This is a genomic window from Pseudomonas sp. PA-1-6B, assembly GCF_021609545.1.
Lineage (GTDB): Bacteria > Pseudomonadota > Gammaproteobacteria > Pseudomonadales > Pseudomonadaceae > Aquipseudomonas > Aquipseudomonas fluorescens_BV.
Map to the genome: position 1 here is coordinate 1 of NZ_WJZM01000009.1, position 115,343 is coordinate 115,343.

The window sequence follows — 115,343 nt, forward strand, 5'->3', positions numbered from 1 at the left end:
ATTTCTTCAACAACTTCAACCACTTGCGCTTGCGATCTCTCGTAAGCGGGAGGCGAATTCTACAGCGTTACACGCTGCTGTCAACACCTCTTTTTCAACTTCCTTTTGGCTTCGATGAACTGAAGCAACTTGCTGCCGAAAACCGCATAACTCATTGTTTATCAAGGAGTTTTCCGTTTCGACTGCGCCGGAAGTGGGGCGAATTATAGGCTTCCAGAATCTGCCGTCAAGGCTTAATTACGCTTTTGTGGCAGAAGGCGCTTTTTTAGCAATAAGGTGAGGGATTCGACGCATTACCGGCGGCACCCGCATCAACAGAAGTAGCGCACCTATAGAAGCGTAGATGGCCCACTCCTTCAGATCCGCCCGCACTATCCATAGCATGTGCAGCAAACCGAGCCCAAGAATCACATAGACCAGACGATGCAGCTTCTTCCAGCGACTCCCCAACCGACGCTGGCTATAGCGGTTCGACGTGACAGCCAACATAAGGAGAGCAACAAACCCCAGCGCACCCACAATGATGTAGGGCCGCTTGCTCAACTCTACGCCGAGCTGCGACCAATCCAGCCCCAGGACAAACACACAATAGGCCGCCAGGTGCAGCACAACATAAGCAAAGCACCACAGCCCCAACTGTCGCCGCACCGCTATCCACCCCGCCCACCCGCTCAACTTCTGCAGCGGCGTCATAGCAAGTGTGATCAGCAATAAAATGAGCGTCCCCAAACCCAGGCGATCAACGAGCACCTTGCCTGGATCAGGCCCCAGCGCAGAACTCCACGCTTCATACAGCCAGAGCAATGGCCACACTGCTGCGGCTACAAACACGCCGGTGCGCCAGATGGGATAGCGCATCAGTAGTTCTTCCGCAGATCGAGGCCTGTATATAAAGAAGCGACCTCATCCGAATAGCCATTGAACATCTGCGTCTCGCGCACATTCGGACTAAACAGGCCGCTCGGCAGGCGGCGCTCCCGCGCCTGGGTCCAGCGCGGGTGATCGACCGTAGGATTCACATTCGCATAAAACCCATACTCATCGGCAGCAATACTCTGCCAAGTCGTTTTCGGCTGCTCACTGACCAGACTGATACGTACGATGGACTTCACACTCTTGAAGCCATACTTCCACGGCACCACCAAGCGCAACGGTGCGCCGTTCTGGTTAGGCAACTCCCGTCCGTACATGCCCACGGCGAGGATCGCCAACGGATTCATCGCCTCATCCAGGCGCAGCCCTTCCACATAAGGCCAGTCGATCAAGCCGAAACTTGAGCGTTGCCCAGGCATGCTCTTGGGATCCTGGAGGGTTTCAAAACGGATGTACTTGGCTTTGGAGGTTGGCTCGACCTGCTTGAGCAACGCCGAGATGGGAAAACCTATCCACGGAATCACCATGGACCATGCCTCGACGCAACGCAGGCGGTAGATGCGCTCTTCCAGCGCATAGGGTTTCATGAAGTCCTCCAGGGCATAGCGCCCAGGTTTTGCGACTTCACCATCAATCACCACACTCCAGGGCTGCGTCTTGAGCGAGCCCGCATTCGTTGCCGGGTCGCCCTTGCCTGTCCCGAACTCATAGAAGTTGTTGTAGTGAGTTGCATCCTTGAATGGCGTGATGGCCTCATCTTTGACCGTCACCGACTGCCACTTCGCATTCGGAAGTTTTTCCGTAAACCAGTTGGGCGCGCTGCCCGGCTCGACGTCGGCATACCGCGAAGCATCGCCGGCACTGGCCCAACGCGGCAAGCTGCTGGCGGCAATACCGGCAAGCGCACCACCGAGCAGGCTGCGGCGAGAGAGATAGAAGGATTCAGGCGTGACATCCGATTCGTGACAATCGGACGCTTTGGGTAATTTGATTAACATGGTAACTCCGCAGCGTTGGAGAACTGATGCACCAATAGACTGCGGAGTATGGGGGAAATTACATTAAGACAATGTTTTGTCCCGACGCAGACGCAACAAGTACTGAATCGGACCCGAAGCCGCGTAGGCCAGAAACGCCAGCAGCAGGATACGCGGCGGATCACTGAACACGACCGCGAACACCAGCACCACAACAAGGATGGCCACGAAAGGCACGCGCCCCTTGAGGTCAAATTCCTTGAAGCTGTTGTACTTGATGTTGCTGACCATCAGCATGCCGGCCGCTGCCACCATCAGGGCAACCAGGAACGACATCTTCGATCCCTGAATCCCGTAGTCACTGAACGCCCATACAATCCCCGCGACAACACCCGCCGCTGCCGGGCTGGCAAGGCCGATGAAGTAGCGCTTGTCGGCAGTCCCTACCTGGGTGTTGAAGCGCGCCAGGCGCAAAGCGGCACCCGCGACATAGATGAAGGCAACCATCCAGCCGACCTTGCCCATGTCACCCAATGCCCAGGCAAACGCCAGCAGTGCGGGGGCAACACCAAAGGCAACCATGTCCGACAACGAGTCGTACTCGGCGCCAAAAGCACTTTGAGTATTGGTCATACGCGCCACGCGACCATCCAGGCCGTCAAGCACCATGGCCACGAAAATTGCGATAGCAGCAAAGCCAAAGTATTTGCTGGCACTCGCCGCATCACCCGCCGCCAGCGCGCTCTGGGCACTCATGGAGTTGATGATGGAGTAGAAGCCGGCGAACAGATTCGCCGTGGTGAACAGGTTGGGCAGCAGATAGATGCCACGATGCCGGACCTTGCGGCCTTCGGCGTCATGCCCTTCTTCGACATGTTCATCGATCGGCAGCATGCTTTCGGCGTCGGAAGCCTGGTTTGGCTCTTCGGGACGTTCGCTCATGGACTTTACCTTGCAACGGTGTGAAAAAATTCGACAGATACTTGCAGCGAGTGTTCGCCTGCAAACGATGCAGCTTTATACCAGAACCAACCCCTCAAACGAAAAAACGCGGCCTAAGCCGCGTTTTCCCTTGATGCGTACGACTTAGTTCTTGGCTTTGTCGACGATCTTGTTGGCACCGATCCACGGCATCATGGAGCGCAGTTGCTCGCCGATGACTTCGATACCGTGAGCGGCGTTGTTACGACGCTTGGCGGTCATCGAAGGGTAGCCGGTAGCGCCTTCGCTGATGAACATTTTGGCGTATTCGCCGTCCTGAATACGTTTCAGGGCGTTGCGCATGGCCTGGCGGGACTCGGCGTTGATCACTTCAGGGCCGGTCACGTACTCGCCGTATTCGGCGTTGTTGGAGATCGAGTAGTTCATGTTGGCGATGCCGCCTTCGTACATGAGGTCAACGATCAGCTTCAGTTCATGCAGGCATTCGAAGTAGGCCATTTCCGGCGCGTAGCCAGCTTCAACCAGGGTTTCGAAACCAGCTTTTACCAGCTCAACGGTACCGCCGCACAGAACGGCTTGCTCACCGAACAGGTCGGTTTCGGTCTCGTCCTTGAAGGTGGTTTCGATGATGCCGGTACGACCGCCACCCACGCCAGCAGCGTAGGACAGTGCAACGTTCTTGGCATTGCCCGACGCATCCTGGTAGATCGCGATCAGGTCAGGGATACCGCCGCCTTTGACGAACTCGGAACGCACAGTGTGGCCCGGTGCTTTCGGCGCGATCATGATCACGTCGAGGTCAGCGCGTGGCACAACCTGGTTGTAGTGAATCGCGAAGCCGTGGGAAAAGGCCAGGGTGGCGCCCTTCTTGATGTTCGGCTCGATTTCGTTCTTGTACAGCGAAGACTGGAACTCGTCCGGGGTCAGAATCATGACCAGGTCGGCAGCCGCGACAGCAGAAGCAACGTCAGTCACTTTCAGGCCATGGGCTTCAGCCTTGGCGACAGTGGCCGAGCCTTTACGCAGGCCAACAGTCACGTCCACGCCGGAATCTTTCAGGTTGCACGCTTGGGCGTGGCCCTGGGAACCGTAGCCGATGATGGCGACTTTCTTGCCCTGGATGATCGACAGGTCACAATCTTTATCGTAATAAACTTTCATGAGGTTCCTCTATATATCCAGGCCGTAAGGCCATTCGCTAATTGGGTTAGATGCTGAGTACTTTGTCGCCACGGGCAATCCCGGTGACACCACTGCGTACGGTTTCCAGAATCGAGGCCGTCCCGATCGACTGGATGAAGCTGTCCAGTTTGTCGCTGGTACCGGTCAGTTGAACGGTATAAACGCTGGCGCTCACATCGACGATCTGCCCGCGATAAATATCGGTAGTGCGTTTGATCTCGGCGCGTTGGGCACCCGTGGCCTTGACCTTGACCAGCATCAGTTCGCGCTCGATGTGAGCGCTTTCCGACAGGTCGACCAGCTTGACCACTTCGATCAGCTTGTTGAGGTTCTTGGTGATCTGCTCGATCACCTCATCGTGGCCTACGGTGGTCAACGTCAGGCGCGACAGGGTCGGGTCTTCGGTCGGGGCCACGGTCAGGCTTTCGATGTTGTAGTTGCGTTGCGAAAACAGGCCGACAACACGAGACAGAGCGCCGGGTTCGTTCTCCAGAAGCAGGGAGATAATATGCCGCATGATTAAGTACGCTCCGTCTTGTTCAGCCACATGTCGCGCATAGAGCCGTCTTTGATCTGCATCGGGTAGACGTGCTCGCTGGTATCCACCTGAATATCGATGAACACCAGGCGGTCCTTCATGGCGAACGCTTCTTCCATCTTCGGCTTCAGATCTTTCAAATCAGTGATGCGAATGCCGACGTGGCCATAGGCTTCAACCAACTTGATGAAGTCCGGCAACGATTCCATGTAGGAATGGGAGTGACGGCTACCGTAGCTCATGTCCTGCCATTGACGAACCATGCCAAGCACGCCGTTGTTCAAGCAAACGATCTTCACTGGAAGACCGTATTGCAGGCACGTCGACAGTTCCTGGATGTTCATCTGGATGCTGCCTTCGCCAGTGACGCAAGCAACGTCGGCATCCGGGAAACTCAGTTTCACACCCATGGCCGCAGGGAAACCAAAGCCCATCGTGCCCAGGCCACCGGAGTTGATCCAGCGGTTAGGTTTGTCGAACTTGTAGTACTGCGCCGCGAACATCTGGTGCTGGCCCACGTCGGAGGTCACAAAGGCGTCGCCCTTGGTCACTTCGCACAGGGTTTCGATCACGGTTTGTGGTTTGATGATGCTGCCGTCGCCCTTGTCATAAGGGAACAGGCCGCGATCACCGCGCCATTCGTCGATCTGCTTCCACCAGCTGGCAACGGACTCCTTATTCGGCGTTTCGCCGATGTCCTTGAGTGCAGCGACCATTTCGGTCAGTACACTTTCTACAGGCCCCACGATTGGCACATCGGCCTTGATGGTTTTGGAGATGGACGCCGGGTCGATGTCGATGTGGATGATCTTGGCATTCGGGCAGAATTTGCTCGCGCCGTTGATCACTCGGTCATCGAACCGCGCGCCCACGGCCAGGATCACATCGGCGTGGTGCATGGTGAGGTTGGCGGTGTAGCTGCCGTGCATGCCGAGCATGCCGACAAACTGACGGTCCGAACCCGGGAATGCGCCGAGGCCCATCAGGGTGTTGGTCACCGGCAGGTTGAGCAGCTTGGCCAGCTCGGTGAGTGGCGCGGAACCGCCGCCCAGAATCACGCCACCGCCGGAGTACAACACGGGGCGCTTGGCCGCCAGGAGCATTTCTGCCGCCTTGCGGATCTGCCCCGAGTGCCCACGGACGGCCGGACTGTAGGAACGCAGCTTGGCTTTCTTGGGGAAAACGTATTCGAATTTTTCGGCCGGGTTGGTCATGTCTTTCGGGATATCGACCACCACAGGGCCCGGGCGACCGGACTGTGCGAGGTAGAACGCCTTTTTCATGACTTCCGGGATTTCCGACGCGTGCTTGATCATGAAGCTGTGTTTCACGATCGGCCGGGAAATACCGATCATGTCGGTTTCCTGGAAAGCGTCGGTGCCGACCATGGTGCTAGGCACCTGGCCAGAGATGATCACCATCGGGATGGAGTCCATATACGCAGTCGCGATGCCGGTAATGGCATTGGTTGCGCCTGGGCCGGACGTTACCAGTACCACGCCGGCTTTACCGGTGGCACGGGCGTAACCGTCAGCCATATGGGTCGCGGCCTGTTCGTGGCGAACCAGGATGTGGGTAACAGCCGGTTCCTTGAACAGTGCGTCGTAGACATGCAGCAGAGCACCACCTGGGTACCCGTAGATATAGTCGACGCCTTCGTCACGCAAAAAGCGGACGAGCATCTCACCGCCAGATAAAAGCTCCACGTTGTTCACCTCTAAAACGCCAGAATACCGTCCGTTAAAAAACCGACGGGTCTTAATAGGTTTACTTCTCAACAGAGCATGAGCGACGGTGGTCGCCGACTACGTCAGCACTGACTGAGCAAGTATTGGGATCGTCCCAAGTGTTGCGGGCTTTTCCCACCCAGCGCGAGGTAACGCGTTGCGGGTGTTACAGGTCGGCGCGGATGTGCGCCTCATGATCTGCTGAGCGGGCCTGCTTCTGGCAGTCCCGATACAGCGGACTTTGGATTCTTCTGTTTCACGCCCTTCAAGTCAAGCAATAATTGCGCTTTTTTCCAACTAAGCGCATGCGAACGCAGAAGAAAGGGCTTTGAGGAGGGATAAAACTCGCCTGAATGTCGTCAAGCGGTAGAAATGTGCGCAAGACTGCCGGAAAAACCGGCAGTCAGGCAATTAACGAGCGTCGGCGATCAATTGATCGAACTTTTTCAGCGCGTTACGCAAGCCGAGGCTCTCCCGCGGCCGGTCGGCGTAGACCATCTCGGCCATTTCCAGGATCCCCGACGCATTCGGCAAGGGCAGGTCCTGTTCCAGGATCTGCTTCATACGCGCGAGGAAGATCCACTGCAGCCACTGGTGGAAGTCCAGAGTATCGACAGAAAAGGGTTCGACACTGCTGAGGGCTTCAACACTGGGGGATACTTCATCCCACCAGCCCTGCACGCGCAGTTCGCGCTCGATCAGCAATAACTGCTCGGCAATCGCGGGAAAACGCGCATCCATCAGAGGCTGACCTTGGCTTTTTGCCGCGCCTGGGCGGCACCCGCTGCATCGCCCTGGGCGGCACGCGCATCCCCGATCAAGGCCCACAGGCTGGCTTGCAGGTCTGGGCGCCCATTGGCCAGGCTCAGGCCACGGCGAGCGAATTGCTCCGCCTGGGGTGCATCGCCCTGGGCCATGCGCACCTGGGCCAGGCGATAGAGCACTTGTGGCTCACGCGGCGCCACGCGCTGGGCACGTTCAAGGCTCGACGAGGCGCCATTCAAATCGCCACCCGCCTGCTGCTGCTGAGCGGTGGTGAGCAACGCCAGCACCGGGCCATCGAGTTGTTCGTCAGCCGACAACCCGCCCGCATTGGACGATGGCGGAATACCGCTCGGCGTCGAAGGCATGTTGTAGGTGCCCTGGTTGACCGGCGCAGTTTGAATCGGCGTGGAGTTCACCGGCCCGGAAGTGCTCGGGCCTGGCGTCCATGGCTCGGCACTGATAGGCGCCGAGGTTGCAGCCCCACTGCCGGGCACCATCACTACGACGCCGGAATCCTGGGGAATTGCCTGGGTTGCAGCCTGGGCAGGCCGTTTGACCACGGTCTGACGGAAGCCGCCATTGGCCGAAATGCGGTCGTTGTTGGAGACGGACGTGCTCGCGTCCACCACGGGTATAGAGCCGCGCTGCACGCTGGAGCAACCGCCGAGCAAAGCCAGAGCCGCAATCGCTGGAATCCACAACTTGTTCACTTGAAACCCTCTTTGCTTAATTCATCCAGCCCTTGACCCAATCCATCACCGATTCCGCGTCAGCAGGGGCACTGCCACCGCACGCAGGGCCGGGTGGTGGTTCGCTGCCGCGAATATACGGCATCTGCACCGCGCCCGGACAGTTGGCATCGGAGCCTTGGCCGGTGTGCGGATCAATCCAGGCCTGCACAATATTGTCCGGCTGCGGCATGTTGAGCGGCAACGGGTCAGCCTTGCGCATGAAACTGGTCCATACCTGCAGCGCGCCGGTGGCACCGGTGAACGGCGTCTTGCCATTGTCGTCGCGCCCCAGCCATACCACCGCCAGTACATCCTGGCCGAAACCTGCGAACCAGCTGTCGCGGGAGTCGTTACTGGTACCGGTCTTGCCCGCCAGGGTCAGGTTCGACGGCAGCACGCTGTAGACCGAACGCCCCGTACCCTCGCGCATCACGCGCTGCATGGCGTTCTGGATCAGGTAGATGGAGCCCGCGTCGAAGCGCTGCTGAATCTGGAACGGGTAACGCTTGAGCGGTTCGCCATCGGCGGTCAGCACACTGCGAATACCGCGCATCGGCGTATTGAAGCCACCATTGGCCAGGGTCTGGTACATGGTGGTCACTTCCATCGGCGTCATGGCCGCAGCGCCCAGGAGCATGGACGGGAACGCCGGGAATTCACGTTCGACTCCCAGTCGCGCCAGAGTCTTCAGCACGTTCGGCACACCCACTTCAAGCCCCAGACGCGAGGTCGAGATGTTGTAGGAATGCGCCAATCCTTGATACAGGAACACCGTGCCATGGGAACGGCGGTCGAAGTTCTTGGGCGTCCATACCTGGCCATCCGCGCCTTTGATCGACAGCGGGTCATCGGACAGCCAACTGGTCAGCGTGTACTTGCTGGGTTTTTCCAGTGCTGTGAGATAAACCGCAGGCTTGACCAGCGAGCCAATCGGCCGCACGGCATCCAGTGCGCGGTTGAAGCCGGCGAAACTGGCCTGGCGGCTGCCGATCATGGCCTGGACCTCCCCGGTTTCCGGGTTGGTCACAACCATTGCGGCCTCGACTTCATCCGAGCCCTTACGGCCAGTCAGGCGCTTGAAGGTGTCGTTGACCGACGCTTCGGCCTTCATCTGCAAGATGGGGTCGAAGCTGGTGAAGATCCGCAGCCCCTCTTCGGTCAAGTCTTCGTCGCGGTAGTCTTCGCGCAGTTGGCGCTTGACCAGGTCGATAAAGCCCGGGAATGAGCTATCCGCCAGCTTGCCGCGGGTTGTCACACCCAGTGGCATTTTCTTGGCAGCGGCCACCTGCTCAGCGGTGGCGACACCCTGCTGCTCCAATACATCGAGCACCAGGTTGCGCCGTTCAAGCGCACGCTCCGGGTTGCGGCGCGGGTTGTAATAGGACGGCCCCTTGACCATCCCCACCAGCAACGCGACCTGATGCAATTTCAACTCAGACAACGGCTGCCCGAAGAAGAACTGGCTGGCCAGGCCAAAACCGTGCACGGCGCGCTGGCCATCCTGACCGACGAATACCTCGTTGAGGTAAGCCTCGAGGATTTCCTGCTTGCTGTAATGCAGCTCCAGCAACATCGCCATCATGGCTTCGGTGAGTTTACGGGTCAGGCTGCGTTCGTTGGTCAGGTAGAAGTTCTTGACCAGTTGCTGCGTCAGCGTACTGCCGCCCTGGGTCATCTTGCCGCCGGAGGTATTGACCCAGATAGCACGGGCGATCGACTTCGGCGACACACCCCAGTGGCTATAGAAATCGCGGTCTTCGACAGCGACCAGGGTTTCCAGCAGATACGGCGGCACCTGATCGAGCTTGATCAGGATGCGATCTTCAAGATTCTTCGGATAAATACCGCCGATCAGCAACGGTTCAAGACGCACCACCGGCAGCTTGGAGCCATTGAGCGACGACAGCTCAGCCACATAGTCGCCAGAAAAACGCACGCGCACCGGCTGGGCTTTTTCCAGGCCTTCGTAGAACTGGAAGCCACGGGTGTTCAGGTCGACGGTATTACCGCTGACCGCCGCAGCGCCAGGGCCATTGCTCACGGGTTCGCGGCGGTAGCCCAGCGCATCGAGCTCGGTAAGGAAGTCATCCTTGCTCAGTTTCTGGCCAGAGAACAGCTCCAGCGGGCGTGCATACACCTTGGCCGGAATCGTCCAGCGCTTGCCGGAGAATTTTTCCTGCACCACGGCATCGAGGTACACCGCAAGGCCGGCGACCGCCACAAGGCCCACCAGGCCAAGCTTGATCACCCAGCCCAGCCAAGGGCGCGGGCCGCGGGAAGGAGGTTTTTTACGGGAACGGGGAGATCGGGTTCGAGTCATGGCGGCGGATTATACGCACTTTATTGATGATCAACATGAGCCGGACAGCGGTTTGCACGACTGGCATCAGCAGCCATAATGCCCCCCATGATTTTCCCCAGACTTTGAAGGATCGCCCGTGAGCCAGACCCTGATCGCTGCCCTGCAAAACCCGGCCTTGTACCCTCATCCGGTTGAAGCGTTTCAAGTCATCGAGACCCATATTTCCTGGGTGATACTGACGGGGCCCTACGCTTATAAGCTGAAGAAACCGATGAACTTCGGCTTCCTGGACTTCACCCACCTGGATGATCGTGGACATTTCTGCCGCGAGGAACTGCGCCTCAACCAGCGCCTGACCGAAGATTTGTATCTTGAAGTGTTGCCGATTACCGGCACTGCCGAGGCGCCGCAACTGGGTGGCGACGGCCCGGCCATCGAGTACGCGCTGAAAATGCGCCAGTTCCCGCAAAGCCAGATGCTCAGCACCCTGCAAGCCAACGGCGAACTGACCAGCGCGCACATCGATGAGATGGCCAAGCAGATCGCCCAGTTCCACCTCAACGCCCCCAAAGTCCCGCAAGATCACCCCGCCGGCACGCCGGAAGAGGTGATGGCTCCGGTACGCCAGAACTTTGACCAGATCCGCCCGTTCCTCAGCGACAAGGCCGACCTGACTCAGTTGGAGGCTCTGCAAGCCTGGGCTGAAAGCAGCTTCGAACGCCTCAAGCCTTTGCTTGCGCAGCGCAAGCTCGATGGCTATACCCGCGAATGCCACGGCGACATTCACCTGGGCAACGCCACGCTGATCGATGGCCGCGTGGTGATCTTCGACTGCATCGAGTTCAACGAGCCTTTCCGCTTTACCGACGTGTACGCCGACACCGCTTTTTTGGCGATGGACCTGGAAGATCGCGGCCTGAAATGCCTGGCACGGCGCTTCATAAGCCAGTACCTGGAATTGACCGGCGACTACCAGGGCCTGGAACTCCTGAACTTCTATAAAGCCTACCGTGCGTTGGTGCGCGCCAAGGTTGCGCTGTTCAGCATGCCGAGCGAAGCCAACCCGGTGCAACGCGCTAACACCCTGCGCCAGTACCGCAACTACGCCAACCTGGCGGAAAGCTACAGCACTATCCCCTCGCGCTTCCTGGCAATCACCCATGGCGTTTCAGCGGTGGGCAAGAGCCACGTGGCCATGCGCCTGGTCGAAGCCCTGGGCGCGGTACGCCTGCGTTCGGATGTAGAGCGCAAGCGCCTGTTTGGCGAACAACGGGTAGAGAACAGCCTGCAGGCCGGTATCTACAATCAAGACGCCAGCGCTGCCACCTACACACGTCTGAACGAGATTGCCGACACCGTGCTGCGCGCCGGCTACCCGGTGGTGCTGGATGCCACTTTCCTGAAACGCGCACAGCGTGACGCCGCCGCCCAGGTTGCCGAAGCCACTGGCGCGCCGTTCCTGATCCTCGACTGCAACGCCCCGCAAGCCGTTATCACCAGTTGGCTGGCACAACGTCAGGCGGATAAAAACGATCCGTCTGACGCCACACTGGCCGTTATCGAAGAACAACAAGCCAGTCGTGATCCGCTGACTGCCGAGGAGCTGCTGCTCAGCAAGCGTGTGGAGACCAATGAAAGCGGGACGCTCGACGCGTTGGTCGGGCATATCCGTCAGCACTTGCCGGGCCTGTAAGAAATATTTCTTGGTCGCGTCGTCGTCTTCGGCGCGCGACCCAGCGATAGTGGCACTATACTGGCTCCATAACGCCAGCCAGAGTCGCGATCATGAGTCAGCCAAAGCTTCTTGATACCCCGCTCTACGCCCTTCTGCACAAGGACGACATTCGCGGCTTCAACCAGGAGCGCCCTGAAAACGGCACGATCGACATGCGCGGTGGCGACTTTCGAGGGCTGGACCTGCGCGACCTGAACGCCACCGGCATTGACTTCACCGACGCCTATTTCCGCTCTGCCGACCTGCGTGGCCTGGACTTGCGTGGCTGCTCACTGGAAGGTGCCAGCCTGGCCCATGCGCAGATTTCGGGGGTTTATTTCCCGCCCGAACTCACGGCTGACGAAATACTCATGTCGGTCAATTTCGGTACTCGCCTGCGCTACCGCACCAAGTAACCCCACACACCGAGTTCCGGCCAGCCCCCCCTGCCTGCCGGGCACTTTGCGCCTGCCTGCGAGCAAGCGCCGTCGCGCCATCCTTATAAGCTTTTCAGCCCTTTCTGACCAAAGAACCACGCTTTTCCTACTGAGCGCTACACTCATTTTCAGGCTGCCTGGTCACGACACCCACCGCACCATTCGGCCAACGCAAGGAGGCTTGATGAACGATGAGCTGCAACACCTGAAAAACCTTGGCAAGACGTCAGCACAGTGGCTGCATGCGGTGGGCATCCACAGCGCGTCCGACTTGCGTCGGCTAGGGGCGGTCGATGCCTACCGAGCCGTGCGCACGCGCGGGTTTCGAGCTTCGAAGGTTCTGCTGTATGCCATTGAAGGGGCATTGATGGATGTGCACTGGAACGACATACCCACGGAGCGCAAGGAGGCATTGAACCGTCAGTTGGAAGCGATCTCAGTGCATCAGAAGAACTAGAGTGGCGCTCAAACCCAGTGTTGATGGGCATTACAAATGTGCGTTTGAGAAAACTGGATGACGCAGAAAAACAAATGTTGACTCTCAAATGAGAATCGTTATGATTATCACAACTGGTCGCGAGATCAGCCGATAACTGAAAGACCATTGGTTCGGACTCTCAGATTATCTCCTCATCAGGCTAATCACGGTTATTTGACCCGGCTCTTGCCGGGTCTTTTTTTGCCCGCGAATTAACCGGCCTTAACGCGCAATGATCAACGGATGCCCACGCTCCGGATGCGGCTGTACCAATACATCCAGACCGAATACAGCCTTCAGTGGCTCTGGTTGTAGGACTTTAGAGGGCGTATCCAACGCGTGGGGGCGGCCGTTTTCCAGCAACAGGATCCGGTCGCAGTAGCGCGCCGCCAGGTTCAAGTCATGCAGGATGACCAGCACCGCAGCGCCTCTGTCGGCAAAATGTCGGATAGCTTGCAAGGTAGTGTGTTGGTGCAGAGGGTCGAGCATTGATGTGGGCTCATCCAGCAGCAACGTCTGCCCTGCCTCACCCGGCCATAACTGCGCCAATACCCGTGCCAGGTGCACACGCTGCCGCTCGCCACCCGACAAAGCCAGGTAACTGCGGCCACTCAGGTGGCCTACATCAGCAGCCTGCAGCGCGGCGTTGATGATTTCGTCGTCGCGCACTCGCCCGGTCTGATGAGGCAAGCGGCCCATGCCCACCACTTCTTCGACACGAAAGGCAAAGTCCAGGGTGGAGGATTGCGGCAGCACCGCCAGGCGCTGGGCACGCTGCACACCGGTCATGTGCTTGAGCGCCTGCTGATCCAGCCAGACCTTGCCCTGATCCGGCTGCAACTCCCCGCACAGCGCCCCAAGCAAGGTACTTTTGCCGGCGCCATTGGGGCCCAGCACGCCCAGCACTTCGCCCGGCAATAGGTCCAAAGTGACATCGGCCAGAACAGTCTTACCACCGCGCCGGATCTGCAACGCTTCTACCCGCAACATCAGGCGCGCCCTCGTAACAATAAATAGAGGAAAAACGGCGCACCGATAAACGCAGTGACAATACCGATTGGCAGTTCCGCCGGCGCCAACGCCAGGCGCGCCACCAGGTCCGCAAACAACAGCAGGCTCGCGCCCGCCAACACCGAGGCCGGTAACAACACCCGATGATCCGGCCCCGCCAGCAGCCGCACCAGATGTGGCACCACCAACCCGACAAAACCAATCATGCCCGCCGCTGCCACTGCGGCGCCGACGCCCAGGGCCGTGCAGAAAACCAACTCGCGCTTGAGCCCTTCGACATCAATACCCAGATGGTTGGCCTCGGACTCCCCCAACAGCAGCGCGTTCAGCGCCTTGGCCCGGCGCGGCAGCCATAGCGCCACGCCCGCACTCACCAGCAGCAAGGGCCACAACCGCGAATAACTTGCGCCATTGAGGCTGCCCAGGTTCCAGAACGTCAGGGTGCGCAAGGTGGCATCGTCTGCCAGATAGGTAAACAGGCCCACGGTTGAACTGGCCAGGGCCGTCAGCGCGATACCGGCAAGCAACATCGTCGCGACATTGGTCTGGCCATTGCGACGCCCCAGGCGATAGACCAGTGCCGTGACGCCCAGGCCACCGAGAAATGCGCACAGCGACAACAGATACGGCCCGAAGGCATCCGGCAGCCCGCCAAAGAACGAACCACCGACAATCGCCACCGCCGCACCCAGCGCTGCGCCGCTGGACACGCCGACCAAGCCAGGGTCGGCCAGCGGGTTGCGGAACAACCCCTGCATCGCCACGCCCGACAACGCCAGCACACCGCCGACCGCCAGCCCCAACAGGGTTCGCGGCAGGCGAATCTGCCCCAGGATCAACTCGGCCTGCTCCAACCCCTGGGCCTCAATCGGTACGCCCATCAGCCTTAACGCAGCCCTGAGCGTGTCCACTAACGGCAGGCTGACGGGCCCCAGTGCCAATGAGAGCCAGATCGCCAATACACACAGCAGCGACAGCCCGATAAACAGCGTTTTTGGCTTAACCAGAGTGGTCATGGAGCAGGCTTAGGCTGGGACGGATAAAAACCGGCAGACAGTTTCTCCAGGCTTTGCGGCAGTCGGGGCCCAAGGCCGCCTACCAGCAAGGTCGGATCCAGTTCGAAGACACGGCCACTCTTGGCTGCCGGCGTAGAGGCAAGGATCGGATTTTCCTTGAACAAGGCTGCGCGCGCCGCGTCACCGGTCAAGGCGCGATCGGCAAATACCAGCACCTCAGGGCTCAACCCCGCCAGCGATTCGACGGAAAACGGCTTGTAGCCCACATGCGTGGCGAGATTACGCCCCCCAGCCTGCTGCAACATCCAGTCAGCAGCCGTGTCCTTACCCGCGATCAGCGGCTTGCCACCGGCATGGCCGAGCAGCAACAGCACGCCTGGAGCTTTTTGTGTGGCCTGGGCCTTGGCCACCCAATTTTTTTGCTGTGCCAGCGCCTGCTCATACTCGGCAAACAAGGCATTAGCCTGGTCCTCACTGCCGAGCAGTTTCCCCAAGTGTGCAAGGTTGCCTTTGAGCGTGGGCAAATCCGGCTGGGCCGAGAACATATCCACCTGCACCCCGGCACTGCGAATCTGCGCCAGCACCGGCGGTGGCCCCATTTCCTCCGTGCCCACAAGGATTTGCGGGCGCAGGCTGAGAATGCCTTCGGCCGACAACTGCCGCTGGTAACCAATGCTTGGCAAGGCCTTGAGCGAGGCGGGATGCTGACTGGTGGTATCCACTCCCACCAACTTCGATTCACCGCCCAGGGCCGTCACCCACTCCGACAGCGCCCCACCGGCACTCACCCAGCGTTGCGGCAGTTCAGAGGCGTGCGCCCCAGGGTTGACCAGCAGTGAGGCAACAAGCGCAATAGCGCTGGTACTCAGGCGCATAACAGGGTTTCCTTCCTAGGGCAGGGCCACTCAAGCACTCATTGATGTGACAGATAACCCCTGCCAGGCATCGTATTGAGCACCCAGTCAACTGACGGGCGAAGCGGGCATTTGATAATTGTTTGCATTTGAACGTCAAGGCACTTAAGGATTGAAATGAAGTTTCTCTGCACCTCAGGCGACCTCGCCCCCAACAGCAGCCGCGGTTTTGATATCGATGGCAACAGGCTGTTGGCGGTGCGTCGGGACGGCATTGCGTACTTCTATCTCAACCGCTGCCCCCATCGTGGCATCCCGCTGGAATGGCAACCTGATCGCTTCCTCGACGACAGCGCCAGCCTGATCCAATGCGCCACCCATGGCGCATTGTTTCTGATTGAAAGCGGCGAGTGCATCGCCGGGCCCTGCGCAGGCCAACACCTCACTGCCCTGCCCGGCCGTGAAGACGAACAGGGATTGTGGGTCGACCTCTAGTCGCCCAGCAGCACCTTCAGCCGACGCTCGACGTAAATCTCCTGAGGCGTGACGCGTACGCCGTAGGCCAGCACCTCCACACCTGCGGCCTTGGCCTCACGTAGCGCCGCCGCATAACCGGCGTCGATTTCCACCGCCGGGCGCACCGCGTCGATCCCCGACAGGTTCACGCAATACAGCTGCACCGCCCGTATACCGTCGCGCGCCAGGTGGGCCAGCTCACGCAAGTGCTTGGCACCGCGCTGCGTCACCGCGTCGGGGAAAGCCGCCACTGAGCTGCCATCAAAGCCCAGGGTGACGCTTTTGACCTCGACAAACGCAGCGCCCTGGGGGTAATCCAGGCGAAAGTCGATGCGGCTTTTCTCCTGGCCATAAGGCACCTCACGCTTCAACGCAGTAAAGCCGTTGAGCTCAGTGATCACACCGGCCAGCAAGGCTTCTTCCACCAACTGGTTGGCACGCGCGGTGTTGACGCACGCCAGCCGGCCCTGGGGCGTTTCGGCAATTTCCCACGTGCCCGGCAGCTTGCGCTTGGGATCCGTAGAACGGCTGAACCAGACCTGGCCACCTTCGACCATGCAGTTGAGCATCGAACCGGTGTTAGGGCAGTGAATGGTGAGCAACTCGCCGGTAACGGTTTCGATATCGGTGAGAAAGCGCTTGTAGCGGCGGATCAGCCGCCCTTCTTCAAGAGGAGGATTAAAACGCATCAGGCTTGCCAACTCCGCAAACCACGGGCAATCCGCTCCACCGCTTCTTGCAGCCGATCGAGGTTTTGCGTGTAGGCAAAACGCACATGGTGCCCCGCCTGGTAGCGGCCGAAATCCAACCCGGGCGTAAAGGCCACATGCTCGGTTTCGAGGAAATGACGGCAAAACGCGAAGGCATCGCCGCCGAACGCGCTGATATCGGCATACAGATAAAAGGCTCCTTCGGGCTCCACGGCGATACCGAACCCCAGCTCACGCAGAGCCGGCAGCAGGAAGTCACGGCGGCGACCAAATTCGGCACGGCGCTGCTCCAGAATCTCCAGGGTTTGCGGGGTGAAACAAGCCAAGGCGGCATGTTGGGCCATGCTTGGCGCACTGATGTAGAGGTTCTGGGCCAATTTTTCCAGTTCACCCACCGCCTCAGGGGGCGCCACCAGCCAACCGAGGCGCCAGCCGGTCATGCCGAAATACTTCGAAAAACTATTCAGGACAAAGGCGTCATCATCAACTTCCAGCACGCTGGCGGCGTCGGCGCCGTAGGTGAGGCCGTGATAAATCTCGTCGACCACCAAGTGACCGTTGCGCGCCTTGATGGCGCCCGACAGCCCAGCCAACTCGTCCCGGGTGAGGATCGTGCCGGTGGGGTTGGCGGGCGACGCCACCAGTGCGCCGACACTGTCCTGGTCCCAATGCCTGGCCACCAGATCGGCGGTCAACTGGTAGCGTACGTCTGGGCCGACCGGCACCAACTGCGCCGCGCCTTCCACAAGGCGCAGGAAGTGTCGGTTGCAGGGGTAGCCTGGGTCCGCAAGCAGCCAGTGCTTACCCGGATCCACCAGCAAACTGCTGGTCAGCAATAACGCGCCGGAGCCACCGGGGGTGATCAGAATGCGCTGCGGGTCGATGCTCAAACCGTAGCGTTGCTGGTAGAAACCACTGATGGCTTCGCGCAACTCCGGCAAGCCGCGGGCGGCGGTGTAACGCGTCTTACCGTTTGCCAACGCCGCTTGGCCGGCCTGGATGATCGGTTCGGCGGTGGTGAAGTCCGGCTCGCCGATTTCCAGGTGGATCACGTCGTGACCGGCGGCCTGCAGCTCATTGGCACGCGCCAGTAACGCCATGACATGAAAAGGTTCGATGGCGCGACTACGCGCACTGTAGGGCTGAGCCATTAGCCTTCCTTAGACGGTGAGGACAAAATCTGGATTCTACCGAACCCTCACGGTAAAACATGCTCTATTGCCTGATTGGGGCTGCAAGTGCACCCTGCGCGCGCTCGTAAAACAGCTAAAATCAACATTCGAGGCGATACATACCCAGTCATGGCGGGCTGCTGCAGTTTGCAACCCCTTTGCCTTGGGCCTCGACAACCGGGAGTAGCGCACCCTGAATCTATCTGGTAAGTTCGCCCGCTTGCAGCCGCAGGGCCGGCAGGTGTCGGTGACGTTGCAATCCTGCGCAATGGATTAGAAGAGTGAGAGGCGGTCTATTCATGTCCACCCAAGCAAAGCAACAGCAGACTCAAGGCCTCGGCGGCTTCGAACCCTATGTCGAAAAAAAGGGCGAGGAGTACATGGGCGAGCCCATGCGCGAGCACTTCACCAAGATCCTCAACAAGTGGAAACAGGACTTGATGCAGGAAGTCGACCGTACGGTTGACCATATGAAGGATGAAGCGGCCAACTTCCCTGACCCGGCCGATCGCGCCAGCCAGGAAGAAGAGTTCGCCCTCGAACTGCGCGCCCGCGATCGCGAGCGTAAGTTGATCAAGAAGATCGACAAGACCCTGCAACTGATCAAAGACGAAGAATACGGCTGGTGTGAATCCTGCGGCGTCGAAATCGGTATTCGCCGACTGGAAGCCCGCCCAACCGCGGACCTGTGCGTAGACTGCAAGACTTTGGCTGAAATCAAGGAAAAACAGGTCGGCAAGTAACTTTGCCGAGTTGAACGAATGGAGCGTGCGAACGCTCCATTTTTGTTTCTGGCGTTTACCGGTTATGCAGTAGTATCCGGCCCATGACAGCCTCTACCTATATTGGGCGTTTCGCCCCCACACCCAGCGGCCATTTGCACTTCGGCTCCCTGGTTGCCGCCCTCGCCTCCTACCTCGATGCACGCGCCCACCACGGCCGTTGGTTGATGCGCATGGAAGACCTTGACCCTCCCCGTGAAGAGCCCGGCGCTCAGGCAGCGATCCTGCATGCGCTGGAAAGCTACGGCTTTGAATGGGATGGCGAACTGGTTCGCCAGAGCGAGCGGCATGATGCCTACGCTAAAGTCCTCAACGACCTGTTCAACCACGGCCTGGCTTACGCCTGCACCTGCTCGCGCAAGCAATTGGAGCCCTACAACGGGATTTACCCAGGCTTGTGCCGCAATGCCGGCCACCAACAGCAGGATGCCGCGATCCGCCTGCGCGTGCCCGAGTTGGAATATCACTTTGTCGACCGCGTCCAGGGCGAGTTCCGGCAACATCTGGGTCGCGATGCCGGCGACTTCATCATTCGTCGGCGCGATGGCCTCTACGCCTACCAACTGGCGGTGGTGCTCGACGACGCCTGGCAAGGTGTAACCGATATCGTACGCGGCGCCGACCTGCTCGACTCCACGCCGCGCCAGCTTTACTTGCAAGAACTGCTCGGCCTGCGCCAACCCCGCTACTTGCACGTGCCGCTGATCGTGCAGCCAGACGGCAACAAGCTGGGCAAGTCCTACCGCTCTCCACCGTTGACAGCCGACCAAGCCACGCCTTTGCTGCTCAGAGCGCTGCGTGCCCTTGGCCAACAGCCCGACGCGCAGTTGCAGTACGCCAGCCCACGAGAACTGCTGGATTGGGGCATTGCACACTGGGACGCCACCCGCATCCCACGCACACTGACCCTGGCCGAAGCGCAATTGAGTTGAAGGCGCTTGCAGGTTGCCCATCATCCGTTAACATCGCGGCAGATTTTTAATCAGAGGCCAACATGTACATCTATCGTTTGGTCCTGCTGCTGGTCGTCGGGATCTACCTGTTCTCCCCCGCCATCATGGATTGGTGGATCGACGCCACGGGCGCCTGGTATCGCCCTTATCTGCTATGGCTGATCCTGATCGTCGTGACCTTCATCCTGCAGAGCCAAAAAGATGCCGATGAGCTTTAGTCTCACCCAGATGCTGCTGATCAGCGCCGCCTACCTGGCTGCGTTATTCGGCGTGGCCTGGATCAGTGAGCGCGGAATGATTCCGCGGGCGATCATTCGCCATCCGTTGACCTACACCTTGTCCCTGGGCGTCTACGCCAGTGCCTGGGCGTTCTACGGCACGGTGGGGCTGGCCTATCAGTACGGCTACGGCTTTCTCTCCAGTTACCTGGGGGTGTCCGGCGCGTTCCTGCTGGCGCCGGTGCTGCTGTATCCGATCCTGAAAATCACCCGGACTTACCAACTGTCCTCCCTGGCAGACCTGTTTGCCTTTCGCTTTCGCAGCACCTGGGCCGGCGCGCTGACCACGATCTTCATGTTGATCGGCGTGCTGCCGTTGCTGGCCCTGCAGATCCAGGCGGTGGCCGACTCCATCAGCATCCTGACTCGCGAGCCCGTGCAACATCGGGTTGCCCTGGCGTTCTGCGCGCTGATCACCTTGTTCACCATCTTCTTTGGCTCTCGCCATATCGCCACCCGTGAGAAACACCAGGGCCTGGTGTTTGCGATTGCCTTTGAGTCGGTCATCAAGCTGATCGCCATCGGCGGCGTCGGCCTTTATGCGCTTTACGGCGTGTTCGACGGGCCGCAACAGCTGGAGCTGTGGCTGCTGCAAAACCAGACCGCCCTTGCCGCCTTGCATACGCCCTTGCAGGAGGGACCATGGCGTACGCTGCTGCTGGTGTTCTTCGCCTCGGCGATCGTGATGCCGCACATGTACCACATGACCTTCACCGAGAACCTCAACCCGCGCTCGCTGGTTAGCGCCAGCTGGGGCTTGCCGCTGTTCCTGCTGCTGATGAGCCTGGCGGTGCCGCTGATCCTGTGGGCCGGCCTGAAACTGGGGGCCACCACCAACCCTGAGTATTTCACCCTGGGCATCGGTATTGCCGCCAACAGCCCGGCTCTGGCGCTGCTGGCCTATGTCGGGGGGTTGTCGGCCGCCAGCGGGCTGATCATCGTTACCACCCTGGCACTCTCGGGCATGGCGCTCAACCACTTGGTACTGCCGCTGTACCAGCCGCCAGCCGAGGGTAATATCTACCGTTGGTTGAAATGGACCCGACGCGCGCTGATCGTCGCGATCATCATGGCCGGCTACGCGTTTTATCTGCTGCTGGGCGCCGGGCAAGACCTGGCCAACCTCGGCATCGTCGCGTTTGTCGCCACCTTGCAGTTCCTGCCGGGCGTGTTGTCGGTGCTGTACTGGCCGACCGCCAATCGCCGGGGCTTTATTGCCGGGCTGCTGGCAGGGATCCTGGTGTGGACCGTGACCATGCTGCTACCGCTGGTCGGCAACTTGCAGGGCTTCTATATCCCGTTGCTGAACATGATTTACGTGCTGGACGACACCAGTTGGCACATGGCTGCCATCGCCTCGCTGGCCGCCAACGTACTGATGTTTACCCTGATCTCGCTGTTCACCAACGCCAGCGCCGAAGAAACCAGCGCCGCCGAAGCCTGCGCGGTGGATAACGTGCGCCGCCCGCAACGCCGCGAACTGCATGCGGCCTCGCCCCAGGAGTTCGCCACACAACTGGCCAAGCCCCTGGGTGCCAAGGCCGCACAAAAGGAAGTTGAACAGGCGCTGCGCGACCTCTACCTGCCATTTGACGAGCGCCGCCCCTATGCCCTGCGCCGCCTGCGTGACCGTATCGAAGCCAACCTGTCCGGGTTGATGGGGCCGAGCGTGTCCCAGGACATGGTGGAAACCTTCTTGCCCTACAAGGCCGGTGGCGAAAACTACGTCACCGAAGACATCCACTTCATCGAAAGCCGGCTGGAGGATTACCACTCGCGCCTCACGGGCCTGGCCGCCGAACTCGATGCCCTGCGCCGTTACCACCGCCAGACTCTGCAGGAACTGCCGATGGGCGTGTGTTCCCTGGCCAAGGACCAGGAAATACTGATGTGGAACAAGGCCATGGAAGAACTCACCGGCATCGCCGCCCAGCGGGTGGTGGGTTCGCGCCTCAATACTCTGGGCGATCCCTGGAAAGAGCTGCTGCAGGGTTTCATCAACCTGCCAGACGAGCACTTGCACAAACAGCACTTGGCCCTCGACGGCCAGACCCGCTGGCTCAACTTGCACAAAGCGGCCATCGACGAGCCCCTGGCGCCGGGCAACAGCGGCCTGGTGCTGCTGGTAGAAGATTTGACCGATACACAGATGCTCGAAGACAAGCTGGTGCACTCCGAACGCCTGGCCAGCATTGGGCGCCTGGCGGCCGGCGTGGCTCATGAAATCGGTAACCCGATCACCGGTATCGCCTGCCTGGCGCAAAACCTGCGGGAAGAGCGTGAAGAAGACGGGGAAATCACCGAAATCAGCGGGCAAATCCTTGAACAGACCAAGCGGGTTTCACGCATCGTCCAGTCGCTGATGAGCTTTGCCCACTCCGGCGCCCATCAGAATCAGGACGAAGCGGTGTGCCTGGCCGAAGTGGCCCAGGATGCCATTGGGCTGTTGGCCTTGAACCGGCGCAATTTCGAAGTACAGTTCTTTAACCTGTGCGACCCGGACCATTGGGTCGATGGCGACTCACAACGCCTGGCCCAGGTGCTGATCAACCTGCTGTCCAACGCCCGCGACGCGTCGCCGGCCGGCAGTGCTGTACGCGTCAAGAGCGAGGCTTTCGAGCACACGGTCGACCTGATCGTGGAAGACGAAGGCAGCGGCATCCCACAGAACATCATGGACCGATTGTTCGAACCCTTCTTCACCACCAAGGACCCCGGTGAAGGTACCGGTCTGGGCCTTGCACTGGTCTATTCCATCGTTGAAGAGCATTATGGACAAATCACCATCGACAGCCCGGCTGACACACAAAGCCAACGCGGCACCCGTATCCGGGTGACCTTGCCGCGTCATGTCGAAGCGACGTCCGCTGTGAACTGAGACCGTCGAGAGAATTGAATCAATGCCGCACATTTTGATCGTCGAAGACGAAACCATTATCCGCTCTGCCTTGCGTCGCCTGCTTGAACGTAATCAGTACCAGGTCAGCGAAGCCGGCTCGGTGCAGGAAGCCCAAGAGCGATTCAGCATTCCCACGTTCGACCTGATTGTCAGTGACCTGCGCCTGCCAGGCGCCCCGGGCACCGAGCTGATCAAGCTGGGCCAGGGCACCCCGGTGCTGATCATGACCAGCTACGCCAGCCTGCGCTCGGCGGTGGACTCGATGAAGATGGGCGCGGTGGATTACATCGCCAAGCCTTTCGATCACGACGAGATGCTCCAGGCCGTGGCCCGCATCCTGCGTGACCGTGTGTCGGCCAGCAGCGCGCCTGCCGAGCCACGCCCCACCGGCAAGACCAGCGGCGCCGAAAAACCAGGTGCCAACAACAGCAATGGCGAGATCGGCATTATCGGCTCCTGCCCTCCGATGCAGGACTTGTACAGCAAGATCCGCAAGGTGGCGCCGACTGACTCCAATGTATTGATCCAGGGCGAGTCGGGCACCGGCAAAGAGCTGGTGGCCCGCGCCCTGCACAACCTGTCCAAGCGCGCCAAGGCGCCGATGATCTCGGTGAACTGCGCGGCGATCCCCGAATCCCTGATCGAGTCCGAGCTGTTCGGCCACGAGAAAGGTGCGTTCACCGGTGCGAGCGCCGGGCGTGCGGGCCTGGTGGAGGCCGCGGACGGCGGCACCTTGTTCCTTGATGAAATTGGCGAGTTGCCCCTGGAAGCACAGGCGCGTTTGCTGCGCGTGCTGCAGGAAGGCGAAATTCGCCGGGTCGGCTCGGTGCAATCGCAGAAGGTCGATGTTCGATTGATCGCGGCGACACACCGAGACCTGAAGAGCCTGGCCAAGATCGGCCAGTTCCGTGAGGACTTGTATTACCGCCTGCATGTCATCGCGCTCAAACTGCCGGCCCTGCGCGAGCGTGGCGCCGACGTCAACGAAATCGCCAACGCGTTCCTGTTGCGCCAAGGCGCACGCATTGACCGCACCGACCTGAAGTTTGCCGCGGACGCCGAACAGGCGATCCGTCACTACTCGTGGCCAGGGAACGTGCGTGAGCTGGAGAACGCCGTCGAGCGTGCCGTGATTCTGTCGGAGAGCCCGGAGATCTCGGCCGAGTTGCTGGGCATCGACATTGAGCTCAGCGACCTGGATGACGACGACTTCATTGGCCTGGCCCCGCAGCAGGGCGGCGGTAGCAATACCAGCCATGAGCCGACGGAAGATTTGTCACTGGAAGACTACTTCCAGCACTTCGTGCTCGAGCATCAGGACCATATGACCGAGACAGAGCTGGCACGCAAGCTGGGCGTGAGTCGCAAATGCCTGTGGGAACGGCGTCAGCGCCTGGGCATTCCGCGGCGCAAGACCGGGGTGGCCAGCGAAAGCTGAGGGTGCAGCCCCACAGGTAACACCTGCTGATGTGAAAAAACTGTTACCGCTGACTTTTCACGTAACAAAAGCCGGGGCTTACGGTAACGAAGCCCCGGCTTTTTTTTGGCCCTCAATCTGGCCAAACCAGCCCAACCCCCCGGTTTTGCTGGACGGCGCAAAAGTTGGCACGCACCCTGCTATATGCTTAGTACAAAAACAATAACAAGCTTTGTACAAGACAATAAAAATAAGACGAATCGACTCACGCATAACAAAAACAACACGGCGGAGGCGCAGCTAACTGATTCTTTTGGAGAGGCGTTGCATTTGGGGCTTGCCCCGCAACCAGGCCGAGAACAACAAAAACTGCCCTAAGGCAGAGCCTGAACTGGTTGGATCGTAGATCAGCAACACAGCGACCAAAGCAATCCGTTTGCTCTTGGCTCCCGATTGGGAGTGTCATGAAGGTGAAGCTTCGTGGCGAGGGCGATCAACAAAAACAAGAAGCCCGACATCAATAATAAAAATAGAGCACGCAACTACTTCTGGGGGAGCTTCGGCTCCCCTTGTAGTTTCCGGGATTTGACCTGCAAACGCTTATGGCGCAATGCCTTTAGCTTGTTCCTACACCATCCCCTGACTAAATGCTAGAATCCCCGCCCATCATGCGGTCATTCTTCGTTATGGCCGAACATTCCTTCAAACAGTGCATCCCATGCTGAAGAAGTTGTTCCAGTCATTCCGTTCTCCCTTGCGTCGAACGCAACACAAACGCAGCACGCCTGAAGTGCTCAATAGCAGCCAGCATTCGCTGCAGCGCGCTCAATTCAGCCGTTATGCAGTGAACATCGTCGAACGTTTGCAGAACGCCGGCTACCAGGCCTACCTGGTGGGTGGTTGCGTACGCGACATGTTGCTCAACATCACGCCCAAGGATTTCGACGTCGCCACCAGCGCCACGCCTGAACAAGTGCGCGCCGAGTTTCGTAATGCACGAATCATCGGCCGGCGCTTCAAGCTGGTGCATATCCACTTTGGTCGCGAAATCATCGAGGTCGCGACCTTCCGCGCCGGTCACCCGCAAAACGATGAAGAGGAGGACACTAACCAGTCTTCCCGTAACGAAAGCGGGCGCATCCTGCGCGATAACGTGTATGGCACTCTGGAAGAGGACGCGCAACGTCGCGACTTCACCATCAACGCCTTGTATTACGACCCGGTCAGCGAGCGCATCCTCGATTACGCCAACGGCGTACACGACATTCGCAACAACCTGATCCGGCTGATCGGCGACCCAACGCAGCGCTACCAGGAAGACCCGGTGCGCATGCTGCGTGCCGTGCGATTCGCCGCCAAGCTCAACTTCGGCATCGAAAAACACACCGCCGCGCCGATTCGCGAACTGGCGCCGATGCTGCGGGAAATCCCCTCGGCACGCCTGTTTGAAGAAGTGCTCAAGCTGTTCCTTTCGGGCTACGCCGCCGACACCTTTGAAATGCTGGTGGACCTGCAGTTGTTCGACCCCCTGTTCCCGGCCAGCGCCGAGGCCTTGGAGTACAACCCGACGTACACCCACACCTTGATCAGCGAAGCCTTGATCAACACCGACCTGCGCATCAAGCAGAACAAACCGGTGACCCCGGCATTCCTGTTTGCCGCCTTGTTGTGGCCGGCCCTGCCCAAACGCGTACTGCGCCTGCAGGACCGTGGCATGCCGCCGATCCCAGCCATGCAGGAAGCGGCTCACGAGCTGATCGCCGAACAGTGCCAACGCATCGCCATCCCCAAACGTTTCACCATGCCGATCCGCGAAATCTGGGACATGCAGGAGCGCCTGCCACGCCGCAGCGGCAAACGCGCCGATCTGTTGCTGGACAACCCGCGTTTCCGTGCCGGCTACGACTTCCTGCTGCTACGTGAAAGCGCGGGCGAGCAGACCGATGGCCTGGGCGAATGGTGGACCGATTATCAGGACGCCAATGACAGCCAGCGCCGCGAAATGATTCGCGAGTTGGGCAGCAAAGGCGATAGCGCCGGCGAAGGGCCGAAAAAGCGTCGCCGTAGCGGCACCAAGCGTAAACGCAGCAGTGCCGATGCGTCGGGCGCTGCGGGCGAATAAACGTGGAACGTATCTACATCGGCATGGGCAGCAACCTGGCTGCCCCGCAACAACAATTGCGCAGCGCGGTCGAGGCGCTGGCGCAACTGCCTGGCACCCACCTCGCCGGTGTGTCCGCCTTCTATCAAAGCGACTCGTTGCTGCCAGGCCAACCGCGCTACACCAACGCCGTTGCGGCTCTGGACAGTCACCTGGCGCCATTGGACCTGCTTGATGCGCTGCAAGCCATCGAGAACGATCAGGGCCGCGAACGCCTGGAACGCTGGGGCCCGCGCACCTTGGACCTGGATATCCTGCTGTTCGGTGATCGCCTGATCGACGAGCCGCGCCTCAAGGTGCCGCACTACCAGATGCATCTGCGCGCGTTTGTGCTGTATCCGTTGGCTGAGTTGGCGCCTGCCGACCTGCAGCTACCTGACGGCCAGCGTTTGAGCGACCTGCTCACCGCCTGCCCGTTCGTCGGCCTGGAACGCCTCCCTCAAGAATGACTCGGTCAATGTGGGAGTTGGCTTGCCTGCGATGCTAGCGACACGGTGTATCAGCCACACCGAGGTGATGCCATCGCAGGCAAGCCAGCTCCCACATCAGATATTCAGTGCGCCCCCAACCTGTGCCCATCTTGCTGAATCGCGTCAGTAACAGCGGTAACACCGCCATCGTAACAATGCGGTAACACATCCAATTGACTTCCCGTGTCCTCCTCACGACTATAGGCGTCCCGCTGCCGCCAACCCGGCGCGACAGGGCGCAATCCAGGCCATATAAGCACTGCTTTCAAGACAGTGCGCCTGTATAAACGAAGACTCACGCGCGTTACTCGCTGTTTCCAAGCGCCTGAACGAGGACCCTTTCATGCCAGACATTACCCTGACCACCTTGCAGAGCCTCAAGCTCAAAGGTGAAAAAATCACCATGCTGACCTGCTATGACGCCACTTTCGCCCACGCCAGCTGCCAGGCTGGAGTCGAAGTGCTGCTGGTAGGCGACTCCCTGGGCATGGTTCTTCAAGGGAATGACAGCACGCTGCCTGTGACCACCGATGAACTCGCCTACCACACCGCCAGCGTCAAGCGTGGCAACGATGGCGCCTTTATCATCGCGGACCTGCCGTTCATGGGTTACGCCACCCTTGAGCAAACCTTCCTGAACGCCGGCAAGCTGATGCAGGCCGGCGCGCACATGATCAAAGTCGAAGGTGCCGTGTGGCTGGCCGAGTCGATCCGGCTGCTGGCCGAGCGCGGCGTGCCAGTGTGCGCACACATGGGCCTGACACCGCAGTCGGTGAATATCCTCGGTGGCTACAAAGTGCAGGGCCGCAATGAAGCCCAGGCCCGCCAGATGCGCGCCGATGCCATCGCCCTGGAACAGGCCGGTGCAGCGATGATTCTGCTGGAGTGCGTGCCTAGCGAACTGGCTGCCGAAATCACCCAGGCCGTCAAAGTGCCCGTGATCGGGATTGGCGCCGGTTCCGCCACCGACGGCCAAGTGCTGGTCCTGCACGACATGCTCGGCCTGTCGATCACCGGCCACGTGCCGAAGTTCGTGAAGAACTTCATGGCTGGCCAGGACAGCATCCACGCCGCCTTGAGCGCCTACGTCAGCGAAGTCAAAAACGTGACGTTCCCAGGCGTTGAACACGGATTCTCGGCATGAACACCGTTAAAACCGTCCGCGAACTGCGGGCTGCCGTAACCCACGCCCGCAGCGCCGGCAAGCGCATCGGCTTTGTACCCACCATGGGCAACCTGCACAGCGGCCACGCCACCCTGGTGACCAAGGCCGCGCAGCAAGCGGATTTCGTGGTGGCGAGCATTTTCGTCAATCCACTGCAATTCGGTGCTGGCGAAGACCTGGACAAATACCCGCGCACATTGGCCGCCGACCAGGAAAAGCTCCTGCAGGCCGGCTGCAACCTGCTGTTCGCGCCCACGGTCGAGGAAATTTACCCCGACGGCATGAACGGCCAGACCCGCGTCAGCGTGCCTCAGCTGTCCGAAGGCTTGTGCGGCGCCAGCCGCCCAGGGCACTTTGAAGGGGTGGCCACTGTGGTCAGCAAGCTGTTCAACATGGTCCAGCCGGACATGGCCGTATTTGGCCAGAAGGACTACCAGCAGTTGGCGGTGATCCGCGCCATGGTTCGCGACCTGAACATGCCGATCCAGATCATCGGCGAGCCCACCGTGCGCGCCGAGGACGGCCTCGCGCTGTCATCACGCAACGGTTACCTCTCCGAGGAGCAACGGGCGGTCGCGCCAGTGCTGTACCGCGCGCTCAGCCAGATCGCCACGGCCATCCAAGGCGGCAATCACGATTTTGCCAGGCTTCGCGCCGAGCACATCCAGCAGATTGAAGCCGCAGGGCTGCGCATGGACTACCTGGAAGTGCGCCAAGGCGTGCATCTGCGCCCGGCCACGGCTGAAGATCGTGATGTGGTGATCCTGGTCGCCGCTTATCTGGGGGCAACGCGCCTCATCGATAACCTGCACCTGAACCTCGCCTGACGCCCGCTTTCCCCTCAACCTGTTGCCCCGACGGCTGTGCCGGTATAAAAAAGTACCGGCCACAGCGCAGACAAAGCCAAGACATATCCACACGCTAGGTTTAATGTAACTGCCCTGCGCTATGGTTAGCGCTGTCTGGAACCCAATCCTTGCGATAAGACTGGATGTTCCGGGCTTTGAAATGTCCTAAAGGCAGTCCCCGTAATAAAAGGAAACCCGCAGCGATGGCGTACTACCGCACCCCTCATGACGTTACCGCGCTGCCCGCCTGGCAAGCGCTTGTTCAACATCGCCAAGCCATGCAGGATTTCAGCATGCGCGAGGCGTTCAATGCCGATCCTCAGCGTTTTTCCCAGTTCACCTTGAGCAGCTGCGGACTTTTCCTCGATTACTCGAAAAACCTGATCACCAGCGAAACCCGCGACCTGTTGGTGGGCCTGGCCAAGGAAGTCAATCTCAAGGCGGCGATCGACGCGCAGTACGCTGGCGAACCGGTCAACTCCTCCGAGGGCCGCCCTGCCCTGCACACCGCCCTGCGCCGCCCGGTGGGCGACAAGCTGTCGGTCAACGGCGTGAACATCATGCCGGACGTGCACAAGGTGCTGAACCAGATCACTGACCTGGTCGGCCGTATCCACGACGGCCTGTGGCGCGGCTACACCGAGAAGCCGATCACCGACGTGGTGAACATCGGTATCGGTGGCTCATTCCTCGGCCCGGAACTGGTCTCGGAGGCCTTGCTGTCCTACGCCCATAAAGGCGTGCGTTGCCACTACCTGGCGAACATCGACGGCAGCGAGTTCCACGAACTGACCATGAAGCTGCGCGCCGAGACCACGCTGTTTATCGTCTCGTCCAAATCCTTCAACACCCTGGAAACCCTGAAAAACGCCCAGGCCGCCCGCGCCTGGTACCTGGCCCAGGGGGGCTCGGAAGCCGAGCTGTATCGCCACTTCATCGCCGTCTCGAGCAACAATGCCGCGGCCGTGGCTTTCGGTATTCGCGAAGAAAACATCTTCCCAATGTGGGACTGGGTCGGTGGGCGCTACTCGCTGTGGTCTGCCATCGGCTTGCCAATTGCCCTGGCTATCGGCATGTCCAACTTCAAGGAACTGCTGTCGGGTGCCTACACCATGGATCAGCACTTCCTGAACGCGCCGTTCGAAGCCAACATGCCCGTGCTGCTGGGCTTGCTGGGGGTGTGGTACGGCAACTTCTGGGGTGCGCAGAGCCATGCGATCCTGCCGTACGACCATTACCTGCGTAACATCACCAAGCATTTGCAGCAGTTGGACATGGAATCCAATGGCAAGAGCGTGCGCCAGGACGGCACGCCAGTGTCCACCGATACCGGCCCGGTGATCTGGGGCGGCGTAGGCTGCAACGGCCAGCACGCTTACCACCAGTTGCTGCACCAAGGGACTCAATTGATCCCGGCCGACTTCATCGTGCCGATCGTCAGCTTCAACCCGGTCTCTGATCATCACCAGTGGCTGTACGCCAACTGCCTGTCCCAGAGCCAGGCGCTGATGCTCGGCAAGACCCGCAGCGAGGCCGAAACCGAGCTGCGTGAGAAGGGCCTGCCGGAAGCCGAAGTACAGAAGCTGGCACCGCACAAGGTGATCCCGGGTAACCGTCCGAGCAACACCCTGGTGGTCGAGCGCATCAGCCCGCGTCGCCTTGGCGCACTGGTGGCTATGTATGAACACAAGGTGTTCGTGCAGAGCGTGGTGTGGGGCATCAACGCCTTCGACCAATGGGGTGTTGAACTGGGCAAGGAGTTGGGCAAAGGCGTGTACAACCGCCTGACCGGCGCCGAAGAAACCTTGGCCGAAGATGCTTCGACCCAGGGCTTGATCAACTACTTCCGTGGTCGTCACCGCGGCTGAAGCCGTTCATTCAAGGCCAACGTGCGTTTGGACGTTGGCCTTGAACCCTCCCGCCCCAGGGTGCATCTTTATGACTTGTCGCAAAAACAAGAATAAGGAGCGCTCATGTTCGATATCAGCACCTTTCCCACCGCCGATGCCGTCCGCCGGGCTGCGCAACTCAGTCAAGAGGACTACCAGCGCCTCTATCGCCAATCCATCGACCAGCCAGACACCTTCTGGGCCGAACAGGCCAAGGGTTTTCTCGACTGGATAAAACCCTGGCACAACGTCCAGCAGTCAGACATCCACACCGGTGCCGCCCAATGGTTTGCCGGTGGCCAGTTGAACGTCAGCTACAACTGCATCGACCGGCACCTGGCGCAACGCGCCGATCAGCCGGCCTTCATCTGGGAAGGCGATGATCCGTCAAAATCCTGCACGATTACTTACCGTCAACTGCACCAAAACGTCAGCCGCCTGGCCAATGTGTTGAAAAGCCGTGGCGTGAACAAAGGTGATCGCGTTTGCATCTACATGCCGATGATCCCCGAGGCGGCCTACGCCATGCTGGCCTGCACGCGAATTGGCGCAGTGCACTCGGTGGTGTTTGGTGGTTTCTCTCCTGACGCCCTGCGCGACCGCATCCTCGACGCTGATTGCCGCACCGTGATCACCGCCGACGAGGGCGTACGCGGTGGCAAGCCCGTGGCGTTGAAACAGAACGTCGACAAAGCCCTGGCCAGCTGTCCAAACGTCAGCACGGTACTGGTGGTGGAGCGCACCGGGGCGGGCGTGAATTGGCACGAGGGCCGCGACCTCAAGTACCAAGCTGCCCTGGACGCCGCCAGCGACAACTGCCCACCCGAGCCGATGGACGCCGAAGACCCGCTGTTCATCCTCTATACCTCCGGCAGCACCGGCAAACCCAAAGGCGTGTTGCACACCACCGCTGGCTACCTGCTGCAAGCGGCGATGACCTTCAAGTACGTGCTCGATTACCAGGAAGGCGAAGTGTTCTGGTGCACCGCCGACGTGGGCTGGGTCACCGGCCACAGCTATATCGTCTACGGCCCGCTGGCCAATGGCGCCACCTCGCTGATGTTCGAAGGCGTGCCGAGTTATCCGGACAGTTCGCGCTTCTGGCAGGTCATCGATAAACACCAGGTAAATATCTTCTACACAGCACCCACCGCCCTGCGCGCGCTGATGCGAGAAGGTCACGGCCCGCTGCAGAGTACATCCCGCGCCAGCCTGCGCCTGCTGGGCAGCGTGGGCGAGCCGATCAATCCGGAAGCCTGGGACTGGTATTTCAACGCCGTCGGCGAACAGCGCTGCCCGATTGTCGATACCTGGTGGCAGACCGAAACCGGCGGCATCATGCTCAGCCCGCTGGTCAGCGCCCAGCGCATCAAACCGGGCTGCGCGACACAGCCCATGTTCGGCGTACAACCGGTGTTGCTCGATGAACAGGGCAAGGAAATCAGTGGCGCCGGCAGTGGTGTACTCGCCATCAGATCAAGCTGGCCGGGGCAGATTCGCAGCGTCTACGGCGACCCGCAGCGCATGATCGACACCTACTTCAAGCCCTACCCCGGCTACTACTTCACCGGGGATGGCGCACGGCGCGATGAAGACGGCGACTACTGGATCACCGGGCGGATCGACGATGTGATCAACGTGTCCGGCCATCGCATCGGCACCGCCGAGGTGGAAAGTGCGCTGGTGCTGCATGATCAGGTCGCCGAAGCCGCCGTGGTGGGCTACCCCCACGACGTCAAGGGCCAGGGCATCTACGCCTTTGTCACCCCCATGAATGGCGTCGAACCCAGCGACGCGTTGAAAAAGCACCTGCTGGAGTTGGTCAGCAAGGAGATTGGCAGCTTCGCCAAACCGGAATTGATCCAATGGGCCCCTGCCCTGCCGAAAACCCGCTCCGGCAAGATCATGCGGCGCATCTTGCGCAAGATCGCCTGTAACGAACTGGACAGCCTGGGCGACACCTCGACCCTGGCCGACCCCAGCGTGGTGGGCGGTTTGATCGACAAACGCCTCAACCGATAGCGCCAGGATTATCCCCGGCCTGTGCAGGCCGGGGTTAGCTGTTAAACTTCGCGCCCCATTTTTCTTATTCATCTACCAGCAAGGCGCGCTCCATGACTCCCTTGAATCAGGCGCTGCGCGCCGCCCTCGATCACCGCCAAGACCTGATCAACACGCTGCACGCCCAGGGTACGGACTGCTATCGGCTGTTTCACGGCAGCCAGGAAGGCGCCGGCGGCTTGACCATCGACCGCTACGGTCCGCAATTGCTGGTACAAAGCTTCCACCAGTCCCTGGAAACCGCGGACCTGCTGGACCTGCACCAACTGATCAACCAATACATGGGCCTGGAATTGTTGCTGGTGTACAACGACCGTGCCCGCGGCAACTCGCGCATCGACCGCGAAGACACGGTGTACCGCGCGGAGCCTGGCGCATTGGAAGACCTGGTCGGCCACGAGTGGGGCCTCAACTACCGTGTGCGTGGGCGCCACGCCGGGCAAGACCCACTGCTGTTCCTCGACCTGCGCAACACCCGGGGCTGGGTCAAGGACCACAGCGCCGGCAAAAGCGTGCTGAACCTGTTCGCCTATACCTGCGGTGTAGGTTTGAGCGCGGCAGCGGGCGGCGCACGCGAGGTGTGCAACCTGGATTTTGCCGAGGGCAACCTGGCAGTAGGGCGTGAAAACGGCCAGCTCAACCCGCAGTTGCCGAGCATGGAGTTTGTACAGTCCGATTACTTCCCGGCCATTCGCCAACTGGCGGGCCTGCCGATCACCCAGCGTCGCGGGCAGAAACTGCCGAGCTATCCACGCCTGGAGCAGCGCCAGTACGACCTGATACTGCTCGATCCTCCCGCTTGGGCCAAGAGCGCTTTCGGCACTGTCGACCTGTTGCGCGACTATCAAAGCCTGCTCAAACCCGCACTGCTGGCCACCGCCGACAATGGCGTGCTGATTTGCTGCAACAACCTGGCAAAGGTCAGCATGGAGGACTGGCGTGAACAGGTGCTGCGCTGCGCAGAAAAAGCCGGGCGCCCGGTGCGCGAATGGCAGGTTATGACACCCGGAGCCGACTTTCCCTCCAGGGACCAACAGCCTCCGCTGAAGACGCTGATCCTGCATTTGTAGGAAGTTTCCCAGCGCCCACGGTTCTTCGGAACCGAATTCCCGTGCCATACTCCAAGGCACTCTCGTTCGACATAGATGGCGTTCACCCATGCCCAAAGGATTGATCCGCGCCGTAGGCGCCTTGTTGACCGCCCTTGCTTTGTACAGCTTGCTGGGCTTTCTGATATTACCCGGCATCGCCCTTCGCATTGCCAACCAACAGTTGGCCAATTACGCCACGGTGCCGTCGCGAATCGAGCGCATCGAGCTCAACCCCTTCAGCCTGGAACTGACGCTGTGGGGCCTGAAGATCGGTGAGCCAGGCAAAGAGCAAGTAGGTTTCGAACGCCTCTACGCCAACCTGCAGATCGACAGCCTCTGGACCCGCGCCCTGCACCTGGCCGACGTGCAACTGGACAAGCCCAAGACCGAACTGCTGTTCGACAAGTCCGGCCAACTGAACCTGGCGCAGTTGTTCAAACTGCCACCGAGCGAGCCAACCCCGGACGATCCCGATGCCAAGCCGTTCCCACTGCGTATCGACAGCATCAAGCTGGCCGGTGGTAACCTGCATTTCCAGGACCTGCGCCCCAGCGAGCCCATCGAATTCCTCTACGACGAACTCGACTTCGAGCTGAAAAACCTCAGCACCTTGCCCGACGACAATGCCGACATGACCCTGGTTGCTGCCGGCCCCGAAGGCGGGCAGATCGACTGGAAAGGCAACTTCAGCCTGGTACCGATCACCTCCGAAGGCACCTTGAAGGTTACCGACGGCAAGATGAAAGCCTGGTGGCCGTATGTGCGTGACGCCCTGCCACTGGTGCTGGAAGACGGGGTGCTCAACTTCAGCACTGACTACAAATTCAGCCTGGCCAAAGAGACCGAGCTGAACCTGACCAACACCGCCGCCAGCATCGCCCCCTTTGCGATCAAGGCCCCCGATGGTCGGCCACTGGCACGCCTGGAGCGCCTGGACGTCAGCGAAACCACGGTAGACCTGGCCAAGCAGCAGGTCATTGTCGGCAAGATCCGCAGCAACAAGCTGGAAACCTGGGCCGCCCGTGAGGCCGATGGTCAACTGGATTGGCAGAAGCTGTTCGCCAGCCAACCGAGCAAACCGGCCAAGACTCCGGAACCAACCGCTGCCGACGCGCCGTCGGCACAACCGGCGGCCCCGAGCAAGCCGTGGCAAGTGCTGCTCAAGGACGTGCAACTGCGTAACTATCAGGTGCACCTGGCCGACCGCCAGGCTAAACCTGCGGTCGCGCTGGAACTGGGCCCGTTGAATGTCGACGTACAGAACTTCGACAGCCTCAATCAGAGCCCCTTCGCCTTGAAGGTCGACACCGGCCTGGGTAAGCAAGGCAAGATCCAGGCAACCGGCGAGGTTAACCTCAACCCGGTCAGTGCCAAGCTGAAAGTGAACACCCAGGACATCGACCTGCGGGTCGCCCAGGCCTATATCAGCCCGTTTATTCGCCTGGAATTGCGCAGCGGCATGCTGGGCAGCAACCTGGACGTAAACCTCAAAAGCACCGAGCCATTGGCCCTCCAGGTCACCGGCCGCGCCCAGGTTGACCAGTTGCATACCCTGGACACCCTGAAGACCCGCGACTTCCTCAAATGGCAGCGCCTGGTGTTGGAAGGCCTGAACTACCAGCACGGCCAAAGCCTGTCGATCGACAAGGTCAATCTGTTGCAGCCGTATGCGCGCTTCATGATCAACGAAGATCGCACCACTAACATCGACGACCTGCTGATTCCGCAGCCGGCCGACAGCGGCAGCAAGTCGGCAGCCAAACCTGCCGCCAGTAACGACAAGCCCCTGGGCATTCATATCGGGCAGATCGCGATCAACGACGGTTCGGCCAACTTTGCCGACTTCAGCCTCACCCCCAACTTTGCCACCGCGATTCAACAGCTCAACGGCCAGATTGGCACCATCGACAGTCGCCAGGCCAAACCGGCCAGCGTCGATATCAAAGGCAAGGTGGACCGTTACGCGCCAGTGACGATCAAAGGCAGCGTGAACCCGTTTGATCCGATGGCCGCGCTGGACATCGCCACCAGCTTCAAGCGTGTCGAGCTGACCAACCTGACGCCTTACTCAGGTAAATTCGCAGGCTTCCGCATCCGCAAGGGCCGCCTGAATCTCGATCTGCACTACGTGATCACCAAAGGCCAATTGAAGGCTGAAAACAAAGTGGTGGTCGAGCAACTGCAGTTGGGTGAAAAAGTCGACAGCTCTGATGCCGTCGACTTACCGATTCGCCTGGCTGTCGCCCTGCTCAAGGACTCCGACGGCAAGATCTCCATCGAACTGCCGGTAAGCGGCGACCTGAACAACCCGCAATTCAGCGTGATGCCGATTGTATGGCAGACCCTGCGCAACCTCGTGGTGCGCGCGGCAACCGCGCCCTTCAAGTTCATTGGTGGGCTGGTCACTGGTGGCGGCTCTGAAGACTTGGGCAATGTGTCGTTCGCCGCAGGCTCCAGTGAACTGAACAAAGACGCCGAAGGCGCCCTGAACACCCTGGCCAAGGCGCTGAAAGAACGCCCTGCCCTGCGTCTGGAAATTGAAGGCACAGCCGCCGCCAGCAGCGACGGGCCGTTCCTGGCCGCACAGCGACTGGAACGTGAATACCAATACAACTATTACAAGATCCTCCAGCGCCGTGGCGACAAAGTCCCGGCCCAGGCCTCGTTGCTTGAGGTGCCGGAGAAGGAAAAAGCACCATTGCTGGAAGGCATCTACCGCACCCGCCTCAAACAGCAACCCCCGGCCGAATGGAAAGACCTGGGCAGCGATGAGCGCTCGGCGAAGCTCAAGGACGGTGTGATTAAGTTCTGGAGTGGCAGTGACGTGCTACTGCGCCAGTTGGGGCAGGACCGAGCCAGCACGATCAAGGATTACCTGGTAGACAAGGGCCAGTTGGAAGATGACCGCGTGTACTTCATTGATGCGCAGTTGGGGCAGGCCGAGAAAGATGGCCGGGTGATCACTCCAATGCACTTGGACGCTGAGTAACTTCTAAGCACCGCCCATCCTAATGTGGGAGCTGGCTTGCCTGCGATAGCATCACCTCGGTGCAACTGAATGACCGAGGTGCCAGCATCGCAGGCAAGCCAGCTCCCACATTTTTTTGGCCTGATCATCCTGTTTCAGCCTGAAATAGAACAGGCCCCGACACAAGTATATTCCCCCCGTTTGGGAATACATAGTTAGGGCCTTTTAATTGTTTTCTACATCAAAACCCCCCTCCAGGGGTATTTTTTTGCTCTGTGAAAGCAAAAGCCATACCTTGATCTAGCATGGTATGTAGGCACAGCTCAGTCCGATGTAACTCAAAAGCACCATGAAAAGTGGAAACCTACCTACTCATTGCACACACAAATGGCGAGCCGGATTTAGCCTCAACATCGCTGGCCGCAATATCCGTCATACCCATTCCAATTGTTGATAGCGTCTGCATTCTGATTGGCTCGTATCACACGACCCCATTGATTGGAGCAGCACCATGTCTACCGGATACTATCTGGCGTGCCTCGAAACCTACCGCTATGTTTGGATTGGCACGATTGCCGAGACAATGTCCGCAGTTGGTGTCGACTCTGAACGGGTATCTAGTTTCTGTTTGATGCATCGCGGCAAAGCGCTCATTGTGGTCAGCGAGGCGCATCAGGTTATTGAAGAGGGTCAAGAATGGGGAGGGTGACAGGCACAATTTGCAAATAGGGGGAGGTCTCATGTTTGTGACAGTCAAAGCGCGCGTCTATACAGATGCCACAGGCGTCTACACGGAACTTCCGGCGCTTCTCACGCCTGGTGGAGTGTTGGCTCCGTTGCTCGACTATTGCCTTTATCGCAGCCACGACCGCAGCCTGGCGTGGATGACCAAGGTGGCCCGCTCAGTTCGGATTTTTCTCGAATACCTACAAATTAATCCCGAAAAACGCGACACCTACAGGTTCTTTCAAAATTTCGCTCAGCGCCTATACACAGGGACATTCGACCGGGAGACGGGTCTAGATCCAAGCGAACTTTGCTGGGCTCCGCGATCTCCTCAAGATGCTTCGCACATCATCACTCACCTTACTGACTTCTTCGACTGGTTCGGCGAGATGTGCCCCGAGGCAGCAAGGGTGAATCCACGATATGCGGGCGACACCTTCGATCGTCAGGTTGAAGAGGCGGCTTACCAGCACCGACGTAGTAGGGCTTTTCTTGGCTACACTTGGGCGTCAAACGCATCCCCCCTCGAGACCGGACACCGTGTGCGAAGCAGACTTCTGCCCAAAGTCGAAAAAACCGAACCGCCAGCTTTCCCGGACGAGCGCTTTGAGGAACTATTGTACAAGGGGTTCCGCGTTGGCGGACGCTACGACTATCGCGGAATGCTCATCACCTTATTGCTCCACGGTGCAGGCTTCCGCGAATCGGAGCCTCTTCATCTTTATATTCCGGACGTGATCCCGGATCCCGCGGTCCAGAGTAAGGCGAAGGTCCTCATCCACCATCCTACCTACGGAGCCGCACCTGGGGATTGGCGAGATGAGCGGGGGCGATCACGTAACGGTAATCGAGCGGATTACCTTGCCCATCAGTTTGGTCTCGCTCCCCGCACTGACCTGATGAGCAGTCGTCATGCTGGCTGGAAAGGTGGTACGCATGATGGCCGCTACTACAAGGAGGCGTATTGGTTCCTGCCTGAGTATGGCGAGTGGTTTCTGAGCCTTTGGCACTGCTACCTAGAACAAGTGGTGCATGTCGAGCGCGACCACCCCTTCGCGTTCATTAACCTTAGTCGCGAGCCGGTTGGTGCTATGTACACGCTCACCCAGTACAACAAGGCGCATGCTGCCGCCTGCAGCCGCATTGGTCTCACAGTCGGGAAGGCACTAGGGACTACGCCACATGGTCACCGTCACGCCTATGGTCGCCGACTGAACAATGCCGGAATAGACAAAGCTCTCATACGCCGCTTCATGCATCACGCCTCGCTGGACAGCCAAGATGTCTACACACAGGCGAACAAGCGTGAGGTCCATGCGGCACTGGAAACAGCAGCGCATCTGCTGCGGGAGAAACACACAGTGACATTATCAATTTCTGACGCGTTGTTGCCCGGTATCGAACTCAAAGACTGAGTAGCTCTCATGGCTGACAAGAAAAAAAACGTAGCCGGCCCTCTCGCGATGTCCTCCAAAAGGATAGTCGGGGTTACACGTGAAACGGACGCTACGCTAGGCTGGGTGGAGCGTGATTACCCGCAACTGACCGTCTGGCGCAGCTTGGCTATTGATTGGCTAAAGGGCGAGATGACCGACTTAAGTTCCAAATTGAACGGATTGGTAGTGTTCTTGGAACGTTTTCTTATCCAGCAAAATCTGCCGCTCGATCCGGCGATAATTCTGGCGAGAGACACAGTTTTGCCTGACTTCTATCAGATAGCGTGCCCAGACTCTGAAAGAGGTGTTAGATACAACAACTATATCCACGCTTTTCTAAACTTCGTGCTATTGCGGAATTTCAGTGCGCTCGGGCACAACGATCAGTTGGTGGTCTCACCCGGCTTCCACAATCCTCTGACCCGGCTATCGTTCGTTGGTCTACGCAAACTCGATGAGAGCGTGCATTCACCGCTGCCCTATGGCTACATCGAGGAGTTGAGACAACTACTTGCCTCAGGACCGAATTTCACGGACTGGCGCTGGGCCCAAAGTGGGCTTAGCGAAGTAGGTGGGCTTTGCGGGCCCGGAGGGCCTGCCTGGTTCGAAGTTGCCGACGATCAAATTGATCGGAGCGACCCGGATTGCGTGTGGCGTGAGCGCTTTGTAAACAACCAAAGGCGTTTAGAAATGTGGAGCCCGGTCCGTTGGGTGGGACTGTTGGTCAAGCTTATCTTGCCGCTCCGAACCATACAGATCCGTATGCTCGACTCAGGCGAAGCTGATACTTTGCGCTATTCTGCGGGGACTTGGGAGGCGAACACTGGCCGACTCGCACAGGGTAGTGAACGTAGACCACTTCAACAGGGTGTGTTCCGCCACAGTGCCCCTCTCTCTGATGGCCAAGGGGTTCCGACGGTACTCTATATCAACACCAATAAGACTGCCGATAGAGGCAAGTTCGGTCCAGGAAAAGGATATTTGCTTCCCTGGGCATTCGGTGGTCCAGTGCATCAAGACGTGTACTATTGGCTCGAAAAACTGCGCAACTGGCAAGAAAAGTACAATCCTATCTTGCAGCGTACATCTTGGGCGAAGCTTGATAGCCGTCATATCAAAGCCAAGAGCGAGCTGCAATTGGCTGGTTATTCTGATGCTTGCTTTCTGTTCCGTATGGCGGAGGCGAGGGAGAGTGAACGTCATCTTCCATTGACCCAAGACTCGTTAGATAAACCTTGGTTTAACCTGCTTGAAGCACTAGAACTGCGGTTGATTAATCGTGGAGAGACCCATTGTAATGGGCAATCCATAAGATTTCTCCCTCTTCTGGAAGAGAGGAAAGTAACATCGAAAAAAACTCTATTCCCACTGCATAGCTTGCGAGTCTCACTCATCACCGCGCTTGCTCTGGAGGGGCAGGTGCCGTTCCCTATCCTTCAAAAGCTCGTAGGCCACAGCCGCCAACTAATGACTTTGTATTATACCAAGCCTGGGGCGACATATATCAGCGATGTATTACTTAAGGCAGTAGAACGACTGGAAGCAAATAAAGAAGCGAGCATTCAAAACTTTCTTCTGGATACCGAACATGGTGAGCTCTTAAAAAAAGCTATCTGCAACAGCGTGTCCAGTATTGCCGCAGCTATTCCTCAGCATCCGGCCGCACGTAACGCAGTCGGCTGGATGCCAATGCACCACGGACTCTGCTTGGTCGGCGGCAACACCAGTGAAGTCGAAGATAATAACTCGGTGGGCGGCTGCTACAACGGTGGCCCTCAAGTCGGTACACCTAGTTGGAAAAAATATAATCCCGTACCAGGCGGCAGCAGAAATTGCGTGCGTTGCCGCTGGTTCGTGACTGAGCCCCATCATCTGCCTGCACTGGCTGCCCACTTCAATACAATCGCCTACCACTTTGACGAGGCGCGCAATGCCTGTATTGCCCACGAAAAAGCTCTGCAAGACCTGAAAAAACAGAAAGCTGATGCAGAGGAAGAAAACCACCCATTTTTGCGAATAGACGTATACCGGCAGGCAGAGCGAGCGTGGGAAAAAAGCATAAAACGCTTCAGCGATCTTGCTGAGGACTTGGTAGCCTGCTGGCGTCTTATCGAACGCTGTAAGACAGCTCTTGATGCGCCTCTTGGCGATGGTACACAACTTGTTTCCGCAGGAACGTTAGGTGATGTACATATAGCCTTTGAAGAGACGGAGTCGGAGTTGCTCCAGCTAACGGGCGTGTGCGAAAGCGTTCAGGTTTACCCCGACCTAGAGCCGGGCAAGGCAGTGTTCCGTCGCAGTCAGTTGCTTGATGCTGTCCTTTATCGTGAGGAACTGGCACCCGTGTTCATGCTTTTAACCGAACAGGAGCAACTGCTCGCCGGTAATGCGTTCATGCGCCAGCTTGCGCAGAAAACGAACTCGGAAAATCCCATACTTGGCCAACGGCAAGTGATTCATTTGATCGATGCGGGCGTGAACCTCAGCCAACACTTTGGCTTGGACCTATCTTCTCTGCTACCAACGAGAAATGGCGTCCAGGCGGCCTTTGTCATGCATCAGGCCCTAGCGGGAGATAAAACATGAATGGCAAAACGGACATTCACCCGGACGCCGTACTGGAAGCTTTGCTCTCAAAGGGCGGGCGCTCGAACCGGCGCGCAAACCTGTCAAAGATGCACGACCTTTGCCGCAAGCAGTATGAAATTGACTCTCGAGACTTCTCGCTGCCAGCCATCGGTAGATTGGCTGAAGCCTGCAACATCATAAAGGGGCGAGTGCTTTATAACGCACAGTCGATGGACTATCGTGTTCTGATCGAAGCCTGGGGGGCCTACGCTGGCCCGCCCGCGCCTAAGCCGGCAACGATGCTAGCGAGCCACGAATATTTACTGCGTATTGACGATCCAGCCATTCGGTCCATCATGCAAACCATTATCGCCGAGCGGGACAAGCTTAAGGCACAACTCAACGTTCTGAAGGCAAACACGCAAGTGATTGTGGATCGGCGTCCAATGGGGGCAACTATTGCGGGCGCCTCTTCAGTGCAACCTGTTGCAGTGCTCACCCTTGCTGCGAAACTGACGCCATCTGAGCGTGAGGCCTTGGTAAACGCCGTATCGCCCGAACATTTGGAAAAATGTGGCCTAAGGGAAGGAAGTCACGGCGAAATTGTCAATGAGCGTGGGCGGACCTTGTTCGACGTGGGCTTTGCCAGGGCGATTCGCAAAATACTTGGCGACTGATCGCTCGGGGTAGCCGCGCCTAAAAGCTCATAAATAAATTATCAAGCCTCAGATGCCCACAGCTTCGGCGTAGGGTTTCCCTCCCGGAACATCCAATGCAACGTCGGCAAGCATTATTTGCACTTTCCGGGTAGCGGATAACTTAGCGTAACTTTGAGGGGGCCATCGGAATCGAACGTAAGCTTTTGCTATTGCTAGCCGAAAGCGTAGGGCTATGTCCCATCCACGGAACCAACCAACGTCAGGTAGCAAGTCCTCAAGGATATCTCTCGCGGTGTCGGATAACCGTGACTTAAGCAACCTGTCATGGATGACATCAAAGAGAATTTCAACTAAGCCTACTCCGCTGCTTTCTCCAGAGGAGAGCGCCATCGCGATCATAAAACAATTCAGCCTGTCTGATTTTTCTTCAGGAAGATCATTTGAAGCATTCTTGAAAGTTGAAATCCACAACGAAACTCCTGCTACCGCGACATCTGGAGCCAGCCACCCAAATAACTCAGCTAGTGCGTAAAGCTGGCTCGTACGGTCGACGTAGCGTAAAACATCGGACTGCAACATTACTGTGGGGCTTTGCTTAAGTTTATGCCACCAAGCGTCTGCTACACGGTTGGTTGCGATTCCCGTCGCCAATAAAATTTGTCCAGCCGTAACGGTGGGGAAATGCTCGAACGCCACCGTTGCCAAGGCATGGTCGTTTAAACGGAGTAACTTCGCCAACAGCGCGTCAACTCCGGCAAGCTCGCCAGGAATCAACGGTAGTAATTCAGCCAGCGCTGGGCTTTTCAGATCAAGCGCCCAATCTTCGAGCAAAAGCTTTGGAGTTACTCGCACTATCCGCTTACGAACGGGGAAGGAGGCGTACGTAAGTAGCCAAACCAAAGACTCTTGAGTTCCCCCAGTAAGAAGGTCAAATATCGATTTACCTATAGGATCGGCCCTGTCTACAGTGATCTCCACTAGTGAAAGCATCTCCTCCCGCCTCTCCGGCCACAGATCAGCAAGTTTTGAGACACCGGAATGCGTCGGCATTGGGAAGACAGTGTTTCCTGCGTCTGATAGCACCACTTCTAATAGTAGTGGTTGGGCTATTGGGGCCAGATTGCCATCCACGAGGTCTTGCTTCAGGCTCTTTGCATCATCTGAAGTAGAAAATGATTCGTTGACGATCTCTATCAAGCGCTTGCTTGAATCAGGATCCCCACAGATGTCGATGTTCCTAATCTCCACCAATGGCAGAAACGAGCCGCGCTGACGTCGAACGTCGCGCCCGTACCGCCATAGAAAAGGTCTTAGTGCCCCTGCTGCCCCCTCTTGAACATCAAGAGCAGCAGCCACCAACCAAGGCTCACCCTTCACGCTACTACGTGATCTTGCAGTACTGGTTTGAACCAGTTCTGCTGTGACGTCAAAGCGGATGGAACCGGTGGAACGCGGAGCTCTAGAAGCAGCAGTTTGGAAACGAAGGTTACGTCTTAATCTCGGCCATTGTTGGGACCAGACCGCGAAAAGTGGACAGTCCAGTTGACCAGGCAAGTCGACCTCCACCGATGTCGCGCCAGCAGCGTAAAGTGACAAGAGGAGTCGTTTGACGACAGTGTTGTCGATCAACTCTGGGATAGGCGCTGGGTGACTTATATCGATCGTTAACTGCCCACGATAAAAATCCTTATCAAACAACCCAGATGGGCGGATAGCAAAGGATTGCAATACTGACAAATCTTCAATCGATTCCAAAAGCGCTGGTTCGAGAAGAAGAGCATGCGTCCATACACATCCTGGCCGAGACATTTCGGGTGCTGGCCAAGTACGCATCAACACATAGCGGCCGATAGCCGGCACCGGTAGACCAGTCCAGTAGCCTTCCGACTGGTTGAAAATAGTCCCCGGAGCCAAGTCGCTAAGTTCAGTAAGAAGTGATGTTTCACTACCCAAGGGGAGCGAGGATGCGAGCAGCCTATGGCCGTCATCATAACCAAATAGACATTGATCGAATTTCATTCTGCCGCCGACATCAGCCATACGAGGGGAGCTGTTAAGTCGTGCCCTTCGCCATCATGCCCTACAATTTGAACACGCCGACTTGGTGCAATCTTCGTCGCACCGTCAACTGCAACGTCATCATCAAGGCGAACTCCTTGTGCCGAGACACCATAAACCTTGTGGGTAAATGACATGCCGTTGGTGCGAAGAAATTGGTCCACGAGTGGCATTGTTCTTGCCATCCACTGTTCAGGGGTACGCCCTTGATCTCGAACCAGATCCCATGCGGAAATCAACAAAGCTAGCTTGCGGGTACGGTAGGTGAATGGCGGGCGCAGGAGGTCGCTAAGTAACTGTACGATTCGAACCTGCGCAGGCAAAAATTTCGGTTCCCACTCTGGTGCAACGACAGGGGCATTCACATCCCCGGCCGCTTGCGGAGACTCTCCCGCTAAAACAGCCACCGCTGCTTCCTGTGGCAGTCTTGCATTCAGATCAATGATTGATAGGCCGTCTTCTTTGACATCGGCGTTGATGAAAAAGAGGATTCCATCCTCTGCATCGGCTTGTACGACGAACTCGGGCCTACACCGTCGTTCCTCAACCTGGAGGTCGAATATTTCCCCTGCCAAGTCAGGGAAGAGTGCCGTGCCCCGTGCACCGGTTACACGATCATGTAGATAGATCGTTACGTCCGTATCACCAATTTGAGATGTACGAGGGACTTTTTTAAAGTTACGCCAAGCATCGGCAATATTATTAAGGTAAGTAAAATCCCCTCGGTAGTGGTCCATCACAAGGCGGCACTCAGTTTCTCCTGACTCCACTAGATGCCACAGCGCTGCTAGGAAAGTAGTTTTACCAGACGCAGGTAATCCCATGATTACGAAACTAGCATTCATGACCTGCTTCCTCTCAACAAAAATCGATCAAACTCACTCACTAGTACGGGAAGTTCAGGCTCTTCCAAATGAGAGCTGGATGACGGCGAAATCCAACTCTGCAAAAGCCGATCCATCCCGCTGGCAGGGGCCACATTTCCATCCGGATCACGTGCCGCAGTACGAAATGTCGCTAACAGGAATTTGTCCTCTAGTAGTGCCGCCAGGTTAGCCTCAAACGCCGTCAACGCTTCTAAGGCGTCCGCCGCTCCATCTCCCATTAGCAAGTCGCATTTAGTGGTAACTAGCTGGATCCTCGTTTGAGGACCGATATCGCCAGAACCGACCAGTGCCCTAGCAATATTGCGAACGGAGGCAAATACCCCCGCGCGCATTCTTGGCTCAGCCACGCGCTGACCATCAACGATAAGTACAATTGCAGCAGCTTTCCGAATTTCTATCAGATTGGCGGCTAGCTCAGGTCTATCGCGCAACTCCCTATAAGTTTCCCCCGCACGCTCAGAAATTAGGAGGTCTGTGCGTTCCAGGCTGGCCTCATCTGAAACTGCAATATGGAAGAAAGCCAGCCCATCCTGAGCTGATGTTCGTGGGGTATCTGGGCGGTCTGCCCCATATTCTGCTCGAGACTGAAAGCTTTTCCTTTCAAAACCTTGAAGGCTCAGGCTGTGGGAAAAAAGCGTTTGTGCGAAAGGGCCACGTAAGAACTGCTCGTACAGTTGAGCGACTAGAGTTGTTTTACCCCCGTTTCGCTCTCCAACTACAGTGATAATCGAGGCATTTCGCCACCGTAGTAGTATTTCAGCATCCTCTATCGACAGCATGGAGGATGCAGGCAATAACTCCCAACGCTGATCTGAACTGGCAGCCTGCTCCGTCACCGACTGCTCGAAGACATCAATGTCTACGTCTACCTCTTCATTCTCATCTGTCACAGCAGCTGACCTAACAAATGTTCGCGATAGAGTTGATTTGCAAGCGCTAACGGCTCACTCACGATGGAGGCGTCCAGGCCGGTCTTGCTTGAGAAGCGTACGTGCCATGCTCCATTTCCCATAGTTTTGGCGAGATCAAGCGCGGTAGTGAATGGAGCTAGTCTGGGCGGTAACTTCGCCGAAGCGACTTCAAGACTCTCCAGATCTTCAGGGCTAAAACCGTCGATAACCTTGGAAAGCTCTATCGCTTGCGTCCCCTTCGATTTTTTGGACAAGCCGATTATTCTTTCAAGGATGGCTGGAGCGGCAACTGGACCTAAAAGCGAAACTGTAGTTAGGTTGCCTAGGTCGAAGGCGCCAATAACTGCAGCTTGGTGAGGAGTGAGCAAACTGAAACTACGCTCTACTGATCGACTATGGCCACTGAACAACCACCAAAGCATCTGACTTTCTTCACGGAGTAGGTCAATCTCTCGATCAAGCACCTTGAGGGCTTTTGAAGACTGCGTTGCCACTGTATTAGCTGATGACTGCGTCTCCGCCCTCATTTTACCGAGAGCTACCAACAATGCTGCCCAATCTCCCTCAACAATGCCTGCAATTTCTTCTTTCAACTTCGCGGTATACGTTGGGGTGAGATTCGTCTCCACGGCCTGCGGTTCTCGATTCGTTACTGATAAGCGCCCAAGTGCTTCTTTTGCGTCGCGAAGTAGCCATTCACACTCAGCAGGCTGTCGTAGCCCCATTACGCTGCCGGCAATGATCGCCAAAATCGCTTCGGAGCGGGCTTTCCCAACCAACTGCTCGAGAATCAGCGCAGCAAGCAATTTCGTTTCTCGCTCATTGTTGACGAGACTGAAGCTTGCATCCTCTTTAGCAAACTCGTCTCTGAACCAACCTAGATCGACATCAGGACTACCATAATAAGCGCCTACAAGGTCCAATATACCTGTTCCAACGACAGTAGAGACGATGCGATTCGCTGGCTCCTGTCGGGAACTGATTACTTGGGGGCTGGGTGCCAACGAAGCCTGTGCGTATCTGTCTGCAAACGTAAATTTAGCCATTACCGCTCCATTTATTCTTTTTCCGCGGCCGCTACGGCCCGTGCAAACTCTTCAAGCTTCCCGCGCTCATGTGCGCGAATAAATACGCGCCGAAAACGCTCGTGATCCGGCTGCCCCATGTCCTCGTCTTCGAGGAGCTCTAACCGCCCTGCAATTTCCGATTTTTTGCTGAATGACAGCCGATAGAAACGCAGTCCTAAATCTCGGATGGTATTCATGGCCTGGCCTTCCTCGATTAGCATCGTTGCAGCACCGATGCCCGAAATTGGCAATTCTGTTGGTGGAGCCGTCACCGGGATCACCTGAGGAGCATGCCACGGATCCAAGTCAACATAGTGCTCAAATACCGAAGAGTCCCTGTCCATCTTTGCTTGGAAGCCGCCAGGTGCCGTCTGCCAAACTCTGACATGGGCTTTGAGATGAAGCTTGCGCGCTTCAGGCTCACCGACTACAGACACCTCCAAGAAATTATATCCAGGCTCCCAACCGGCTTCTCTCCGGTCAGGGTGAGCCGCACTTGCAGTGAGACGCATGAAGTCTCGATTCATATCGATTCGGTTCGTATGTATATGACCAAAAATTTGTACAGGTGCGACATCGTTGAGATGGTCAGCGAGTTCGGCATTCTGCCGCAACCATGAAAGGTGATGGTGTGCGACCACCAGGTTCACGACTCCGGCCTCGCGTGTGATCTGCAAGCTTGCGCGGTCGACAAAGAGTTCGCCGGCCCGATCGTGACGACTCGATACCACGGCAGTATTCAATCCCCACAGCCGAAGGGTTGAGCCATCATTGAGTTGTAGATCGCGCGTCGCTCGAGTCCTTTCCGGCGGAAGGAGATCGCAAAGAAACTGAAATGCGAACTGATTGAAATTGTCTAGGCTCTGATAGAGCAAGCGACTGACAGCAGGGTTGCCCAAGTATTTGGCAATCTCGGCGGTTGGGTCGCTAGCCCTTTTTATTTGTCCGTGAATCAGCTGCACAAGGTCTTGGTCCGCCAATTCACGCACAACGTCGTGATTGCCAGGCACGACAAAGACTGATTGCATTGAGGATCCGCAAGCATCACAGAGTGTTCGAAGCCATTCCGTTGCGAATTCGAACTCATCTTGATCGCCGGCAAATGCGATATCACCCGATATGATAATCGCATCAGGCGCACCTAAGAGCTGGCTCTGGCGGACCACGTCACGAACCAATTCAGAACGCAGATGAAAATTTGGATCTTGTGCCGTAGATATTTCAGATTTACGAAAATGAATGTCCGAGAAATGAAGTATTAGCAAGGGCCCACTCCTTTGGTTTGTGTCCATCCTAATGGATCTCTGCGACAAGCGAAACTGACGGATCTGCTACACAAAATCGCGGATATCGCCAAGTCGGGGCCTGAAAAAGGTTACGTTCTGCCCTGGATCTTCGGTGGGTCAGTGTGTCAGGACGTCCTCTACTGCCTTTCCAGAGGTCGACTCCGACTCCATACGGCCAGAGAGGTTTTCTTCCTAAGCATGAAGGCTAGTCATTTTGAATAGAACCAGAATGTCTTGACTTTTCGTAGTCGAACTACCGCAATCTGTCCACACTCCATAAATCGTGGACACCTGCCGCATGGGCCAGATCTAAAAGTCAATAATTTTTTATTATAGAAACTCGGAATCGGGTAAGACAAGCAACCGCAAGCAAGCACTTTTTGAATAACCAAGGAAGAGCCATGCCTTGGGCAGATGCGGCAACGTCGGTAGCAGCATACATGCCTAAGGACGCAAAATTCAGCATCAATTTTAGCTGTACGACGTGTACAAACCAAGAAAAGGAAGAAAGTCAGGTGACCACATGGGATCTAGCCATTTTGAAAGACGCGGTGCGACACAAGTACGGAGTTGAACAGGAAGAAAAGCTCATTCCCCCGCTAAACTCAGTGGCTCAAAGGGGAGCATTCGCCAAATTTCACTATTTTGAGGCTAAACGTCTACTTGACGCTGCCACTGCAGCCCATGCGGACATGGGAGCAAAGATAGTGCTGATGCTGGGCAGTGATACGGCGAGTGTAGCTTTTCAGCAGGCTCGTTTTCATGCAGCTGCTCATGTCACTGCATGTGTCCAAAATATGCATTCAACCGCGGATACGCTCGCTCACGCTGTTTATTTCGCCTTAGGCATGAACACAAACCCGTCCCTTTGCATAAAACCTCGAGAGATTAATATTTGGAGTATAAAAGATAAAAATCCGGTCGAGCCTATCCGAAAACTGTTGAGCGAGCTTGTTGATCATGACGACTTCAGTTACCTCAACAAACTTAGCAACTATTCAAAGCATCGAAGTGTCGTCGACATCCCTTATTCAGTCGATGTCACAACAATTGATGCACCATCTGGACTCAAATTCGCCGAATTCGTATATGGGAACGTCAAGATTCCAAGTCGCTGGGCGCTGCCGTCATTGAATGCGGAGTACGGTCGTCAGTCCGCCCTAATAATTGAAATAGGACAAGCACTGAATTCGACCTTGATTGCATAGCCGACACGCTCTCGACGCCGTGGCTCGAACCCACTGCACCAACCATGGAAGTAAGTAGGAAAAATTACAGTGGATGTTGATCAGGTTGAATATGCAAAAATCAAAGCTTTCTACAAGCTGCTGGTGGATAAGCTGGGGGCTAAAGTCTGGGCCAAGAGAAGGGCCGCTTTTGTAGATTGTATCCGAGCGAAAGAGTTGAATATTGATCTGAAAATGCCAATCGAGCCCCAGCTTTTCGTACCGCCAGAGGACGATATTGACTGGTATATCTTGGTGGCTGAGTTGGCTTATGACTGCCCATACAGCGACTGCGCCTACAGCAGCGATCGAATCTATCCGTACGCCAAGGCCATCGGTGCCTTTTCAGAACTGCTTCGGAAAGTTCCAAATGTGAACGGGGTTCTGAACAAGATGCTGGCTAATAACACGAAGCCTGAGACGCAGATTTTCGAATTGCTGACGGCCTCGTTCTATCTGAAAAATGGTTATGAGGTTTCCTTCATTCCGGAGAACAGTCTCATTTGGCAGGACGGGAAAACGAAAAAGTCACCGGATCTGCTTGTTAAAGTCGATGACGTAGAGATCTACGTTGAGTGCAAACGAGCAGACAAACAGACTCAATATTCGCAGACTGAAGAAAAGAGCTGGGTCAGCATATGGGGTCAGTTGAGCGAGCATATGCTTAAGGTCGCACCGTGGAGCATCGTTGACCTTACCTTCCATGATCAGGTATCTCATGCGAATGCGGATGATGTGATCAATGTGGTGAATCGCGCTATCGATATTGGCTCTGGCAGGGTTCGGGAGGGAGCGATCAGTGCGCAGATTCGTATGATTGATAGGGCACACCTCGAATGCCATTACTACAGCAACTCTGTCAGGGCCAACAGCCCTCAGCATGAGTTACTGGTATTCGGTGACATGGATAGCAATGAAAAACGCAGCATCGCGACGATAGCAGCGAGTATTGTTCGGCCAGGTGACTCGAACACCATTCTAAATATTTTTGTTCAGGACGTTGCCAACTGTGTAGCGGCTCAGTGGCGGTGTGACCATGCGATCTCGCATGAGCGTCGCTCACGTCATTTTAAAGGTCTCGCCAAAAATGGGATTGCCCAGATACCTCCTGATAAACCGGGGATCGTCCATATTTGGTACGAGACGGTTGAGGGAATCGATGTCGAGGAGATCCGCCGGGTAAAAAACATCGACAGTTTTTCAACGGTTGACGCTTCTGGCACATTAGTAATGGGTATTCTGATTCATGGGGCGAATTATTACCCGTACGAAAACCGTTACGAATGGGCAGAGACGCTGCAGTTCTTCGCTCGCATGCCGCAGTTGATGGAGTTCTTCCCCAGCTCCTTGATGCTGTCCGCAGACGACACCCAGGAAATTGACGATGTAACCCATTGGGAGCAGGACAAGGCTACCAAGCCTACCCGATGAATCCGGACTTAACGGGGTAAAGCATCATCCCTTATTGAAGTGATCGTAATTGAACTCTTTGGCGGAAGTATTTCACCAGGCACACACCAAGCCCCGTCCTAAAACCGGGGCCACGGCAGTAGAAATAACAGACAGAGGTACCTATTATCGTGTATAGACAAGGTTGCTTATTACAGATTAAGCGGGGGATGCTTGGACAATCGCACACGGTTATCTACGACTGCTGCATGCCTAGGGTATCACCCAGGCCAAAAGCGCTGAACTTATCGCATCAGTTACTGCGAGGCCTTGCGGTACGAACCGTTCGGCCGTGGCTCAAATAGCCTGAAAAGCCAAGCCCAACACAGTGTCTCGATTATTCCGTTGCGAATCTAGAGAAGGCCATTTAGTTCATGCAGCGTGCCTTGGCGCGATGTGTCGAAAGTTGAAGGAAAAAATATATGGATAATTTAATAGAGTTATGGAAAAGCGTTGAGCAGATGCCCGCAGCCGGAAAGTTTTTTTGGTCGTGTGTAGTGTTCGTTTGCATTTTCTTTGTGGTGACTTTCTGCCATAAAAAGCACAAGTCGGGAGGTACGGGTCAAGAGCCCGAATAGGTAGGAGTAAATAATGAAAAAGGGCTCTGCAATCCAGAAAGCCAATATCAAAAGGCAGGTTCTGCTGGCGACACTAACAATGTCCCTCTTGGTACTTCTGCTTCATTTTCCATTCGACGGCTATGTAGCTGAGTACAGCTACAGCGTGCCATCGCTCACCGCCTGCCCTAAGGGCGACCTAATGCAGAAGATGAGAGAGCTAGGAGCTGAAGAGTTCAACAAAGCAATTCAGGATTGCCAACCTGACTTTGTGACTAAGGAGCTTCCCATTTCCGATTGGCGTAGCGTTGGTGCGCCAATTTATTGGTTTGCATCACCTATCCATGCATTAGTAACGGTCCTCGCGATTCTTATAATTGGTCTGGCTTGTTTTTTTTCTTTCAGACCAAAACGTGCTTGAAGTTAAGAGAGAGTTCGACCAATCCCAGGGATTACACTGTCACGCGCGCTCAGGTTACTAGGGGGGAGTATGGAAAAGACCAGGAAAATAAAGGGAAGTGTCCGCACTGCGGTAGACGCCGATCTCCCATTCATCCAGGAATGGTTAACGAGTGAAGCACGCAATGGGGATGGTTTCATCAACAATTGGAGCGTGATCCAGAAAGCGTGCGCCGAAAAGCAGATGACGGTCTTTTTTACTTTGGAAGGCCCCGTTGGTTTTCTCACATACGGTATTTCACACGGCACTATCTTGCAGACAAAAAGCAGTTGCCAGCAGCGCGGGATTGGACGGAAACTTGTTGAACATGCCATTCGTAAGGAGGAAGCACTTAACAACACTGTGCTTATTGTTCAATGCGAGCCACACAGTTCCGTTGAGTTCTGGTCACAAATGGGTTTTGAGGTACACAGGGGGGCTGGCGACTTAAAGCAACAAAGGTCAATCTACATGCAACGCCTCTTGAAGTTGGCTCACATGCATGTTCGGGGCGATGCCTTAGAAATGGTCACGGTATGTGTTTACCCCGAGACCGCTCTGAACTCGAAAGAGAATGTAAAGCCTGATCGTGTGCATTACGTGATGGCTAAATTCGACGAAAAAACGCACTCGCTTGAATTGGCGCATCGTGTTTCTATCGCTCACGAGGGCATTCTGAGAGATCCGGTTGTTGAAGTCAGTTGGGGTCCCCTTGATATCGTCAAGGGCAAAGTCAAGCATGAACAGGCGAGAGCTATCGGATTTAAGGCCACGCCGAACTGCTGTGGCTGGTATCTGGATGTCATCACTCTCAATGAAATCGAGCTCTAGCCCCCTGCTGAACGGATCACGGAAATAGACCAGGAATACCGTTTCACGCATCAGAGAAACGTCCTTAAGCCCAGCACTAAAGTTGGGCGAGGCAGTAGAAGCAGGGCGATTTTCGCTCCAGACACAAGGAGACTCGGCTATCGCTCGGATTCCGAGGCTGGGATGAAAGAGATCTGGGTGAACAACATGAGCCCCGATGAGGTTGAGATCGGGTCATTGGAGCAGTTAATGCAGACGGCAGCCCTTCAGATTGGTTTGATGGGCCAGACCCATGGCCAGGTCTCCCCAAGCGCGTTCCTGCACTTTCTGAATTAGTGATAACTCTACACGCCGCCCAAACTCCATAGCGCAGCTATTCCCAGAATTTCGCATTTAATTCGGAAACCCAAAAAACGCCGACGTTGCCGTTTGCGCTTAGGAAGGACGTTGTCTTAGGATGTATTTCTACATCGTAAGGCTAGTACGCTCGAAAGCCGACTCCTGTTAGATCTTCGATCCCTGCTGATGGAACTATGTATCTTTAGGGTATAAGTCTTTGACGCCGGGGCCTGTAATGACCACATCCGTGTGGTCGGTCGCATGAACTCCAGAGGTGCGTCAGGTGGATATCTAACTCACCCTAAGCCGCCGCTATTCAGTTCAAACGAAACGTCAGCATTACTCTGCTTTCAGGCCATCGGCCGATACAGCTTTAACGCCTTTGATCTTCTTGGTGATCGCTACAGCCGTTTCTTTCTGCGAAGCGGTCACAGCGGTAGGCGACGACAGGGATACAACACCTTTGTTGGTTTCAACCTTGATGTCGGTGCCAGGAATGCCTTTTTCAGTTACCAGGTCAGCCTTCACTTTGGTAGTGATCCAGGTATCGCTGGTGGTCTCTTTAGCGTCGTGGGCAGCGCCTTTGGTTTTGTCGATGCCGTCAGCTTTGGTAGCGCCGCCAGCCAGCAGGCCGTCAGCAGAAACAGCAGTCACACCTTTGATTTTCTTGGTGATCCCTACAGCCATTTCTTTCTGCGAATCCGAGATAGCTACGTCGGAGGACAGGGAAACCACACCTTTGTTGGTCTCAACCTTGATGTCCGAACCTGGAATGCCTTTTTCGGTCAGCAGGTCAGCTTTGACTTTAGTGGTGATCCAAGTATCCGAAACGCTTTCCTTAGCCTTGGTCGCTTCACCGGCCGCCAAAGTCATAGGGGCTTGGGAAGTCTGAGCAAAGGCTACGTTAGCACCCATGGCCAGGGTCAGAGCGGTAGCAGTAGCGAGAGCGAACTTCTTCATACGAGTAACTCCTGTTTTATTAAAAGTCTGCAGGCGTAAACCTTCATGCTGCAGCGCTACCAGGGATATTGCAGGCAGTGTGCCAACTCGCCGAACAGGTTAAATTCCTTAATAAACAAAGAGTTATGAAATGTGTGAATTTTCGAAATCGTGCAACTTGCATGAAGCCCATCGTGCCTGCATGCAAGTTGCGGCTTTTGGGCGGCGCTAAACAGCTGATTCTGCTTCATTTTCTCGCGCCCATAAAAAAAGGACTCCGAGGAGTCCTTTTTTCAGCGTGAAGCCTGCGGGTGATTAAACGCCCGAAGCCTTGGCTGCTGCTACGTCCTTGATGGACAGCTTGATACGGCCGCGGTTGTCCACGTCCAGTACCAGCACTTCCACTTCCTGGCCTTCTTTCAGAATGTCGGTCACTTTCTCAACACGAGCATCGCTCAGCATGGAGATGTGAACCAGACCGTCTTTGCCCGGAAGGATGTTGACGAACGCGCCGAAGTCGACGATGCGCTCAACCTTACCAACGTAGATCTTGCCGATCTCTGCCTCAGCGGTGATACCCAGGACGCGCTGGCGTGCTGCTTCAGCCGCTTCCTTGGTTTCGCCGAAGATCTTGATCGAACCGTCGTCTTCGATGTCGATCGAAGCCTTGGTTTCTTCACAGATCGCACGGATAGTCGCGCCGCCTTTACCGATGACATCACGGATTTTGTCGGTGTCGATTTTCATCGCGATCATGGTCGGAGCATTTTCCGACAGTTCGGTGCGGGACTGACCAATGATCTGGTTCATCTGGCCGAGGATGTTCAGGCGCGCTTCCAGGGCTTGGCCCAGGGCGATTTCCATGATCTCTTCGGTGATGCCTTTGATCTTGATGTCCATCTGCAGCGCGGTCACACCTTTGGCGGTACCAGCTACTTTGAAGTCCATGTCGCCCAGGTGGTCTTCGTCACCCAGGATGTCGGTCAGGATGGCGAACTTCTCGCCTTCTTTAACCAGGCCCATGGCGATACCGGCAACCGGTGCCTTCATTGGCACACCGGCGTCCATCAGAGCCAGGGAAGCACCGCAGACCGAAGCCATGGAGCTGGAACCGTTGGACTCGGTGATTTCCGATACAACACGGATGGTGTACGGGAACACGTCAGCGGCAGGCAGCATGGCCTGAACCGAACGACGGGCCAGACGGCCGTGACCGATTTCGCGACGACCTGCACCGCCCATACGACCACACTCGCCCACCGAGAACGGAGGGAAGTTGTAGTGCAGCATGAAGGGGTCTTTTTTCTCGCCTTCCAGGGTGTCCAGCAGTTGTGCATCACGGGCAGTACCCAGGGTCGCAACGACCAGGGCCTGGGTTTCGCCACGGGTGAACAGCGCCGAACCGTGAGTCTTCGGCAGAACGCCGACTTCGATGTTCAGCGGACGCACGGTGCGGGTGTCGCGACCGTCGATACGTGGCTTGCCGTTAACGATGTTTTCGCGAACGGTGCGGTATTCGATCTCACCGAAAGCAGCTTTGACTTCGCTGGAAGAAGGCTGGCCTTCTTCACCGGACAGCTTGGCCACGACCTGGTCCTTCAGCTCACCCAGGCGAGCATAACGGTCGGCCTTGACGGTGATGGTGTAGGCGTCGGAGATGGCAGCGCCGAACTCGGAGCGGATAGCGCCCAGCAGTTCGGTGGCTTCCGGGGCAGCAGCCCAGGACCAGGTCGGCTTGGCAGCTTCGGCAGCCAATTCTTTAACCGCGTTGATCACAACCTGGAACTCGTCGTGAGCAAACAGTACGGCACCCAGCATCTGGTCTTCGGTCAGCTCTTTGGCTTCCGATTCAACCATCAATACGGCTTCGGACGTACCGGCAACGACCATGTCCAGGCTCGATGCTTTCTGTTGCTCGTAAGTCGGGTTCAGCAGGTAGCCAGTGCTTTCGTGGAACGCAACGCGGGCAGCGCCGATCGGGCCATCGAAAGGAATGCCGGAGATGGCCAGGGCAGCCGAGGTACCGATCATCGCAGCGATGTCCGGATCGGTCTTCTTGCTGGTGGAAACGACGGTGCAGACAACCTGCACTTCGTTCATGAAGCCTTCTGGGAACAGCGGACGGATCGGACGGTCGATCAGTCGGGAAGTCAGGGTTTCTTTTTCGGAAGGACGGCCTTCGCGCTTGAAGAAACCGCCAGGGATCTTACCGGCAGCGTAAGTCTTTTCCTGGTAGTGAACGGACAGAGGGAAGAAGCCCTTGCTCGGGTCAGCGGTCTTGGCGCCAACAACGGTCACCAATACGGTCACGTCGTCGTCAACGGTAACCAGCACTGCGCCGGAGGCTTGACGGGCGATACGGCCTGTCTCGAGGGTAACGGTCGACTGACCGAACTGGAATTTTTTGATAACCGGGTTCACGGTGTCCTACCTTCTTTGTGGCTCTTGGGGGAACTTGTCTTCTTGCGAAATTCTTGGGCAATGCCGGGAATCGGCCCGACGCTCGTCCAGGGTAAAACGTGTATCCAGATAAAACTTGAGGCTGGGAGCCTACCACGGGCCAACGGGAATCCCGATGACACGCGGCAGACAACCAACCTCTAGCGCAATCGCTTATTAGCGACGCAGACCCAGGCGACCGATCAGAGTCTGATAACGACCCAGATCCTTGCCTTTCAGGTAGTCCAGCAGCTTACGGCGCTGGTTTACCATGCGGATCAGACCACGACGGGAGTGGTGGTCTTTACCGTTGGCCTTGAAGTGACCTTGCAGTTTGTTGATGTTGTGGGTCAGCAGTGCAACTTGCACTTCTGGCGAACCAGTGTCACCAACAGCTTGCTGATAGTCAGCTACGATTTGTGCTTTTTCTTGAACGTCGAGAGCCATGAGGCAATCCTTTTTTCAGGAAACCACCCAAAGGGCAGTTTCAACAGGCCAGGGACAAATCCCTGTATCTAAAAATGAGTGTTGACCATGCCTGTTAACAGCCACACTCGTTCGGTCATTCTGACCGAATCAGCCGACGCGGCGCGATGCGCCCGTCTTCGCTCACTTCACCGATACCGATAAAGCGACCGTTATGATCCTGTACTCGCACCATGCCGAATTTCGGGGCATCCGGGGCGCGTACCGGCTGGCCGTTGAGCCAGTAGAACGCGCTGTGCTCCGAGAAGTGCAGCAATGGCCAATCCAGCAAACCGCTGTCCGATGGCATCAGGAAGCGATCAACCGCTTCGTTGCCGCCTTCGGCGTGCACTGCCTCGAGCTCTTCCAGCGTGACCGTCTGGGCCAAGGTGAAAGGTCCGGCTTGTGTACGTCGCAGTTCGGCAACGTATGCGCCACAGCCAAGTTGCTCACCAATATCTTCCACCAGGGTACGGATATAGGTGCCTTTGCTGCAGTCCACGGCCAAACGGGCAGTGTCGCCTTCACAAGCGAGCAATTCCAAGCGCGCAATAGTAACAGAACGCGGTTCGCGCTCCACTACTTCGCCCGCACGTGCCAGCTTGTAAAGTGGCTGGCCATCGCGCTTGAGTGCCGAGTACATCGGCGGTATCTGACTGATTTGCCCACGAAAAGCGGGTAAGGCAGCTTCGATATCCGCACGACCAACGGTCACGTCGCGAACCTGCAAAACATCACCTTCGGCATCTGCCGTGGTGGTGGTCTTGCCCAGTTGCATCAGGGTTTCATAACCCTTGTCGGAATCAAGCAGGTATTGCGAAAACTTGGTGGCCTCGCCAAAGCACAACGGCAATACACCGGTGGCCAATGGATCAAGGCTGCCGGTATGCCCGGCCTTCTCGGCATTGAGCAGCCAGCGAACCTTCTGCAACGCGGCATTGGAGGTAAAACCAATGGGTTTGTCGAGCAGAATGATGCCACTGACGTTGCGACGGATACGTTTGACCTGAGCCACCGCTTACTCCTTGGCGTCTTCAGGTGTGGACGGATGCTGGCTGTCTTCAGCCACGGCACGTTCGATCAGGGCCGACAGGTGCGCGCCACGCACGACGCTTTCGTCGTAATGGAAGTGCAACTGCGGAACGCTGCGCAGCTTCATTTCACGGGCCAACTGCATCCGCAGGAAACCTGCGGCGGAGTTGAGCACCTTGATGCTTTGCGCGATTTCTTCGCTGTTGTCCTGCCCCATCACGGTGATGAAGATCTTGGCGTGACCCACGTCACGGCTCACTTCAACAGCGGTAATGGTGACCAGGCCAACGCGTGGGTCTTTGACTTCGCGGCGGATCAGTTGGGCCAGCTCACGCTGCATCTGATCGCCGATACGCTGGGTACGGCTGTATTCTTTTGCCATGTCTTGTTACCTGTTACTGCCACACGGTGAAACCCGTGGGGTCTGAAAGCGGCAAACGCCCGGCCTGACAAAAGCCAGACCGGGCGTTGCGTTTAGAGTCCTGACGCTGTGCGGGGCATCTGCATGCCCACACGCTGCGCGGCTCCTGAAGTGCGCGAGTTAGAGGCTGCGAGCAACCTGAACCTTCTCGAAGACTTCGATCTTGTCGCCAACCTTGACGTCGTTGTAGCTCTTGACGCCGATACCGCATTCCATGCCGGCACGTACTTCGGCAGCGTCATCCTTGAAGCGGCGCAGGGATTCCAGCTCGCCTTCGAAGATAACGATGTCTTCACGCAGTACACGGATTGGACGGTTACGGTACACAGTGCCTTCAACCACCATACAGCCGGCGATCGCACCGAATTTCGGCGAGCGGAACACATCACGCACCTCGGCGATACCCAGGATGTTCTCCCGGACGTCACTGCCAAGCATGCCGGTAAGGGCCTTCTTGACGTCTTCGATGATGTCGTAGATGACGTTGTAGTAACGCATGTCCAGGCCTTCCTGCTCGACGATCTTGCGAGCGCCAGCATCGGCACGCACGTTGAAGCCGAACAGTACAGCGTTGGAGGCCAGTGCCAGGTTGGCGTCGGATTCGGTGATACCACCGACACCGCCACCGACAACACGCACTTGCACTTCGTCGTTACCCAGGCCGTTCAAGGCACCGTTCAACGCTTCGAGGGAACCACGAACGTCAGACTTGAGGACGATGTTAAGCGTCTTCTTCTCTTCCTGGCCCATGTTCTCGAAGATGTTTTCCAGCTTGCCGGCGTGAGCACGGGCCAGCTTGACTTCGCGGAACTTGCCTTGACGGAACAGAGCCACTTCACGGGCTTTCTTCTCGTCAGCCACTACGCTCATCTCGTCGCCAGCGTCCGGCGTGCCGTCCAGGCCGAGAATCTCGACTGGGATGGCAGGACCTGCTTCCTTGATTGGCTTGCCGTTCTCGTCGAGCATGGCACGTACACGGCCGTAGTTCGAACCGACCAGTACCATGTCGCCTTGGCGCAGGGTACCGTCTTGAACCAGCACGGTGGCAACCGGGCCACGGCCCTTGTCGAGACGGGACTCAACCACGACACCACGGCCAGGAGCCGATGGAGTAGCGGTCAGTTCCAGGACTTCGGCTTGCAACAGCACCGCTTCGAGCAGTTCGTCAACGCCGGTACCCATTTTCGCCGAGACCGATACGAATGGCGTCTCGCCACCCCATTCCTCGGACGTCACGCCGTGAACCGACAGTTCGCTACGGATGCGATCGAGATCGGCGCCCGGCTTGTCGATTTTGTTCACGGCAACGACCAGAGGAACACCGGCAGCCTTGGCGTGCTGGACAGCTTCAATGGTCTGCGGCATTACGCCGTCGTCCGCTGCAACCACCAGGATCACGATGTCGGTCGCCTTGGCACCACGGGCACGCATTGCGGTAAACGCGGCGTGACCTGGGGTGTCGAGGAAGGTGACCATGCCGCGCTCGGTTTCAACGTGGTATGCACCGATGTGTTGGGTAATACCACCGGCTTCGCCCGCGGCAACCTTGGCACGACGGATGTAGTCGAGCAGGGAAGTTTTACCGTGGTCAACGTGGCCCATTACGGTCACAACCGGCGCACGGGAAACTGCCTCGCCTTCAAACTTCAGGGACTCGGCCAGGGAATCTTCCAGGGCGGTGTCGCTGACCAGGGTCACTTTGTGGCCCAGCTCTTCAGCAACCAACTGGGCAGTTTCCTGGTCCAGTACCTGGTTGATGGTGGCTGGAGTGCCCAGCTTGAACATGAACTTGATGATTTCAGCAGCCTTGACCGACATCTGCTGGGCCAGATCGCCCACAGTGATGGTCTCGCCGATCTTCACTTCACGCACGACAGGGCCGGTTGGGCTCTGGAAACCGTGGGCGTTGCGTTTCTTCAGCTTGGCTTTGCCGCGACCACCACGACGGAAGCCATCGCTTTCTTCGTCGGTAGTACGTGGGGCAACACGTGGCGCAGGCGCTTTCTCTTTGACCGAGGCGCGGTGCGGAGCGTTTTTACGCTCGCCATCGCCACCACCACCGCGACGATTGTTATCGTCAGCACGTGGTTTGTCCGGACGACGAGGTTCGTCGCGCTTGCGGGCGTCTGCTGCAGGAGCAGGTGCGGCGGCAGCCGGGGCAGCCTCACGCACAGCTTCAACAGGGGCGGCGACCGCGTCAGTGGCAGCAGGTTGCGCAGCAGCAGGCTGGCGACGCGCTTCTTCTTCGGCGCGACGCTTGGCTTCTTCTTCAGCCTTCTGACGTGCAGCATTTTCTACTGCGCGACGTTCTTCCAGCTCGCGTTTGCGCTCGGCTTCGATTTCTTCCGGGCTGCGCTGTACGAAGACTTTCTTCTTGCGTACTTCAACGCTGATGCTCTTGCTACCCGCAACCCGCAGGGTGCTGGTGGTTTTGCGCTGCAATGTAATCTTGCGCGGTTCTTCCACTTTCGCCTTGTGGCTGCTCTTCAAGTGAGTCAGCAAAGACTGCTTCTCACTATCGCTCACACCTTCATCGGCGGCGGTGTGCGGCAGACCTGCCTCACGCATCTGCTGCAACAGGCGCTCTACCGGTGTTTTGACCTCATCGGCCAGTTGTTTCACCGTGACTTGCGTCATGCACTTCTCTCCTCAGGCCGCGCCTAATTACTCGAACCAATGGGCTCGGGCGGCCATGATCAACTTGCCGGCACGATCTTCGTCAATGCCGTCGATGTCGAGCAGATCGTCAATAGACTGCTCGGCCAGGTCTTCGCGGGTAATTACGCCGCGCACCGCCAGTTCCATCGCCAAATCCTTGTCCATACCCTCAAGCGAGAGCAGGTCTTCGGCCGGATGGGCGTCTGCCAGCTTTTCCTCAGTAGCGATGGCTTTAGTCAACAAACGATCCTTGGCCCGAGCGCGGAGCTCGTTGACGATATCTTCGTCAAAGCCGTCGATGTTGAGCATTTCTTCCAACGGTACGTAGGCAATCTCTTCCAGGCTGGTGAAGCCTTCATCTACCAGCACCTGTGCCAGCTCTTCATCGACTTCCAACTCTTCGATGAAGTTGCGCAGGATGTCACCGGTTTCAGCTTGCTGCTTAGCCTGGATGTCCGATTCGGTCATCACGTTCAGGGTCCAACCGGTCAGTTGGCTGGCCAGACGCACGTTCTGACCACCACGACCAATGGCCTGAGCCAGATTGTCTGCGCCAACGGCGATGTCCATTGCATGGGCATCTTCGTCAACGATAATTGCCGCCACTTCAGCTGGCGACATGGCGTTGATCACGAACTGCGCCGGGTTATCGTCCCACAGGACGATGTCCACACGCTCACCGCCCAATTCGCCCGACACTGCCTGGACGCGCGAACCGCGCATACCGATGCAAGCGCCTTGCGGGTCGATGCGTTTGTCCTTGGAGCGGACCGCGATCTTGGCACGCGAACCCGGGTCACGGGACGCCGCCATCACTTCGATCAGGCCTTCGGCGATTTCCGGCACTTCGATACGGAACAGCTCGATCAGCATTTCCGGCGCGGTACGCGACAGGATCAACTGCGGGCCGCGGTTCTCGGTGCGGATTTCCTTGAGCAGCGCACGCAGACGCACGCCGACACGGAAGGTTTCGCGAGAGATGATGTCTTCGCGGGCCAGCAACGCTTCGGCGTTGTTGCCCAGGTCAACGATCACGTTATCGCGGGTAACTTTCTTTACGGTGCCAGAGATGATTTCACCCAGGCGTTCGCGATAGGCGTCAACGACTTGAGCGCGCTCGGCTTCGCGAACCTTCTGCACGATGACCTGCTTGGCGGTCTGTGCAGCAATACGGCCGAATTCGATCGACTCGATCTTTTCTTCGACAACATCGCCAACCTGGGCGCCCGGATGCGTTTGCGCAACCTTGCTTGGCCAGGTTTCGATGGCCGGATCATCAAGATCGTCCTCTTCGACCACCGTCCAACGACGGAAAGTCTCATAGGCACCGGTGTGGCGGTTGATTTCCACACGCAGATCTACTTCGTCTTCAAAACGTTTCTTGGTAGCAGTGGCCAGGGCCAGCTCCAACGCTTCAAAAATCACGCTTGCCGGTACACCCTTTTCATTGGATACCGACTCAACAACCAGCAGTACTTCTTTGCTCATCGTACGCCTCGCCTTTCGCAAGCCATTGGATCCGCGGGATCCGCGTCTCAGTCAAAACTGGGAATAATGTTGGCCTTGTCGATCATATCGATCGGCAACAGGAACTCGTGGTCTTCTACCTGCACCACGACATCCTGCTCTTCTACACCGCGCAGAAGGCCCTGAAAGTTGCGTCGCCCTTCAAAGGGGGAACGCAGCTTGATCTTCACTTGTTCACCGGCATATTTAGCAAACTGCTCGATAGTGAACAGTGGGCGTTCCATGCCTGGCGAGGAAACTTCAAGGGTGTATTCAACGGAGATTGGATCTTCAACATCCAGCACACCGCTGATCTGACGGCTGACAATGGCACAATCGTCCACCAGCACGCCGCCCTCTTTATCGATATAAACGCGCAACATTGAGTGGCGACCTTGAGCCGAAAACTCAATACCCCAGCATTCATAGCCTAGGGCCACGACCACCGGGGCCAACAAGGCCTGCAACTCTTCTAGCTTGCTCGACACCTGAACCCCCTCGTGCATGTATGTGCATGCTGTGCAAAATAAAAAAATGGGCGAAACGCCCATCCTTGAAACGCCGTCGAACAGCGGCGTTGAAAGTGTCCAGCTAACAAAAAGCCCCTTAAAAGGGGCTCCGCTAAAACTGGTTGCGGGGGCCGGATTTGAACCGACGACCTTCGGGTTATGAGCCCGACGAGCTACCAGACTGCTCCACCCCGCGACAAAGCTGGGGCGGAAGTATACGACCGATCCCTTACAGGGTCAATGTAACCTTCCACCTACAAGAAAGCCCGCAACAGCGGGCTCTCCTGATAATTGGTACCGAGAAGGGGACTCGAACCCCTACACCCTATGGGCACAACCACCTCAAGGTTGCGTGTCTACCAATTCCACCACCTCGGCAATACAGCGCTTACAACCCTTCTTACTTCTGCTCTTGAGCTGGAGGTACGTCAGTCGCTGGAGTAGCCGACTTTTGCTCTTGAAGCACCGGGACATCATCAGAAGCCGGTTTTGCTTTTGGAACTTCCAACACCGCTGGGTTTGGCAAACCTACTTGAGTCAGCACTTGAGCTTTCTCTTTAGCAAAGTAACCTAACCCTAAGCTGGTTATGAAGAAACCTGCGGCAAGTATAGCAGTAAACTTACTAAGAAAGGTAGAGGAACCTTGGCTTCCGAACACAGTATTTGAAGCACCTGCACCGAAAGACGCACCAGCATCCGCACCTTTACCCTGTTGCAACAAAACCAGAGCAACTACGCTCAGGGCAGCCAACAGATGAAAAACGACTACGACTGTTTCCAGCATTTTTTCAGTTTCCCGCGGCGCGACAGATCGCACCGAACTCATCTGCATTCAGGGAAGCTCCACCAATGAGCCCCCCATCGATATCCGGCATGCCGAACAGTTCGACCGCATTGGCCGCCTTCACGCTGCCGCCGTATAGAAGCCGCACACCTTGTGCGACTTCAGAATTCTCTGCCGCCAACTGCGCGCGGATGGCTGCGTGCACATCCTGCGCCTGTTGCGGTGTAGCAGTCAGCCCGGTGCCAATGGCCCAGACCGGCTCGTAAGCAATGACCGCCTTGGCAAATGCACCAACACCCAGCTCCTCGATGATGCTGCCCAGCTGACGCGAGACAACTTCAAGAGTCTTGCCCGATTCGCGCTGCTCAAGGGTCTCCCCTATGCACAACACCGGAATCAAGCCACAAGCCTGTGCTGCGGCGAACTTGCGGTTGAGCGTCCCATCCCGCTCGCCCATCATCTGGCGACGCTCGGAGTGCCCGACAAGCACATAGGAACAACCCGCATCAACCAGCTGACTCGGCGAAATCTCGCCGGTCAACGCACCTTGCATCGGTTCCACCGCAGAGTTCTGCGCGCCGACCTGAATCGACTTACCCTTCAAGCCATCAACCACTTGGTTGATATGCAAGCAAGGCGGGAACACCGCGACGTCAACACCGCTAGGCAAGGCCAAGTGACGAAGGCCGTTGATCAGCTCAGCGACACTGGCGCGGGTACCGTGCATCTTCCAGTTACCAGCTACCATAGTGCGACGCATGCTGTACCCCGTCGGTCAAAGTGGGCGCAGATGTTACCCAACCACATCACCACTGGCAAGCCGAATTCAGGCGCAAACTTCAGTTACCAGTTTTGCCAGGTCTTCGGCATGGCCGCGAACCTGTGTTTCGTCCTCACCTTCGACCATCACGCGCACCAGCGGCTCTGTGCCGGACTTGCGCAGCAACACGCGCCCGCGCCCCGCCATTGCCTGGGTCACGCGCTCGCAAGCCTCTTTGACAGCAGGGTGCTCGATGGGGTTTTCGCCACCGGCAAAACGCACATTGAGCAGCACTTGCGGACACTTGCGCAGGGCTTGGCGCGCCTGGGCCAGGCTCTCCTCGCGGCGACGCAGGGCCAGCAGCACCTGCAGCGCGGCGATGATAGCGTCACCCGTGGTGGTGTGCTGGAAGCAGACCACATGCCCGGAGTTCTCGCCACCAACCAACCAGTTACGCTCCAGCAGCTCGGCGATCACATAGCGATCACCGACATTGGCGCGAATAAAGGGAATCCCCAGTTCTGCCAACGCCAGCTCCAGGCCGAGATTACTCATCAAGGTGCCGACCACGCCACCTTGCAGCTTGTTACGCTCATGCAGGTCACGGGCAATGATGAACAACAGGTCATCACCATCCACGATCGTGCCGGTGTGATCCACCATCAGCACGCGGTCGCCATCACCATCAAAAGCGATGCCCAGGTCCGCATGCTCAGCCAGCACTGCAGCCTGCAGCTGTTCCATGTGGGTTGAACCGCAGTTGTCGTTGATGTTCAAGCCGTTGGGCTGAGCCGACAGCACGGTGACCTGTGCGCCCAACTCCTTGAAGACGCTCGGCGCCACCTTGTAGGTCGCACCATGGGCGCAATCGACAACAATCTTCAAGCCTGCGAAATTGGTGCTGCTCGGAACGCTGCTTTTACAGAATTCGATATAGCGACCTGACGCGTCGTTAATGCGCGACACCTTGCCCAACTTGCTGGACTCAACCACCGTCATCGGCGCATCCAGCAGCTCCTCGATCATCAACTCGATCTCGTCAGGCAGCTTGGTGCCCTGCCCCGAGAAAAATTTGATGCCGTTGTCATCATGAGGATTATGGGAAGCGCTGATCACAATACCGGCTTCGGCGTGAAAGGTACGCGTGAGGTAAGCGATTGCCGGCGTGGGCATAGGGCCCAACAGCATCACATCGGCCCCGGCGGCGGACAACCCGGCCTCCAGCGCAGACTCAAACATGTAGCCCGAAATACGGGTGTCCTTGCCCACCAGGATGCGACACGCGCCCATGCTGCGGAACGCCATGCCTGCCGCCCAACCCAGCTTGAGCATGAAATCAGGAGTAATCGGGAATTCGCCGACCCGACCACGAATGCCGTCGGTGCCAAAATATTTTTTAGTCATAAGTGCTCCATCATTCTTATTCGGCTGATTCTACAGCAGCGAGCATGCGCACCACATCGACCGTTTCGGCGACATCATGCACACGCAAAATACGTGCACCCTTGGTCACGGCAAGCGCCGCAAGCGCCAGGCCGCCATACAGGCGTTCGCCGACCGGGCGATTCAGGGCGAGCCCTATCATGCTCTTGCGCGAAACACCGACCAACAGCGGGCGACCAAGGGCATGCAAGGCTTCCATGTGTTTGAACAGGCTTAGATTGTGCTGCAGGGTCTTGGCAAAGCCAAACCCCGGATCGAGGATGATCTGCTCAGGCGCAATACCCACAGCCACACATTGGGCAATCCTCTCAGCAAGAAACCCACTCACCTCGCCGACCAGATCGTCGTAGTGCGGATTGTCCTGCATGTTGCCGGGCTCACCCAGCATATGCATCAGACAGACGGGCAGGCCAGTTGCGGCGGCCGCATCAAGGGCTCCATCACGCTGCAGCGAACGCACATCGTTGATCAACCCAGCCCCCAGCCGCGCGGTTTCGCGCATCACTGCCGGGGTGGAGGTGTCTACCGAGATGATGACATCCAGCTCACGGGCAATACGTTCGACCACGGGCGCCACCCGCTCCAGCTCCTCCAAAGGAGAAACAACGCGGGCACCGGGGCGGGTCGATTCCCCACCCACATCAATCAGCGTCGCACCGGCAGCCACCATCGCCTCGGCATGACACAACGCGGCATCCAACTGGCTGAAGCGGCCACCATCGGAAAAGGAGTCAGGGGTTACATTGAGGATGCCCATGACATGCGTCCGGGCCAAATCAAGAACCCGGTTGCCGCAAGGCAACCGGGTAGAGGACAAAGCAGAAGTCATTTCAAACCTTAGTGATCAGCTGCCGGGCCGCCGATAGGCGTTTCAGGGCGCTCATTCTGCACCACAGGCGGAGTGCCCGAAGTACCCGAACCACCTTCCCAGTCGCGCGGCTCACGCGGCGTACGGCCCGACATGATGTCGTCGATCTGGTCGGCATCGATGGTTTCGTACTTCATCAACGCATCAGCCATGGCGTCCAGCTTGTCACGGTTGTCCGTCAGGATCTGCTTGGCCGTGCCGTAGCACTGATCAATGATGCTGCGAACCTCGGAGTCGATCAGCTTGGCTGTCTCACCCGAGAAGCTGGCGCTTTGCCCACCGCCGCCACGCCCCAGGAACACTTCGCCTTCTTCTTCGGCGTACATCAATGGGCCGAGTTTTTCCGACAAACCCCACTTGGTCACCATGTTTCGTGCGATCTGGCTGGCACGCATGATGTCGTTGGAGGCGCCAGTGGTCACACCGTCGAAGCCAAGGGTCATTTCTTCAGCAATCCGGCCGCCATACAGCGAGCAGATCTGGCTGATCAGCGCACGCTTGGAGAGGCTGTAGCGATCCTCTTCCGGCAGGAACATGGTCACACCCAGCGCCCGACCACGCGGGATGATCGACACTTTGTAGACGGGGTCATGCTCTGGCACAACGCGACCTACAATGGCATGACCTGCCTCGTGATAAGCGGTGTTCTGCTTCTCTTTCTCGGACATGACCATGGATTTGCGCTCGGCGCCCATCATGATCTTGTCTTTCGCCAATTCGAACTCTTTCATTTCAACGATGCGCTTGCCAGTACGGGCAGCGAACAGCGACGCCTCGTTCACCAGGTTCGCCAAATCAGCACCGGAGAAACCGGGAGTACCACGGGCGATCACAGCCGGTGCCACGTCGTCACCCATTGGCACCTTGCGCATGTGCACTTTCAGGATCTGCTCACGACCGCGGATATCCGGCAGGCCGACCACAACCTGACGGTCGAAACGGCCCGGACGCAGCAACGCAGGGTCCAGCACGTCGGGACGGTTGGTTGCGGCGATGACGATAATGCCGTCATTCATCTCGAAACCATCCATCTCTACCAGCAATTGGTTGAGGGTCTGCTCACGCTCATCGTGACCACCACCCATGCCAGCGCCACGATGGCGACCAACGGCATCGATTTCGTCGATGAAGATGATGCATGGCGCGTGCTTCTTGGCCTGCTCGAACATATCGCGAACACGGCTGGCGCCGACGCCGACAAACATCTCGACAAAGTCAGAACCGGAAATCGTGAAGAAAGGCACCTTGGCTTCGCCGGCAATCGCCTTGGCCAGCAAGGTTTTACCGGTACCCGGTGGGCCCACCATCAGCACACCGCGAGGAATACGGCCACCCAGGCGCTGGAACTTGCCCGGATCACGCAGGAACTCGACCAACTCACCGACTTCTTCCTTGGCTTCGTCGCAACCCGCAACGTCAGCCAGGGTAGTCTTCACCTGGTCCTCGGAGAGCAGGCGCGCCTTGCTCTTGCCGAAGCTCATCGGCCCGCCCTTGCCCCCCGCACCGCCTTGCATCTGGCGCATGAAGAACATGAACACGGCGATAATCACCAGGATCGGGAAGCTGGCCACCAGGAGCTGGGTCCAGATGCTTTGCTGTTCAGGCTGCTTGCCTTCCACAATGACCTTGTTATCCACCAGGTCACCGATGAGACCGTTGTCCTGAATGGCAGGACGAATGGTCTTGAAGCTGTCGCCATCGTTGCGCTTACCGGTAATCACGTAGCCATCAACCGCTACGCGCTCGACCTTGCCATCCTTAACTTGCTGGATGAAGTCGGAATAGTTGAGGGTCTGCGGCTCGTTAGGGCTGGAGAAGTTGTTCATCACCGTCACCAGGACAGCCGCGATGATCAACCACAGGATCAGATTCTTTGCCATATCGTTCAATTAACTACCCTCTGAAGCAAGCTCCGCTACTGGCGCGCGCTTCGCATGATATTCACCGGCCTAACTTACTACATTACCTACAACTCTGGCAGGCGCCGTCTGTAACCCTTTGTGAAACTTTGACTACACAATATTCGTAAAGCTTCGTGACGAAAGCGATATAAAAAAACCTATCGCCCCTCTCGAATTTCTCAAAAACGCTCTTCACTTGCCGCGCCTTCAACGCCGCGGTAGCCACGGCACAGCAGATACTGCTCCCTGGACCGGTCACGGGACGAGTCCGGCTTGCGGGTCTGTACCTTGTCGAACAACTTGCGAATGTTCTTGTGGTACTCGTCGAAACCTTCGCCCTGGAAGACCTTCACCAGGAAATCACCCCCCGGACGCAACACCCGACCCGCCAAATCCAGCGCCAGTTCACACAGGAACATGGCACGCGGCATATCAACAGCCGGTAATCCACTCATATTGGGGGCCATGTCGGAAATCACAAGGTCTACCTGCGAATTTCCCACAGCTTCCAGGATCTCGGCCAATACCTTGTCTTCGGTGAAATCGCCGTGAACAAAGGTGACGTCAGGGATGCTGTCCATCTCGAGGATGTCCGAAGCGATCAATCGACCTTGCCCACCAATCAGACGACTGGTCACCTGAGACCAGCCACCGGGGGCCGCGCCGAGATCAATAACGCTCATGCCTGGACGAATCAATTTGTCCTTATCCTGGATCTCCAGCAGCTTGTAGCTGGCCCGGGAACGATAGCCGTCCTTTTGCGCCTTTTTGACGTAAGGATCATTGAAATGTTCTTGTAGCCACTTAAGGCTGGTTTTGGAACGGGCCACGGGCCACCTCGAAAAAATAAAACGGGTCGTGATTAACTGGGCGGTCCCGGACTCGCTCGGGTAAACTGGCCGCCGCTTTTTACAAGATCAGACGCAGGGGTCAGATTATGCCGCTCACTCAAGAGCAGAAGAAACAGTACAAATCCATTGGCCACCATCTGAAACCAGTTCTGATTGTGGCAGACAACGGTTTGACTGAGGGTGTGCTAGCCGAATTCGAGCGCGCACTGAACGATCACGAACTGATCAAGATCAAGGTCAACATCCTTGATCGCGAAGCGCGCCTGGCTGCCGTTGCAGAACTGTGCAAGGTCGGCAAAGCGGACCTGGTTCAGGTCATCGGCAAGATGGCGCTGCTGTATCGCAAGAACTTCAGCGTCAACAAGCAACTGTCGAACGTTCATCGCTTCAAATGATGAAAAGGGTCAAGGGCGTGCTTCGCGCGCCCCGCCACTCCATCCCGGCGCAGGCTGCGTAACCAGCACCAAGCCAGAGAACCCTAGCACAAGATAGCTGAACAACTGCCAGCGCAACGCTTGCGGCAGCCACACATGCACCATACAAAACATTGCGCATGCATACAGCGCCATCAACAGCAGTTGGCCGCGAATATCCCGCCACAAACTCTTCAAGCCTTCGGCCGTGATCAGCACCAACGCCTGAAGCATCACGCACGCCGCCGCAAAACCCACCAGCAGCGCACTCAGCAATCCGTCGATCTCATCGATCAGCAGCGGCGCCAGGCCAATCAGGCCCAACGCCGGCAACACGCCAATATGTAACAGCCATAGGCCACCCACCCAAAGCATCTGAGAGAGCTGCCAAAGCATGGCGCCCGCACGCAGCGGGCGCCGTCTTTCAGATGTGACGAACTTCGACAATCTCGTACTCAATGACGCCGCTCGGCGTTTTCACGGCAACCACGTCGCCTTCTTCCTTGGCAATCAAGGCGCGAGCAATCGGCGAGCCGACAGAGATCTTGCCCTGCTTGAAGTCAGCCTCATCCTCACCCACGATCTGGTAGGTCACGCTTTCGTCGGTCTCGACGTTGGCGATTTCCACGGTCGTGCCGAAAATCACCTTGCCGGTATGCGGGATGGTGGTGACATCGATGATCACCGCATTCTGCATACGGCCTTCGATGTCACGAATCCGCGCCTCGACCATACCCTGCTGCTCGCGAGCAGCGTGGTATTCGGCGTTTTCCTTCAAGTCACCCAGTTCGCGGGCCGTACCGATGTCCTGGCTCAGCTTTGGACGTACGACCTTGGTCAGATGGGCGTGCTCCTCTTCCAGGGCGCGCGCGCCCTGAACGGTCATCGGGTATTTGGTTATGCTCATGCCTTCAATCCTGCGTGTAGATCCTGCAAGCGACGCACGGTCTTTTCCGGACCGAACTTGAGCGCTTCACAGATAGCTTCGCCAGCAGCAATGGTAGTGGTGCAGTAAATCTTGTGCTGCAAGGCATTACGACGAATGGAATAGGAGTCCGCGATCGACTGGCGACCCTCGGTGGTGTTGATGATCAGGGTGACTTCGTCATTCTTGATCATGTCGACCACATGCGGACGGCCTTCCGTCACCTTGTTCACGCGACGTACTTTCAGGCCGGCAGCTTCGATCAGCTTGGCGGTCCCGGCGGTAGCCACGACTTCAAAACCCAAGTTGATCAGATCGCGGGCGACCCCTGCAACCAGTGGCTTGTCGTCATCACGTACGCTGATAAACGCAGTACCGCCGGTCGGCAGCACTTCGCTGGCACCCATCTGGGCCTTGGCGAACGCTTCACCGAAAGTATCGCCCACGCCCATCACTTCACCGGTGGACTTCATCTCCGGGCCCAGGATCGGGTCCACGCCAGGGAATTTGGCGAACGGGAACACCGCCTCTTTCACACTGTAGAAGTTCGGAATGATTTCCTTGGTAAAGCCGATTTCCTTCAGGGTCTTACCGGCCATCACACGCGCAGCGATCATGGCCAGGGACACACCGATGCACTTGGACACGAACGGTACGGTACGCGAAGCGCGCGGGTTGACTTCGATGACGTAGATGTCTTCGCCTTGCAGCGCCAACTGTACGTTCATCAGGCCGACCACACCCAGTTCCAGGGCCATTTTCTTGACCTGTTCGCGCATCTCGTCCTGGATGTGCGCCGGCAGCGAGTACGGCGGCAGGGAGCAGGCGGAGTCACCGGAGTGAACGCCGGCCTGCTCGATGTGCTGCATGATCGCGCCGATCACGACGTCAGTACCGTCGCACACCGCGTCCACGTCCATTTCGATGGCGCAGTTCAGGAAGTGGTCCAGCAGCACCGGGCTGTCGTTGGAGACTTTCACCGCATCACGCAGGTAGCGCTTGAGTTCTTCTTCTTCGTAGACGATTTCCATCGCCCGGCCGCCCAGTACGTAGGACGGACGCACCACCAGCGGGTAGCCGATCTTGCTGGCCGCACGGATGGCTTCGTCTTCGCTGCGCACGGTGGCGTTCGGCGGCTGACGCAGGTTCAGGCGCTCAACCATCTGCTGGAAGCGCTCACGGTCTTCGGCACGGTCGATAGCGTCCGGGCTGGTACCGATGATCGGCACGCCGGCAGCTTCCAGGGCACGCGCCAGTTTCAACGGGGTCTGGCCGCCGTACTGGACGATCACGCCTTTAGGCTTCTCGACGCGGCAAATTTCCAATACGTCTTCCAGTGTTACCGGCTCGAAGTACAAGCGGTCGGAAGTGTCGTAGTCAGTGGAAACCGTTTCCGGGTTGCAGTTGACCATAATGGTCTCGTACCCGTCTTCGCGCAGGGCGAGGGCGGCGTGTACGCAGCAGTAGTCGAACTCGATGCCCTGGCCGATACGGTTCGGACCGCCACCCAGGATGATGATCTTGTCGCGGCCCGTCGGCGCGGCTTCGCACTCTTCCTCATAGGTGGAGTACATGTAGGCCGTGTCGGTGGCGAATTCTGCGGCGCAGGTATCAACGCGCTTGTAGACCGGGAAGATATCCAGCTTGTGGCGATGAGTGCGCAGGTTCTTCTCGGTCACACCCAGCAGCTTGGCCAGACGCTGGTCGGAGAAACCTTTGCGCTTGAGGCGGAACATCAGGTCGCGGTCGATAGACGACAGACCCAGCGTCTTGACCTTCTCTTCTTCCTTGATCAGATCTTCGATCTGCACCAGGAACCACGGGTCGATCATGTTCATGCCGAAGATATCTTCGACGCTCAGGCCGGCACGGAAGGCGTCAGCCACGTACCAGATACGCTCGGCGCCCGGCACGGTCAGCTCGCGCTTGAGGATGCTCATGCTTTCCGGGTTGCTCAGGTCGAGCTTCTCGTCCAGGCCGCAAACACCAACTTCCAGGCCGCGCAGAGCTTTCTGCAGGGACTCTTGGAAAGTACGGCCGATTGCCATGACTTCACCGACCGACTTCATCTGGGTGGTCAGGCGCGCATCCGCCTTGGCGAATTTTTCGAAGGCAAAGCGCGGCAGCTTGGTCACAACGTAGTCGATAGACGGCTCGAAAGACGCCGGCATAGCGCCGCCGGTGATTTCGTTTTGCAGCTCGTCCAAGGTGTAGCCGATAGCCAGCTTGGCGGCGATACGCGCAATCGGGAAGCCGGTCGCTTTCGAGGCCAGCGCCGAAGAACGCGATACACGTGGGTTCATCTCGATCACGACCATGCGGCCGGTGTCCGGGCAGATGCCGAACTGAACGTTGGAACCGCCGGTTTCAACGCCGATCTCGCGCAATACCGCCAGGGAGGCGTTACGCAGGATCTGGTATTCCTTGTCGGTCAGGGTCTGTGCTGGCGCCACGGTGATCGAGTCACCGGTGTGCACGCCCATCGGGTCGAAGTTTTCGATGGAGCAGACGATGATGCAGTTGTCCTTCTTATCGCGGACAACCTCCATCTCATATTCTTTCCAGCCGATCAGCGATTCGTCGATCAGCAGCTCTTTGGTCGGCGACAGGTCGAGGCCACGGGCGCAGATTTCTTCGAACTCTTCACGGTTGTAGGCAATACCACCGCCGGTGCCGCCCATGGTGAAGGACGGACGGATAATGCACGGGAAGCCCAGGGTCTCGAGGACCGCATTGGCTTCCTCCATGCTGTGGGCGATACCGGAACGTGGGCACGCCAGGCCGATGGACTTCATGGCCTTGTCGAAACGCGAACGGTCTTCAGCCTTGTCGATGGTGTCGGCATTGGCACCGATCATCTCTACGCCGAACTTTTCCAGGACGCCTTCGCGCTCCAGGTCCAAGGCGCAGTTCAGAGCGGTCTGGCCACCCATGGTTGGCAGCAGCGCGTCCGGACGCTCTTTTTCGATGATCTTGGCAACGGTCTGCCACTTGATCGGCTCGATGTAGGTGGCGTCGGCCATGGCCGGGTCGGTCATGATGGTGGCCGGGTTGGAGTTCACCAGGATGACGCGGTAGCCCTCCTCGCGCAGGGCTTTACAGGCCTGGGCGCCGGAGTAATCGAATTCGCAGGCCTGGCCGATCACGATCGGGCCAGCGCCGAGAATCAGGATGCTTTTTATGTCTGTACGTTTTGGCATGGGTTTGTCACTCAAATCCGCAGGTCAGTCGGCAAGCCGTCTTGAACAATCTTTGAAGAGCCTGCGGGGGCCACCGCAATCCGGGGCCGCCCGCAGGCCACTCAGTCAGCGTCGCTTGGCCATCTCATTGATGAAACGGTCGAACAGCGGCGCTACGTCGTTCGGGCCCGGGCTGGCTTCAGGGTGGCCCTGGAAGCTGAACGCGCTCTTATCGGTGCGCTCGATGCCTTGCAGGGAACCGTCGAACAGCGACTTGTGAATGGCGCGCACATTGCTCGGCAGGGAGGCTTCATCCACCGCAAAACCGTGGTTCTGGCTGGTGATCATCACAACGCCAGTGTCCAGGTCTTGTACCGGGTGGTTGGCACCGTGGTGGCCGTGGCCCATTTTCAGGGTCTTGGCGCCGGAGGCCAAAGCCAGCAATTGGTGGCCAAGGCAGATGCCGAACACCGGAATCTCGGTCTCCAGCACGTCCTTGATGGCCTGGATAGCGTAGTCGCATGGCTCAGGGTCACCCGGGCCGTTGGACAGGAACACACCGTCCGGCTGCATCGCGAGCACATCGCTGGCAGGGGTTTGCGCGGGCACCACGGTCACACGGCAACCGCGCTCGACCAGCATGCGCAGGATGTTGTACTTGACGCCGTAGTCATAGGCGACCACGTGGTAAGGCAGATCGGCAGCCTCGATAGTCGCGTGGCTGTCGGTCTTCAGATCCCACACAGTTGAACGCCACTCGTACTTCTCTTTGACGCTGACGACTTTCGCCAGGTCCATGCCCTTCAGGCCAGGGAAACCTTGCGCCGCGGCAATCGCCGCCTCTTCGGAGATATTGTCACCGACCATGATGCAGCCGTTCTGCGAGCCTTTTTCACGCAGGATGCGCGTGAGGCGGCGCGTATCGATACCGGCGATCGCCACAACGTTGTTGGCTTTCAGGTAATCGGACAGCGACATCGTGTTACGCCAGTTGCTCGCAACCAGTGGCAGGTCACGAATCACCAGGCCCGCCGACCAGACACGATCAGACTCGACATCTTCCGGCGTAGTGCCGGTGTTGCCGATGTGCGGATAGGTCAGGGTAACGATCTGTTGGGCGTAGGAAGGATCGGTAAGGATTTCCTGATAGCCGGTCATGGCGGTGTTAAACACCACCTCTCCAACGGTCTGACCGTCGGCTCCAATGGCTTCGCCGCGAAAAATGCTGCCATCAGCAAGGGCGAGTATGGCTGGCTTAGTCAAGAAGACCTCCCGTAAATAAAGCCTGAAAGGGCGATCGCAGGTTGTAAAAAAGCGGAGTGACGTATGGACACGTCACCCCGCTTCTTCACTGAATTATTCTGCGCGCTTTTAGTGGACACACTAAAGCTGTAGCTTACAGAAAAAGGCTTTTTTGGTCCACCGCTAATGAGCCTTAAAGGCAGGGGAATGCGACAGGACGTCGCCTAGCGGGTAAAAACGGGGGCACAGGATAATCCTGAGCCCCCGTTTTAGCTACTGCTTAGTGCAGGTCCAGCACGTCATGCATGTCGTACAGGCCCGGCTCACGCCCTTCCAACCAGAGTGCAGCACGCACCGCGCCCTTGGCGAAAGTCATGCGGCTGGAGGCTTTGTGGGTGATTTCCAGACGCTCGCCTTCGGTAGCAAACAGTACCGTGTGATCACCGACCACATCACCACCGCGCACGGTCGCGAAACCAATGGTGTCGCGCGCACGCGCACCGGTATGGCCTTCACGCCCGTATACCGCCACTTTCGACAGATCGCGGCCCAGCGCATCGGCAATAGCTTCACCCATGCGCAACGCAGTGCCCGACGGAGCGTCGATCTTGTGACGGTGATGAGTCTCGATAATCTCGATATCAGTCTCATCACCCAGCACGCGCGCCGCCAGGTCCAACAACTTCAGCGACAGGTTCACGCCCACGCTGAAATTGGCGGCGAAGACGATCGGAATATCCTTGCCCGCTTCCACCAGCAACTGCTTCTGCTCAGCACTCAAGCCAGTCGTGCCGATCACCATGGCCTTGCCCGCCTTACGGCAGAAGGCCAGATTTTTCAGCATCACTTCCGGCAGGGTGAAGTCGATCAGCACGTCGAATTCGTCCGCCACCTGCTCAAGGTTGCCAGACAGCGAGACACCGATGCGACCCAACGAGGCCAACTCACCTGCGTCCGCGCCGATCAACGTACTGCCTGGGCGAACAATCGCCGCCGTCAGCCCGGAGGCCGGCGAGCGTTGCTGCACCGCCTCGACCAGCGTCTTGCCCATGCGCCCGGCAGCGCCCATTACGGCTATACGTCGCATATTCAGATCCTTACAGGTCGCCGAAGAAGCGTTTTACACCGTCGAAGAAGCCCGTAGTCTTCGGTGAGTGCGAGTCATCGCCTTCCAGCGAGCTGCGGAACTCTTCCAGCAGTTCACGCTGACGACGATTCAGGTTCACCGGGGTTTCAACCGCCACACGGCACATCAGGTCGCCAGCACCGCCACCGCGCACTGGCGCAACGCCCTTGCCACGAATGCGGAACTGCTTGCCGGTCTGAGTCCCCTCGGGAATCTTGAGTTTGACCCGACCATCCAGCGTCGGAATCTCCAGCTCGCCACCCAGGGCCGCATCAACAAAGCTGATCGGCACTTCGCAGAACAAATGCTTGCCGTCACGCTGGAAGATCGAGTGCTCTCGCACATTGATCACCACGTACAGGTCGCCCGTAGGGCCACCCTGGGCACCCGCCTCGCCTTCGCCCGACAGGCGAATACGATCACCGGTATCCACACCCGCCGGTACTTTCACCGACAGCGTCTTGTACTCTTCGACGCGGCCTTCGCCGTGGCAGGAATCGCACGGATCGGAAATGATCTTGCCCTGGCCATGGCAACGCGGGCAGGTTTGCTGCACCGAGAAGAAGCCCTGCTGCATGCGCACCTGCCCGATACCGCCGCAGGTCGGGCAAGTGATCGGCGAGGAGCCTTTCTTCGCACCGGAGCCGTCGCACGGCTTGCAATTGACCAGCGTCGGCACACGGATATTGACACTGGTGCCGCGCACGGCCTCTTCCAGGTTCAGCTCCAGGGTGTAACGCAAGTCACTGCCGCGCTGAGGGCCGCCACGCTGGCCGCCCCGGCCGCCGCCGAAGAAGTCGCTGAATACGTCGCCGAAAATATCGGAGAAGTTCTGGCCACCAAAACCGGCACCGCCGCCACCCATGCTCGGGTCGACGCCAGCATGGCCATACTGGTCGTAAGCCGCACGCTTATTGGGATCACACAGGCATTCGTAGGCCTCGTTGGCCTCTTTGAACATCTCTTCGGATTCTTTGTTATCCGGATTACGGTCCGGGTGGTGTTTCATCGCCAGGCGACGGTAGGCCTTCTTCAGGTCCGCCTCGCTGGCGCCACGCTCCACACCCAATACTTCGTAATAGTCACGCTTTGCCATAAGTCTTTGCACTCTTAAGGACGTTCGACCTGGCCCTCCTGAACCCTGCCAAACTCGTTGAGCCCCAATACAGGCCCGGACCCAACTCACGTCAATTCAACGATCCTGGTCATTACTGCTTTTAGCCAGGGAGCCGGCCAAAAACGCGGTGACTGTCATTCGGAAAGCAGGAGCATTCCCGTTCACACCGCCAGCATCCGAGCGTTGTCGCATGCTGTAAAAATTCGCATACCCCAGACACGCCAACGCGGGAGCAAGCTCCCGCGCGGCGACATCCTACCAGTCACCGCTTGTGCGCGGTCAACCGGGCGACAACTTACTTGTTGTCTTTAACTTCTTCGAACTCGGCATCGACAACATCGTCGTGCTTGGCTTCAGGCTCTGCTTGTTGCGCAGCGCCGTCAGCCGGCTGGCCTTGCTCGGCGTACATTTTTTGAGCAACTGGCGCGGAGACTTTCGACAGCTCCTCAACCTTGGCTTCGATGGCAGCCTTGTCGTCGCCTTTAATGGCGGCTTCCAGGGCAACCACTGCCGCTTCGATTGCAGTTTTCTCTTCGTCGGTCACTTTGTCGCCAGCATCAGCGATCATTTTGCGCGTCGAGTGAACCAGCGCGTCACCCTGGTTACGGGCGCCTGCCAACTCTTCGAACTTCTTGTCGGCTTCAGCATTGGTTTCAGCATCACGGATCATCTGTTGAATTTCTTCATCAGACAGGCCGGAGTTGGCCTTGATGGTGATCTTCTGCTCTTTGCCGGTGGCCTTGTCTTTCGCGCCGACGTGCAGGATGCCGTTGGCGTCGATGTCGAAGGTCACTTCGATTTGTGGCACGCCACGTGGTGCTGGTGGAATCTCAGCCAGGTCGAACTTGCCCAGGGACTTGTTCTGTGCGGCTTGCTTACGCTCGCCCTGCAGCACGTGGATAGTCACGGCGCCCTGGTTGTCATCGGCAGTCGAGAACACCTGGGATTTCTTGGTAGGAATCGTGGTGTTTTTCTCGATCAGCGCAGTCATCACGCCACCCATGGTTTCGATACCCAGGGTCAGCGGGCTCACGTCCAGCAGCAGCACGTCTTTCACGTCACCGGCCAGCACAGCACCCTGGATGGCAGCACCCATGGCAACAGCTTCGTCCGGGTTCACGTCTTTACGGGCTTCTTTGCCGAAGAACTCGGTGACCAGCTTCTGAACCAGTGGCATACGGGTCTGACCGCCCACCAGGATCACGTCGTTGATCGAGCCAACGTCGATACCGGAGTCTTTCAGCGCGATGCGGCAAGGTTCGATGGTGCGCTGAACCAGGTCTTCAACCAGTGCTTCGAGCTTGGAACGCGAGATCTTCACGTTCAAGTGCTTAGGACCGGTAGCGTCTGCAGTGATGTACGGCAGGTTCACGTCAGTCGACTGAGCGGAAGACAGCTCGATCTTGGCTTTTTCAGCGGCTTCTTTCAGGCGCTGCATGGCCAGCGGGTCACCCTTGAGGTTCATGCCGCTTTCTTTCTTGAACTCGTCAACGAGGTAGTCGATCAGACGAATGTCAAAGTCTTCACCACCCAGGAAGGTGTCACCGTTGGTGGCCAACACTTCGAACTGGTGCTCGCCGTCAACTTCTGCGATCTCGATCACGGAGACGTCGAACGTACCGCCACCCAGATCGTAAACGATCACGGTGTGGTCGCCCTTGGCCTTGTCCATACCGTAAGCCAGCGCAGCTGCGGTTGGTTCGTTGATGATACGTTTTACATCCAGGCCCGCGATGCGGCCGGCGTCTTTGGTGGCCTGACGCTGGCTGTCGTTGAAGTAGGCAGGAACGGTAATCACCGCTTCAGTCACTGCTTCACCGAGGTAGTCTTCGGCGGTCTTCTTCATCTTTTTCAAGATTTCAGCCGAGATTTGCGGTGGCGACATTTTCTGGCCGTTCACTTCAACCCAGGCGTCACCGTTGTCGGCCTTGGCGATTTTGTAAGGCACCATCTTGATGTCTTTCTGTACGACTTCTTCGTCGAACTTACGACCGATCAGACGCTTCACCGCGTACAGGGTGTTGTGCGGATTGGTCACCGCCTGACGCTTGGCCGATTGACCGACGAGGATTTCACCGTCGTTGGCGTAAGCGATGATCGACGGAGTGGTACGTGCGCCTTCGGCGTTTTCAATAACTTTTGCAACGCCGTTTTCCAGCACGGAGACGCAGGAGTTGGTGGTCCCCAGGTCGATACCGATAATTTTGCCCATGATTTACTCTCCCGAAACTTGAATTTGGTTGCCGCAGCAGTTTTGGCTAACTGCGGTAGCACTTAAACGCTTGACTTATAGATGGGGGCCTTACGGCGAATTTCAAGCCTGCTCATCAATAGAAGGTGCAACGGGTGAAGGAGCCTTGCTCACCACCACCATTGCCGGACGCATCAGACGACCGTTGAGCTGGTAGCCCTTCTGGAACACCTTGATGACGCTATTGGGTTCCAGGTCATGGCTTTCCTGCATGGCCATGGCTTGGTGATGTTCAGCATTGAACGGCTCGCCGGCTTGCGGATCGATAGCCTCCAACTGATAACGCTTCAGGGTGTCCTGGAACATTTTCAGGGTCAGCTCGATGCCTTCGCGCATTGGGCGGATGTTTTCATCGTCCGGGTTGGACAACTCAAGACCACGCTCCAGGCTGTCGATAATCGGCAGCAGGTCACCGGCGAATTTTTCCAGCGCGAACTTGTGAGCCTTCTCTACATCCTGCTCGGCACGGCGGCGGACGTTCTGCAGATCGGCGGCAACACGCAACGATTGATCCTGCGCAGCGGCCAATTGCTCTTCGAGCACTTGCACACGAGTCGCCAGTTCATCACCGGCAGCCGAATTGGCGTCTGGAGTTTGCGTATCCTGCGTCTGTTCGTCAGCCATAGATTTCTCCTTTCAAAATCATGCGCGAACTCAACTCGCGCTTCTGCTCCGGTATATGGGGCCACAATTTTCAGGTTCAAGGGCGCAGGCGTTACCAAAAGTCTTTCGATTGACCTGGATCATTTCCTTCTCGCTCATTCCACATCGCGCTAAAAAAATCCGAGACTCAAGAAAATCGAGCTAAGCGTCAGGATTGTCAGGCCTGAACAAAACACTGTATAAATAACCAGACCTAAAGCCTGGGAGCGGCCGTCATGCTCGTGCACCTGTCTGTACATAACTACGCCATCGTTGAACATCTGGATCTTGAACTGGATCGCGGGATGAGCGTAATCACAGGCGAAACCGGCGCCGGCAAGTCGATCATGCTCGACGCCCTCGGCCTGACGCTTGGCGACCGCGCCGACAGTGGCGTGGTACGCCCTGGCTCCGACAAGGCCGACATCCTGGCCACCTTCGACCTGGCGGACATACCCGAAGCCGAAGCATGGCTGGCCGAGCGCGACCTTAATAATGAAGGCCCCTGCATTCTGCGCCGGGTGATCACCGCCGAGGGGCGCTCCCGCGGCTATATCAACGGCACGCCTTGCCCACTGGGCGACCTGAAAGCACTGGGCGAACTGCTGATCGATATCCACAGCCAGCACGAACACCAATCCCTGCTGAAAACCGATACCCACCGTCGCCTGCTCGATGAGTACGCCGGCGCCACCGATCTTTCCCGGCAAGTTCAGCTGGCCGCCCAACGCTGGCGCCAGACACGCCAGGAACTGGAGCGCCTCTCCAACTCCGGCGACGAACAACGCGCCCGCCACCAGTTGCTCAGCTACCAATTGGAAGAGCTCGAAAGCCTTGGCCTGGGTGAGACAGAGCTGGAGCAACTTGAGCAGGAACACAAGAACCTGACCAACGCCGAAACCTTGCTGGGCATCTGCCGCCAAGTGGTCGAGCAATGCAGCGAGAGCGATTCCGGCAATGTGCTCAACGCACTGACCGCCAGCCTCAACCGCCTGTCCAGTGTGAACAATGCTTCCGGCTCACTGAGCGAAGCGACCACCCTGCTGACCAGCGCACAGATCCAGGTCGAGGAAGCCGTGGGCGAACTCAATCGTTTCCTGGACCATTTCGACGCCGACCCAGCTCGCCTGCAGGAAATAGAAGAACGCCTGGACACTATTTATACCCTGGCTCGCAAGCATCGAATCCAGCCGACCGAAGTCGCAACCATGCAGCAGAAACTGCTGGATGAAATCGAAACACTCAACGCGAACGACGAATCCATCGAACGACTGGGCGAGGAGCTCGCTTCGTTTGCCCGTCATTATCAGGAAAAAGCCCGGGAGCTGAGCGTTCTGCGCCAGCAGGCAGCTACTAGCCTGGCAAGCGCCGTTGAACTGGAAATACAACGCCTGGGCATGCCAGGCGGGCGCTTCACCATCGAGCTGCATCCCAACGCCAGTCAAGAATTGCAGCCCCATGGGCTGGAGCACGTCGAACTGCTGGTCAGTGCCAACCCCGGCCAACCGCTCAAGGCCCTGGCCAAAGTGGCCTCCGGCGGCGAACTCTCGCGGATCAGCCTGGCGATCCAAGTGATTACCGCCCAGACCTCACGCGTACCCACCCTGGTATTCGATGAAGTGGATGTGGGCATTGGCGGACCAACCGCAGAAATTGTTGGCCAATTGCTGCGTCGCCTGGGGGATCGCGGCCAGGTGCTTACGGTGACCCACTTGCCGCAAGTGGCAGCCCAAGGGCATCAGCACCTGTTTGTGCATAAGGTGCGCGGTAGCGACGCGACACACACCGCCGTCTCCAAGCTGAACAAGTCGGAACGGGTGGAAGAAGTGGCGCGGATGCTCGGCGGTATCGACTTGACCAAGGAGTCCTTGGCTCACGCGAAAAAAATGGTGGTGGCCGCGAAGGCCTGAAGCGACATTTTCCACTCTATAGAAAGCACGAAGGCGACCCGAGGGTCGCCTTCAATCGTTTCGCAAAGCAAAACTGCGTCGATTTTTACTTTTTCTTACGGATGTACAACACGAGATTGTGGTCGACCAAATCGAACCCATGCTCCTCAGCAATCTTGTGCTGCAGCGCTTCGATTTCAGGGCTGGTGAACTCGATAACCTCGTTGGTATCCAGGTCAACCATGTGGTCATGGTGACCACCGTCAGCCAATTCAAACACCGCATGACCGCCGTCGAAATTATGACGAACCACCAGCCCTGCGGCTTCAAACTGGGTCAGTACACGGTAGACCGTGGCCAGGCCGACGTCCTCGTTAGACTCCATCAGCGCCTTGTAAACATCTTCGGCACTCATGTGGCGCTGCTCAGCAGAATCGAGCATTTGTAGAATCTTGACTCGTGGCAGAGTCACTTTGAGACCGGCTTTGCGTAGTTCGCTATTTTCAACCATGGTTAGCTTTCTCGCGGATGCTGCTTCGCAGCTTCTCTTAATACGGGTATGATCGGCGTTTACGTTGTCCCAGCCAAGATAGTGGAAGTCGCCCACCGATGCAAAACACCAAGCTCTTGCTAACCAGTTTCACCTTTGTGGGACTGCTCGCACTCGCCGGTTGTTCATTCCCCGGGGTTTACAAAATCGACATCCAGCAGGGCAATGTCGTCACGCAGGACATGATAGACCAGTTACGCCCGGGAATGACCCGACGGCAAGTACGGTTTATCATGGGTAATCCCCTGCTGACCGACACTTTCCATGCCGATCGCTGGGATTATCTCTACAGCCTGCAGCCGGGTGGCGGTGAACGCCAGCAGGAGCGCGTCAGCGTCATCTTCAATGGCAATGACCAGCTCGTGAGCCTGTCCGGTGACTTCATGCCCGGCGTAAGCCGCGATGAAGCCTTGCTGGGCAAGGACAGCGGCACCAACGTGACCGCACCTGCGCAAGAAGCCGAAAAACCGAAATCCGAGGTACCGGCCAAGCCAGGTTCGTTGCTGGACACCATCCAGAAAGACATCGACAACGTGGAAACCGTGCCCGTCCCGACGCCTGAGCCTCTGGACACCAGCCCGCAATAATTTTGCGCTCGATAAAAAGCCCGGCATGCCGGGCTTTTTGTTGCCTACCATCTACATAGGCATCTACATAACCTTGGTGCGACGCTGAACCTGTGGGAGCTGGCTTGCCTGCGAAAGCGATCTGACAGTCGACCAGGATCCTGGATCAGATCGAGTACATATCCGCTATCGGAACCGCCCCCTTCCACATTTGGATCGCGGGCATCAGGCAGATATGCGCTGGCTATCAGGGCGTCATCGCAGGCAAGCCAGCTCCCACAGTTGGATCGCGGCGCTCCAGATAGCTAGGCTGCCATTTGGCAAGCTCAAGAGTTCGCCTGCCTGGCCAATGCCGCCTTGGCCGCACGCAACCTGCGCACCTCTTTAGGGTCGGCCAGCAAAGGCCGGTAGATCTCAATACGGTCGCCCGCTTGTACGAAACGCGTCCCGGCATCCGCGACAACCTTGCCAAATATACCCACCGGGCAATCAGCCAGATCAACATCAGGAAAATGCGCCGCCATTCCTGACGCCCGCACCGCCTCACGCAAGCTAGTGCCTTCAGCCACCTTTACCCCCAGCAACACCTGGCGATCCTCGGCGGCGAACACCACCTCGATCTCAACCATGCAGTTGCTTGGCGCGCTGACAGAAGGCGTCCACCAGGGTATTGGCTGCCTGATTGAACAAAGGCCCTAAAGTCGCACGAACAATCGGCCCGGCATAATCAAACGAAAGATCCAGGCTAATCTTGCAGGCCTTGTCCGTCAGCGCCTTGAAGACCCACACACCGTGCAGTTGGGTGAACGGCCCTTCCTGCAGGTTCATTTCGATGGATTGGCCCGGCACCAGCACATTGCGCGTCACAAAATGCTGGCTGAGGCCGCCCTTGGCCACCCCCACACTGGCAACCATGTGCTCGTCACTGCTCTCCAGAACCTCGGCTGTCGAGCACCAAGGCAGAAACTCCGGGTAACGCGCCACGTCGTTGACCAGGTCATAGAGCGCCTGCGCCGGATAGGGCAACAGGGCCGAACGTTGAATATGCGTCGTCATGTGAGCGTTACTTCCACTGCTTAAGGCAAACATCGCGAAAGAACAGCCCAATCCGCGAGAGAAAAAAACCAAAGAACTGCCCGCATTGTCCGGGATTCGTCCAACTCGCTCAAGCACACAGGTTGACCGTAGCCGACACGCTCGCAACTCCCTATAATGCCGCCCCTATGGCTAAACAAAAGAAACACCCCACAGGGACCATCGCGCAAAATAAAAAAGCGCGACACGATTACTTCATCGAACATCGGTTCGAGGCTGGTCTGGTCCTGGCCGGCTGGGAAGTAAAAAGTCTGCGTGCCAGCAAACTGCAGCTGGTCGACAGTTATGTGCTGCTCAAGGATGGCGAGGCATGGCTGCTTGGCAGTCATATCACCCCGTTGACCACCGCGAGCACCCACGTGATTGCCGATCCGGTGCGTACGCGCAAGCTGTTGCTCAATGCCCGCGAACTCGAAAAGCTCGCCGCAGCCGTGCAGCAAAAAGGCTACGCGTGCGTCTGCTTGTCCTGGTACTGGAGCAAGCACCTGGTCAAATGCGAGATCGCATTGGGCAAGGGCAAGAAGGAATACGACAAGCGCGACACCGAACGCGAGCGCGATTCCAATCGCGAGCTGCATCGCGCCGTGCGCAACAAGGGCAAGGAAGAGTAATCCTTGTGACGGTGTAGCCCAGGCGGGCTACATCCCTTTGCGTCGCTCCGCCCGAGCCACCCGCTGAACCTCCTGACGCACCTCCTCCAACACCTCCTGCACATACAGCAGATGCCGTGTCGAGACTTCACGCGCCTGCTCGGCCCGACCCTCGATGATGGCCAGGTACAAGTCCCGATGCTGATTGATCAGCATGTCGCGGGTCTCGGTACGCTGCTGGTACATGCCACCAATATTCGTCACCACGTTACGCTTGAGCAGGTCGAACAGCCCGCGAATGGTGTGCAGCAACACGGCGTTATGACTGGCTTCGGCAATCGCCAAGTGAAACCTTGCATCCGCAGCACCCTCCTCCACTCGGCTCACCTCGTCGGCGCGCGCATAGCAATCCTGCAACGCTTCAAACGCTGCGGTCAGCCGTTCACGGTCAACCTCCGTGGCGCGTAACGCCGCGTAATAAGCACACGAAGCCTCAAGGGTCTGGCGAAACTCCAGCAGATCGCGCTGCGCTTCGGGATTGCTTTCCAACAAGTGCAGCAGCGGATCGCTGAAGGTCGAACCCAGGGAGTCCACCACATAGTTGCCACCGCCCTGGCGACTGACCAGCAACCCCTTGGCCGCCAGTTTCTGAATCGCCTCACGCAACGACGGGCGCGACACACCAAAGCGCTCAGCCAACGCGCGCTCGGCCGGCAAGCGCTCGCCCGACTTCAGCGTGCCCTCGAGAATCATCCCCTCAAGCTGCTCGACAATATCGTCAGACAAACGGCGCTGACGCACCTGATCAAACCCCATAACTCACTCTCCACCATCCCGACCACTCGCCGGGGCCCCTATTCTGGCCTATCGACGTGCCGGCAGCACCTATCAGAACGCCTTCAATTTCGCCGATCAGAACACTCCGCCTCCCGACCTACGACCAAAGTTTCGCAGGCGGCAAATTGACACACCCCTGCCCAGCCTCTTAATCTAGCCCACAGCGATTGTAAATTGGTATTACCAATTATCCAAGCTCACCAAACAACAACAATCAGGGGCCACCCCATATGCAAACCTGGCAACAGCTTTACAGCCCACTCGGCAGCCTCGGCCTGTCCGCACTGGCCGCCGTCATTCCCATCGTATTCTTCTTCCTGGCGCTGGCCGTGTTCCGCCTCAAAGGCCATGTGGCCGGCAGCATCACCCTGGCCCTGTCGATACTGGTCGCCATTTTCGCCTTCCAGATGCCGGTAGACATGGCGCTGGCTGCGGCCGGTTACGGTTTTGCCTACGGCCTGTGGCCCATCGCCTGGATCATCGTCGCGGCAGTATTCTTGTACAAATTGACGGTCAAGAGCGGCCAGTTCGAAATCATCCGCAGCTCCGTTTTGTCGATCACCGACGACCAGCGCTTGCAGGTGTTGTTGATCGGTTTTTGCTTTGGCGCCTTCCTGGAAGGTGCGGCCGGTTTCGGCGCCCCCGTGGCGATCACCGCCGCGCTGCTGGTAGGCCTGGGTTTCAACCCGCTGTACGCCGCCGGCCTGTGCCTGATCGCCAACACCGCACCGGTAGCGTTCGGCGCCCTGGGCATCCCGATCATCGTCGCAGGCCAGGTCACCGGTATTGACGCGTTCAAGATTGGCGCCATGACCGGCCGCCAACTGCCGCTGCTGTCGCTGTTCGTGCCGTTCTGGCTGGTGTTCATGATGGACGGCCTGCGCGGCGTTCGCGAAACCTGGCCGGCAGCCTTGGTGGCCGGCTTGAGCTTTGCCGTCACCCAATATTTCACCTCGAATTTCATTGGCCCTGAGCTGCCGGACATCACCTCGGCACTCGCCAGCCTGATTGCCCTGACGCTGTTCCTGAAAGTCTGGCAACCCAAGCGCACCGCAGGCGCACAAATTGCCGGCGCCACCTCCAGCGTGGCGGTCACTTCCAGCGCCGGCGGCTTCGGCTTGCCGCGCAACACCGTGGTTTCGCCCTACAGCCTGGGGCAAATTTTCAAGGCGTGGTCGCCGTTCCTGATCCTCACCGTACTGGTGACCATCTGGACCCTCAAACCCTTCAAAGCCCTGTTCGCCGCGGGCGGTTCGATGTACGGCTGGGTGTTCAATTTCGCGATCCCGCACCTGGATCAACTGGTGGTTAAAGTCGCGCCCATCGTGACCAACCCGACCGCCATCCCGGCCGTCTTCAAGCTGGACCCGATTTCTGCCACCGGCACTGCGATCTTCTTCTCGGCACTGGTCTCCATGCTGGTGTTGAAAATCGACGTCAAAACTGGTCTTACCACTTTAAAAGAGACCTTCTTTGAGCTGCGCTGGCCGATCCTGTCCATCGGCATGGTGCTGGCGTTCGCCTTCGTCACCAACTACTCAGGCATGTCCTCGACCATGGCCCTGGTTCTGGCCGGCACCGGCGCCGCCTTCCCGTTCTTCTCGCCATTCCTTGGCTGGCTGGGGGTTTTCCTGACTGGCTCCGATACCTCATCCAACGCCCTGTTCAGCTCACTGCAAGCCACTACCGCGCACCAGATCGGCGTCAACGACACCCTGCTGGTAGCCGCGAACACCAGCGGTGGCGTGACCGGCAAAATGATCTCGCCACAGTCGATCGCCGTGGCCTGCGCCGCCACCGGCCTGGTGGGCAAGGAGTCCGACCTGTTCCGCTTTACCCTCAAGCACAGCCTGTTTTTTGCCACCATCGTCGGGCTGATCACCTTGGCGCAGGCGTACTGGTTCACCGGTATGCTGGTGCACTGAGACCTGCACGTAATAGGGTAAGAATCGACGCTGGGGCATCCTTCCGGCGTCTGCTATTTCTGGAGGACCGATGAGCCTGCCTGCTGCTTTCCTGAGCGACGTCGCACAACTGATCCCGCAAGATCGCCGCTTCGACGATCCACTTTCCACCCTCGCCTTCGGCACCGACGCCAGCTTCTACCGACTGATCCCACAGCTGGTGATCCGCGTGGAGTCAGAAGACGAAGTGGTAACACTGCTGCAACTGGCCCAGCGCGACCGCGTGCCGGTGACCTTCCGTGCCGCAGGCACCAGCCTCTCGGGCCAGGCCATCAGCGACTCGGTACTGATCGTGCTGGGTGATAACTGGAACCACCGCGAAATTCGCGGGCAAGGTACCCAGATCCGCCTGCAACCGGGCGTGATCGGCGCCCAGGCCAACGCCTGGCTCGCACCGTTCGGGCGCAAGATCGGGCCGGACCCCGCATCGATCAACGCCTGCAAAATTGGTGGCATCGTTGCCAACAATGCCAGCGGCATGTGCTGCGGTACGGCACAAAACACCTACCACACCCTGGCGGGCATCCGTCTGGTGCTGGCCGATGGCAGCCGCCTGGACACCGAAGATGCCGCCAGCGTGCAAGCCTTCCGCCAGTCACATGGCGCACTGCTTGAACGCCTGGCTACATTGGGCCGCGAGACACGGGCAAATACTGAGCTGGCGGCAAAGATCCGCCACAAATACCGACTGAAAAACACCACCGGCCTGTCACTCAATGCCTTGGTGGATTTCGATGACCCGCTGGATATCCTCAGCCACCTGCTGGTGGGCTCCGAGGGCACCCTGGGGTTTATCAGTGCGGTCACCTACGACACCGTGATCGATCACCCCAACAAAGCCTCGGCGCTGATCGTCTTCCCGGATGTCGAAACCTGCTGCAACGCAGTCACCGTGCTGAAAACCCAGCCAGTCTCCGCCGTTGAACTGCTGGACCGACGCAGCATGCGCTCGGTACAGGACAAACCGGGCATGCCTGCTTTCGTACAGCACCTATCGGAAAACGCCTGCGCACTATTGATTGAATCCCGCGCCGCTTCGCCATCGCTGCTGCACGAACAACTGACGCGCATCATGGCGTCCCTGGCGGCGTTTCCCGTGGAGAAACAAGTCGACTTCACCGAAGACCCACTGGAAAACGCACGCCTGTGGGCCATCCGCAAGGACACCTTTCCGGCCGTGGGTGCCGTGCGCAAAACCGGCACCACCGTGATCATCGAAGACGTGACCTTCCCGGTCGAACAACTGGCGATTGGCGTGAACCGCCTGATCGCACTGTTCGACAAACATCACTACGACGAAGCCATCCTTTTCGGACACGCCCTGGAAGGCAATCTGCACTTTGTGTTCACTCAAGGCTTCAACAGCAGCGAAGAAGTCGCACGCTATCAAGCGTTCATGGACGACGTCGCGCAACTGGTTGCCGTGGAGTTCGGTGGCTCGCTGAAGGCCGAACACGGCACCGGCCGCAATATGGCCCCTTTCGTCGAACTGGAATGGGGCAGCGACGCTTATCAACTGATGTGGCAGCTCAAGCGCCTGCTCGACCCTAACGGCATCCTCAACCCGGATGTGGTGCTCAGCGAAGACCCGCAAATCCACCTCAAACACCTCAAGCCCCTGCCCGCCGCCGATGAGCTTGTGGATAAGTGCATCGAGTGCGGGTTCTGCGAGCCGGTGTGCCCTTCAAAAGGCCTGACCCTGAGCCCGCGCCAGCGCATCGTGATCTGGCGCGATATTCAGGCCAAAAAACGCGCAGGCGTGGACACCACCGAACTGGAAGCGGCCTACCACTACCAGGGCATCGACACCTGCGCCGCCACCGGCTTATGCGCGCAACGTTGCCCTGTAGGCATCAATACCGGCGACCTGGTGAAAAAACTGCGCAGCCGCGAAGCCGACCGTACGAAAACCGCCGACTGGCTCGCCAGCCATTTCGCCACCGCGCTGCAAGGTGCGCGCTTCACCCTGCACGTCGCCAACGGTGCGCGCATGCTGCTGGGGGCTCCACGGCTGGCCAAGCTCTCGAGCACACTGACCAAGCTGTCCAAGGGGCAAATTCCGCAGTGGACCAACGCCATGCCACAGCCCGAAAAGGCCATCCGCTTCAGCCCCGCGGTGACGGACGCGCGCCCCCGCGTGGTTTACCTGGCCGCCTGCGTCTCTCGCGCCATGGGCCCGGCAGCCGGCGATAAAGAGCAAATGTCGCTGTACGACAAAACCCGCCAACTGCTGGAAAAAGCCGGCTACCAAGTAGTCTTCCCCGACAACCAGGACAGCCTCTGCTGCGGCCAGCCCTTCGCGTCCAAAGGCTACGCCGAGCAGGCCGAACACAAGCGCCAGGAACTGATCGGCGCCCTGCTCCACGCCAGCCGTGGGGGCCTCGACCCGATCTACTGCGACACCAGCCCCTGCACCCTGCGCCTGGTGCAAGAGTTGGAAGAAACGCGCCTGGACCTCTACGACCCGGTACGCTTTATCCGCACCCACCTGATGGACCGCCTCGACTTCACACCCCAGGAAGCACCCATCGCCGTACACGTCACCTGCAGCACCCAACATCTGGGCGAAAGCCAGGCCCTGATCGAACTGGCCCGCCGCTGCGCAAAAACCGTGGTGATCCCCGAAGGCATTCATTGCTGCGGCTTTGCCGGCGACAAAGGCTTCACCACGCCGCAACTCAACGCCCACGCCCTGCGCTCGCTCAAGGATGCCGTGCAATATTGCAGCGAAGGCATCTCCACCAGCCGCACCTGCGAGATCGGCCTGAGCCAACATGGCGGCATCGACTACCACGGCCTGGTCTATCTGGTAGACCGCGTCACCCGCGCCCGCGCCCACTGACCCGGCAAAAAAACCGAACCCTGGCGCACCGGCGCAGTCATCTGCATAGGCCTCGACAAACGAGGCCCATCAGTGATGTCGCTGGCAGCGGTTGCACGCCAGCAGCGTCGAGCCCTTTTGCGCAAGGAGACACCCTATGAAGCGTTCCGCTCTTGCTGGCTTGTTCATGACCGCTGCGATGCTCGCCTCCCCCGCTTTCGCCGCAGGTGACAAAGACCTGTGCCAGATCAACCTGGACAAAATCAACAACGGCAAAGCCCTGCTCGCCACCGACACCAGCGGTAAAAGTGGCGAAATAGACACCGCCGTCTCCCAGGCCAAGGCCGCCCACGCCGCAGGTGACGAGAAGAAGTGCATCGAAATCACCTCCAAGGCCCTGCAAGACCTACAGAACAGCGAGAAAGGCGGCCAGTAAGCGAGAGGGCCAACCTTCGGGTTGGCCTTCGCTGACGTTTTGGCGTACACTGCACAGGCTTGTCACTCACTAAGAAACAACGAGTTACAAGCACGGGGCCGTTTAGGATTCGACGCCGGTCGCGAAACTTTAGGTGCATGCCGAGTTGGTAACAGAACTCGTAAATCCACTGTTGCAACTTCTTATAGTTGCCAATGACGAAAACTACGGCCAGGAATTCGCTCTCGCTGCGTAAGCAGCCTTAGCCCTGAGCTTCTGGTACCTTCGGGTCCAGCAATCACCAGGGGATGTCTGTAAACCCAAAGTGATTGTCATATAGAACAGAATCGCCGTGCAGTACGTTGTGGACGAAGCGGCTAAAACTTACACAACTCGCCCAAAGCACCCTGCCCTTCGGGTCGCTGAGGGTTAACTTAATAGAAACGGCTACGCATGTAGTACCGACAGCGGAGTACTGGCGGACGGGGGTTCAAATCCCCCCGGCTCCACCAAATGAACGAAAAAAGACGCCTGAAAGCGTCTTTTTTTGTGCCTAAAATCCAGCAAATACAGGGATTTCAGCGCCTGCGGTGTCCGCGGGCACCCAAGAACAGCGACGCTCTATGGCGTTCCAAATGGCATTCCAAGTCCAATAGGGCGATTTTTCGGAATGCCAACCCACTCTGGAATGCCAATGTACGCACATACGGTTCGCCTCTTTAACTCAAAGTAGCAGCGTGGTCTTTCATTCAGATTGATCAGTACCTTAGGCTGAAACAGCGGGCAAATACTGTATATAATCACAGGATAAAATCATATATCCGAAACACCTGGATCTGCCTGCTCACTCTTCAATACTATCGCTCGGTAGCGTCTGAAGAGACCAGCATAGGGCTGTGCTTAAGAGAGATCCCCCGGGTTTCAACGCGGCTGAAGGAGCTCAACCATGTGGGTACCACCTAGCGAATCCGATGCAATATTTCTAGATGAGCTCAACGACACATGTGACACCTGTAATCTCAAACCAATCCAGCCGTCAGGAGGCCCAACCCATTGTGATTGCTTGCGGGGCAACCCATTTTCCATCACTATTGCCCCCTCGGCGCCTACCGAGCTGCCTCTAGGCTGCATGCCGAGTAAGCATCAAGCAGTGGTGCCCCAAAAAGATCACCTTCATGCTGCCTATATACGCGCAAGCATAGGGCTTCGCGAGACGCTCCCTACCCTGACAACGACCGTATCCGGGCAGGAGCCCATGAAAAATTTCGAAACCCTCTCCTCACTACCCGCCCACGCGCAACCTTTGATGTTCGCAGATCTTTTTGCGGGCTGCGGAGGCTTATCTCTAGGTCTATCGCTCGCAGGGCTAAACGGCGTTTTTGCCGTCGAACGCGACAAAATGGCATTTTCGACCCTTTCGGCAAACCTGCTCGAGGGGCGTGACGTGCCTGCACCTCAATTCCAATGGCCCGATTGGCTGGAGAAAAAAGCCTGGGGGATCGATGAAATTCTTGAACAGCACCCAGTTAAACTTTCCGAGCTCAAGGGCAAAGTACATGTACTTGCAGGAGGCCCTCCCTGCCAGGGGTTCAGCTTCGCAGGGAAACGACTAGAGTCCGACCCCAGAAACCAACTGTTTGAGAAGTATGTGGAAATGGTCAAGGCCATTCAGCCTGCAGCTATTGTCTTGGAAAACGTCCCGGGGATGAAGGTCGCGCACAAAGCCAAATATTGGAAAGAAGAGCTTGGCGTAACGAAAGTGAAGCCCCACTCCTACTATGACAAGCTTGTAGAGAGCCTGAATAGGGTTGGCTATCAGGTCCATGGCCAAATCATTGACTCCTCACTCTTCGGAGTACCCCAGAAGCGTCCACGCCTAATCGTAATAGGAATTCGCAAGGATCTTGCTCGTCATCTTCCCGGTGGTGTCATCCGAGCTTTCGAAATACTAGAAGAAGCAAGGTTGAACCAACTGCAGGAGCTTGGACTTGCAGAAATAGTCACTGCTTCAGAGGCCATTTCGGATCTGGAAATAAAGCACGTAGGGACCAGACCATGCCGTGATCCATCCTCTCGTACTGGCTTTCAAGAGCTCGCTTATAAAGGGCCTCGGACACATTACCAAGCGCTCATGCATCAAGGGTGCGGCGACTCCATGGACAGCGTGCGCTTAGCAAAACACAAGCCCGAAATCAGTGAGCGGTTTATGAGGATCATCCAAGACCCCGCGTGTATTAGGGGGGGCTTGATGAGCTTGGCCCAGAGAGAAAAATATGGTCTCAAGAAACATCGCATTTGCTTAATGCACGAGGAAAATCCGGCACCAACAATAACAACGTTGCCCGACGATGTGCTCCACTACAGCGAACCCAGAATACTGACCGTCCGAGAGTCTGCACGCCTGCAGTCGTTTCCCGACTGGTTCCAGTTCCGAGGAAAATTCACCACGGGCGGGAGCCAGCGTACTAAAGAATGCCCACGCTACACTCAGGTGGGCAACGCAGTTCCTCCTTACCTTGCAAGAGCCATTGGCCTAGCCATCGAATCGGTACTAAAAGAAGCCATGGCCACAGCTAGTCAACAAACAATCACTGAGCAAGAACAAGAAATCTTAGCCATAGCTTGAAAACATAGGAGTGGAGGGGAATGGATAGCACCCAAATGGAAGGGGCGCGCTACCCCGCAGCCCTTGTCGACTGGGCCGGCCATCACTCGGGGGGAGTGAAGCGGCTTTTAGACAACGAAAGCGGCCAGCCTAACAAACTATTATTAAGGACAAGCCTTCTGGCTCGACTCCAAGCCTGGGCCGAAAAGCTTCCGGCCGACAGCACGAGCATCCCGAGGATTATCCTTCTGGTTGGCGGACCAGGTAATGGAAAAACCGAAGCGATCGAGTCCACTATCCACTGCCTAGACGCGAGCCTAGGCTGTGGGGGACAGCTCATCGAAGAGCTGTCAAAGGCGTTCCATCCATCCGCCGGCTTCAAAGTCCCAAGAATAGTAAGCGTCGATGCTGGAAGCCTTTCAAGATTCGATAGTAGCCTGAGCTTGGATATAGTTCAGGACGCTACTTCTACAGCCGGTCACGAGGGAAGCACTGCACCAGCACTCCTTATCGAGGAGCTCGGCCGGCTTCTAGATGGGCCACCATCCCAAGCTTACCTATGCTGCGTTAACCGTGGCGTCCTCGATGATGCGTTGATCCATGCTATCGACAATAATCTGGAAAAACCGCGCATCATCCTCGAGGCTATTACGAGGGCTGTGAGCCTAGCGTACGATGCCCCTTCATGCTGGCCACTCGAGGGCTTCCCATCGATTGCAGTCTGGCCAATGGATGCAGAGTCCCTTCTAGTCAAGCCTGACGACGAGACTTCGGCGCCAGCGGAAATCCTCATCGGCCAGGCCACTGCATCCGAAATGTGGCCCGCAAAGGGAGCATGTCCAGCGGGAGAAAAATGCCCCTTCTGTACCAGCCAGGCTATCTTAGCCAGAGACGAGCACCGAACAGCGTTACTAAAGATACTACGCTGGTATGAGCTGGCCAGCGGCAAGCGTTGGAGCTTCCGTGACCTTTTCTCCCTTACCTCGTACTTGTTGGCTGGGCACCATCCTATAGTTCATGACTCAGCAAGACATACACACCAATCAACACCTTGCCAATGGGCCGAGAACCTAGTCGAACTTGACCACAAAGCAGCAGGCACAAAAAAGCACAACCGACAAACGCTCACTGCGATTTTTCACCTAGCAACGTCAAGCTACCAACATGCACTTTTCCATCGTTGGGACAAGGATGCAGCGACCTCGCTCCGCCGTGATCTCAAAGACTTAGGGCTCGAAAAGGAGTTAGATGCCGAAGCTGGGCGAACCCTGATGGGTCTTGTGCATTTTCTCGCAGAGAGAAAGACACATTACCTACCGGCTACAATTGCGCCATTGCTGGAAGGCCTTGTCGAGACCTTAGACCCAGCATTCGCAAGTCCCGACAGTCAGGTCGCCGTAAGTAGCCAGAGCATGATTAGCCTCGGCGACCTCGACATTCGCTTTAGTCGCTCCCTCGCCGGCGGAATAGAGTTCATCCGCAAATATAAAGTGTTATCGCGAAACGAGATTGAGCTACTCAAGCGACTCTCCAATGCAGATGAAATGCTTTCTATGCCAATTGTCCGACGAAGGAGACCCGTCGCAGCCAGTCGTGTTCAACATTTACTTCGCGACTTTGCTTGCCGCCTAGTCCGCAGAAGCATTTGCACCCGAACGGCAGTAGTTGCCGATTTCAAGATCCTGCAGGCTTTCCAACTAGTCGTCGAACAGAATGACAAGCACCAGCTTTACGAGGTTGTGCAGCAAGTGAAGGGCCTGCTGAATACCGGTCAGGAATTCGAGGTCTCGCTAACCACTACATTTGGACAACCACTTCCACCCAAGCAACGTCAGGCGACATTGGTTGTGCCTCTACGTCAGGTCAGGATGCTGCCCCAGAACACTTCAGGACGACCTCGCTCCCCAATCTGTTACCTCGGGGTCGGCCATGTGCAATCGGCGCAACCAATCCCTCTTACCTATGACTTGTTCAAAGCAGTGAAGGAGCTAGAAAGGGGGTTATCCCCTGCCTCCCTCCCTCGTACAGTCTTGGCCCTATTGGATACAACAAAAGCTCGTCTTTCTGGTTCCATTGTCCGGGATGAGGAACTTCTCGAGCATGCCAAAATTCGTATCGGGTCAGACGGCACTGTAGTAGCTCGCTCATGGGATGGCTTAGTTGCGAGCAAGGAGGAGGTCGTATGAGCCTTATGGAATTCAAGCAAGCACCTTGGCGCTTCTCCAATAGCATTTATCAGAAGTCGGCCCTAGCTATGAGCCCTGCGCCGGAATACGCAAGTTCAGAGGTCCTGCTAGCCTCGCTCTACCGGACGATAGGCTTTGAATCAGCGAGCGAAGGCAGCGTGCCACAGGCGGGACGTGATCTAGATAGGCGCATACAGAAGCTTCGAGAAAAGAGCCAACTGCCGCCAATTGGAGCGGTAATTGGCGTGGATGCCTGGCATACCGTGCTTCACGGTATATTGGAGAGTCCAAAACTTCCTAACCAATCCTCTAAACGCTTTGTGCAGGTTACTCCTCTCGTACCAGGAGCAGCGATCTTCTCCGGCTCCGCTCGTCTAAGTAGCAACTCCTGGCCTGCCGGCAGCTTGATACGCCGGATGGTCTGCCTGGGTTCAAAGGATCAGGAGTCAGCGCAGCGCCTTTGGAAACATCTCTTTGACTCTCTAAGTGTCAATGATAAAGACGACTTCTTCGCCCGCTGGCTTGAGCAGGAGACATCGTCGTGGAATCAAGGCGGGGGTACATGGTCTCAAGTGCGGATTCCGGAAGAGGACGCGGCAACACTGACGGCATCCGACTTTCAGGAAATTCACTTCCTGCCAGCCAGACGATTTACCAAAGACCTGCAAGCCATCATGCAGGCGAAAGACTCCATGACTCGCCGGCAATGGACTAGTTTATTAGAGGCTGTGTTGCGTCTAGGAGCAGTGTCCCATGTGACGTGGTTATGTGACGTCCACGCGAGGATTTGGAGCTGTCTCTCTACAGCACTTACCGAAGGCGCGGCGCCTAACGAGCAAGAGGTTAGGATCGCAATTTTCCCTGAGGCCCCGCAATACATGGCTTACGGCGGAAAGGCTCTTCAAGGTATCAAAGACAAGGTTTCCAGCTACCTAAACGCCAGGCTGGGGATCAATACGCTCCTTTGGTCACTCAAGCAAATAGGAGCCCCCTACGAGGGCGACTTCTCCTCAAGTAAAGGAATTGCCGCACTTTGCCAGCATATCCAAAACCATAGAAATACACTCCTTCGCGTAGGGACTCTCGAAACCATTATCGATATACGTGAGCAAGAGGCTCGCGCGTTGTTATGCAGGAAAGGCATCGGCTCGAATCTGCTCGAGTTCGCGAGGCACGCGCTAGGGCAACGCCAGACTGCAGTCCCGTTGCTCAGAGGGTATGACCAGGGATATATCCTCAAGAAGAAAGGGAGCAGTCCATCCAGTCCATGGATCGTATCCCTTGGACCTGTAGCTGTGTTGGCTCTAGTCCACTGCGCCCTCGCCGGGATGGGTGGACCTCGCTCAATCCATAGATTAGGGCTACATCTCGAAGCCTACGGCGTCACCGTAGATAAACACGATATAGCCAGGAATGACTTGGGCCACCAGCTAAGGATGCTCGGTCTTGTGCTCGATAGCCCAGATGCCGAGAGCGGCATGCTGCTATTGCCACCGTTCCACACGAGCCAAGTCCTTCAGGAATACGAACATGAATAAACTCGCAAACTGGCTCGCAACAATTGTCCGTGAAAAAGCGTCGGGTGCAACGCAGGGGCTTAGCGGCAAGAAATTTGAGTACCGGCTGATTTTCCGCGGCCCCCCCCTCGAGATTCTCGAGCAAGTGTACGAAGAGCTTGCTCGTGATGGGGGAATTCAAGTTATGTCTGGGATAGACGGTAGTATGGTGACTCTACCGGTACTGCTCCAGTATCCAACCGACCAGATGAATAGCCATAAGCTTCGTATCGGGGAGTCTGGCAAATGCGATAACGACCACTTGCTGGATGTACGAAATGATCCAAATAATTCCAGTTTCGTTGCGCTAGTTCCTGCAGGCCAGCACAACAATCTTTCGATCGAATCTTCAAGTGATGTCTTCGGCATGAGTGCCGATCTCGAAAAATGGTGGGACGACGGTTTCGTGCAGCAATCGGTAAATGTGGCAGTGCTCGTCGCAGGTATCGTAGATTCGCAGAGAGACGATGCGAAGCAATTAATCCGTGCAGCTGCAAACTCCATCGACGAAGTGGATTCAGAACACGCCAACCACGCCGCTTCATGGCGCATGCTATCTCGCATATTTTCGATAGAGACCGCCCAACTACATCTCTCACCTGGAAATGCGCTTGCTCTGGCATGCGGTCTCCCCCCAATGGCAGACAATGGGATCTCGTCGAAGGCCCAGCTCTCCGTCATAGATAAAATTGCACATGAGCTTGCTGATGGTTTCAAGACTGGTATTGAACGTCTAGCACACGGTGCCCCTGACGATATTGTTCAAGCTCTTCGAGAGTTGCTCCACCACCTTCAAACAAGCTGCGACGTACCTACAGCCTTTGAACGAGCAACCCAAGCTTTTTATTTGCCAGGGAAAACTCTATCGCTAGTTTCTCCGCCCCATTGGTGGACGCTACTAACTATAGAGCAATGGACTGATCTGCTTGCCGACGAGCCCGATGAAGTCATCGGAGAGATCAGCATTCGATGCACGAATAGTATTATTCCCGCAACCAAGGGTTTACCAGCGATCGTGCGCGACAAGGTAGAACTAGCCGTCTCTACGAACGAAAGCGGTCAACCAGAAGAGTTTCTACTGACCGGAGGTTCCTATGGTAAGGCGCCAACCCCGTTACAAGCATCCTCTAGCGGAATTAATGAATACACAGATCGTTTCCCTCCCGCACATAAGGCACCGATAACCTATAAGGTTGCCTCCACGGGGTGTAAGCCTGCAAGTATCCGGGTTATTTCCTTAATAAACTGGAAGCCAGGGATACTGGTAACCTGCCGACTAGCGACAAAACTGTCACCGCCTAAAAAACCTAGTAAAAAGACTGCAGCGATGGACTGGGAGACATCCCTTTCGCTACCCGGTTCAGGTCGATATGAGCTGCGACTCCATCTGTCACCAGGTGCTACCGTTGGCAACGTGGAGGGAATGCCGGACGACGCTACTGAACTAGAAGGACAGCAACAACCCCTCGACGCGCGCCTCGTAGGAGAGGATGAATATCTAGTAGAAGTGGAGGCCGACGGTAAGTACCAACTAGATATAGCCTTCAATCTCTTGGACGAGACCTCCCCTCAAACTTGCAGAGTTTACCTTGCTTGCGATGAGGCAAAGGAGGAAGGCTGCCGGAGCGAGTTCGAGCGCCTGATCAAGTTGAACCGTCGACATCTCGACAAGTTCGATACCAAGGCCGTCGTGCATCTGGACCGGAATGCGCGAGCTTCAAGCTTGCAGTCTTGGATACTAGAGGAGCAGAACGTAGCCGAATCGTTCAGACCTCTAGTGATAGCAGATGACTACGTATCTAGTTGGGTTCCACCCAACTGGAATGCCACTAATGGCCCCATTCTCTCGCAAGGCCGCTTCCTTCATGATCCGCGCCCCAATATCCTGAGCTTCCAGCCACCAAAGGGATTCGTGGAAACTCGCCAAGAGATTGCAAAATACATACGAGGCGAAGATCAAGCGGGGCTCATCGAGTCTGCTACGCTAGGAGCCTGGCTCTCGGAAGACACTCAGTTTCGCGTTCTCGCCGAAACCTATCTCGATGCTTACATGTCCTGGCTCGACACTGACCCGGACATTGCTTGTTGGATAGATACCGTTGCAGTCTGCTCGCTAGAACTAGACGGACGAACCCTTAGTAGAATTCCAGAAGCAATCATCCTTTCCCCCCTTCATCCATTACGACTTGCATGGCATTGTCTTGCTCAGAAAGTCCTACGGGACGAGGTGGAAGGCGATTCACCCTTGCCTTGTCCGGCGGCAAGTATTTTTGACCCAGATTGTGTTCCCGACCTGCTGACCATCTCGCTTCAGTCCCCGAGTGGCGTTGAGCGGATAGACTTCTTGTCCGTCGAATGCAGTTCCGACTACTGGTCTGTCCTTTGGAATGGCTCTCGCCTGGGCCAGCTACCAGCCCGTACCCGCCGCCCCCCATTCGACAACACCTTCGGCCTAACTGTCGGCGGTATCTCAAGTGGATTCAGCCCCGCTCAGGTTTCGCGCGCACTCGACGATGTAACCAACCTTCTTGCAGCAAAGCCCATTATCAGTCTAGTAGTGTCTAGCGCAGGTGGTACCACTGATGCCTGCAACGAAGGTTTGACCAACTGGTGTACAAAGCGGTTCGGTAACGGAGGCGCGAACACACCTATGCAAAGCGTCGGTGCGAAGATTTTGGAAGTTTTCGATACTAGGCTTTCAGGAAGGCCTGACCAGGCTACGATCGCCAACCTCTCCGAGGACACCGATAACCACGTTCGCTGGTATGACAAACAACCGTTAGGCGCCACGCCGGATCTAGGCATCATTGCACAACTGGATTCGGCAGAACCTGGCTCCAAGGAGGTAGGCATGCTCTCACCGATAGGCGTTGGCGGCCTAATCAGACACAGAGTCAGGCGCCAGCTTCAAGGCTCATTCCTAAGCGAATCCCGTCAAGGCCGGCAGATGCCTCCCTCTGGCGAACAATTCGCCGACAAGGTTTCAGCATGCATGCTTATGGTTGAAAGGATGAGGGACAGTAAGGTTGGACTGCAGTTCTCGCCTAGCGTCCACGCAGTGTCCGACATGCTTAAGGAAAATAGCGCCGGCTATGTTGCAGTATCGTCCTCTGCAATTGACCCAGCTTGTTTTTTGGGTGGCTGGATCGAAGGCACTTACCTGTGGGACTACGATCTCCCTTCGTACTCCCATCGCGCAGGCGATACCAGCGGCTACTACCTCTTGTCGCAGGTCAAGCAAGCCGATCGTGATGCCTTACGCCGTGTTCTGAAGCCCCTTCCAGGATGCGACAACTTAGACGACTCAAAGATCGAGCAGATTCTTCTAGAGGTCGCTAGGAGAGGAATCCCCACCGTTCGCGGTCTCTCCGGGGACGATACAGGCGCTACAGGCGACCTGGGCCTATTCCTAGCGGTCCGACTTCTTCAAGACCAGTTCCGGACCGAAGGAAACCTGAACAGCTTGTTACCAGTGCTCGCGGGGTCGCCAGAGGAGATCACAATCGCGATAATCGTTCCCGTCGACCCGTTCAGAGGTTATCTTGCCGACCTTGCACGCTCGCTAGGCAAGGAACGCAAAGAAACGTCCCTTTCACGCCCCGACTTGCTTGTAGTAGGAGTGCGAATCAGCAACGACAAAGTTCATCTGCATCTGACGCCGATAGAGGTCAAGTGCCGCCAAGGAAGCGTGTTCGGAGCCAGCGACTCCGTCGAAGCCCTTTCTCAAGCCAGAGCACTCTCACAACTCTTGCAAGCCATCGAAGATCGCGCCAATAAATCTTTGGCATGGAGCTTGGCCTACCAACATCTACTACTCTCGATGATTGGCTTTGGCTTACGAGTCTACAGTCAGCATCAGGCAGTAGAAGGACAAGCTACCCGCTGGGCCGGGTACCACGAGCTAATCGCCGCAGCGATCCTCGATCCTGACTCGAGACCTACTCTAGACTTACGGGGAAGACTTATCGTCGTAGACGAATCAAGCCTCAGCGGCCCACATAATCGTGACGGCGACAATTTCGACGAGACGATTGTCATTTCAAGCAAGGATGCAGGCCGTATCGTACTCGACAGTGATCCACAGTCGTTCTACGACGCCGTGCGGGCCAAGGTGGGCAACTGGGGATTATTACCTCCCTTGTTAGCCCAGGCTACCAGCTCGCCTCCTTTCGACAGTTCTGCGGCGGAAAGCGAGTGGTCGGTAAACCCTTCGATAACTTCGAACAACGAACCCGTTATGCAGTTAATCAATGAAGAAACATCCTCCAGCAATGCAAATGGAGAGATCGCACCTTCCTTGACACCTGACGAGTTTGGCGCAGGCGTGATCCTCTCCGTAGGCAAAACAGTTGATGGTTTCGAGCCAAGACAGCTAAGCCTGAACATATCCGATACTCGACTCAATCAGTTGAACATCGGTGTGGCAGGTGATCTCGGCACAGGTAAGACCCAATTCCTCAAGTCACTTATCCTGCAGATATCCAGAGCCAGTGATGCAAACCGTGGGATCAAGCCACGCTTCTTGATCTTCGATTATAAAAGCGACTTTAGTAGCCCGGATTTCGTAGAGGCTACCGGGGCAAAGGTGGTGAAGCCCTATCACCTTCCTCTAAATCTCTTCGACATCACCGGAATGGGGGAATCTTCAGCGCCATGGCTGGATCGCTTCCGGTTTTTCGCAGATGTCCTCGACAAGGTTTACTCGGGAATAGGTCCCGTGCAGCGCGACAAACTCAAAGCAGCCGTCCGTAACGCGTACGAGGCAGCTAATGCTCAAGACCGCCAGCCTACAATCTACGACATCCATGCAGAGTACAGAGAAATACTGGGCGGGAAGTCGGACGCACCAATGGCAATCATTGACGATCTGGTGGACATGGAGGTGTTTGCAAAGGCCAAAGGGGAAACAAAACCTTTTGACGAATTCTTCGATGGCGTTGTGGTGATATCCCTAAGCTCCATGGGACAAGACGACCGCAGCAAGAATATGCTCGTTGCCATCTTACTAAACATGTTTTACGAGAACATGCTCAAGGTACCCAAGCGAGCTTTTACTGGCACAGACCCGCAGCTCAGGGCGATCGACTCCTACTTATTGGTGGACGAAGCTGACAATATCATGCGTTACGAGTTCGACGTTCTACGCAAGTTGTTGCTACAGGGCCGGGAGTTTGGAACTGGCGTGATACTGGCATCCCAATTCCTTAGGCACTTTAAGGTCGGTGCGACCGACTACAGGGAACCGCTACTATCCTGGTTCATCCACAAGGTACCAAACATCACGCCTGCCGAACTGGGAGTCCTCGGCTTTACATCGGATCTTGCAGAGCTATCAGAGCGTGTGAAGACGCTACCTAATCATCACTGCCTCTATAAATCTTTCGATATATCAGGAGAGGTAATTCGCGGTCTACCTTTCTACGAACTGGTTAAGGAGGGAGATGAAAGCCCAAAATAGGAGCTCTCGATCTGGAGGTCGGGTATAACCGACTTCCTCTCTCCTAAGGAGCGGTCAGAAAGGATGGCCCGAATTAAGGGGAGTAACACTCGCCCGGAGATAGCACTGCGTAAAGTGTTGCATAGTCTCGGTCTGCGCTACCGTTTGAATGGGTCAGGTTTGCCCGGCAAGCCTGACCTTGTATTTCCCCGATACAAGGCCGTGGTTTTCGTCCACGGCTGCTTCTGGCACCGGCATTCCAACTGCAATATTGCCACGACACCGAAAAGCAATACAGCATTTTGGCTAGAAAAGTTCGAGAAGAATGTCGCCCGGGATAATCGGGTGACATCGTATCTAAAGGCATTAGGATGGAAAGTATTCATCGTTTGGGAATGTGAGGTGTATTCTACCAAAAAAGCAAATGCCGCCGGAAATCGACTTGCAGCTTTGATGCGAAAAGAATAAATAAGCATCACTCCAAATCGGCATCACCTTTTGCGAAACAATATTGAACACCAATATTTAAGCGCCCACTGTTACCCAGCAACAATAGCTTCTTTTAAAGCAATAGCATCTTTAAGTTTTTTACCGTATTCTTTTCGATCAATGGAATAGTGGACACGGCGATGACAGTTTGGACAAAGTGCAGCGACATTTGAAGGTAAATCTGGTCCTTCATCGGCAAGCCGAGTGAGATGGTGCACTTCAAGAAACCCTCGCCCATCGGGACGAGTGAATGGAGCGAAGGACCCGCACGCTTCGCATTGCCCATTTGATCTAAGCGATGCGTAGACGTGAACTGCAGCACTCCTATACCTATACTCCGCCATGCTTATCCGAGGCTCGGACTTAGTGGCAACTATAGACGTTAATCGATACTGAATCTCCCGTAAGTCACCGGAAAACTCTAAATCCAGATCACTTTTCTCATTATAATAATAGTACTTTTCTTCACCGATAGGCAGCAGGCGAAAACGCCATAGCTTATCCCCCTGACGACTACCATCAGTCGGCAAAAACTGGTCAAAACCTGAAACATTAAACTGCCCACAATAGGAAAACAATTTTCCATAGTTGCCTCGAGCCGCCACTTCTCTCGCAGTTGGTTCTCTCGTAGTAAAGAGAAGAACGGAATACTTTCCAGAAGAGAGCTTTGAGTTCGCGGAATTACTCAGAGATTGGTTACCCGTGCGGCCTTGGCCAAAATACCACCAAGTACCGTCAGAGAGGCGCTCATCCGAATAACCAGCTTTCTTACCGCCTCGGCCTCCCGATGTACAAATAAGACACCCTGGCTCTTCGCTCCCCCAAAGAACACCTGACTGCATCTGCCTGCTGCCTATGAACTCAAGGAGGCGGGATCTTTCATACTCCTGACCAATGACGAACGGGGACATTTTTACTCCGAAATCAGGGATAATTTTGTATCAACATACGTGAAAATAAACCCGCCTCGAATAAAAATATCAATACGCCACTATGCAGTGGCTAAAAACTTGAAAAAATGCACTTCATTTGACCACCCACTGAACGATTAGCCAGTCCGTGAATCGACTGGTTGACTCCAAGCAAAAGTAGTCATTCAGCTCCTAGGAAGTTCGGGGTGCACCAAAGCTTTACTCCACCCTGTTCCAATAGATCGCACGACAGCGCCAGTGTGCCACGGACGTCTTTTTTGTAGCTGGCATTCCATCACCCATACTGCTAGTGTCAACCTAATGACTACCCATTGCCTCACCTCGACAACCACCACCACGACCGCTTCAAGCGGAGCGTTCGAGGTGTCGTGAGCCAATAACCAACGATTACTTCAACGGCCCGCCAGCGATGGACAGGGCCTTTTTTATGCCCTTGTGTCGCTGGTTCACACGCAAGGAGATGCCCCCATGTACGCCCTGTTGATACTCGATATCCAAGTCGGACTCATCCACGGCCCGGAAAAACCCTGGCGCTGCGACGAGCTGTTGGAGACGCTGAATGCCCTGATGGACAAGGCTCGCAGCGCAGGCGTGCCGATTTTTCTCGCGCGCCACATCGGCCCCGTTGGCTCGCCGATCGAACCGGGCAGCCCGCTTACGTTGATTACACAGGAACTGAAGTTACTGGGCGGGGAAGTGGTGTTCGAAAAGCGTCGGCCTAACGCTTTTGCAATGACTGACCTGGCGGACAATCTGCGCTCCAGCGGCGCTACTGGCGTGGTAGTCACCGGGATGAAAACGCAATACTGCGTCGACAGCACCTGCCGTGCTGCGCGTGATCTTGGCTTCGATGCGGTGCTTATCGCCGACGGTCATACCTGTTCGGATACGCCCTTGATGAAAGCCGAGGCTATCGTGGCTCATCACAATGCCACGCTCAACGGGCCGTTCTGCCAGATGGTTCAGGCTGTGGACTGGAGCTTTTAACAGAGCCTGACGACGGGGAGGTCAACAGGGCCGGGCTTCGGAACTTTCCTGCAAGATGTCGCGCTGTTGGTGAACTGGCCAACTCCGCCTGTCGCAGATAACCTTCAACTGTCGCAGCAATGGTAGAGCCCAGCTCTAAGATGGCTTCCATCTTGTCCTTGACGCTCAGGCGGCGACTGAACAAAACTATCTACCAGCTCAGTACAGCGCGCAGGCAATTGTTAGAACCTGCCCAGCAGTCCTGAGCTTTTTTTTGCCCGGAGAAAAGTGAGTGAAACGAGCAGCCGTTCTCATAGATGGTGGTTTTTTCTTTCAGCGCGTGCTGTTCTTCAGGCGAAAGTACTTCCGAGACAGCCTGCTGCCGAACGCGGAACATTTGGCGCAGATCATCAGGAAGCTGGTCAGGCTTCACATTGAGGACGAGCGATCCGCCCGCCGGGAACTCTACCGAGTCTATTACTACGACTGTCCGCCGCCCTCCAATCAGGTACGTCTCCCACTCATACCACCAGGCCACAAAACGCCAGGACATTTGAATTTCAATACCCATCCGCCCTACCAGTTACGACGTGCCCTTCATGACAATCTCAGGTGCAGCAGGAAAACAGCGCTCAGGCTCGGCGAGCTAGCCAAAAGTGGAGAATGGCGGCTCAACTCCCACTCACTCAAAGCTTTGCTCAAAGGCCACAAGGCTTGGAGCGAGCTCACCAATGCAGACTTTCACTACAACGTGGAGCAAAAAAGCGTAGATACCAAACTGGGCATGGATATCACGACCCTGGCCATGGACCGACTGGTTGACGTCATTGTTCTGGTGGCCGGCGACGCTGATTTCGTACCTGCGGCAAAGCTGGCAAGGATGAAAGGGATCGACTTCGTTCTAGATCCCATGTGGGCCAATACGACCAGCAGTCTTAGCGAACACGTAGATGGACTTCGATCCTTCGACATTGTGAAGATGATCAGGGATATCACCGGCGCCGATGTCATTAAGAGTCCGGAGTGGTGGGCTATACGACCAGATATGCGACACCAACGTGATGAGGCCACTGAAATCGCAATTGCGGGTAACCTGGAAGCTGATCCAGGGGTGCACGTTAAAAAGCCATGCCTGGAAGCCAGGGACTGAGCTCAAACTTCACGGCTTCCATTGTGTCGCTCGTCTAGAAGCGGTACAGGGCCAGGCTTCGGAATTTTCCCGCAAGATACCGCGCTGTCGGTGAACTAGCGCACTCCAACCAACAAGCCTAGCCTTCCCCTGTCGCTGCAAAATCAGCGACCGGGTTTAGCAGCTCGGTTAATATCAAGGCCTGCAAAGCCACCATCCGTTCGAGCGATGCTTTCTGCATCCGCTGGTTCGTGTCATGGCGGCTGTGCGTGGGGCACTTTCGGGTGCGCCGGGTTCCTTGATTCCTGGTCTGCTAACCCGCGTACGGTCGCCACCCTTTTCGTTTAGCAGCGATGTCTGGCGACTCCATCAATCAAGGAGTTTCAGCCATGAAAAAAATCACCCCCAATCCCCCAACTACCCTCTTCACCCTCGCCGAAAACATCCACCCCGAAACCCTGCTAATCCAAGCCAGCGAAACCCTCGCCTCCCTCAACGCCATGACCACCGACCTGGCTTTCGAACTTGAAGGCGCGCACCGCCACAAGTTGCTGGCTGCTCAGCAGTTGATCGTTTTGGGTGAGCTATTAGTAGAACGAGTCTTGAACACGCAACCATTCACCAGCCAGACGCCACAGCCCTAAAACACGCAAACGGGCGAGCTGCCTCAGCGCATCTCGCCCGCTGGCATCCCCTCACACTTCCCATTACCCTGACGGCCTTTATCAGACAACCGGAAGTCAGATACCCGTGTTCAAGCCCTTCGCCGTCATCGCCCTCGCCTTCATCCCTTCATTCGCCACCGCTGCCGAGTTGGCCGGGGTTTGGCAAGGCACTTTGGGCAAGTCCGCTATCACCGTGTGTTTCAACGGCGCCGACGGGGAGCATGGCAGTTATTACTACCAGCGCATCCGTACCCCGATTCAGCTGACCCAGGCCAACGACAACGCGCCTTGGGTGGAGGAAGGCAACACCGGTTTCTGGGCCCTGCAAAAACCTCAGGCCGATACCCTTTCGGGTACCTGGAGCAAAACCGACGGCGGTGCGCCGCTGCCACTGGCGCTGCGCCGCATTGGCGCGGACGGCTGCGGCAGCGATGCTTATAACGCGCCCATGGAAGCCGCGCCGCTGCCGATCAAGACCGAGAAGAAGACTTTCCACAACCACACCTACCAGCTCAAGACCCAAGGCCCCCGCGTCACGCTCAAGCTGGAAGGTGACGGCCTAGCGGTACAGAAGATCAACCAGCAACTCGCCACGTTGGCCGTCAATGACGAAGATCTAACCGACTATTTTTATGAACGCCGTGAATACCTGGGTCGAAACGGTTCGGTCTATACCAGTGAGATCGAGGTTGAGCCTGCCTATTGGTCATCGCAATTTCTCACCGTGCGGTTCTACCGCTGGGCCGCAGGCCAAGGCGCCATGGGCATCAGTTGGGGCCTGCACTCCTGGAACCTGCAAACCGGCGAGAGTGTGGACCCATGGACTTGGCTCGGCGGCCATCAGCAATGGCATGACGCCTATTCCGGCCATTTGAAGCTGCCGGCCGCCTTCAGCACTTGGCTGGCCAAGCAAACCACTGCCGACGAGGGCTGCCCGGCGATTACCGATTACTCCAACTTTCACCTCAGCTTCAACACCCAGGGCCTGCAACTCTCGACACCGGCCAATGGTGACGGTTGCGACAACGACTTGGCCTTCACCTGGGAGCAGTTGGAGCCGGTGCTGACCGCACAAGGCAAAGCGGCGGTGCCCAGCTTGAAACTGCCTTGATCCGCCGGAGAAAAACCCCACAGCCGTTCACCAAAGGTTAAGAATCGCGCTCGTATACTCCCTGACTACCCATGACCGGTCGCCCGATCGGTCTCATGCCTCGGTAGCCAGACTCCATGACGCGCCCCGCTCCCCTGCTGCTCTTGCTTGCTGCTCTGTTGTTCTTCTTCGCCCTCGGCAACCACGAGTTGCAAGGCTCTACCGAAGCCCGGGTGTCCGGGATCGCCATGGCGATGCACCTGGACAATGACTGGGTGGTGCCGCGCCTGTTTCGTGAACCCTTCCTGGAAAAACCACCCCTGAGCCTATGGCTGGACGCGGGTGCGATTCGCCTGTTTGGCGCCAGCACCGGGGCGGTGCGCCTGGCGTCGGCGTTTGCCGGGTTGTTCAGTGTGATGCTGTTGTACGGGATGCTGCGGCGGTTCGGGCGGCCGCAGACGCTGGCGTTCAGCGCTGCGCTGATCCTGGCGACCATGGCCAGTTATTGGGGCAATGTGCGAGGTGTGGGTGAGGATTCGTTGCTCAGCCTCGGTGTCACCGCGGCCCTGCTGGGGTTTTACCAGGCGGTACGGCCCGAGCGTGAAGGTTCGAGTATCTGGGCCTGGGCGTTGTTTACCGCCGGGATGGTCATCGCCACGTTAAGCAAGGGCGTGTTGGGCCTGGCGATGCCGGGCATCGTGATCTTTGTGTACTTGCTCAGCACCAGCCTAATGGATAAGCGCCTGCGGCTGGGCGATTGGCTCAAGCCGGCGCTGTTCACCTTGTTGGCGTTGGTGCCGTTGCTGATCTGGCTGGGGTTTCTGTTTCAGCGCGGCGGGATGCAGGCGGTGGGTGAAGTGTTATGGACCAATAGTGTCGGGCGCTTCAGTGGTTCGTTCGTAGAAGCCGGGCATTACGAGCCGTTTTACTATTACCTCGCGAAACTGCCTGAAGCCTTTTTGCCTTGGAACATCCTGGTGTACCTGGGCCTGTGGCACTTCCGCAAAAGCCTGGTGCGCAACCGCTACCGGTTGTTTTTCAGTGTGTGGCTGGTGGCGCAGTTCACCCTGCTGACCCTGGCTTCCAGCAAACGCACGGTGTATTTGATGGCGCTGACGCCAGCCGCCGCGGTATTAGCCGCCGAGTATGCGCGGGTGCTGTTGGAGTGGGTCAAAGACCATAAGCCGGGGCTGTACCGTTATCATCGGCAAATTATTGGCGGGGTTTTCAGCCTGGCGATCGCCTGCTACCTGAGCGCAGCGTTCTGGTTTGCACCCAAAGCCGATGTGCGCCATTCATTCGTGCCGGTGATCAGCCAGATCCAGGCCCTACAAGACGAAGGCAGGACGGTGGCGATGTACCAACCCAACGAGCGCATCGACGGCGCCAGCGTGTTCTACCTGCAGGCCTACTTGCCGATCCTGAACACCGAAGCCGAACTGCGCGCCTTCCTCAGCGCCAAGCCCGGCAACGTTGCATTGACAGACCACACCGACCGGCTGAACGAGAAGGTTACGGTGATCAAGCAAATGGCGATCAACCGCCAGCCTTATTACTTCGTGGAGCAGTAAGGCCGGCGCGGGGCATCAATGCTTGGTGAGCTTGTCCAGGTAGCCCATGGCAAACGCCGAGACCACGAAGGTCATGTGGATGATCACGTACCACATCAGGTGCTGTGGATCGACGTTCTTGGCGTCCATGAAGATGCGCAGCAGGTGGATGGAGGAAATCGCCACGATGGAGGCCGCCACTTTCATCTTCAGCGACGAAGAGTCCATGGTGCCCAGCCAGTTGAGCTTTTCCTTGTTTTCGTCGATATCCAACTGCGAAACGAAGTTCTCGTAGCCGGAAATCATCACCATCACCAGCAAGCCGCCCACCAGGGCCATGTCGATCAACGACAGCAGCAGCAGGATCACTTCGGCTTCCAACATGGTGAAGATGTTGGGAATCACGTGAATGATTTCCTGGAAGAACTTCAGCGCCAGGATCAGCAAGCCCAGGGACAGCCCCAGGTAGATCGGCGCCAGCAGCCAACGCGAGGCGTACATCGTATTTTCGATAAAGCGTTCCATTGAATCTCACACAGCTTGGCTAAAAATGGCGCCGAGTATACCAGCCGCCACCCGGCCCCTGTCACCGCGAGAAAACTGACCCAAGTGGCATCTGTAAGAGAATTTTTCTGCTAGTGTCGAGGCCATTCACTCGGCTCGATGATGTCGGACAGGAAAACTTCAGATGATGGATGTGCGATCCCCTTTGGCCACTCTCGGCCTGTGTGCGGCGTTGCTGATGGCCAGCGGCTGCTCCCCCAAAGAAGAGCAGAAGCAGGCGACCCTCGAAGAGAAAACCACGAAGTTCGAACAGTCCCTGGACACCATCCAGGACCCCAAGCTGCGTGATGCCATCGCGGACCTGGGCGGCTCGCTGCTGTTGCTGGAGCGTGCGCGCGTCAAGCTCGCCAGCAAGCCGATCGAAGCCGAATACGGCGAAGACAGCCTGGCCCTGCTCAAGCATTACCCTACGCCCCAAGCGCTGGTGGACACCTACATCAATGGCCTGTTCGTGCTGCGCAAAACCTCACACTCCGACTACCTGACGGATTTGCAGCCGGTCTTCCCGTTCAACTTCAACGCGCCGGACCAGTTCCCCTTCCCCCATGGCCTGGAATGGCAGTCGGTCACCCTGAGCAACAATAAAGTCATTCCCTTCCAGCCGGAATGGTCAGAAACCGACCCCGGCATCCAACTGAGCCCCAGCAGTTCCAACCTGACCAACCCCGACGACCTGACGGTGACCTACCCCTTCATCGAAGGCATCGAGACGGAAAACAAGAGCCAGCCACAACCCATCAGCCTCAAGGGCGCGGTGGAGGTGATCACCCCGGGCAAGGTGCTGACGTTTGACCTGACCAAACAAGACGTGGGCCATAAACGCACCGACGGCAACATCACCCTCAACCTGCTGACGCTGGAAAAGAACTACGCCGAGATCGAACTGACCAACAGCCAGCCCCTGGCCGCCGAAATAGGCGATGCGTCACCCAACCCGCTGCTGGTGCAGGCACGGGACAGCACCGGGCAGTTTCTGACCCGCTCAGGCTCGATCAACGAGAGTGCCGCGCAAGTGGCGTTCTATGAAAAACAACTGGCCGAGATGCAGAAACAAACCGCGTGGTCAGATGCCTTCGATAAACAGCTCACCGACGCGCAAAAAGCCTTCGAGCGCCAGCAGACCAGCCATTACGCCAAGGTGTATTTCAACGGGCTGATCGATAACCTGCAGGTGAATGTGCTGGATTTCTCCAAGGCCACGCTCACCCGTAAAGACCTGGACCTGCCGGTGATGCGCTTTGACAGGAACAGCCTGCAAAACACCGTACAGCCCCTGCCAATGCCGGTCACGGTGTATGACGACGGCGCCGCCAGTTGGCTCAAAGATGCCTCGATGACAGAGGACCAACTGAAAAACAGCGTCACCATCAGCCAATCGACCGAAGACGCCAGTGCCGCAAAAATCGTGTTCGACCACCCGTTCACCTTCAATGACGACCTGGTCGGTGCCGAGCGCAACAACAGTGACGCGCCTATCACCTTTTTCACCGCCGATGACAAGGGCGAGCGCGGCGAGCCTATCGAGTTGCCGACCGAGGCTTTCGAGCTGAACGCAGTAAGCGGCACGCTCACCTACGACCTCAACCTGTTTCCGGAAACCCCGGCGTTTGTGGTGGGCTCGGTACCGTTGTTTTTGGCCACCATCGAGAAAGCCACGATTGACGCCGCCAAGCTGCCCAAGGGCCTGTCGCTCAAGGACAACGCGCTGATCGTCGACCAGAAGGATTTCCCCGCCGACAGTTGGCGCTTCTACGCCAAGGATGCCAGCGGCAATTACTTAAAGGAGATTCTCGGTGTCAGCCACCGCGCCGAGGAATACGGCACGGCGATGTTTGACGTGCATTACTTCTACGGCCAGCCGACCACGCTGGAAAGTTACCAGCGCACCGACCTCAGCACCGTGCAATACGGCTTTGAGGTCAAGCTGGACAAGCCTGAGAGCAAATAGCCGACGCTATAGGGCCAGCCGCTCCTGGCCGCCATTGAGTTGGCGCAGATGAGCCTGCAGGTGCAGGCACCATATCTGCGGCTCGTCCATTTGCTCGTAGCCGTGCAAGGTCAGGCTATCAACGATGGTGCCCAGCATGCGTTCTGCCACGAAGGGCCCATGGAACGGGCCCTGGGATTTGACGGTGGAAGGCTGCTCGCCCGACATGCCGGCGGCAAACAATAGCGTCCACATTCCGTTATCCCCGGCGAGAGGGCGAATGGAGCATTCGATACGGGTGACCAGGCCCAGGCACTGGCGAGTAAGGCAAAGGTTGCGCGACATGGCGGCGCCCCTCGGTAGATCGGTGTTCAGCCCCAGCGCAAGGCGAGGCTGTTTCTATCCTGCGACTCCTGTGGATATCCCTGACTCTGAGAATAGAATAAAAACGCGACAAACCAAGGTTGTAGGGACCAACGGGCGTTGGTCCCTGAGGGTGGAGTCAATTTTGTGGCACGCTAAACGTTCCCAAAAACACCACGGACCACTGTGGGAGCTGGCTTGCCTGCGATGACAGACTCACAGCCAACCTCCCAGTTGGCTGATATACCGCTATCGCAGGCAAGCCAGCTCCCACCTTAACCGAGTGATGACAGCAATCAGGTTGGTTTGGCTTCGGCCAACGCCTGCTGCGCCAGCTCCTTTTCCGCCTCCTTCAGATCTTCCTCGCTGATCATCTCGGCAATCGCCCGCAAGCGCTCCACCACCCGCGCATTCACGGTGCCTTCCGGAAACTGCCCCTCGGCGTCCGGCTCGCCGGCATCTTCGCCCACCAGCAGGCTCAAGGCCTCATCCGCCTGGCGCACCGCATAGATGTGGAATTGCCCCGCACGCACGGCCTGCAACACCTTCTCGTCGAGCATCAGCGTGGCCACGTTGGCCTGAGGGATGATCGCACCCTGCTCACCGGTCAGCCCGCGGGCTTCGCAGAGGCGGAAGAAGCCTTCGATCTTCTCGTTGACCCCGCCCACCGCCTGCACTTCACCAAACTGGTTGATCGAGCCGGTGATCGCAAAGCACTGCTTGAGTGGCGTCTTCGACAAGGCCGAGATCAAGGTGCATGCCTCGCCCAGGGACGCACTGTCGCCGTCCACATACCCGTAGGACTGCTCCAGGGCGATACTCGCAGAAATCGCCAACGGGAATTCCTGGGCATAGCGGCTGCCCAGGTAACCAGTGAGGATCATCACGCCCTTGGAGTGAATCGGCTGGCCGAGGTTAACTTCGCGTTCGATGTCGACGATACCGCTACCGCCCGGGTACACCGTGGCGGAAATCCGCGCCGGCACGCCGAATGCCGAGTCGCCGACCTCCAGCACCGTCAAGCCGTTGCACTTGCCCACAGCGGCGCCGGCAGTGTCGATCAGGATGACGCCAGCGAGCATGTCGTCGAGAATCCGCGCCGACACGCGGCCGGTGCGCGTGGCCTTGGCCTTGAGGGCGCGCTCGATATGCCCGGCATCGGTCATTTCGTCGCCGGCCAGGTGGCGAATGAAATCCGCCTCGCTGACCAGCTGGAACAAATCACCAATACGCGCCGACAAGCGCCCCTGATGTTCGGCCAGACGTGCGCTGTAAGTCGCCAGGCGCGCCACCGCGTCCGAGGTCAGCGGCGCCATGCCTTCTTCCGAGGTACGGGTTTTGAGCAACTGGGCGAACTGCTCCAGGCTCTCGTCGACCATGGGGATGTCTTCGTCGAAGTCCACCAGTACGCGGAACATCTCCTGGAAGTCCGGGTCGGCGTCTTGCAAGGCGTAATACAACTGGCGCGAGCCGATGATGATCACCTTGACCTGCAAGGGAATCATCTGCGGGTTGAGGGTCACGGTGGCCAGGCGGCCGAGTTCGCCCAACGGCGATTCCATCTTCAGCTTGCGCGATTGCAGGGAACGCTTGAGCGCATCCCACACAAACGGCTCGCTGAGCATTTTTTCGGCTTCCAGGATCAGAAAACCGCCATTGGCGCGGTGCAACGCGCCGGGACGCAACTGGCGATAGGTGGTGTAGAGCGCGCCCTGGTCGGTGCTGTATTCGATACGGCCGAACAGGTTGTCGTAGGTCGGGTGCGGTTCAAACACCACCGGCGCGCCACCGTTGACCGAGTGGCCCACTACCAGGCTCGGGCAGTATTGTTCCTCAAGCAGCTTGCGCGCCTGGGCGTCGGTCTTGGCGTCGTCCACCAATTGCTCCACCACGGTTTTGAGCAGGTACACCTGCATGGCCTGCAGGTAGCCACAGACGCCCGCATTTTCTGCGTATTTTTCCGACAATGGCGCCAGCAAAGGCTGCAGGGCCAAGGTGATGGTTTCTTCGTTGAACTGGCGCAGTTGGTTGTTGGACTCGCGCTTCCACTGCGGCAGGCTGGCCAGCTCTTCGTTGAGGCGTTCTTCCAGCTCGGAGATATCGGTGTGGAAGCGCTCGCGATCGGCCTCCGGCAGTTGCGAAAACTCCGCTTCGTCCAGCGCCTTGCCGTCGAGCATCGGCGTAAAGGCGATGTTGGAGCTGTCGCGGTACAGCGCCACGTCTTTTTCCAGGGCCAGGCGCTCGATCACGTCCAGCGCCTTGTCGTAGCGCTGGTTGAACGCCCGGTCGATGGCGCTTTTACGCTGTTGATAAGTCGGGTGCTCGAACGCCGCCGGGAAGG

The 115,343-nt window shown here is 57.2% G+C and carries 93 protein-coding genes, 2 tRNA genes and 1 other RNA gene (1 of these 96 running past the window's edge); 45 read left to right on the forward strand and 51 right to left on the reverse strand.

Annotation, left to right across the window (positions count from 1 at the left end; genetic code table 11):
• A partial coding sequence (locus GIV35_RS06910; protein ID WP_236489264.1) for a hypothetical protein occupies positions 1 to 209 on the forward strand: 209 nt, incomplete at its 5' end.
• 28 nt (positions 210 to 237) lie between these two features.
• Here GIV35_RS06910 and msrQ read toward each other — a convergent pair.
• From msrQ to mrcB, 9 genes are all read right to left on the reverse strand, one after another.
• Positions 238 to 858, reverse strand: coding sequence for a protein-methionine-sulfoxide reductase heme-binding subunit MsrQ (gene msrQ, locus GIV35_RS06915; protein WP_105228478.1), 621 nt, complete (start codon positions 856 to 858; stop codon positions 238 to 240).
• Positions 858 to 1,871 carry a protein-methionine-sulfoxide reductase catalytic subunit MsrP gene (gene msrP / locus GIV35_RS06920; RefSeq protein ID WP_034127028.1) on the reverse strand — a complete coding sequence of 338 codons (1,014 nt, stop codon included), beginning with the start codon at positions 1,869 to 1,871 and terminating at the stop codon, positions 858 to 860. The genes msrQ and msrP overlap by 1 nt, the downstream gene beginning before the upstream one ends.
• A gap of 63 nt (positions 1,872 to 1,934) precedes the next feature.
• Positions 1,935 to 2,792: a CDP-diacylglycerol--serine O-phosphatidyltransferase gene (gene pssA / locus GIV35_RS06925; RefSeq protein ID WP_014719927.1), complete on the reverse strand. Its 858-nt coding sequence runs from the start codon at positions 2,790 to 2,792 to the stop codon at positions 1,935 to 1,937.
• A gap of 144 nt (positions 2,793 to 2,936) precedes the next feature.
• The gene (ilvC, locus tag GIV35_RS06930) at positions 2,937 to 3,953 is read right to left on the reverse strand and encodes a ketol-acid reductoisomerase (RefSeq protein ID WP_003194132.1); all 1,017 of its coding nucleotides are present in this window, start codon (positions 3,951 to 3,953) and stop codon (positions 2,937 to 2,939) included.
• 46 nt (positions 3,954 to 3,999) lie between these two features.
• A complete protein-coding gene (ilvN, locus tag GIV35_RS06935) occupies positions 4,000 to 4,491 on the reverse strand; it encodes an acetolactate synthase small subunit (RefSeq protein WP_003176102.1) in 492 nt (163 codons plus the stop codon).
• A gap of 2 nt (positions 4,492 to 4,493) precedes the next feature.
• Positions 4,494 to 6,218, reverse strand: a complete 1,725-nt coding sequence (locus GIV35_RS06940; RefSeq protein WP_014719928.1) for an acetolactate synthase 3 large subunit — start codon at positions 6,216 to 6,218, stop codon at positions 4,494 to 4,496.
• Between the two features lie 432 nt (positions 6,219 to 6,650).
• Entirely contained in the window at positions 6,651 to 6,980 is a 330-nt protein-coding gene (locus tag GIV35_RS06945) for a YqcC family protein (RefSeq protein ID WP_057975454.1), read from the reverse strand.
• Positions 6,980 to 7,714, reverse strand: a complete 735-nt coding sequence (locus tag GIV35_RS06950; protein ID WP_105228480.1) for a tetratricopeptide repeat protein — start codon at positions 7,712 to 7,714, stop codon at positions 6,980 to 6,982. The genes GIV35_RS06945 and GIV35_RS06950 overlap by 1 nt, the downstream gene beginning before the upstream one ends.
• Positions 7,715 to 7,730: 16 nt before the next feature.
• On the reverse strand, positions 7,731 to 10,055 hold the full coding sequence (mrcB, locus tag GIV35_RS06955) for a penicillin-binding protein 1B (RefSeq protein WP_198863007.1): 2,325 nt from the start codon (positions 10,053 to 10,055) through the stop codon (positions 7,731 to 7,733).
• A gap of 118 nt (positions 10,056 to 10,173) precedes the next feature.
• Here mrcB and GIV35_RS06960 point away from each other — a divergent pair, with 118 nt between their 5' ends.
• The 3 genes from GIV35_RS06960 (at position 10,174) to GIV35_RS06970 (ending at position 12,645) form a co-directional block, all read left to right on the forward strand.
• Positions 10,174 to 11,730, forward strand: a complete 1,557-nt coding sequence (locus GIV35_RS06960) for a bifunctional aminoglycoside phosphotransferase/ATP-binding protein (RefSeq protein WP_223023229.1) — start codon at positions 10,174 to 10,176, stop codon at positions 11,728 to 11,730.
• Between the two features lie 92 nt (positions 11,731 to 11,822).
• A complete protein-coding gene (locus GIV35_RS06965; RefSeq protein ID WP_236264318.1) occupies positions 11,823 to 12,167 on the forward strand; it encodes a pentapeptide repeat-containing protein in 345 nt (114 codons plus the stop codon).
• A gap of 205 nt (positions 12,168 to 12,372) precedes the next feature.
• A complete protein-coding gene (locus GIV35_RS06970; RefSeq protein ID WP_003194139.1) occupies positions 12,373 to 12,645 on the forward strand; it encodes a TfoX/Sxy family protein in 273 nt (90 codons plus the stop codon).
• A 243-nt stretch (positions 12,646 to 12,888) separates the two neighbouring features.
• Here the strand turns inward: GIV35_RS06970 and GIV35_RS06975 are convergent, their stop codons facing one another.
• Genes GIV35_RS06975 through GIV35_RS06985 form a run of 3 tightly spaced genes read right to left on the reverse strand, consistent with a single transcriptional unit; the run spans position 12,889 to position 15,568 of the window.
• Complete coding sequence (locus GIV35_RS06975; protein WP_072448359.1) at positions 12,889 to 13,656, reverse strand: heme ABC transporter ATP-binding protein; 768 nt, start codon at positions 13,654 to 13,656, stop codon at positions 12,889 to 12,891.
• On the reverse strand, positions 13,656 to 14,693 hold the full coding sequence (locus GIV35_RS06980) for a FecCD family ABC transporter permease (protein ID WP_105228490.1): 1,038 nt from the start codon (positions 14,691 to 14,693) through the stop codon (positions 13,656 to 13,658). The genes GIV35_RS06975 and GIV35_RS06980 overlap by 1 nt, the downstream gene beginning before the upstream one ends.
• Positions 14,690 to 15,568: a heme/hemin ABC transporter substrate-binding protein gene (locus tag GIV35_RS06985; protein WP_223023228.1), complete on the reverse strand. Its 879-nt coding sequence runs from the start codon at positions 15,566 to 15,568 to the stop codon at positions 14,690 to 14,692. The genes GIV35_RS06980 and GIV35_RS06985 overlap by 4 nt, the downstream gene beginning before the upstream one ends.
• A gap of 156 nt (positions 15,569 to 15,724) precedes the next feature.
• Between GIV35_RS06985 and GIV35_RS06990 the strand changes: the two genes are divergently transcribed.
• Positions 15,725 to 16,042 (forward strand): Rieske (2Fe-2S) protein, encoded by a 318-nt coding sequence (locus tag GIV35_RS06990; RefSeq protein ID WP_105228494.1) that lies wholly within the window; start codon positions 15,725 to 15,727, stop codon positions 16,040 to 16,042.
• Here GIV35_RS06990 and sfsA read toward each other — a convergent pair.
• Both sfsA and GIV35_RS07000 read right to left on the reverse strand, forming a co-directional pair.
• Positions 16,039 to 16,752: a DNA/RNA nuclease SfsA gene (gene sfsA / locus GIV35_RS06995; RefSeq protein WP_014719939.1), complete on the reverse strand. Its 714-nt coding sequence runs from the start codon at positions 16,750 to 16,752 to the stop codon at positions 16,039 to 16,041. The genes GIV35_RS06990 and sfsA overlap by 4 nt on opposite strands.
• On the reverse strand, positions 16,752 to 17,924 hold the full coding sequence (locus tag GIV35_RS07000) for a pyridoxal phosphate-dependent aminotransferase (RefSeq protein ID WP_236264319.1): 1,173 nt from the start codon (positions 17,922 to 17,924) through the stop codon (positions 16,752 to 16,754). The genes sfsA and GIV35_RS07000 overlap by 1 nt, the downstream gene beginning before the upstream one ends.
• Before the next feature lie 320 nt (positions 17,925 to 18,244).
• Between GIV35_RS07000 and dksA the strand changes: the two genes are divergently transcribed.
• From dksA to gmtX, 17 genes are all read left to right on the forward strand, one after another.
• Positions 18,245 to 18,688 (forward strand): RNA polymerase-binding protein DksA, encoded by a 444-nt coding sequence (gene dksA / locus GIV35_RS07005; RefSeq protein WP_003194150.1) that lies wholly within the window; start codon positions 18,245 to 18,247, stop codon positions 18,686 to 18,688.
• 83 nt (positions 18,689 to 18,771) lie between these two features.
• Positions 18,772 to 19,659, forward strand: a complete 888-nt coding sequence (gluQRS, locus tag GIV35_RS07010) for a tRNA glutamyl-Q(34) synthetase GluQRS (protein WP_198715324.1) — start codon at positions 18,772 to 18,774, stop codon at positions 19,657 to 19,659.
• A gap of 62 nt (positions 19,660 to 19,721) precedes the next feature.
• Complete coding sequence (locus tag GIV35_RS07015; protein ID WP_003176118.1) at positions 19,722 to 19,898, forward strand: hypothetical protein; 177 nt, start codon at positions 19,722 to 19,724, stop codon at positions 19,896 to 19,898.
• Positions 19,882 to 22,836, forward strand: a complete 2,955-nt coding sequence (locus GIV35_RS07020; RefSeq protein WP_003194154.1) for a sensor histidine kinase — start codon at positions 19,882 to 19,884, stop codon at positions 22,834 to 22,836. Before GIV35_RS07015 ends, GIV35_RS07020 begins: the two co-directional genes overlap by 17 nt.
• A 22-nt stretch (positions 22,837 to 22,858) precedes the next feature.
• Positions 22,859 to 24,295, forward strand: coding sequence for a sigma-54-dependent transcriptional regulator (locus GIV35_RS07025; protein ID WP_014719942.1), 1,437 nt, complete (start codon positions 22,859 to 22,861; stop codon positions 24,293 to 24,295).
• Positions 24,296 to 24,992: 697 nt separating this feature from the next.
• Positions 24,993 to 26,396: a polynucleotide adenylyltransferase PcnB gene (locus tag GIV35_RS07030; RefSeq protein WP_003194157.1), complete on the forward strand. Its 1,404-nt coding sequence runs from the start codon at positions 24,993 to 24,995 to the stop codon at positions 26,394 to 26,396.
• A gap of 2 nt (positions 26,397 to 26,398) precedes the next feature.
• Positions 26,399 to 26,884 carry a 2-amino-4-hydroxy-6-hydroxymethyldihydropteridine diphosphokinase gene (gene folK, locus GIV35_RS07035; RefSeq protein WP_236264320.1) on the forward strand — a complete coding sequence of 162 codons (486 nt, stop codon included), beginning with the start codon at positions 26,399 to 26,401 and terminating at the stop codon, positions 26,882 to 26,884.
• 364 nt (positions 26,885 to 27,248) lie between these two features.
• Positions 27,249 to 28,049, forward strand: coding sequence for a 3-methyl-2-oxobutanoate hydroxymethyltransferase (gene panB, locus GIV35_RS07040; RefSeq protein ID WP_034127012.1), 801 nt, complete (start codon positions 27,249 to 27,251; stop codon positions 28,047 to 28,049).
• On the forward strand, positions 28,046 to 28,897 hold the full coding sequence (gene panC / locus GIV35_RS07045; protein WP_236264321.1) for a pantoate--beta-alanine ligase: 852 nt from the start codon (positions 28,046 to 28,048) through the stop codon (positions 28,895 to 28,897). Before panB ends, panC begins: the two co-directional genes overlap by 4 nt.
• Positions 28,898 to 29,121: 224 nt before the next feature.
• Positions 29,122 to 30,786 (forward strand): glucose-6-phosphate isomerase, encoded by a 1,665-nt coding sequence (pgi, locus tag GIV35_RS07050; RefSeq protein ID WP_034127010.1) that lies wholly within the window; start codon positions 29,122 to 29,124, stop codon positions 30,784 to 30,786.
• Positions 30,787 to 30,891: 105 nt separating this feature from the next.
• Complete coding sequence (gene acs / locus GIV35_RS07055; RefSeq protein ID WP_236264322.1) at positions 30,892 to 32,829, forward strand: acetate--CoA ligase; 1,938 nt, start codon at positions 30,892 to 30,894, stop codon at positions 32,827 to 32,829.
• Between the two features lie 92 nt (positions 32,830 to 32,921).
• Positions 32,922 to 33,938 carry a class I SAM-dependent rRNA methyltransferase gene (locus GIV35_RS07060; protein ID WP_198715328.1) on the forward strand — a complete coding sequence of 339 codons (1,017 nt, stop codon included), beginning with the start codon at positions 32,922 to 32,924 and terminating at the stop codon, positions 33,936 to 33,938.
• Between the two features lie 88 nt (positions 33,939 to 34,026).
• The gene (locus tag GIV35_RS07065) at positions 34,027 to 36,948 is read left to right on the forward strand and encodes a DUF748 domain-containing protein (RefSeq protein WP_236264323.1); all 2,922 of its coding nucleotides are present in this window, start codon (positions 34,027 to 34,029) and stop codon (positions 36,946 to 36,948) included.
• Positions 36,949 to 37,438: 490 nt separating this feature from the next.
• Positions 37,439 to 37,636, forward strand: coding sequence for a hypothetical protein (locus tag GIV35_RS07070; RefSeq protein ID WP_236264324.1), 198 nt, complete (start codon positions 37,439 to 37,441; stop codon positions 37,634 to 37,636).
• Between the two features lie 31 nt (positions 37,637 to 37,667).
• Positions 37,668 to 39,068 carry a gamma-mobile-trio recombinase GmtY gene (gene gmtY / locus GIV35_RS07075; RefSeq protein ID WP_236264325.1) on the forward strand — a complete coding sequence of 467 codons (1,401 nt, stop codon included), beginning with the start codon at positions 37,668 to 37,670 and terminating at the stop codon, positions 39,066 to 39,068.
• 9 nt (positions 39,069 to 39,077) lie between these two features.
• Positions 39,078 to 41,675 carry a gamma-mobile-trio integrase GmtZ gene (gmtZ, locus tag GIV35_RS07080; protein ID WP_236264326.1) on the forward strand — a complete coding sequence of 866 codons (2,598 nt, stop codon included), beginning with the start codon at positions 39,078 to 39,080 and terminating at the stop codon, positions 41,673 to 41,675.
• Positions 41,672 to 42,334 (forward strand): gamma-mobile-trio protein GmtX, encoded by a 663-nt coding sequence (gene gmtX, locus GIV35_RS07085; RefSeq protein WP_236264327.1) that lies wholly within the window; start codon positions 41,672 to 41,674, stop codon positions 42,332 to 42,334. Before gmtZ ends, gmtX begins: the two co-directional genes overlap by 4 nt.
• 48 nt (positions 42,335 to 42,382) lie before the next feature.
• On the opposite strand, the gene GIV35_RS07090 is transcribed toward gmtX, so the two are convergent.
• Genes GIV35_RS07090 through GIV35_RS07110 form a run of 5 tightly spaced genes read right to left on the reverse strand, consistent with a single transcriptional unit; the run spans position 42,383 to position 48,504 of the window.
• Positions 42,383 to 44,335, reverse strand: a complete 1,953-nt coding sequence (locus GIV35_RS07090; RefSeq protein ID WP_236264328.1) for a GAP1-N1 domain-containing protein — start codon at positions 44,333 to 44,335, stop codon at positions 42,383 to 42,385.
• Complete coding sequence (locus tag GIV35_RS07095; protein ID WP_236264329.1) at positions 44,332 to 45,219, reverse strand: TRAFAC clade GTPase domain-containing protein; 888 nt, start codon at positions 45,217 to 45,219, stop codon at positions 44,332 to 44,334. The genes GIV35_RS07090 and GIV35_RS07095 overlap by 4 nt, the downstream gene beginning before the upstream one ends.
• The gene (locus GIV35_RS07100; protein ID WP_236264330.1) at positions 45,216 to 46,151 is read right to left on the reverse strand and encodes a TRAFAC clade GTPase domain-containing protein; all 936 of its coding nucleotides are present in this window, start codon (positions 46,149 to 46,151) and stop codon (positions 45,216 to 45,218) included. The genes GIV35_RS07095 and GIV35_RS07100 overlap by 4 nt, the downstream gene beginning before the upstream one ends.
• Positions 46,148 to 47,218, reverse strand: coding sequence for a GTPase-associated system all-helical protein GASH (locus GIV35_RS07105; RefSeq protein ID WP_236264331.1), 1,071 nt, complete (start codon positions 47,216 to 47,218; stop codon positions 46,148 to 46,150). The genes GIV35_RS07100 and GIV35_RS07105 overlap by 4 nt, the downstream gene beginning before the upstream one ends.
• Positions 47,219 to 47,229: 11 nt before the next feature.
• A complete protein-coding gene (locus tag GIV35_RS07110) occupies positions 47,230 to 48,504 on the reverse strand; it encodes a metallophosphoesterase (RefSeq protein WP_236264332.1) in 1,275 nt (424 codons plus the stop codon).
• A gap of 422 nt (positions 48,505 to 48,926) precedes the next feature.
• Here GIV35_RS07110 and GIV35_RS07115 point away from each other — a divergent pair, with 422 nt between their 5' ends.
• The 4 genes from GIV35_RS07115 (at position 48,927) to GIV35_RS07130 (ending at position 53,027) form a co-directional block, all read left to right on the forward strand.
• On the forward strand, positions 48,927 to 49,733 hold the full coding sequence (locus GIV35_RS07115) for a hypothetical protein (RefSeq protein WP_236264333.1): 807 nt from the start codon (positions 48,927 to 48,929) through the stop codon (positions 49,731 to 49,733).
• 69 nt (positions 49,734 to 49,802) lie between these two features.
• Positions 49,803 to 51,182, forward strand: a complete 1,380-nt coding sequence (locus tag GIV35_RS07120; RefSeq protein ID WP_236264334.1) for a hypothetical protein — start codon at positions 49,803 to 49,805, stop codon at positions 51,180 to 51,182.
• A gap of 609 nt (positions 51,183 to 51,791) precedes the next feature.
• Positions 51,792 to 52,178, forward strand: a complete 387-nt coding sequence (locus GIV35_RS07125) for a hypothetical protein (RefSeq protein WP_236264335.1) — start codon at positions 51,792 to 51,794, stop codon at positions 52,176 to 52,178.
• Positions 52,179 to 52,247: 69 nt separating this feature from the next.
• Entirely contained in the window at positions 52,248 to 53,027 is a 780-nt protein-coding gene (locus tag GIV35_RS07130; RefSeq protein ID WP_236264336.1) for a GNAT family N-acetyltransferase, read from the forward strand.
• Between the two features lie 657 nt (positions 53,028 to 53,684).
• Here GIV35_RS07130 and GIV35_RS07135 read toward each other — a convergent pair.
• The 16 genes from GIV35_RS07135 to rlmE all read right to left on the reverse strand — a co-directional run bounded on the left by GIV35_RS07135 (position 53,685) and on the right by rlmE (position 69,900).
• Complete coding sequence (locus GIV35_RS07135) at positions 53,685 to 54,305, reverse strand: BON domain-containing protein (RefSeq protein ID WP_054898021.1); 621 nt, start codon at positions 54,303 to 54,305, stop codon at positions 53,685 to 53,687.
• 294 nt (positions 54,306 to 54,599) lie between these two features.
• Positions 54,600 to 56,705, reverse strand: coding sequence for a polyribonucleotide nucleotidyltransferase (pnp, locus tag GIV35_RS07140; RefSeq protein ID WP_105228510.1), 2,106 nt, complete (start codon positions 56,703 to 56,705; stop codon positions 54,600 to 54,602).
• A 195-nt stretch (positions 56,706 to 56,900) separates the two neighbouring features.
• Entirely contained in the window at positions 56,901 to 57,170 is a 270-nt protein-coding gene (gene rpsO / locus GIV35_RS07145; protein WP_003177875.1) for a 30S ribosomal protein S15, read from the reverse strand.
• Positions 57,171 to 57,285: 115 nt separating this feature from the next.
• The gene (gene truB / locus GIV35_RS07150) at positions 57,286 to 58,203 is read right to left on the reverse strand and encodes a tRNA pseudouridine(55) synthase TruB (protein ID WP_003176136.1); all 918 of its coding nucleotides are present in this window, start codon (positions 58,201 to 58,203) and stop codon (positions 57,286 to 57,288) included.
• A gap of 3 nt (positions 58,204 to 58,206) precedes the next feature.
• Positions 58,207 to 58,602 carry a 30S ribosome-binding factor RbfA gene (rbfA, locus tag GIV35_RS07155; RefSeq protein WP_003176137.1) on the reverse strand — a complete coding sequence of 132 codons (396 nt, stop codon included), beginning with the start codon at positions 58,600 to 58,602 and terminating at the stop codon, positions 58,207 to 58,209.
• Between the two features lie 159 nt (positions 58,603 to 58,761).
• Positions 58,762 to 61,278, reverse strand: a complete 2,517-nt coding sequence (gene infB, locus GIV35_RS07160) for a translation initiation factor IF-2 (RefSeq protein ID WP_003194185.1) — start codon at positions 61,276 to 61,278, stop codon at positions 58,762 to 58,764.
• Between the two features lie 27 nt (positions 61,279 to 61,305).
• Positions 61,306 to 62,787: a transcription termination factor NusA gene (gene nusA, locus GIV35_RS07165; protein ID WP_003194187.1), complete on the reverse strand. Its 1,482-nt coding sequence runs from the start codon at positions 62,785 to 62,787 to the stop codon at positions 61,306 to 61,308.
• Between the two features lie 47 nt (positions 62,788 to 62,834).
• Complete coding sequence (gene rimP / locus GIV35_RS07170) at positions 62,835 to 63,293, reverse strand: ribosome maturation factor RimP (RefSeq protein WP_032873230.1); 459 nt, start codon at positions 63,291 to 63,293, stop codon at positions 62,835 to 62,837.
• A gap of 140 nt (positions 63,294 to 63,433) precedes the next feature.
• Positions 63,434 to 63,510 (reverse strand) — tRNA-Met (locus GIV35_RS07175).
• 96 nt (positions 63,511 to 63,606) lie between these two features.
• Positions 63,607 to 63,692, reverse strand: a tRNA-Leu gene (locus tag GIV35_RS07180).
• Positions 63,693 to 63,714: 22 nt separating this feature from the next.
• The gene (secG, locus tag GIV35_RS07185) at positions 63,715 to 64,098 is read right to left on the reverse strand and encodes a preprotein translocase subunit SecG (protein ID WP_186607183.1); all 384 of its coding nucleotides are present in this window, start codon (positions 64,096 to 64,098) and stop codon (positions 63,715 to 63,717) included.
• Positions 64,099 to 64,102: 4 nt separating this feature from the next.
• Positions 64,103 to 64,858 (reverse strand): triose-phosphate isomerase, encoded by a 756-nt coding sequence (tpiA, locus tag GIV35_RS07190; protein ID WP_003194193.1) that lies wholly within the window; start codon positions 64,856 to 64,858, stop codon positions 64,103 to 64,105.
• Between the two features lie 66 nt (positions 64,859 to 64,924).
• On the reverse strand, positions 64,925 to 66,262 hold the full coding sequence (gene glmM, locus GIV35_RS07195) for a phosphoglucosamine mutase (RefSeq protein WP_003194195.1): 1,338 nt from the start codon (positions 66,260 to 66,262) through the stop codon (positions 64,925 to 64,927).
• 16 nt (positions 66,263 to 66,278) lie between these two features.
• Positions 66,279 to 67,130, reverse strand: a complete 852-nt coding sequence (gene folP, locus GIV35_RS07200) for a dihydropteroate synthase (protein WP_236264337.1) — start codon at positions 67,128 to 67,130, stop codon at positions 66,279 to 66,281.
• 8 nt (positions 67,131 to 67,138) lie between these two features.
• Positions 67,139 to 69,049: an ATP-dependent zinc metalloprotease FtsH gene (ftsH, locus tag GIV35_RS07205; RefSeq protein ID WP_034127004.1), complete on the reverse strand. Its 1,911-nt coding sequence runs from the start codon at positions 69,047 to 69,049 to the stop codon at positions 67,139 to 67,141.
• Positions 69,050 to 69,249: 200 nt separating this feature from the next.
• The gene (gene rlmE / locus GIV35_RS07210) at positions 69,250 to 69,900 is read right to left on the reverse strand and encodes a 23S rRNA (uridine(2552)-2'-O)-methyltransferase RlmE (protein WP_003194199.1); all 651 of its coding nucleotides are present in this window, start codon (positions 69,898 to 69,900) and stop codon (positions 69,250 to 69,252) included.
• Between the two features lie 107 nt (positions 69,901 to 70,007).
• Here rlmE and GIV35_RS07215 point away from each other — a divergent pair, with 107 nt between their 5' ends.
• The gene (locus GIV35_RS07215) at positions 70,008 to 70,316 is read left to right on the forward strand and encodes a YhbY family RNA-binding protein (protein ID WP_003176146.1); all 309 of its coding nucleotides are present in this window, start codon (positions 70,008 to 70,010) and stop codon (positions 70,314 to 70,316) included.
• 9 nt (positions 70,317 to 70,325) lie between these two features.
• Here the strand turns inward: GIV35_RS07215 and GIV35_RS07220 are convergent, their stop codons facing one another.
• From GIV35_RS07220 to grpE, 8 genes are all read right to left on the reverse strand, one after another.
• A complete protein-coding gene (locus GIV35_RS07220; RefSeq protein ID WP_060764103.1) occupies positions 70,326 to 70,730 on the reverse strand; it encodes a hypothetical protein in 405 nt (134 codons plus the stop codon).
• Between the two features lie 28 nt (positions 70,731 to 70,758).
• Positions 70,759 to 71,235, reverse strand: coding sequence for a transcription elongation factor GreA (gene greA / locus GIV35_RS07225; protein WP_032873232.1), 477 nt, complete (start codon positions 71,233 to 71,235; stop codon positions 70,759 to 70,761).
• Between the two features lie 2 nt (positions 71,236 to 71,237).
• Entirely contained in the window at positions 71,238 to 74,459 is a 3,222-nt protein-coding gene (gene carB, locus GIV35_RS07230; RefSeq protein WP_003194205.1) for a carbamoyl-phosphate synthase large subunit, read from the reverse strand.
• A 105-nt stretch (positions 74,460 to 74,564) separates the two neighbouring features.
• Positions 74,565 to 75,701 (reverse strand): glutamine-hydrolyzing carbamoyl-phosphate synthase small subunit, encoded by a 1,137-nt coding sequence (carA, locus tag GIV35_RS07235; RefSeq protein ID WP_003194208.1) that lies wholly within the window; start codon positions 75,699 to 75,701, stop codon positions 74,565 to 74,567.
• Between the two features lie 259 nt (positions 75,702 to 75,960).
• Positions 75,961 to 76,767: a 4-hydroxy-tetrahydrodipicolinate reductase gene (gene dapB / locus GIV35_RS07240; protein WP_236264482.1), complete on the reverse strand. Its 807-nt coding sequence runs from the start codon at positions 76,765 to 76,767 to the stop codon at positions 75,961 to 75,963.
• A 10-nt stretch (positions 76,768 to 76,777) separates the two neighbouring features.
• Entirely contained in the window at positions 76,778 to 77,902 is a 1,125-nt protein-coding gene (gene dnaJ / locus GIV35_RS07245; protein WP_054896114.1) for a molecular chaperone DnaJ, read from the reverse strand.
• A gap of 316 nt (positions 77,903 to 78,218) precedes the next feature.
• Positions 78,219 to 80,135 (reverse strand): molecular chaperone DnaK, encoded by a 1,917-nt coding sequence (gene dnaK, locus GIV35_RS07250; RefSeq protein ID WP_014719959.1) that lies wholly within the window; start codon positions 80,133 to 80,135, stop codon positions 78,219 to 78,221.
• A 102-nt stretch (positions 80,136 to 80,237) separates the two neighbouring features.
• Positions 80,238 to 80,798 carry a nucleotide exchange factor GrpE gene (grpE, locus tag GIV35_RS07255; RefSeq protein ID WP_034126999.1) on the reverse strand — a complete coding sequence of 187 codons (561 nt, stop codon included), beginning with the start codon at positions 80,796 to 80,798 and terminating at the stop codon, positions 80,238 to 80,240.
• Between the two features lie 254 nt (positions 80,799 to 81,052).
• Between grpE and recN the strand changes: the two genes are divergently transcribed.
• Complete coding sequence (gene recN, locus GIV35_RS07260; protein WP_105228516.1) at positions 81,053 to 82,726, forward strand: DNA repair protein RecN; 1,674 nt, start codon at positions 81,053 to 81,055, stop codon at positions 82,724 to 82,726.
• An 85-nt stretch (positions 82,727 to 82,811) separates the two neighbouring features.
• On the opposite strand, the gene fur is transcribed toward recN, so the two are convergent.
• Positions 82,812 to 83,216 carry a ferric iron uptake transcriptional regulator gene (gene fur, locus GIV35_RS07265; RefSeq protein ID WP_003194220.1) on the reverse strand — a complete coding sequence of 135 codons (405 nt, stop codon included), beginning with the start codon at positions 83,214 to 83,216 and terminating at the stop codon, positions 82,812 to 82,814.
• 98 nt (positions 83,217 to 83,314) lie between these two features.
• Between fur and GIV35_RS07270 the strand changes: the two genes are divergently transcribed.
• Positions 83,315 to 83,842 (forward strand): outer membrane protein assembly factor BamE, encoded by a 528-nt coding sequence (locus GIV35_RS07270; protein ID WP_019817954.1) that lies wholly within the window; start codon positions 83,315 to 83,317, stop codon positions 83,840 to 83,842.
• A 305-nt stretch (positions 83,843 to 84,147) separates the two neighbouring features.
• Here the strand turns inward: GIV35_RS07270 and GIV35_RS07275 are convergent, their stop codons facing one another.
• Positions 84,148 to 84,450: an RnfH family protein gene (locus GIV35_RS07275; protein WP_034126996.1), complete on the reverse strand. Its 303-nt coding sequence runs from the start codon at positions 84,448 to 84,450 to the stop codon at positions 84,148 to 84,150.
• Positions 84,443 to 84,877, reverse strand: coding sequence for a type II toxin-antitoxin system RatA family toxin (locus GIV35_RS07280; protein WP_003194226.1), 435 nt, complete (start codon positions 84,875 to 84,877; stop codon positions 84,443 to 84,445). The genes GIV35_RS07275 and GIV35_RS07280 overlap by 8 nt, the downstream gene beginning before the upstream one ends.
• Positions 84,878 to 85,044: 167 nt before the next feature.
• Here GIV35_RS07280 and smpB point away from each other — a divergent pair, with 167 nt between their 5' ends.
• On the forward strand, positions 85,045 to 85,527 hold the full coding sequence (gene smpB, locus GIV35_RS07285) for an SsrA-binding protein SmpB (protein ID WP_014719962.1): 483 nt from the start codon (positions 85,045 to 85,047) through the stop codon (positions 85,525 to 85,527).
• 27 nt (positions 85,528 to 85,554) lie between these two features.
• Here the strand turns inward: smpB and GIV35_RS07290 are convergent, their stop codons facing one another.
• Positions 85,555 to 86,322, reverse strand: a complete 768-nt coding sequence (locus GIV35_RS07290; protein WP_014719963.1) for an FCD domain-containing protein — start codon at positions 86,320 to 86,322, stop codon at positions 85,555 to 85,557.
• Positions 86,323 to 86,573: 251 nt separating this feature from the next.
• Between GIV35_RS07290 and GIV35_RS07295 the strand changes: the two genes are divergently transcribed.
• From GIV35_RS07295 to GIV35_RS07335, 9 genes are all read left to right on the forward strand, one after another.
• The gene (locus tag GIV35_RS07295; RefSeq protein ID WP_020301770.1) at positions 86,574 to 88,268 is read left to right on the forward strand and encodes a lactate permease LctP family transporter; all 1,695 of its coding nucleotides are present in this window, start codon (positions 86,574 to 86,576) and stop codon (positions 88,266 to 88,268) included.
• A 70-nt stretch (positions 88,269 to 88,338) separates the two neighbouring features.
• Positions 88,339 to 91,149: an FAD-binding and (Fe-S)-binding domain-containing protein gene (locus tag GIV35_RS07300; protein WP_236264481.1), complete on the forward strand. Its 2,811-nt coding sequence runs from the start codon at positions 88,339 to 88,341 to the stop codon at positions 91,147 to 91,149.
• A 136-nt stretch (positions 91,150 to 91,285) separates the two neighbouring features.
• Complete coding sequence (locus GIV35_RS07305) at positions 91,286 to 91,564, forward strand: hypothetical protein (protein ID WP_020301768.1); 279 nt, start codon at positions 91,286 to 91,288, stop codon at positions 91,562 to 91,564.
• Positions 91,565 to 91,658: 94 nt separating this feature from the next.
• Positions 91,659 to 92,055: a transfer-messenger RNA gene (gene ssrA, locus GIV35_RS07310) on the forward strand.
• Positions 92,056 to 92,489: 434 nt separating this feature from the next.
• Positions 92,490 to 94,169: a DNA cytosine methyltransferase gene (locus GIV35_RS07315; RefSeq protein WP_442962631.1), complete on the forward strand. Its 1,680-nt coding sequence runs from the start codon at positions 92,490 to 92,492 to the stop codon at positions 94,167 to 94,169.
• Positions 94,170 to 94,189: 20 nt separating this feature from the next.
• Positions 94,190 to 96,334, forward strand: a complete 2,145-nt coding sequence (locus tag GIV35_RS07320) for a hypothetical protein (RefSeq protein WP_236264479.1) — start codon at positions 94,190 to 94,192, stop codon at positions 96,332 to 96,334.
• Complete coding sequence (locus GIV35_RS07325) at positions 96,331 to 97,872, forward strand: hypothetical protein (RefSeq protein ID WP_236264478.1); 1,542 nt, start codon at positions 96,331 to 96,333, stop codon at positions 97,870 to 97,872. Before GIV35_RS07320 ends, GIV35_RS07325 begins: the two co-directional genes overlap by 4 nt.
• Positions 97,865 to 103,348: an ATP-binding protein gene (locus tag GIV35_RS07330; protein WP_236264477.1), complete on the forward strand. Its 5,484-nt coding sequence runs from the start codon at positions 97,865 to 97,867 to the stop codon at positions 103,346 to 103,348. The genes GIV35_RS07325 and GIV35_RS07330 overlap by 8 nt, the downstream gene beginning before the upstream one ends.
• Positions 103,349 to 103,372: 24 nt before the next feature.
• Positions 103,373 to 103,795, forward strand: a complete 423-nt coding sequence (locus GIV35_RS07335) for a very short patch repair endonuclease (RefSeq protein WP_236264483.1) — start codon at positions 103,373 to 103,375, stop codon at positions 103,793 to 103,795.
• A 71-nt stretch (positions 103,796 to 103,866) separates the two neighbouring features.
• Here GIV35_RS07335 and GIV35_RS07340 read toward each other — a convergent pair whose 3' ends face one another.
• Positions 103,867 to 104,727: an HNH endonuclease gene (locus GIV35_RS07340; RefSeq protein ID WP_236264476.1), complete on the reverse strand. Its 861-nt coding sequence runs from the start codon at positions 104,725 to 104,727 to the stop codon at positions 103,867 to 103,869.
• 489 nt (positions 104,728 to 105,216) lie between these two features.
• On the opposite strand from GIV35_RS07340, the gene GIV35_RS07345 reads away from it, so the two are divergent.
• From GIV35_RS07345 to GIV35_RS07365, 5 genes are all read left to right on the forward strand, one after another.
• A complete protein-coding gene (locus tag GIV35_RS07345; protein ID WP_236264475.1) occupies positions 105,217 to 105,735 on the forward strand; it encodes a cysteine hydrolase family protein in 519 nt (172 codons plus the stop codon).
• A 271-nt stretch (positions 105,736 to 106,006) separates the two neighbouring features.
• Positions 106,007 to 106,864 carry an NYN domain-containing protein gene (locus tag GIV35_RS07350; RefSeq protein ID WP_236264474.1) on the forward strand — a complete coding sequence of 286 codons (858 nt, stop codon included), beginning with the start codon at positions 106,007 to 106,009 and terminating at the stop codon, positions 106,862 to 106,864.
• 368 nt (positions 106,865 to 107,232) lie between these two features.
• Positions 107,233 to 107,487, forward strand: coding sequence for a DUF6124 family protein (locus GIV35_RS07355; RefSeq protein ID WP_054896140.1), 255 nt, complete (start codon positions 107,233 to 107,235; stop codon positions 107,485 to 107,487).
• A 106-nt stretch (positions 107,488 to 107,593) separates the two neighbouring features.
• A complete protein-coding gene (locus tag GIV35_RS07360) occupies positions 107,594 to 108,619 on the forward strand; it encodes a hypothetical protein (RefSeq protein WP_236264472.1) in 1,026 nt (341 codons plus the stop codon).
• Positions 108,620 to 108,735: 116 nt separating this feature from the next.
• Complete coding sequence (locus tag GIV35_RS07365; RefSeq protein WP_236264471.1) at positions 108,736 to 110,169, forward strand: ArnT family glycosyltransferase; 1,434 nt, start codon at positions 108,736 to 108,738, stop codon at positions 110,167 to 110,169.
• Between the two features lie 15 nt (positions 110,170 to 110,184).
• Here the strand turns inward: GIV35_RS07365 and GIV35_RS07370 are convergent, their stop codons facing one another.
• A complete protein-coding gene (locus tag GIV35_RS07370) occupies positions 110,185 to 110,673 on the reverse strand; it encodes a TIGR00645 family protein (protein ID WP_005791582.1) in 489 nt (162 codons plus the stop codon).
• Positions 110,674 to 110,836: 163 nt separating this feature from the next.
• Here GIV35_RS07370 and GIV35_RS07375 point away from each other — a divergent pair, with 163 nt between their 5' ends.
• Positions 110,837 to 112,660 (forward strand): hypothetical protein, encoded by a 1,824-nt coding sequence (locus GIV35_RS07375; RefSeq protein WP_236264470.1) that lies wholly within the window; start codon positions 110,837 to 110,839, stop codon positions 112,658 to 112,660.
• A 6-nt stretch (positions 112,661 to 112,666) separates the two neighbouring features.
• Here the strand turns inward: GIV35_RS07375 and GIV35_RS07380 are convergent, their stop codons facing one another.
• Entirely contained in the window at positions 112,667 to 112,984 is a 318-nt protein-coding gene (locus tag GIV35_RS07380) for a PA4575 family protein (RefSeq protein ID WP_003194269.1), read from the reverse strand.
• A gap of 314 nt (positions 112,985 to 113,298) precedes the next feature.
• Positions 113,299 to 115,343, reverse strand: the 3' portion of a protein-coding gene (locus tag GIV35_RS07385) for a Lon protease family protein (protein WP_200647522.1). The gene runs 394 nt beyond the window's last position; only the last 2,045 of its 2,439 coding nucleotides appear in the window; its start codon lies off the right edge, out of view; the stop codon is at positions 113,299 to 113,301.

Bases quoted from the DNA above. Each gene is read 5' to 3' on its own strand.
- gluQRS (WP_198715324.1), top strand. From the start codon at position 18,772: ATGACAGCCTCTACCTATATTGGGCGTTTCGCCCCCACACCCAGCGGC.
- GIV35_RS07070 (WP_236264324.1), top strand. From the start codon at position 37,439: ATGTCTACCGGATACTATCTGGCGTGCCTCGAAACCTACCGCTATGTT.
- GIV35_RS07270 (WP_019817954.1), top strand. From the start codon at position 83,315: ATGCAAAACACCAAGCTCTTGCTAACCAGTTTCACCTTTGTGGGACTG.
- GIV35_RS07370 (WP_005791582.1), bottom strand. From the start codon at position 110,673: ATGGAACGCTTTATCGAAAATACGATGTACGCCTCGCGTTGGCTGCTG.
- GIV35_RS06970 (WP_003194139.1), top strand. From the start codon at position 12,373: ATGAACGATGAGCTGCAACACCTGAAAAACCTTGGCAAGACGTCAGCA.
- ftsH (WP_034127004.1), bottom strand. From the start codon at position 69,049: ATGGCAAAGAATCTGATCCTGTGGTTGATCATCGCGGCTGTCCTGGTG.
- grpE (WP_034126999.1), bottom strand. From the start codon at position 80,798: ATGGCTGACGAACAGACGCAGGATACGCAAACTCCAGACGCCAATTCG.
- rbfA (WP_003176137.1), bottom strand. From the start codon at position 58,602: ATGGCAAAAGAATACAGCCGTACCCAGCGTATCGGCGATCAGATGCAG.
- GIV35_RS07315 (WP_442962631.1), top strand. From the start codon at position 92,490: ATGTGGGTACCACCTAGCGAATCCGATGCAATATTTCTAGATGAGCTC.
- recN (WP_105228516.1), top strand. From the start codon at position 81,053: ATGCTCGTGCACCTGTCTGTACATAACTACGCCATCGTTGAACATCTG.
- GIV35_RS07105 (WP_236264331.1), bottom strand. From the start codon at position 47,218: ATGGCTAAATTTACGTTTGCAGACAGATACGCACAGGCTTCGTTGGCA.
- GIV35_RS07090 (WP_236264328.1), bottom strand. From the start codon at position 44,335: ATGAAATTCGATCAATGTCTATTTGGTTATGATGACGGCCATAGGCTG.
- GIV35_RS07030 (WP_003194157.1), top strand. From the start codon at position 24,993: ATGCTGAAGAAGTTGTTCCAGTCATTCCGTTCTCCCTTGCGTCGAACG.
- GIV35_RS06975 (WP_072448359.1), bottom strand. From the start codon at position 13,656: ATGTTGCGGGTAGAAGCGTTGCAGATCCGGCGCGGTGGTAAGACTGTT.
- GIV35_RS07115 (WP_236264333.1), top strand. From the start codon at position 48,927: ATGCCTTGGGCAGATGCGGCAACGTCGGTAGCAGCATACATGCCTAAG.
- mrcB (WP_198863007.1), bottom strand. From the start codon at position 10,055: ATGACTCGAACCCGATCTCCCCGTTCCCGTAAAAAACCTCCTTCCCGC.
- GIV35_RS07325 (WP_236264478.1), top strand. From the start codon at position 96,331: ATGAGCCTTATGGAATTCAAGCAAGCACCTTGGCGCTTCTCCAATAGC.
- smpB (WP_014719962.1), top strand. From the start codon at position 85,045: ATGGCTAAACAAAAGAAACACCCCACAGGGACCATCGCGCAAAATAAA.
- msrP (WP_034127028.1), bottom strand. From the start codon at position 1,871: ATGTTAATCAAATTACCCAAAGCGTCCGATTGTCACGAATCGGATGTC.
- GIV35_RS07300 (WP_236264481.1), top strand. From the start codon at position 88,339: ATGAGCCTGCCTGCTGCTTTCCTGAGCGACGTCGCACAACTGATCCCG.
- GIV35_RS07355 (WP_054896140.1), top strand. From the start codon at position 107,233: ATGAAAAAAATCACCCCCAATCCCCCAACTACCCTCTTCACCCTCGCC.
- GIV35_RS07290 (WP_014719963.1), bottom strand. From the start codon at position 86,322: ATGGGGTTTGATCAGGTGCGTCAGCGCCGTTTGTCTGACGATATTGTC.
- pssA (WP_014719927.1), bottom strand. From the start codon at position 2,792: ATGAGCGAACGTCCCGAAGAGCCAAACCAGGCTTCCGACGCCGAAAGC.
- infB (WP_003194185.1), bottom strand. From the start codon at position 61,278: ATGACGCAAGTCACGGTGAAACAACTGGCCGATGAGGTCAAAACACCG.
- GIV35_RS07305 (WP_020301768.1), top strand. From the start codon at position 91,286: ATGAAGCGTTCCGCTCTTGCTGGCTTGTTCATGACCGCTGCGATGCTC.
- tpiA (WP_003194193.1), bottom strand. From the start codon at position 64,858: ATGCGTCGCACTATGGTAGCTGGTAACTGGAAGATGCACGGTACCCGC.
- GIV35_RS07220 (WP_060764103.1), bottom strand. From the start codon at position 70,730: ATGCTTTGGCAGCTCTCTCAGATGCTTTGGGTGGGTGGCCTATGGCTG.
- panB (WP_034127012.1), top strand. From the start codon at position 27,249: ATGCCAGACATTACCCTGACCACCTTGCAGAGCCTCAAGCTCAAAGGT.
- GIV35_RS06980 (WP_105228490.1), bottom strand. From the start codon at position 14,693: ATGACCACTCTGGTTAAGCCAAAAACGCTGTTTATCGGGCTGTCGCTG.
- GIV35_RS07130 (WP_236264336.1), top strand. From the start codon at position 52,248: ATGGAAAAGACCAGGAAAATAAAGGGAAGTGTCCGCACTGCGGTAGAC.
- GIV35_RS07320 (WP_236264479.1), top strand. From the start codon at position 94,190: ATGGATAGCACCCAAATGGAAGGGGCGCGCTACCCCGCAGCCCTTGTC.
- dksA (WP_003194150.1), top strand. From the start codon at position 18,245: ATGTCCACCCAAGCAAAGCAACAGCAGACTCAAGGCCTCGGCGGCTTC.
- GIV35_RS07365 (WP_236264471.1), top strand. From the start codon at position 108,736: ATGACGCGCCCCGCTCCCCTGCTGCTCTTGCTTGCTGCTCTGTTGTTC.
- GIV35_RS07345 (WP_236264475.1), top strand. From the start codon at position 105,217: ATGTACGCCCTGTTGATACTCGATATCCAAGTCGGACTCATCCACGGC.
- rpsO (WP_003177875.1), bottom strand. From the start codon at position 57,170: ATGGCTCTCGACGTTCAAGAAAAAGCACAAATCGTAGCTGACTATCAG.
- acs (WP_236264322.1), top strand. From the start codon at position 30,892: ATGTTCGATATCAGCACCTTTCCCACCGCCGATGCCGTCCGCCGGGCT.
- GIV35_RS07280 (WP_003194226.1), bottom strand. From the start codon at position 84,877: ATGACGACGCATATTCAACGTTCGGCCCTGTTGCCCTATCCGGCGCAG.
- GIV35_RS07000 (WP_236264319.1), bottom strand. From the start codon at position 17,924: ATGGCTCAGCCCTACAGTGCGCGTAGTCGCGCCATCGAACCTTTTCAT.
- glmM (WP_003194195.1), bottom strand. From the start codon at position 66,262: ATGACTAAAAAATATTTTGGCACCGACGGCATTCGTGGTCGGGTCGGC.
- GIV35_RS07065 (WP_236264323.1), top strand. From the start codon at position 34,027: ATGCCCAAAGGATTGATCCGCGCCGTAGGCGCCTTGTTGACCGCCCTT.
- ilvC (WP_003194132.1), bottom strand. From the start codon at position 3,953: ATGAAAGTTTATTACGATAAAGATTGTGACCTGTCGATCATCCAGGGC.
- GIV35_RS07125 (WP_236264335.1), top strand. From the start codon at position 51,792: ATGAAAAAGGGCTCTGCAATCCAGAAAGCCAATATCAAAAGGCAGGTT.
- GIV35_RS07015 (WP_003176118.1), top strand. From the start codon at position 19,722: ATGTACATCTATCGTTTGGTCCTGCTGCTGGTCGTCGGGATCTACCTG.
- secG (WP_186607183.1), bottom strand. From the start codon at position 64,098: ATGCTGGAAACAGTCGTAGTCGTTTTTCATCTGTTGGCTGCCCTGAGC.
- GIV35_RS06990 (WP_105228494.1), top strand. From the start codon at position 15,725: ATGAAGTTTCTCTGCACCTCAGGCGACCTCGCCCCCAACAGCAGCCGC.
- msrQ (WP_105228478.1), bottom strand. From the start codon at position 858: ATGCGCTATCCCATCTGGCGCACCGGCGTGTTTGTAGCCGCAGCAGTG.
- GIV35_RS07060 (WP_198715328.1), top strand. From the start codon at position 32,922: ATGACTCCCTTGAATCAGGCGCTGCGCGCCGCCCTCGATCACCGCCAA.
- nusA (WP_003194187.1), bottom strand. From the start codon at position 62,787: ATGAGCAAAGAAGTACTGCTGGTTGTTGAGTCGGTATCCAATGAAAAG.
- GIV35_RS07025 (WP_014719942.1), top strand. From the start codon at position 22,859: ATGCCGCACATTTTGATCGTCGAAGACGAAACCATTATCCGCTCTGCC.
- dapB (WP_236264482.1), bottom strand. From the start codon at position 76,767: ATGCGACGTATAGCCGTAATGGGCGCTGCCGGGCGCATGGGCAAGACG.
- GIV35_RS07295 (WP_020301770.1), top strand. From the start codon at position 86,574: ATGCAAACCTGGCAACAGCTTTACAGCCCACTCGGCAGCCTCGGCCTG.
- GIV35_RS07215 (WP_003176146.1), top strand. From the start codon at position 70,008: ATGCCGCTCACTCAAGAGCAGAAGAAACAGTACAAATCCATTGGCCAC.
- GIV35_RS06985 (WP_223023228.1), bottom strand. From the start codon at position 15,568: ATGCGCCTGAGTACCAGCGCTATTGCGCTTGTTGCCTCACTGCTGGTC.
- ilvN (WP_003176102.1), bottom strand. From the start codon at position 4,491: ATGCGGCATATTATCTCCCTGCTTCTGGAGAACGAACCCGGCGCTCTG.
- GIV35_RS07135 (WP_054898021.1), bottom strand. From the start codon at position 54,305: ATGAAGAAGTTCGCTCTCGCTACTGCTACCGCTCTGACCCTGGCCATG.
- dnaK (WP_014719959.1), bottom strand. From the start codon at position 80,135: ATGGGCAAAATTATCGGTATCGACCTGGGGACCACCAACTCCTGCGTC.
- GIV35_RS07330 (WP_236264477.1), top strand. From the start codon at position 97,865: ATGAATAAACTCGCAAACTGGCTCGCAACAATTGTCCGTGAAAAAGCG.
- GIV35_RS07340 (WP_236264476.1), bottom strand. From the start codon at position 104,727: ATGTCCCCGTTCGTCATTGGTCAGGAGTATGAAAGATCCCGCCTCCTT.
- gmtZ (WP_236264326.1), top strand. From the start codon at position 39,078: ATGGCTGACAAGAAAAAAAACGTAGCCGGCCCTCTCGCGATGTCCTCC.
- GIV35_RS07380 (WP_003194269.1), bottom strand. From the start codon at position 112,984: ATGTCGCGCAACCTTTGCCTTACTCGCCAGTGCCTGGGCCTGGTCACC.
- gmtX (WP_236264327.1), top strand. From the start codon at position 41,672: ATGAATGGCAAAACGGACATTCACCCGGACGCCGTACTGGAAGCTTTG.
- pgi (WP_034127010.1), top strand. From the start codon at position 29,122: ATGGCGTACTACCGCACCCCTCATGACGTTACCGCGCTGCCCGCCTGG.
- folP (WP_236264337.1), bottom strand. From the start codon at position 67,130: ATGACTTCTGCTTTGTCCTCTACCCGGTTGCCTTGCGGCAACCGGGTT.
- sfsA (WP_014719939.1), bottom strand. From the start codon at position 16,752: ATGCGTTTTAATCCTCCTCTTGAAGAAGGGCGGCTGATCCGCCGCTAC.
- dnaJ (WP_054896114.1), bottom strand. From the start codon at position 77,902: ATGGCAAAGCGTGACTATTACGAAGTATTGGGTGTGGAGCGTGGCGCC.
- panC (WP_236264321.1), top strand. From the start codon at position 28,046: ATGAACACCGTTAAAACCGTCCGCGAACTGCGGGCTGCCGTAACCCAC.
- fur (WP_003194220.1), bottom strand. From the start codon at position 83,216: ATGGTTGAAAATAGCGAACTACGCAAAGCCGGTCTCAAAGTGACTCTG.
- GIV35_RS07275 (WP_034126996.1), bottom strand. From the start codon at position 84,450: ATGGTTGAGATCGAGGTGGTGTTCGCCGCCGAGGATCGCCAGGTGTTG.
- gmtY (WP_236264325.1), top strand. From the start codon at position 37,668: ATGTTTGTGACAGTCAAAGCGCGCGTCTATACAGATGCCACAGGCGTC.
- GIV35_RS06965 (WP_236264318.1), top strand. From the start codon at position 11,823: ATGAGTCAGCCAAAGCTTCTTGATACCCCGCTCTACGCCCTTCTGCAC.
- GIV35_RS07375 (WP_236264470.1), top strand. From the start codon at position 110,837: ATGATGGATGTGCGATCCCCTTTGGCCACTCTCGGCCTGTGTGCGGCG.
- carB (WP_003194205.1), bottom strand. From the start codon at position 74,459: ATGCCAAAACGTACAGACATAAAAAGCATCCTGATTCTCGGCGCTGGC.
- GIV35_RS07095 (WP_236264329.1), bottom strand. From the start codon at position 45,219: ATGAATGCTAGTTTCGTAATCATGGGATTACCTGCGTCTGGTAAAACT.
- GIV35_RS07020 (WP_003194154.1), top strand. From the start codon at position 19,882: ATGCCGATGAGCTTTAGTCTCACCCAGATGCTGCTGATCAGCGCCGCC.
- GIV35_RS06945 (WP_057975454.1), bottom strand. From the start codon at position 6,980: ATGGATGCGCGTTTTCCCGCGATTGCCGAGCAGTTATTGCTGATCGAG.